Source organism: Ruegeria sp. TM1040 (assembly GCF_000014065.1).
GTDB lineage: Bacteria > Pseudomonadota > Alphaproteobacteria > Rhodobacterales > Rhodobacteraceae > Epibacterium.
Window position 1 is genome coordinate 15,001 of sequence record NC_008042.1, and the last position, 115,343, is coordinate 130,343.

General features: G+C 55.6%; 96 protein-coding genes, 1 tRNA gene and 4 pseudogenes (1 of these 101 running past the window's edge). 39 read left to right on the forward strand and 62 right to left on the reverse strand.

The window, feature by feature from the left end:
* Together TM1040_RS00055 and TM1040_RS00060 are read right to left on the reverse strand one after the other, a co-directional pair.
* A protein-coding gene (locus TM1040_RS00055) for a nucleotidyltransferase family protein (RefSeq protein WP_193339791.1) crosses the window boundary here: on the reverse strand, positions 1-1,016 show its 5' portion. The gene continues 1 nt to the left of window position 1, outside the view; only the first 1,016 of its 1,017 coding nucleotides appear in the window; the start codon lies at positions 1,014-1,016; its stop codon straddles the left edge of the window (only 2 of its three bases are visible, at positions 1-2).
* Positions 1,017-1,147: 131 nt separating this feature from the next.
* Positions 1,148-2,152 carry a replication initiator protein A gene (locus TM1040_RS00060; RefSeq protein ID WP_011536551.1) on the reverse strand — a complete coding sequence of 335 codons (1,005 nt, stop codon included), beginning with the start codon at positions 2,150-2,152 and terminating at the stop codon, positions 1,148-1,150.
* 483 nt (positions 2,153-2,635) lie between these two features.
* Between TM1040_RS00060 and TM1040_RS00065 the strand changes: the two genes are divergently transcribed.
* Both TM1040_RS00065 and TM1040_RS00070 read left to right on the forward strand, forming a co-directional pair.
* Positions 2,636-4,045 (forward strand): AAA family ATPase, encoded by a 1,410-nt coding sequence (locus TM1040_RS00065; RefSeq protein WP_011536552.1) that lies wholly within the window; start codon positions 2,636-2,638, stop codon positions 4,043-4,045.
* Positions 4,046-4,118: 73 nt separating this feature from the next.
* Positions 4,119-5,249 (forward strand): ParB/RepB/Spo0J family partition protein, encoded by a 1,131-nt coding sequence (locus TM1040_RS00070; RefSeq protein ID WP_011536553.1) that lies wholly within the window; start codon positions 4,119-4,121, stop codon positions 5,247-5,249.
* A 104-nt stretch (positions 5,250-5,353) separates the two neighbouring features.
* On the opposite strand, the gene TM1040_RS00075 is transcribed toward TM1040_RS00070, so the two are convergent.
* The 5 genes from TM1040_RS00075 to TM1040_RS00095 form a co-directional block, all read right to left on the reverse strand.
* A complete protein-coding gene (locus tag TM1040_RS00075) occupies positions 5,354-6,658 on the reverse strand; it encodes a UDP-glucose dehydrogenase family protein (RefSeq protein WP_011536554.1) in 1,305 nt (434 codons plus the stop codon).
* 821 nt (positions 6,659-7,479) lie between these two features.
* A complete protein-coding gene (locus tag TM1040_RS00080) occupies positions 7,480-8,481 on the reverse strand; it encodes a GDP-mannose 4,6-dehydratase (protein WP_011536555.1) in 1,002 nt (333 codons plus the stop codon).
* A 127-nt stretch (positions 8,482-8,608) separates the two neighbouring features.
* Positions 8,609-8,684, reverse strand: a tRNA-Thr gene (locus TM1040_RS00085).
* Positions 8,685-9,264: 580 nt separating this feature from the next.
* A complete protein-coding gene (locus TM1040_RS00090) occupies positions 9,265-9,642 on the reverse strand; it encodes a helix-turn-helix domain-containing protein (protein ID WP_011536556.1) in 378 nt (125 codons plus the stop codon).
* 532 nt (positions 9,643-10,174) lie between these two features.
* A complete protein-coding gene (locus TM1040_RS00095; RefSeq protein WP_166485477.1) occupies positions 10,175-11,635 on the reverse strand; it encodes a mannose-1-phosphate guanylyltransferase/mannose-6-phosphate isomerase in 1,461 nt (486 codons plus the stop codon).
* 1,216 nt (positions 11,636-12,851) lie between these two features.
* Between TM1040_RS00095 and TM1040_RS00100 the strand changes: the two genes are divergently transcribed.
* Positions 12,852-13,736 (forward strand): ArdC family protein, encoded by an 885-nt coding sequence (locus TM1040_RS00100; protein WP_011536558.1) that lies wholly within the window; start codon positions 12,852-12,854, stop codon positions 13,734-13,736.
* A gap of 419 nt (positions 13,737-14,155) precedes the next feature.
* Here the strand turns inward: TM1040_RS00100 and TM1040_RS00105 are convergent, their stop codons facing one another.
* The 5 genes from TM1040_RS00105 to TM1040_RS00125 form a co-directional block, all read right to left on the reverse strand.
* Positions 14,156-15,001, reverse strand: coding sequence for a DUF4394 domain-containing protein (locus TM1040_RS00105; RefSeq protein WP_011536559.1), 846 nt, complete (start codon positions 14,999-15,001; stop codon positions 14,156-14,158).
* A 45-nt stretch (positions 15,002-15,046) separates the two neighbouring features.
* Entirely contained in the window at positions 15,047-15,502 is a 456-nt protein-coding gene (gene msrB, locus TM1040_RS00110; RefSeq protein ID WP_011536560.1) for a peptide-methionine (R)-S-oxide reductase MsrB, read from the reverse strand.
* A gap of 70 nt (positions 15,503-15,572) precedes the next feature.
* The gene (locus TM1040_RS00115) at positions 15,573-16,124 is read right to left on the reverse strand and encodes a fasciclin domain-containing protein (protein ID WP_011536561.1); all 552 of its coding nucleotides are present in this window, start codon (positions 16,122-16,124) and stop codon (positions 15,573-15,575) included.
* A gap of 121 nt (positions 16,125-16,245) precedes the next feature.
* Positions 16,246-16,932, reverse strand: a complete 687-nt coding sequence (locus tag TM1040_RS00120; protein WP_011536562.1) for an anti-sigma factor — start codon at positions 16,930-16,932, stop codon at positions 16,246-16,248.
* On the reverse strand, positions 16,929-17,483 hold the full coding sequence (locus tag TM1040_RS00125) for a sigma-70 family RNA polymerase sigma factor (protein ID WP_011536563.1): 555 nt from the start codon (positions 17,481-17,483) through the stop codon (positions 16,929-16,931). The genes TM1040_RS00120 and TM1040_RS00125 overlap by 4 nt, the downstream gene beginning before the upstream one ends.
* Positions 17,484-18,103: 620 nt before the next feature.
* On the opposite strand from TM1040_RS00125, the gene TM1040_RS20535 reads away from it, so the two are divergent.
* Together TM1040_RS20535 and TM1040_RS00135 are read left to right on the forward strand one after the other, a co-directional pair.
* On the forward strand, positions 18,104-20,482 hold the full coding sequence (locus TM1040_RS20535) for a Hint domain-containing protein (RefSeq protein WP_011536564.1): 2,379 nt from the start codon (positions 18,104-18,106) through the stop codon (positions 20,480-20,482).
* 361 nt (positions 20,483-20,843) lie between these two features.
* Positions 20,844-21,596 carry a hypothetical protein gene (locus tag TM1040_RS00135; protein ID WP_011536565.1) on the forward strand — a complete coding sequence of 251 codons (753 nt, stop codon included), beginning with the start codon at positions 20,844-20,846 and terminating at the stop codon, positions 21,594-21,596.
* Positions 21,597-22,023: 427 nt separating this feature from the next.
* On the opposite strand, the gene TM1040_RS00140 is transcribed toward TM1040_RS00135, so the two are convergent.
* Complete coding sequence (locus tag TM1040_RS00140; RefSeq protein WP_011536566.1) at positions 22,024-22,380, reverse strand: nucleotide-binding protein; 357 nt, start codon at positions 22,378-22,380, stop codon at positions 22,024-22,026.
* Positions 22,381-23,401: 1,021 nt separating this feature from the next.
* Between TM1040_RS00140 and TM1040_RS00145 the strand changes: the two genes are divergently transcribed.
* The 6 genes and pseudogenes from TM1040_RS00145 (at position 23,402) to TM1040_RS00170 (ending at position 30,443) form a co-directional block, all read left to right on the forward strand.
* Entirely contained in the window at positions 23,402-23,752 is a 351-nt protein-coding gene (locus tag TM1040_RS00145; RefSeq protein WP_254658800.1) for a thermonuclease family protein, read from the forward strand.
* A 466-nt stretch (positions 23,753-24,218) separates the two neighbouring features.
* Positions 24,219-24,572, forward strand: a pseudogene (locus TM1040_RS00150) (DUF2493 domain-containing protein); the annotation flags it as partial.
* 309 nt (positions 24,573-24,881) lie between these two features.
* Positions 24,882-25,088 (forward strand): hypothetical protein, encoded by a 207-nt coding sequence (locus TM1040_RS00155; RefSeq protein ID WP_011536569.1) that lies wholly within the window; start codon positions 24,882-24,884, stop codon positions 25,086-25,088.
* 561 nt (positions 25,089-25,649) lie between these two features.
* Positions 25,650-26,243 carry a transposase gene (locus TM1040_RS00160; RefSeq protein WP_011536570.1) on the forward strand — a complete coding sequence of 198 codons (594 nt, stop codon included), beginning with the start codon at positions 25,650-25,652 and terminating at the stop codon, positions 26,241-26,243.
* The gene (locus tag TM1040_RS00165; protein WP_011536571.1) at positions 26,230-28,440 is read left to right on the forward strand and encodes a relaxase/mobilization nuclease domain-containing protein; all 2,211 of its coding nucleotides are present in this window, start codon (positions 26,230-26,232) and stop codon (positions 28,438-28,440) included. Before TM1040_RS00160 ends, TM1040_RS00165 begins: the two co-directional genes overlap by 14 nt.
* 8 nt (positions 28,441-28,448) lie before the next feature.
* Positions 28,449-30,443 (forward strand): type IV secretory system conjugative DNA transfer family protein, encoded by a 1,995-nt coding sequence (locus tag TM1040_RS00170; RefSeq protein WP_044026399.1) that lies wholly within the window; start codon positions 28,449-28,451, stop codon positions 30,441-30,443.
* 226 nt (positions 30,444-30,669) lie between these two features.
* Here TM1040_RS00170 and TM1040_RS00175 read toward each other — a convergent pair whose 3' ends face one another.
* A complete protein-coding gene (locus tag TM1040_RS00175; RefSeq protein WP_166485478.1) occupies positions 30,670-32,679 on the reverse strand; it encodes an ATP-binding protein in 2,010 nt (669 codons plus the stop codon).
* A 227-nt stretch (positions 32,680-32,906) separates the two neighbouring features.
* A complete protein-coding gene (locus tag TM1040_RS19810; RefSeq protein WP_084789003.1) occupies positions 32,907-33,374 on the reverse strand; it encodes a hypothetical protein in 468 nt (155 codons plus the stop codon).
* A 963-nt stretch (positions 33,375-34,337) separates the two neighbouring features.
* Here TM1040_RS19810 and TM1040_RS00190 point away from each other — a divergent pair.
* Entirely contained in the window at positions 34,338-36,461 is a 2,124-nt protein-coding gene (locus tag TM1040_RS00190) for a hypothetical protein (protein ID WP_044026400.1), read from the forward strand.
* A 101-nt stretch (positions 36,462-36,562) separates the two neighbouring features.
* Here TM1040_RS00190 and TM1040_RS19815 read toward each other — a convergent pair.
* Positions 36,563-36,706: pseudogene (locus tag TM1040_RS19815) on the reverse strand (integrase core domain-containing protein); the annotation flags it as partial.
* A gap of 320 nt (positions 36,707-37,026) precedes the next feature.
* Between TM1040_RS19815 and TM1040_RS00195 the strand changes: the two are divergent.
* The 11 genes from TM1040_RS00195 to TM1040_RS00245 all read left to right on the forward strand — a co-directional run bounded on the left by TM1040_RS00195 (position 37,027) and on the right by TM1040_RS00245 (position 45,518).
* A complete protein-coding gene (locus tag TM1040_RS00195; RefSeq protein ID WP_011536576.1) occupies positions 37,027-37,281 on the forward strand; it encodes a hypothetical protein in 255 nt (84 codons plus the stop codon).
* Between the two features lie 187 nt (positions 37,282-37,468).
* On the forward strand, positions 37,469-38,038 hold the full coding sequence (locus TM1040_RS00200) for a hypothetical protein (RefSeq protein ID WP_011536577.1): 570 nt from the start codon (positions 37,469-37,471) through the stop codon (positions 38,036-38,038).
* 33 nt (positions 38,039-38,071) lie between these two features.
* A complete protein-coding gene (locus tag TM1040_RS00205; protein WP_011536578.1) occupies positions 38,072-39,244 on the forward strand; it encodes a TMEM43 family protein in 1,173 nt (390 codons plus the stop codon).
* Positions 39,245-39,277: 33 nt separating this feature from the next.
* Positions 39,278-39,745, forward strand: coding sequence for a hypothetical protein (locus TM1040_RS00210; RefSeq protein ID WP_011536579.1), 468 nt, complete (start codon positions 39,278-39,280; stop codon positions 39,743-39,745).
* Between the two features lie 11 nt (positions 39,746-39,756).
* Entirely contained in the window at positions 39,757-40,578 is an 822-nt protein-coding gene (locus TM1040_RS00215; protein ID WP_011536580.1) for a hypothetical protein, read from the forward strand.
* Between the two features lie 76 nt (positions 40,579-40,654).
* A complete protein-coding gene (locus tag TM1040_RS00220) occupies positions 40,655-41,197 on the forward strand; it encodes a DUF4453 domain-containing protein (protein WP_049763152.1) in 543 nt (180 codons plus the stop codon).
* Positions 41,198-41,205: 8 nt separating this feature from the next.
* Entirely contained in the window at positions 41,206-41,622 is a 417-nt protein-coding gene (locus TM1040_RS00225) for a hypothetical protein (RefSeq protein ID WP_011536582.1), read from the forward strand.
* Between the two features lie 2 nt (positions 41,623-41,624).
* Positions 41,625-42,533, forward strand: coding sequence for a hypothetical protein (locus TM1040_RS00230; protein WP_011536583.1), 909 nt, complete (start codon positions 41,625-41,627; stop codon positions 42,531-42,533).
* A gap of 5 nt (positions 42,534-42,538) precedes the next feature.
* On the forward strand, positions 42,539-43,570 hold the full coding sequence (locus TM1040_RS00235) for a hypothetical protein (RefSeq protein ID WP_011536584.1): 1,032 nt from the start codon (positions 42,539-42,541) through the stop codon (positions 43,568-43,570).
* Positions 43,571-43,657: 87 nt separating this feature from the next.
* Positions 43,658-44,440 carry a hypothetical protein gene (locus TM1040_RS00240; RefSeq protein ID WP_011536585.1) on the forward strand — a complete coding sequence of 261 codons (783 nt, stop codon included), beginning with the start codon at positions 43,658-43,660 and terminating at the stop codon, positions 44,438-44,440.
* A gap of 277 nt (positions 44,441-44,717) precedes the next feature.
* The gene (locus tag TM1040_RS00245) at positions 44,718-45,518 is read left to right on the forward strand and encodes an autoinducer binding domain-containing protein (protein WP_011536586.1); all 801 of its coding nucleotides are present in this window, start codon (positions 44,718-44,720) and stop codon (positions 45,516-45,518) included.
* 150 nt (positions 45,519-45,668) lie between these two features.
* Here the strand turns inward: TM1040_RS00245 and TM1040_RS00250 are convergent, their stop codons facing one another.
* The 15 genes from TM1040_RS00250 to TM1040_RS00315 are packed head-to-tail and all read right to left on the reverse strand — an operon-like array spanning position 45,669 to position 57,151.
* Positions 45,669-46,748, reverse strand: a complete 1,080-nt coding sequence (locus TM1040_RS00250; protein ID WP_011536587.1) for a type IV secretion system protein — start codon at positions 46,746-46,748, stop codon at positions 45,669-45,671.
* 12 nt (positions 46,749-46,760) lie between these two features.
* Positions 46,761-47,174, reverse strand: a complete 414-nt coding sequence (locus TM1040_RS00255; protein ID WP_011536588.1) for a hypothetical protein — start codon at positions 47,172-47,174, stop codon at positions 46,761-46,763.
* On the reverse strand, positions 47,171-47,365 hold the full coding sequence (locus TM1040_RS00260; protein ID WP_011536589.1) for a hypothetical protein: 195 nt from the start codon (positions 47,363-47,365) through the stop codon (positions 47,171-47,173). The genes TM1040_RS00255 and TM1040_RS00260 overlap by 4 nt, the downstream gene beginning before the upstream one ends.
* Complete coding sequence (locus TM1040_RS00265; protein WP_011536590.1) at positions 47,362-48,348, reverse strand: ATPase, T2SS/T4P/T4SS family; 987 nt, start codon at positions 48,346-48,348, stop codon at positions 47,362-47,364. Before TM1040_RS00265 ends, TM1040_RS00260 begins: the two co-directional genes overlap by 4 nt.
* A 4-nt stretch (positions 48,349-48,352) precedes the next feature.
* Positions 48,353-49,732 carry a TrbI/VirB10 family protein gene (locus tag TM1040_RS00270; RefSeq protein ID WP_011536591.1) on the reverse strand — a complete coding sequence of 460 codons (1,380 nt, stop codon included), beginning with the start codon at positions 49,730-49,732 and terminating at the stop codon, positions 48,353-48,355.
* The gene (locus TM1040_RS00275) at positions 49,729-50,424 is read right to left on the reverse strand and encodes a TrbG/VirB9 family P-type conjugative transfer protein (RefSeq protein ID WP_011536592.1); all 696 of its coding nucleotides are present in this window, start codon (positions 50,422-50,424) and stop codon (positions 49,729-49,731) included. The genes TM1040_RS00270 and TM1040_RS00275 overlap by 4 nt, the downstream gene beginning before the upstream one ends.
* 2 nt (positions 50,425-50,426) lie before the next feature.
* Positions 50,427-51,080 (reverse strand): virB8 family protein, encoded by a 654-nt coding sequence (locus tag TM1040_RS00280; protein WP_011536593.1) that lies wholly within the window; start codon positions 51,078-51,080, stop codon positions 50,427-50,429.
* 16 nt (positions 51,081-51,096) lie between these two features.
* Positions 51,097-51,906 (reverse strand): type IV secretion system protein, encoded by an 810-nt coding sequence (locus TM1040_RS00285; RefSeq protein ID WP_011536594.1) that lies wholly within the window; start codon positions 51,904-51,906, stop codon positions 51,097-51,099.
* A complete protein-coding gene (locus tag TM1040_RS00290) occupies positions 51,906-53,060 on the reverse strand; it encodes a lytic transglycosylase domain-containing protein (RefSeq protein WP_011536595.1) in 1,155 nt (384 codons plus the stop codon). The genes TM1040_RS00285 and TM1040_RS00290 overlap by 1 nt, the downstream gene beginning before the upstream one ends.
* On the reverse strand, positions 53,050-53,217 hold the full coding sequence (locus TM1040_RS20155) for a hypothetical protein (protein WP_011536596.1): 168 nt from the start codon (positions 53,215-53,217) through the stop codon (positions 53,050-53,052). Before TM1040_RS20155 ends, TM1040_RS00290 begins: the two co-directional genes overlap by 11 nt.
* Positions 53,214-55,589: a type IV secretion system DNA-binding domain-containing protein gene (locus tag TM1040_RS00295; protein WP_011536597.1), complete on the reverse strand. Its 2,376-nt coding sequence runs from the start codon at positions 55,587-55,589 to the stop codon at positions 53,214-53,216. The genes TM1040_RS20155 and TM1040_RS00295 overlap by 4 nt, the downstream gene beginning before the upstream one ends.
* A complete protein-coding gene (locus tag TM1040_RS00300; RefSeq protein WP_044026402.1) occupies positions 55,579-55,857 on the reverse strand; it encodes a type IV secretion system protein VirB3 in 279 nt (92 codons plus the stop codon). The genes TM1040_RS00295 and TM1040_RS00300 overlap by 11 nt, the downstream gene beginning before the upstream one ends.
* Positions 55,850-56,143: a TrbC/VirB2 family protein gene (locus TM1040_RS00305; protein ID WP_011536599.1), complete on the reverse strand. Its 294-nt coding sequence runs from the start codon at positions 56,141-56,143 to the stop codon at positions 55,850-55,852. The genes TM1040_RS00300 and TM1040_RS00305 overlap by 8 nt, the downstream gene beginning before the upstream one ends.
* Positions 56,140-56,754: a lytic transglycosylase domain-containing protein gene (locus tag TM1040_RS00310; protein ID WP_011536600.1), complete on the reverse strand. Its 615-nt coding sequence runs from the start codon at positions 56,752-56,754 to the stop codon at positions 56,140-56,142. Before TM1040_RS00310 ends, TM1040_RS00305 begins: the two co-directional genes overlap by 4 nt.
* A 43-nt stretch (positions 56,755-56,797) precedes the next feature.
* Positions 56,798-57,151 (reverse strand): hypothetical protein, encoded by a 354-nt coding sequence (locus TM1040_RS00315; protein ID WP_011536601.1) that lies wholly within the window; start codon positions 57,149-57,151, stop codon positions 56,798-56,800.
* A gap of 233 nt (positions 57,152-57,384) precedes the next feature.
* On the opposite strand from TM1040_RS00315, the gene TM1040_RS00320 reads away from it, so the two are divergent.
* The gene (locus tag TM1040_RS00320; protein ID WP_044026403.1) at positions 57,385-57,615 is read left to right on the forward strand and encodes a hypothetical protein; all 231 of its coding nucleotides are present in this window, start codon (positions 57,385-57,387) and stop codon (positions 57,613-57,615) included.
* Between the two features lie 914 nt (positions 57,616-58,529).
* On the opposite strand, the gene TM1040_RS20435 is transcribed toward TM1040_RS00320, so the two are convergent.
* Both TM1040_RS20435 and TM1040_RS00335 read right to left on the reverse strand, forming a co-directional pair.
* Positions 58,530-58,781, reverse strand: a complete 252-nt coding sequence (locus tag TM1040_RS20435) for a DUF6552 family protein (protein ID WP_011536605.1) — start codon at positions 58,779-58,781, stop codon at positions 58,530-58,532.
* Positions 58,771-59,475, reverse strand: a complete 705-nt coding sequence (locus TM1040_RS00335; protein ID WP_011536606.1) for an SDR family oxidoreductase — start codon at positions 59,473-59,475, stop codon at positions 58,771-58,773. Before TM1040_RS00335 ends, TM1040_RS20435 begins: the two co-directional genes overlap by 11 nt.
* 98 nt (positions 59,476-59,573) lie before the next feature.
* On the opposite strand from TM1040_RS00335, the gene TM1040_RS00340 reads away from it, so the two are divergent.
* Positions 59,574-60,452 (forward strand): LysR substrate-binding domain-containing protein, encoded by an 879-nt coding sequence (locus TM1040_RS00340; RefSeq protein WP_011536607.1) that lies wholly within the window; start codon positions 59,574-59,576, stop codon positions 60,450-60,452.
* A 157-nt stretch (positions 60,453-60,609) separates the two neighbouring features.
* Here the strand turns inward: TM1040_RS00340 and TM1040_RS00345 are convergent, their stop codons facing one another.
* Entirely contained in the window at positions 60,610-61,305 is a 696-nt protein-coding gene (locus TM1040_RS00345) for a hypothetical protein (protein ID WP_254658794.1), read from the reverse strand.
* A gap of 648 nt (positions 61,306-61,953) precedes the next feature.
* On the opposite strand from TM1040_RS00345, the gene TM1040_RS00350 reads away from it, so the two are divergent.
* Positions 61,954-63,234, forward strand: a complete 1,281-nt coding sequence (locus TM1040_RS00350; protein WP_011536609.1) for a glycosyltransferase family 4 protein — start codon at positions 61,954-61,956, stop codon at positions 63,232-63,234.
* Positions 63,235-63,295: 61 nt separating this feature from the next.
* On the opposite strand, the gene TM1040_RS00355 is transcribed toward TM1040_RS00350, so the two are convergent.
* From TM1040_RS00355 to TM1040_RS00365, 3 genes are all read right to left on the reverse strand, one after another.
* Entirely contained in the window at positions 63,296-64,729 is a 1,434-nt protein-coding gene (locus TM1040_RS00355; protein WP_011536610.1) for a glycosyltransferase, read from the reverse strand.
* Between the two features lie 82 nt (positions 64,730-64,811).
* A complete protein-coding gene (locus tag TM1040_RS00360) occupies positions 64,812-66,116 on the reverse strand; it encodes an HlyD family type I secretion periplasmic adaptor subunit (protein WP_254658795.1) in 1,305 nt (434 codons plus the stop codon).
* A 77-nt stretch (positions 66,117-66,193) separates the two neighbouring features.
* Complete coding sequence (locus TM1040_RS00365; protein WP_011536612.1) at positions 66,194-67,906, reverse strand: type I secretion system permease/ATPase; 1,713 nt, start codon at positions 67,904-67,906, stop codon at positions 66,194-66,196.
* A gap of 249 nt (positions 67,907-68,155) precedes the next feature.
* Between TM1040_RS00365 and TM1040_RS19825 the strand changes: the two are divergent.
* Positions 68,156-68,364 (forward strand): annotated as a pseudogene (locus tag TM1040_RS19825) (transposase); the annotation flags it as partial.
* Between the two features lie 440 nt (positions 68,365-68,804).
* Positions 68,805-69,044, forward strand: a pseudogene (locus TM1040_RS20115) (transposase); the annotation flags it as partial.
* 181 nt (positions 69,045-69,225) lie between these two features.
* Here TM1040_RS20115 and TM1040_RS00375 read toward each other — a convergent pair.
* The 4 genes from TM1040_RS00375 to TM1040_RS19835 all read right to left on the reverse strand — a co-directional run bounded on the left by TM1040_RS00375 (position 69,226) and on the right by TM1040_RS19835 (position 74,635).
* Positions 69,226-69,423, reverse strand: coding sequence for a DUF6447 family protein (locus tag TM1040_RS00375; protein ID WP_011536614.1), 198 nt, complete (start codon positions 69,421-69,423; stop codon positions 69,226-69,228).
* A 19-nt stretch (positions 69,424-69,442) separates the two neighbouring features.
* A complete protein-coding gene (locus TM1040_RS00380; protein WP_011536615.1) occupies positions 69,443-70,978 on the reverse strand; it encodes a class I SAM-dependent methyltransferase in 1,536 nt (511 codons plus the stop codon).
* A gap of 91 nt (positions 70,979-71,069) precedes the next feature.
* Positions 71,070-74,450, reverse strand: a complete 3,381-nt coding sequence (locus TM1040_RS00385; protein WP_166485485.1) for a DUF4214 domain-containing protein — start codon at positions 74,448-74,450, stop codon at positions 71,070-71,072.
* An 11-nt stretch (positions 74,451-74,461) separates the two neighbouring features.
* Positions 74,462-74,635: a DUF4214 domain-containing protein gene (locus tag TM1040_RS19835; protein ID WP_084789001.1), complete on the reverse strand. Its 174-nt coding sequence runs from the start codon at positions 74,633-74,635 to the stop codon at positions 74,462-74,464.
* 392 nt (positions 74,636-75,027) lie between these two features.
* Between TM1040_RS19835 and TM1040_RS00390 the strand changes: the two genes are divergently transcribed.
* Both TM1040_RS00390 and TM1040_RS00395 read left to right on the forward strand, forming a co-directional pair.
* Entirely contained in the window at positions 75,028-75,330 is a 303-nt protein-coding gene (locus TM1040_RS00390) for a helix-turn-helix domain-containing protein (RefSeq protein WP_011536618.1), read from the forward strand.
* Between the two features lie 75 nt (positions 75,331-75,405).
* A complete protein-coding gene (locus TM1040_RS00395; RefSeq protein ID WP_011536619.1) occupies positions 75,406-77,100 on the forward strand; it encodes a hypothetical protein in 1,695 nt (564 codons plus the stop codon).
* Positions 77,101-77,308: 208 nt separating this feature from the next.
* On the opposite strand, the gene TM1040_RS19840 is transcribed toward TM1040_RS00395, so the two are convergent.
* From TM1040_RS19840 to TM1040_RS00415, 5 genes are all read right to left on the reverse strand, one after another.
* Positions 77,309-78,592 carry a glycosyltransferase gene (locus TM1040_RS19840; RefSeq protein WP_011536620.1) on the reverse strand — a complete coding sequence of 428 codons (1,284 nt, stop codon included), beginning with the start codon at positions 78,590-78,592 and terminating at the stop codon, positions 77,309-77,311.
* Entirely contained in the window at positions 78,592-80,853 is a 2,262-nt protein-coding gene (locus tag TM1040_RS00400; protein WP_254658797.1) for a glycosyltransferase, read from the reverse strand. Before TM1040_RS00400 ends, TM1040_RS19840 begins: the two co-directional genes overlap by 1 nt.
* Positions 80,854-80,999: 146 nt before the next feature.
* Complete coding sequence (locus TM1040_RS19635; RefSeq protein WP_011536622.1) at positions 81,000-82,055, reverse strand: class I SAM-dependent methyltransferase; 1,056 nt, start codon at positions 82,053-82,055, stop codon at positions 81,000-81,002.
* Positions 82,056-82,528: 473 nt separating this feature from the next.
* A complete protein-coding gene (locus tag TM1040_RS00410; protein ID WP_011536623.1) occupies positions 82,529-85,117 on the reverse strand; it encodes a S8 family serine peptidase in 2,589 nt (862 codons plus the stop codon).
* 324 nt (positions 85,118-85,441) lie between these two features.
* Positions 85,442-87,199, reverse strand: a complete 1,758-nt coding sequence (locus TM1040_RS00415) for an ABC transporter ATP-binding protein (RefSeq protein WP_011536624.1) — start codon at positions 87,197-87,199, stop codon at positions 85,442-85,444.
* A 938-nt stretch (positions 87,200-88,137) separates the two neighbouring features.
* Here TM1040_RS00415 and TM1040_RS00420 point away from each other — a divergent pair.
* Both TM1040_RS00420 and lptC read left to right on the forward strand, forming a co-directional pair.
* Entirely contained in the window at positions 88,138-88,335 is a 198-nt protein-coding gene (locus TM1040_RS00420; RefSeq protein ID WP_166485479.1) for a hypothetical protein, read from the forward strand.
* Positions 88,336-88,393: 58 nt separating this feature from the next.
* On the forward strand, positions 88,394-88,981 hold the full coding sequence (lptC, locus tag TM1040_RS19855) for an LPS export ABC transporter periplasmic protein LptC (RefSeq protein WP_011536627.1): 588 nt from the start codon (positions 88,394-88,396) through the stop codon (positions 88,979-88,981).
* A 111-nt stretch (positions 88,982-89,092) separates the two neighbouring features.
* Here the strand turns inward: lptC and TM1040_RS19860 are convergent, their stop codons facing one another.
* The 3 genes from TM1040_RS19860 to TM1040_RS00430 form a co-directional block, all read right to left on the reverse strand.
* Positions 89,093-89,752 carry a hypothetical protein gene (locus tag TM1040_RS19860; RefSeq protein ID WP_166485480.1) on the reverse strand — a complete coding sequence of 220 codons (660 nt, stop codon included), beginning with the start codon at positions 89,750-89,752 and terminating at the stop codon, positions 89,093-89,095.
* A gap of 979 nt (positions 89,753-90,731) precedes the next feature.
* Entirely contained in the window at positions 90,732-90,923 is a 192-nt protein-coding gene (locus tag TM1040_RS00425) for a DUF6447 family protein (protein ID WP_011536629.1), read from the reverse strand.
* Positions 90,924-91,168: 245 nt separating this feature from the next.
* Positions 91,169-92,140 carry a KpsF/GutQ family sugar-phosphate isomerase gene (locus tag TM1040_RS00430; protein ID WP_011536630.1) on the reverse strand — a complete coding sequence of 324 codons (972 nt, stop codon included), beginning with the start codon at positions 92,138-92,140 and terminating at the stop codon, positions 91,169-91,171.
* A 309-nt stretch (positions 92,141-92,449) separates the two neighbouring features.
* Here TM1040_RS00430 and TM1040_RS00435 point away from each other — a divergent pair, with 309 nt between their 5' ends.
* From TM1040_RS00435 to TM1040_RS00445, 3 genes are read left to right on the forward strand one after another with little or no spacing between them, the layout of a single operon-like run.
* A complete protein-coding gene (locus TM1040_RS00435) occupies positions 92,450-92,809 on the forward strand; it encodes a YciI family protein (RefSeq protein ID WP_011536631.1) in 360 nt (119 codons plus the stop codon).
* A gap of 5 nt (positions 92,810-92,814) precedes the next feature.
* Entirely contained in the window at positions 92,815-94,062 is a 1,248-nt protein-coding gene (locus TM1040_RS00440) for an RNA polymerase sigma factor (RefSeq protein ID WP_011536632.1), read from the forward strand.
* Between the two features lie 54 nt (positions 94,063-94,116).
* Positions 94,117-94,884: a substrate-binding periplasmic protein gene (locus TM1040_RS00445; RefSeq protein ID WP_011536633.1), complete on the forward strand. Its 768-nt coding sequence runs from the start codon at positions 94,117-94,119 to the stop codon at positions 94,882-94,884.
* A gap of 57 nt (positions 94,885-94,941) precedes the next feature.
* Here the strand turns inward: TM1040_RS00445 and TM1040_RS00450 are convergent, their stop codons facing one another.
* The 12 genes from TM1040_RS00450 to TM1040_RS00505 form a co-directional block, all read right to left on the reverse strand.
* Positions 94,942-96,195 carry a glycosyltransferase family 4 protein gene (locus TM1040_RS00450; RefSeq protein ID WP_011536634.1) on the reverse strand — a complete coding sequence of 418 codons (1,254 nt, stop codon included), beginning with the start codon at positions 96,193-96,195 and terminating at the stop codon, positions 94,942-94,944.
* A gap of 10 nt (positions 96,196-96,205) precedes the next feature.
* Entirely contained in the window at positions 96,206-97,078 is an 873-nt protein-coding gene (gene rfbA / locus TM1040_RS00455) for a glucose-1-phosphate thymidylyltransferase RfbA (RefSeq protein ID WP_011536635.1), read from the reverse strand.
* The gene (gene rfbD, locus TM1040_RS00460) at positions 97,075-97,920 is read right to left on the reverse strand and encodes a dTDP-4-dehydrorhamnose reductase (protein WP_044026421.1); all 846 of its coding nucleotides are present in this window, start codon (positions 97,918-97,920) and stop codon (positions 97,075-97,077) included. Before rfbD ends, rfbA begins: the two co-directional genes overlap by 4 nt.
* 65 nt (positions 97,921-97,985) lie before the next feature.
* Positions 97,986-99,038, reverse strand: a complete 1,053-nt coding sequence (gene rfbB / locus TM1040_RS00465; protein ID WP_011536637.1) for a dTDP-glucose 4,6-dehydratase — start codon at positions 99,036-99,038, stop codon at positions 97,986-97,988.
* A gap of 57 nt (positions 99,039-99,095) precedes the next feature.
* Positions 99,096-100,220, reverse strand: coding sequence for an acyltransferase family protein (locus TM1040_RS19640; protein WP_011536638.1), 1,125 nt, complete (start codon positions 100,218-100,220; stop codon positions 99,096-99,098).
* A gap of 4 nt (positions 100,221-100,224) precedes the next feature.
* Complete coding sequence (gene rfbC / locus TM1040_RS00475) at positions 100,225-100,773, reverse strand: dTDP-4-dehydrorhamnose 3,5-epimerase (RefSeq protein WP_011536639.1); 549 nt, start codon at positions 100,771-100,773, stop codon at positions 100,225-100,227.
* 302 nt (positions 100,774-101,075) lie between these two features.
* A complete protein-coding gene (locus tag TM1040_RS00480) occupies positions 101,076-101,963 on the reverse strand; it encodes a sugar kinase (RefSeq protein WP_011536640.1) in 888 nt (295 codons plus the stop codon).
* Entirely contained in the window at positions 101,963-103,360 is a 1,398-nt protein-coding gene (gene uxaC / locus TM1040_RS00485) for a glucuronate isomerase (protein ID WP_011536641.1), read from the reverse strand. The genes TM1040_RS00480 and uxaC overlap by 1 nt, the downstream gene beginning before the upstream one ends.
* On the reverse strand, positions 103,357-104,772 hold the full coding sequence (locus TM1040_RS00490; protein ID WP_011536642.1) for a mannitol dehydrogenase family protein: 1,416 nt from the start codon (positions 104,770-104,772) through the stop codon (positions 103,357-103,359). Before TM1040_RS00490 ends, uxaC begins: the two co-directional genes overlap by 4 nt.
* Positions 104,769-107,123, reverse strand: coding sequence for a TIM-barrel domain-containing protein (locus TM1040_RS00495; protein WP_011536643.1), 2,355 nt, complete (start codon positions 107,121-107,123; stop codon positions 104,769-104,771). Before TM1040_RS00495 ends, TM1040_RS00490 begins: the two co-directional genes overlap by 4 nt.
* Positions 107,123-108,424 carry a TRAP transporter large permease gene (locus tag TM1040_RS00500; protein ID WP_011536644.1) on the reverse strand — a complete coding sequence of 434 codons (1,302 nt, stop codon included), beginning with the start codon at positions 108,422-108,424 and terminating at the stop codon, positions 107,123-107,125. Before TM1040_RS00500 ends, TM1040_RS00495 begins: the two co-directional genes overlap by 1 nt.
* A gap of 11 nt (positions 108,425-108,435) precedes the next feature.
* On the reverse strand, positions 108,436-108,951 hold the full coding sequence (locus TM1040_RS00505) for a TRAP transporter small permease (protein WP_011536645.1): 516 nt from the start codon (positions 108,949-108,951) through the stop codon (positions 108,436-108,438).
* A 259-nt stretch (positions 108,952-109,210) separates the two neighbouring features.
* Here TM1040_RS00505 and TM1040_RS00510 point away from each other — a divergent pair, with 259 nt between their 5' ends.
* From TM1040_RS00510 to uxuA, 4 genes are all read left to right on the forward strand, one after another.
* A complete protein-coding gene (locus TM1040_RS00510; RefSeq protein ID WP_011536646.1) occupies positions 109,211-110,185 on the forward strand; it encodes a TRAP transporter substrate-binding protein in 975 nt (324 codons plus the stop codon).
* Between the two features lie 18 nt (positions 110,186-110,203).
* Positions 110,204-112,015, forward strand: a complete 1,812-nt coding sequence (locus TM1040_RS00515) for a glycoside hydrolase family 2 protein (protein ID WP_011536647.1) — start codon at positions 110,204-110,206, stop codon at positions 112,013-112,015.
* Positions 112,012-112,743: an FCD domain-containing protein gene (locus TM1040_RS00520; protein ID WP_011536648.1), complete on the forward strand. Its 732-nt coding sequence runs from the start codon at positions 112,012-112,014 to the stop codon at positions 112,741-112,743. Before TM1040_RS00515 ends, TM1040_RS00520 begins: the two co-directional genes overlap by 4 nt.
* Positions 112,744-112,809: 66 nt before the next feature.
* A complete protein-coding gene (gene uxuA / locus TM1040_RS00525) occupies positions 112,810-113,979 on the forward strand; it encodes a mannonate dehydratase (RefSeq protein ID WP_011536649.1) in 1,170 nt (389 codons plus the stop codon).
* 862 nt (positions 113,980-114,841) lie between these two features.
* Here the strand turns inward: uxuA and TM1040_RS00535 are convergent.
* Complete coding sequence (locus TM1040_RS00535) at positions 114,842-115,288, reverse strand: hypothetical protein (protein WP_044026409.1); 447 nt, start codon at positions 115,286-115,288, stop codon at positions 114,842-114,844.
* Positions 115,289-115,343: the final 55 nt, after the last annotated feature.

Here is a 115,343-nt window from a genome sequence, read left to right on the forward strand (position 1 = left end):
CACGCGCCCAAGCTGTCGAGCGTCCCCTTGGTCTCAGGCATTCGCGTCAACGAGTTCCCAATATGCTCCCGCCAGCGCGGCCCGACTTCCATGGCCGTGGCGTAAGCCTGCAACAGATCATCGGGACGGTCCTCGGCCATCGCCTCGATCAGGAAAGCAGCCTGCTCCCTGTCCTTCGCCGATTTGAGGCTCCCTGCCCCGTCACGACGCCGATCGGCAATGATCAGCTTGTGGATCGCGTAACGTTCCGGGCGCGGCACCTGGACCAGAACGCCGGACCGATAGATCGCCGCCGCATGGATCGGCTCGGCAATCAGAAAATTGAGATAGTTCAATCCTTGCGCGCTCACACCCAATGCTGGCAGATCACGGACGCTCTCATCCCCGAACGCAGGTGTCAGGAACTCGACCAACTGGCCACTGCCGCCCTGGGCCCATCGCCAGCTCCGGCCTTGGTCAAGAGCCGGTAAGGGATCAAATTTGAGTGCCGAGAAGGTCTCGGCCAGGCCCGGGTCGACCTGATCTTGCAACGCCACGCTCAGTTTTTCGAACTGGGCGATATCGATGTCGGCTGTATTGGCCATGCCCGCCAAAGGCAAACGAACACCCAGCTCGCCCTCATAGAGCCGGAAGGCATTCGTCCCGACGATGGTGCCACCCAACCGGAATGTCCCCGCTGCGGCCATGGCCGACAGGATGGACCCGGTCGACCGGTCGGTGGGTGTCATGCCTTCGGCGCGCAGAAGTCGAACGAGCCGAGACCGTTCTGCCTGACGTTCCTTGGCCGCCCCGCGCAGTTCCTCGATCCGTCCGATACGTGCACGTGTCTCGTCACTGTCCTCGCCGATATAGAGGAACCGCATCTCCGTTCCGACGCGGCGCACGGCGTACCAATAGGCCTTGTCGCCGCGCTCTTTGAGCGTTGGCTTGCCTTCAACACCGGACAAGGCCTCATCCTTCAGGAGGCGCACCAGATCGGTATAGGCGCTCATTGCGATACTGCTGAGAGAAATCATGCCTAGCAATTTCATGTTTTGATTGGCACGTACATACCTATCTAAAACTCAAATTGATAGGCAAAAGGGCGAGAGGGCACGACCAAGTCCATCAGAAACGGCGAAAGGGCCGCGCCAAGCGCGACCGCGCCTCAGTCGTTCATCCGCTTTCGCACCCAGCCCACAAAGGCCGCGTCGGGTTTGCGCAGGCGGGGGGCGCCGGTGCGGGCCCAGGTGGCGCGCCAGTCGGCCTCCAACGCATGCACATCCACCCCCGGCATCAACCGGCGCGCCTCGTCGCGGGCCGCCTCTGAAATCACCGGCGGCGGCACATCGACCACGGCGGCCTTCTGGCTGAAGCGGATGATGTCGCCTTCTAGCTCTGCCATCTCGTAATCGGGCAGAGGCTGGCTTTCGATCATATCGCGGACCATCTTGCGAAAGACCCGACGCGGGCTGGCGGAGCCGGATTTCTTCAGGAGGGTCTCAACCGAGATCTGCCAGCTGTCCTGACGGCCGCAGTGTTTGCGCGCAAGCTCGTAGATGCGCCGCTCCAAGGGTTTCCTCAGCCGGAAATAATCGCGGCTCAAGGTCAGCACCGATTTTGACAGCACCGCCCGATAGAGCCAGTCCGACAGCGTCACCGCCACCGAGACCATACGCCCGCCCCGGGCCTTGCGCACGATCTCCCAGCTCTCGATAAGACCAAAACCGGTAGTGATCTCCTGCCCGCCGGTGGTGATATTGGTAGTGATCCGCGTGCCCGCGAGGCGCTCAAAGGACTCGCGCAGGCGGCGATAGGCATCGCCCGAGGTTTCGCGGTTGCAGGCCACCAAGAGATCATGGGCCGTGAGATGCAGCACCCGGCTCACCTGCCGGCCCGCATTGAGCGCCGCCATCAGCTGGCTCACACAAAAGATCAGGATGTCCTTATCGTGAATCGTCGCCAGCCCTTTGACGCTCGGGGTCACGGTGATCTCAGCCCCATTGTGTTCGTAGTTCAGGATGCGCCGGTCCGGGCGCGTGCTGAGGGAAAACAACGGATGCTCCATCGAAGCCAGATCATTCTTAGGCATCGCATCAAAGATATCGCAGAGGAAATACGCCCCCTGTCCTTCGGGGGGATAGCCTCCGGCCTCGCTTAGCGCGCTGGTCATGAATCTGGTCTCACTGCTTTGCCTGCCTCACGATTTGCGTCCTGCTGTACCGCCAGATTCGCTTTCGTGGTTTTGATTACACTCACCCTAGGGTTATCCACAGCCCCGCACAACGGGGGTTCAGAGTCAGAAGATCGGGGGTTCAGAGTCATTTCATCGGGGTTTCAGAGTCATCTATTGCGGAAATAAATGCCCAAACCCCAGTAAAAAAAGGGCTTTGCAGGAGACCATGGGCTGCTTTAACTAGAAATAACACAATAATAACAGGATATCTTTTTTTCATCCTTCCTGTTTCTGTGCCAAAACCGCACCCTCCCTTGGGTTGCAAGTGTTGGAATTACTTAGAAAATTACAGCGACATCATCATAATGCTTCCACATGCCGCCTTTTCTGCTATCTTGTGAGAAAGGCGATACATCGAGGGTTGGGGCCTGGGCAAATCCGGACAACCCCCCTCTCTTCCAGCATGAGGCATGACGCAGGATGGCCAAAGATATCCACAGCAAGGCAGGCACCACCCTGCCCCCCTATTTCAATATCGATCCCGATGCCGCGATGGCGGAGCTCGACCAGCCGACCGACACCGCGCGCTTTGCCGAGATTGCCGAAGGCTGCGCGCGGGGACGTGCGGATCTCGCCAGTCGTGGTCTCAATGAGGAGGGTTCAAAGAACCTGCGCCTGTTCTCCACCTGGGAGATCACCCGCTATCTGATCCCCGTCGCGCAGGCCCATTTCCGCCGCGTGCTCAAGGCCAACCCTGACCTGCCGCAGGGGCGCTCGGAAACCGAGGGCGGTGCCAAATGGTTCACCCTGGATGAGGTACTGCGCCTGCGGGCGTTTTTTGCGGCCCAAGGCTCCAAGGCCAAGAACTACCTCCCCTACCGCCCCGAAGGTCTGCCTGCAAAACTGGTGGCAGTGGCGAACTTCAAAGGCGGCGTTGGCAAGACCTCGACCGCGGCGCATTTGGCGATGTCGGCGGCGCTGGATGGCTACAAGGTTCTGGTCATTGATCTGGATTCTCAAGGCTCGATGACCTCCATTTTTGGAGGAAAGATCGAGGACGAATGGCAGACCGCCTTCCCGCTTCTGGCACGGCACTACGGCGAACACCTGCGGGTGGAAAACCAGCGCCGTCTGGATCGGGGGGATGCGCCGCAGCCCCTCGACGAGAGTCTCACCGCCGCGATGGAGATGACGGCCAAGGATGTGATCCAGCCCACCCATTGGCCCAACATCGACCTCATCGGTGCCCAGCTGAATTTGTATTGGGCGGAGTTCCAAATCCCAGTCTGGCGGATGGCGGCGCGCTCGTGGAAACTGTGGGACGCGCTCACCGACCGGCTCGAGGCGGACGGGGTGCTCGATCAATACGATGTGGTCTTCATCGACACCCCCCCGGCGCTTGGCTACCTCACCATCAATGGGCTCTCAGCGGCGGACATTCTGCTGGTGCCGATGGGGGCGTCTTTCCTAGAGTTTGATTCCACCGGCCGTTTCTTTGACATGCTACATTCCACCTTTGCTTCCATTGAGGAGGGCGAAAACCTCGCGGCCCGTGCTTTGGGTCGCCCCGAGATCGGCTTTGAATGGGATGCGGTGCGGGCGGTGATCACCCGCTACGACGGCGCCCAGCAGGGCGAGTTGGCGGGGTTGGTGCAGGCTTATATGGGGCCAACCCTGTCGCCGCACCGCCAGGACTTCACCGCGCTGATCGGTCAGGCCGGCGAGCAGGTCAACGGGATCTACGAGGCGGATTACCGTGACTTCAACCGTGAGACCTATGCGCGAGGCCGCGAGACATTTGATGAAACCTATGCGGCGTTCAAGCGGCTGCTCAATGGCGTCTGGAGGCGTGAAGAGCTGGCGGTGCAGGAAGAACGAGCGGCCTCCTGAGGCGGTATTAGGATCGGGCTGCGATGCTCTGGGCCTGTGGCTTCGAGTAGCGGCATGAGGAAGGACAATAACAATGGCAAAACGCAAACGGCTGACCCCAGCCCAGCCCACCTATCTCAGCGGCAATGAAAAAGCTGGGGCCAGTGCCCCTGGTCCGCTCTCGATGGGGGCGGCTCCAATTGCGCAAGTGGCGTCTGATACCTCGGCGTCGGCGGCGCTCGAAGAACTCTCCGGTGTGCTGGAGCGTGCCCGAACCAAGGGGCTGATGATCGAAGAACTGCCGCTTGGCGCGATCGACGAGACCTACCTTGTGCGGGACCGCATCGTGCAGGGCGAAGATGACATGCAAGGGCTTATGGAGTCGCTCAAGGCGCGCGGCCAGCATACTCCAATCGAGGTGGTCAAACGCGAAGACGCTCACGGTGAGAAAACCCATGGGCTGATCTCCGGCTGGCGGCGTTTGACGGCGCTGCGCAGACTCTATGAAGAGACATCAGATCCCAAGTTCGCCACCATCAAGGCGTTGGTGGTGCGTCCCGAGAGCGCGGCGGATGCCTATCTGGCGATGGTCGAGGAAAACGAAATCCGGGTGAACCTCAGCCATTATGAGCGCGCCCGTATCGCGGTGCAGGCTTTGGCCGAAGGGGTCTATCCGGATCAACGCAAGGCGCTCCTGGGGCTGTTTCAAAACGTGCCCCGTGCCAAGCGCTCCAAGATTGCGAGCTTTGTGACGCTGGTCGAGGCGTTGGACGATGTGCTGCGCTATCCCACCGCGATCCCCGAAAAGCTAGGGCTGGGACTGGCGCGCGCTTTTGCGCAAACTCCGCAATTTGCACAGGAAGTAGCGCAGAAGCTGAGAGAGCGTCCCTGTGTCGATGCCGAGGGAGAACAGGCACTTCTGAGCGACCTCCTTGCTGCGCATGAGCAAAGTGGAATCGCGGATGTAACTGAAACACCCCCTGCAGTATCTGATCCCGAAGAAACGCCCCAGACTCCTCCCACCTCGGACAGCCCTACTCTCATGCCGCAGGTACGCAGTTTGGATCCGGTTGATCAGAACGAAAATAGTGAACAGGGGAGCATGCCCGTAAGCACTGGTGTACACCTAGATTATTCTCCTTCCCATCAGCGTATCGAGCTAACTGGTCCAGGTGTTGATACGGCTCTGTTGACTGCCCTCAAAGACTGGCTGCGACAGCGTTGAAAGTGAATCCTTCAGGGATACAGGACAAGGTAAAAGATCCTGATGCTTCTGTATCAGGATCTTACTTTTGAAAGAATATCCAAATACAGCAGCGGTTAACCAGCTCAGCGCCCTACTGACATATAGGTTTCAAAACCTGCCTGACGGGCAGACTTGGCGGTATAGATATTACGCAGGTCAACCATGCGAGGTTGTGCCATCTTTCGCGCCAGAGCCTTGAGATCGAGGGCGCGGAATTCATTCCATTCGGTCAGCAACACCACCAGATCGGCATTGCGCGCAGCCTTGTAGGGATCCTCTTCCCATTTGACGCCAGGCAGGAGATCGCGCCCCTCTGCTTCGCCCTGCGGGTCCACCACCCGCACCTTGGCGCCGCCGCCGATGAGGGCTGGCACGATGGTGAGGCTCGGCGCCTCGCGCATGTCATCGGTATTGGGTTTGAACGTCACGCCCAAAATCGTGATGGTCTTGCCGTTGAAACTGCCGTCGCAGGCGTCACGCAGTTTCTCAAGCATCCGCGCCTTAATCTCGTGATTGACGCGCATCACCGTTTCGGTGATCTGCATCGGATAGCCATGATCCTGGCCAATGCGGGCCAGCGCGGCGGTGTCCTTTGGAAAGCACGACCCACCATAGCCGGGGCCTGCATGCAGGAACTTATTGCCGATGCGCCCGTCCAGCCCCATCCCGTGCGAGACCTCCTTGACGTCGGCCCCCACCCGTTCACAGAGGCCTGCGATCTCGTTGATGAAGGTGATCTTGGTCGCCAGGAATGCATTGGCAGCATATTTGATCATCTCGGCGCTTTCGAGATCGGTGGTGAGGATCGGGAAATCGCGCAGGTAAAGTGGCCGGTAGATCTCTGCCATGACCTCGGCCGCGCGTTCGTTTTGCACCCCCACCACCACCCGGTCCGGGCGCATGAAGTCATCAATCGCCGCTCCTTCGCGCAGGAATTCCGGATTGGAGGCCACGTCAAACTCTGCCGCTGGGTTTGATTTGGCGATCACCTGTTTCACCTGCCGGTTGGTGCCCACCGGCACGGTGGACTTGGTCACCACCACGGTATAGCCCTGCAGGGCGGCGGCGATCTCTTCGCTGGCGGCCATCACATACGTAAGATCAGCATGACCATCGCCGCGCCGCGTCGGCGTTCCGACCGCGATGAACACCGCATCAGCTGTGGCAACGGCGGTGGCCAGATCATCAGTGAATGATAGCCGCCCGGCTGCGACATTGCGAGCCATCAGATCCTCAAGCCCGGGTTCGTAGATCGGCGCCTCGCCTGCTTGCAGGCGCGCGACCTTTGTTGCGTCCTTGTCGACGCAGGTCACATCATGGCCGAAATCGGAGAAGCAGACGCCGGAGACCAATCCGACATATCCGGTGCCAATCATTGCAATGCGCATGGGGATGGTCCTTTGTTGTAGCCTCATCGTCCCCTGCTTGAGCAGGCGGAGTGTTGGGGATCAGACATATACCTGGGCATGAAGAGCTGGAACCGAAATTTTATCCGGATCACAGTCTGATGAAGGCGCAGACGTAAAGCAATATGGCGTGGATGATTTAGTTCCGCTTCGGACCTATTGTTTCGCGCGCGAAACAATAGGTCATATTTGCTGACCTATTTGGACCTTGGGAAAATGGAGACCAAGCAAAGCGTAGTTGTGGTGGGTGAAGAGTGTCTGCGCGGCATAAGCCTCCTCAACGACATCAGCTTCGGCGATGGTCGTGGTCAGATTATTGGTCAGAACAGTAGCGGCATTGCGTGCCAACCGATCCCCATATCCGGCTTGTAAATCGCTATGTCGTCTGTCTGTTGTCGCGCGAACTTGACCGTACTCTCGTGCTCGAAATTAGAAAGGTAGATGACAGGGAAAACTCCAGTATGTCGGTTGCCAACTATTGCAACGCGTATCAGAGTGGTTCTTCGCTTTAACCTCTTGCCCCACGCTTCATAAGGTGAAGCATTGGGAAAGATATATATGTGCGTACCGAGGTGAGAGCCAAAATCTTGCGCGGATCATAAGCTAATTGAGGGCACGCAGGTGAGGCAAAAAGGTGTCGGTATAATAGGTCCGATTCGTACCTAATGTTTCGCGCGCGAAACATTAGGTCAGTATTTATGACTTATGTGGTGCGGAGCTTCGAAAGCTCATATCGCTTAACTTTGGGGAGGTAACTGGATGATTAGACCGCTCACGGCGTGGAAGCAGCATCTATTTTCTGGTCAGCTGGCATAATAACCTCGGTACCAAGCGACAAAACGGGCGACACCCTCTTCGACACTAACCTGAGGCTCATAGCCGGTAAGCTGGCTCAACAAAGTGGTGTCTGCCCAGGTTGCCGGCACGTCTCCTGGCTGCATCTCCATCAAGTTCTTTCGGGCGGTGGTCTCTAGCGCGGTTTCTAGCGCAGCAATATAATCCATCAGCGGCGTGGGTTTTGAGGCCCCGATATTGACGATCCTGAAAGGGGCAACTGGGCTCAGGGTGTCTTGCGTAGAGACAGGCGTATCACCGGGCACTGCCTCAATCAGTCCGGTGATACCCGCCACCAAATCATCGATATAAGTAAAGTCTCGGCTCATGCGTCCATGGTTATAGACATCGATCGCCTCACCGGCCTCTATCGCTTTGGTGAACTTGAACAACGCCATATCCGGTCGACCCCAGGGGCCGTACACCGTGAAGAACCGGAACATCGTGGTTGGTAGACCATAGAGGTGTGCATAGGAATGAGCCATCGTCTCGCCTGCCTTTTTGGTGGCGGCATAAAATGACATTTGATGATCTGCTTTCTGGTGCTCATCGAAAGGGATGTTGGTATTGGCACCATAAGCCGAAGACGTGGAGGCAATCATTATATGCTCGGGCGGATGCGCGCGGGCAGCTTCCAGCACTTCAAAAGTACCTATCAGGTTGGCCTCGAGATAGTCGCGCGGCGCGTCAATTGAATGGCGCACTCCGGCTTGAGCGGCCAGATGGATCACCGCATTGGGTTTGTGGTCAGCGAGTAGGCCCATTAAGCGCCCTGGATCTTCGAGCTTGCCGATCACAGGGATGAAATTATCGTTGACCTCCAGCATAGCGTGGCGGCGCCTTTTTAAGGCGATGTCATAATAAGGTGAAAGACAATCGAGCCCTACAACCTGCCAGCCTGAGGCTAGAAGATAAGTCGCAAGATGGTAGCCAATGAAGCCAGCCGTGCCGGTGATGAGAGCGGTTCGCATGGCCCTTAGGTGGCCTGTGTGGACGGGGGTGTCAATGCTCCCTGCGGGAGCACAACTCAGGGATGGTAGAAAGCTGGAAACAAGATATGTGAGGCAAACGCAGGAACAGGTATTCTCCGGTGCCTTATGGTGCCCCCACACGGACTCGAACCGCGGACCTACTGATTACAAATCAGTTGCTCTACCAGCTGAGCTATAGGGGCTTTGGCGTATGCACTAACTTCTGCGAAAAAACTCTGCAAGTGCAAACCTCTCTCAAGTTCTGGTGGATTATTGCTCTTGATATTATGAGGATCTGCCCTTTTGATATCCTTCGGTCGCAAGGAGCCTCCGCAGATTGGATTTTGGTATTCTGCTTCTCCGCTTTGCGCAAGTGCGGCAGTCCCGGCGTTGTTAAATTGCTCATATGCTCGGCGCACTTGTCGCGGCATTTGTTGGCCAGAGATGTGTACGGCCTAGTTTCACTTTAGCCGTGTCGCTTGAGCACAGGCTTGCGCGGAGTATCTCTCAGGCCACCCAAGATCTGTTCGCTCAAAGTACCGGCATAGGGGAAGGCTGCAGCACTTTGGTTTTGGGGTGTCGTATCTCTTCCCAAAGCTTCGTTTGTGGCTAGAGCCGGAATTATCGGTAGACGCTTGATGACTTGCAGAACGCTCGGGGCAGGTATCGCGGTGGGGGGCGTCCGTGCAATCTAGGACGTCTAATCAAGAACAGGGCGGGAACTGTTTGTTTGGGCGCGCGGTTGTTTGCACTCATCAATGTTTTGCGGGGGCTGCGGCAAAACTAGTCTGCGGGTGTGTTGTCCGTTAAGCTTTTGGCAAGCTGGAGGAAAATGGGTCGCTGATGTTTCGGGATCTTGTAGTAGCTCTGCACAAGTGCGATGGCTTCCTTCTCTTGAGATGCGGTTCTATGAAATTCATGCGTGTCGGATGTCTCCTGTCTCGGATCAAAACCTTCGAAGAAATACGTCACATCTACGCCAAGAACCTTTGAGATATCCCATAGTCGAGAGGCACTGACACGGTTCGATGCCACCTCATAATTCTGTATTTGCTGACACTTGACCCCAACTTTTTCCGCAAGATACTTTTGCGTCTCGTCGACTGTCCAACGCCGGGTTCGAATGCGTTTCCCGACATGAATATCTACCGGGTGCGGCATGGATCTATCCTTTTTTAGAAATGCTTTGCTTTAAGCTTGAATGATATGGAGTGCAGACCAAAAGTCCAGCTCGACACAGGCCTATGTGTCTAACCTCGCTTAGGCCGCAGTCGCAATATTCGTTGGATAAGCTGAATGATGAATTTGTTTGGCTCTGCTGTCCAGAGTTTACAGATGCATTCGTAAGGCTTCAGTCCAATCAGGATCTCGAAACCGCGGACGAAGTTGTCGGCGCTATAAAGTTCGCAGGGTACATTCTGCGCTAATAACAGTTCTCATAGGGGTGTCGCTGGACTGCCGCTTCTTTTTTTGCGCTGTTCCTCCGCTGGGCTTGGCGGTTGGTCTAACGATGAGTGTGTTTGGTTGGATTGTGCTCGATCCCATTGGCCTCACAGATTATATCGTACCGCATTTGCCTAAAGGCTGTTGTCACCGTGTGCGTGACCGTGGCGTTCCCATGACGAGCCTGTCACTGAATGCGTCCTTCCGAGCTCGACAAAGGATTACGCCATCAATCCGTGAGAGCAAATATCTAGGCCCTCGCGTACACGTCTTCGTAGCGGATGATGTCGTCTTCACCAAGGTAGCTACCCGTCTGTACTTCGATAAGCACCATGGGCACCTTCCCAGGGTTTTCCATTCTGTGAACTGCTCCAAGCGGAACATAGATGGACTGGTTCTCCGTTACTAAACTGACTGTATCATCTACGGTAACTCGCGCAGTTCCTTCGACAACAATCCAGTGCTCAGAACGGTGATGGTGGCTTTGTAGAGACAAGGCAGCACCTGGATTGACGTGAATGCGTTTTACTTGAAACCGCTCGCCTACAATAAGACTTTCAAACCACCCCCAAGGGCGATGATCTTTGGGAAACGCTTCAGCTTGTCGAACAGATTTTGCTTTTAGTGTTTCAACAGCCTTTTTCACATCTTGAGCACGGGAAACATCAGCTACAAGCACTGCGTCTGGCATAGCGACCGTAATAATATTCTTGAGGCCAATACCGACAACCTCAAGACGTTCATCTTCGGAGCGTAGCAAGCTGTCCGTGCAGTCTATTGCACTGGCCCGACCGTGAATGACGACGCCATCCTGATCCGGAACTCCTTCACGCCAAACCGCATCCCAACCGCCTAGGTCAGTCCAGCCACCTGCATAGGGAACAACAGCAAGATTTTCTGCCCGCTCCATGACGGCATAGTCAATGGAGATGTCTTCGGCGCCTGACCAAGCATCAGGATCAAGTCGCAAGAAGCCGAGATCATGCTCTCCAAGATCTAATGCCGTTTGGACAGACACTAACATATGTGGGCAGTGAGCTTTAAACGCTTGGATTATGCTCTCAACGGAAAACAAGAAGATACCTGCATTCCATAAGAAGTTTCCAGATCGGAGCATGTCTTTGGCAGTGTCTAAATCTGGTTTCTCGACGAACCGCTTCAGACCAATAACTTTAGGCTCAAAATCTTCAGGCTTACTAGCAAGCTCAAGATACCCATAGCCAGTCTCTGGACGGTCCGGCTTTATCCCAAATGTAACCAGTTGCCCTGCTTGTGCCGCAGGCTCTGCGGCTGCAATGGCTGCACGAAACGCCTCTGAATCTGGTACAACATGATCAGACGGCGCTACAAGCATCAGCCCATCAGGATCGTGTTTCTGGAGAAAGAGAGCAGCTGCCAGAACTGCAGGTGCAGTGTTTCGACCTTCCGGTTCAATCAAAATGGCACCCGGGTCAATACCCACTTCTGCCATTTGTTGGGTTACAATAAACCTAAAGTCAGAATTGGTTACAACCATCGGAGAGGCAAAGCCCTCTCCGGCCAAGCGCTGAGCTGATGATTGAAAAAGCGTGATGTCCCCAACAAGAGGCGCAAATTGTTTGGGGTAGCTTTTTCGCGACAAAGGCCACAGCCGCGTTCCTGAGCCTCCGCATAGCAAAATAGGATGTATCACCTGACGCACTGCCCCTTCTAACTTAGCTGCGACGAACATCTTTTGATGCCCATATAGTAAATCCTGTAAGCTCACTGACGTTGAATCAACGATAGCCGTCCAACAGGGCTGAAAGCTGTACTATCCGGTGGACGCTACTTTTGGCAACTATCGGAACCAAGAAGAGAGCGCAGGCAGAGCGCTTGATCGTTGCCTGATGAGTGCACTTTAGCACAGATGGGTCAACGACCACCATGTTACCGTGATCGGTTCTTCTTGGGGGTATGCAACGCTCGCCATCCTGCGTTTTCGGATGATTGACAGGCTCGAGGGAGAGATGACATCCGGTTGATCTCTATTTGGGGTGTGCCCGCCGAGAGTGGGCAGAACTTGTGTGGTTGGCTGAGTTCTTTATCGCTGGCGGACCATATTTGACGATGGCTTTCTTTTTCAGAGCCTCGCCGCAGAAGTCGGCGTGCATTTTGTGTGAAATCCGCCTGCTCAGAACTGTACGCGACGCACCGTCCATGCTCGTACGAGAGATAAGAAACTATTCCTCGCTGGCACGAAGGCGATGTCAGTGGATCAAACCTTAAACAGAGCGATCTGGATGAGAATATATAACCATTGCACGATGAGATCTGCGAGGATGATGGTCAACGTAAGAACTTTGGGCGTCGATCATTGCAGAGCGCCACATATCTCTAAATTTAGCCTGAGGGTGTAGGATGCTGCCGAGAAGTGAATGGTCCGGATTGACCATTCCAGTGACCTGCAAGACGTTAGTCGCTGAACTCTTGTCATCTATTCCCGGCTTGCGAGAACAACGCCATCTCAGAATGTTTTGCATTGAGCAAAAGCATATCCTGTAGCTCGAGAGAAATCCTGTGACCCCGGCAAGGTGCCGGCCTCGCTTTCAGCAGTAGGCAGGGCAGGGGATCGACGGACTGACGCCCGCTCACCCCAACCCTGACAGTTTCTAATCCTGTTGATCCGCCTGCCATCCCGGCAGGTCCGAGAAAACCGGCAAGCGCCGCCTTTGGTGTCGGTTCCGGTTGAGAATTCCGGTTCCTCCCACGCGCAGGCGCGCGGTTCCCTCCCAAACTCTCGCCCTTCACCCGGTTGTCACGGCCCCACCAGGCCGCAGGACAGGCTTTGCCCTTACCCGCTCTGCCGTCCGGAATGCATGGGCATTCCAGACAGCAGAGAAGGAAGGCCCGCCCATTGGCGGAAAGGGGAAAAGACCCGGCCCGCGTCACGCGAAGGAGGGTCACAAATGACCGCAGAGAAGTTTGACGTTTATTCCCATGTCACCAATCAGATCATCGCGCAAATCGAGGCGGGGGCGCCGCCTTGGCGCAAGCCGTGGACCGGTGGAGGGACAGGGGGTAGCTTGCCGGAACGGTTCAACGGCAAGGCCTATCGGGGCATCAACATCCTGATGCTTTGGGCAACAGCGATGGCGAAAGACTACAGCTCAGCCCGCTGGATGACGTTCAATCAGGTCAAACAGCTTGGGGGCCATGTCCGCAAGGGTGAGAAATCCGCTACCGTGGTGAAATACGGCACCGTCGAGCGCGAGGACGAGAACGGCGAGGAACGCCAGATTCCCTATGCCAAGGCCTACCGCGTGTTCAACGCCGACCAGATCGACGGCTTGCCCGCCGAGTTCTACATCTTGCCCGATCCGCCCCGTGATCTTGGCACCGTGGCAGATCCCGCGATGGAGGCTTTCTTTGCCGCGACCGGCGCGCAGATCGATGTGACCAAGGAGCCGCGCGCCTACTACAGCATCAAGACCGACCGCATCCATATGCCGCCAATCGCGACCTTTCACAGAGCCACAGGATATTACGGTACCTTGGCGCATGAGCTGACCCACTGGACAGGGGCAACAAAGCGGCTGGACCGCTTGGGCCGGTTCAATGACCGCAAGCTCTACGCGTTCGAGGAACTGGTCGCCGAGATTGGCAATTGCATGCTTTGCACCCAGATCGGGGTGGAGCCTGAATTTGGGCAAAGTGCCGCCTATGTTGAAGGATGGCTGGAGGCAATGAAGGAAGACAGCCGCGCGATTTTCCGCGCTGCGTCCGAAGCGCAGAAGGCCGTGGATTATATCATGGAGCGTACCGCGCAGGCCGATCGGATGGCCGCCGAGTAACAGCCCGCACCGCCGCAATGATCGAGGCTTCCGTCAGAAGGCGGGGGCCTTTTGCGTTCTGGCGTGATCCAAGTGGGGGTGGTTTCAGGATGACCTGTCGGCGGGCAACCTAAAAGCCACCCGCCGACAGGCCCGACGCTTCGCGTGGACGGGCATTGATGCCCGAAATCGCCGATTGGGGCCTGCTGGGGGTCTCCACTCATAAGCTGACCATTGTCCGGAGAGCTGACTTAACTGGCCTTTGCAGCACGCGCGCCAGTTTCCTCCGGTTTTGCTAACCGTTCCACAAACGGTCGTTTTTGCCGGTGACAGAAACATAAGGGTTTTGACTGGTCGATTGCTCATCAATGCTATGAGCCTAAGCAAAAAAGGCGGCGCGAAGGTGCGCCGCCATTAACTCGTTACCTACTGCTTGCGGGTTACATACCCGTCGACACTGCAAAGCTAGAGACGTCCGACGTGCCCAAATCCGCGAGCAGGGTTGCCGCACCTGATGTCACATCGATTGCATAGAGCCCGGCTGTATCTTGCCCGTCGATTTGCAGAACAGCGTAGGCCGCGTCCGCGCCCTCTTCTGGCGAGACGATGTCGAAGCCGCCAACCGGCAAAACGTCGGCCGGTTCACCACCGATTGTGATCAGGCCGATGGATTCAAGTGTACCGGCGTTGTTTGCCAGGCTCACGAGCGCATTTGCGCGCGCGTCTAGTGCGTATTGGAAGGTACCGCCCGCCTTTGCGCCGTTGATAGCGTTTGTGTAGGCGTTTGCGAAGATCAAAGGCTCGACGCCTTCCGACATGTCACCCTTAGCATAAAACAGATCTGTGAAGCGGCGGACGGAGTTCGCGCGCTTATCGCCAAAGTCACTTGGGAAATAGACTAGGTTCTCGCCCGTGGAGCCAACCGCGCGCACCGCATCGATCTTGTTGTTGAAGTCGAACGCAACCACAGAGCCGTCAGCTATAATGGCGTCGTCCGTGAACGTGGCGGACTGGTCCATTGTCTCTCCGGTCATGGGATTGATCGTCACGATCATGCCATCGGCGAACCCAACCAACTCGCGGGTCACCGGACGCCAAGCTATGGACCGAACCGGTGTAGACAGCGTGATGCTGCGCACTTGATCTGGCGTGGCGATGCTGTCCATCACCATCAGGCTGGTGCTATCGCCGGACAGGGCGTAGCCCATCGTGCTTGCGTGGCCGTCGGCCATCACCGGAGCCGCAAGAAGGGCGAGGGTTGAGGTCCAAGCTGTAAAACGAAACATTGGGTGTCCTTTTCTTTTGGGGCTGTGCAGGGGCACGGCATTTGTTCAGGTGCGGAAGGCCAGGCTGACGCCATTGAGACAATGTCGTTTGCCGGTTGGCTGCGGCCCGTCCTCAAAGATGTGGCCCAGGTGAGAGCCACAGCGGCGGCAATGCACTTCTGTCCGGGTGGCAAAAAGGCTGTTGTCGGGCTTGGTGCCCACGGCGTTTGGCAGGCTTTGCCAAAAGCTCGGCCAACCGGTGCCGCTGTCATACTTGTGGGCAGAGCTATAAAGCGGGAGATCGCAGCCTTTGCAGTGAAAGGTGCCTGAGCGGGTTTCGGTATCCAAGGGGCTGGAAAAAGCCGTCTCCGTCGCCTCTTCACGCATCACGGCATATTCCACATCCGTCAGCATCGCGCGCCATTCGGCCTCGGATCGTGTGATCTCGAAAGGTCCTTCAGCGGCGCGCAGCGGCACAGCGGCAGAGCACAACATCCCGGCGATTAGTGTCCGGCGTTTCATCGGTGCCTCCTGGTCGTTTGAAAGACTCCCCTCGCACAACTCGAGGGGAGAGTTAGCGCAGTGAGCGGTTTTATTTCGGGACCAGAACCGCGTTCACCACGTGGATCACACCATTGGATTGATCCACATCGGCCACGGTGACTTTGCCCGCATTGCCGCTTTCGTCGAAGATGAAGACGTTGCCACCAACAACCTTGGCGGACAGAGCATCCCCGGACACGGCGTTGAAATGATAAAAGCCATCAGGGCTCGACTTGGCTGCCGCGATGATATCGGCTGCCGACCAGTCACCAGCCACGACGTGGGCGGTCAGCACCTTCTGCAGCATTGCCTTGTTTTCAGGTTTTAGCAGTGTCTCAACCGTACCAGCGGGCAGTTTGGCAAACGCGTCATTCACTGGCGCAAACACGGTGAATGGGCCTTCGCCCTGCAAGGTGTCCACCAGATCAGCTGCCTGAACGGCGGCAACCAAAGTGGTGTGGATCGGGGAATTGACAGCATTCTCGATGATGTTGCGCTCTTCGAGCATTGGCGCGCCACCAACGGTGGGATTCATGGCAAAAGCCGCAGTGGCCAGGGCGATTGCAGCGGTCGATGAGGCAACAAGTGTCTTGAATGTCATGGTCTTTCTCCTTTTTGAAGCGAGGCCGTTTGGCCTTGCGATGGAGAAGACACGGGGGATGAGCGAGAGAAGTTTCAGAAAAAATCTGATTTTTTGCAAAAAATCAGATTTTCTCTTCTTATTAGGTGCTTGTCACAGGCCCAACCGCCAGAACTTCACCAGTAGGCGCCCCTGTCGGCGAGCCGCCAGGAGGTTCATCGCTGATAGCCAATAGACCATTTACCAGTCTCTCAGCGATGTCTGGTGACACGTCGATTTGTGTTTCCACCTCAGCAGGCAGTACGCCCAGGGACACAGGCGTATCTGTACCCTCGGCAATCAACCAAAGCTCCAGCACACGGCCCGAGCGCGCGGCACCCGCCTCGCGGGTCAACTCAAGCGCACCCGTCTCTGCAATGAAGCGCGCCGCAACAACGAGCGTGCCGTCGTCCGCTACGACATTCGCAGTGAAGGTGGGATCAAAGCTTGGATTCTGCATCAGTACAGGGGTCAGTAAGACAGCCCCCACCACAATCACAGCGACGGTCACACCACCGACCAGCAAGGACCACAAGGACCGCTTAGGTTTGACTGTGTCCGGGAAAAGTGCGGCGTTGAGTTCGTCTTTGACCGACCCCGGTGGGGCGACAGGCGCAATTCCTTCGGCCATAGCGACAAAGCTCTCATCCCAATCGCGCACCAGGTCGCGCAAGGCTGGCTCCAAGGCCAACCGCGCTTCAAAGGCAGCCCGCTCATCCCCTTCAAGAAGATGCAAGACGTACTCACCGGCCAAGGCCGCATCGTCGTTATGATCTCCTTGCTGGCTCATCGGCTCAGGCAGTCCTTTAGTGTCAGCAGGCTGCGGTGCAGCCAGGTTCGCATTGTGTTCAGCGGAACATCGTATCGTGCCGCGAGGTCTTTATAGCTGTCGCCGTCCAGATAGGCCCGGCGCACCGCTTCTGATCTATCTGCTTGAAGTTCTTCAAAGCAGGCATTCAGCCTTTGTCGTTCCGACGAGGCTATCGCCTCCGCCTCGGGTGTCGGTGACCCGTCCGACAGATCGTGCGCATCGTCGATGTCCACGTTGCCCGCTTTTCGAGCCCGCAGACGGTCAATGGCCGTGTTCCGCGTCAAGGTGATCAGCCAAGTCATCGGACTGTAGCCATTGGCTTTATACCGGTCTGCTTTGTGCCAGACCTTCACAAAAACATCTTGCAGCGTGTCCTCAGCTTCAGCCCTATCTCCCAAGACACGGAGGCAGACGCCAAAAAGTTTCGCAGAGGTCGCATCATACAGGAAAGAAAACGCCGCCCGATCCCCAAGGCCCACACGCATGATCGCGTTTTCGATATCATTGGTATCGGTCAAAAGGGTCTGCATCCTGTAGTCTCGTCATGGAACCATGCTTCAGCGATCTTGGAAAAACCAGTGGGAATTCAAAATGAGAGCTGCGGGCAACTGGAATGCCAAACCCCATGTCAAATCGCATGTGTCACAAATGATCGTTTTTGGCACACTTCTCGAGAGCAGACGTTCGTGCGCAGTGCAGCATCGGTCACTCCGAGCTCCTAGCGGTCGATCTCGGTCATTCCATTCATAGGCAGCGGTGAGCCGCCCCAGGGCGTTGACGCAGGGTAATCACTGGTCGTACGACCCGCCTGTGAGATTAGGCATAGTGTGCCGAGAGGGGGCTGTGGAGACACGGTTCCCCTTTTCCTATGTGGTCTCCATTTTTAGCTAGGGCCCACTTCGCTGTTGTTCGTGTCTACAGCGGCGAAAGCCGCCTCTGAGCCCAGAATTCTCAGTTTCCAGATCACAGCAAATGGCGGCTACGTGCACTTGTGCGGGGACGGGACGAACAGCACTGGTATCAAGGAATTACAGCAGCGTTCAGCCAGCTTCGTACTTTGATCGCCAGTCGCGTTGCCTTACTTCAACAGCGCATGCAATAACCCAAAAGACCTTTTCCAATTAGTGCGTTCAGCGGAGCAGTTAGTGAGATGGCAGATAACGACAGTGGCACTCCAGCTACCGAAAGCAATCAGACACTCACAGGAACCGGAGCGGACGACCAGCTATCTGGCGGGCTTGGTGATGATGTCATCACGGGTGGCGCGGGTGACGATGTTCTGCGTGGTGACGGTCCAATTGCAGGTTCTTGGCACTATGAAACCTTTGATCGCAATTTTACCTCTGCGAATGGGCAAGCTTTTGACTTTGGAGGTGATGCAAGCGAGCGCACAGGGTCCGGTTATGTCACTGACTTTGATGAATCCAGCCTAACAAACGCTATTCGCGGAACGACAGGAAACCCAGGCGATTTCGGTGTTATCTACACCAGCACGCTGAATATTACCGATAGTGGCGTCTATACGTTCGCGACCAATTCTGACGACGGTTCGACAATCCAGATATTCGACAGCGCAGGTACTCCCGTCACGTTCACGCAGGGTGGGACAACTGCGGACTACATGAACAACGACTTTCACCAGCCAGCTACGACAAGATCTGGTCAAGTCACGCTCGACAGTAATGAAACTTATACGATCCAGGTTCGGTATTGGGAAAATCAGGGTGCAGACGTTCTTCAGGTTACAGTCGATCCGCCTGGGTCGACGGGGGCGGTCAATATAAATGACAGTGGCCTGGTGGGGGTGCCCCCGGACCCTGATTATTCGACAACGGGCGTACCAGCTGGCGTTGAGGGAGACGACTTTCTCAGCGGAGGTGCGGGAAATGACACCCTTTGGGGCGATGGAGGCGACGACACGCTCAACGGTGGTGCGGGTGACGACATCATTGATGGCGGCAGGGGGGCAGACACGATCGATGGTGGATTTGGGCTCGATACCATCGACGGGGGCGAGGAAGACGACATCATTGCAGGTGGTGAAGGCAATGATGTGATCACTGGTGGTGTTGGTGATGACATCATATTTGGAGACGAGTTCGACCCCGGTGCGGGGAATGAATATTTTTATGTGGGCAATGCCTACATTGCCGACGAAAACTATACCATCACCGGGTCAGGCGATTTTGCGGGCCCCACAGCGAGTGAAATTCAAGTCACAACTGATCCCGTCACAATACGGTTTCTGGATGATGACACATCCTTGGGTGGTGATGACGGGGCAAATGAAGTCAGGGCAGACCCGACATTTCAGAGGGTTGAGATTGATGGGGTCGAATATGGGGCGAATCTGGATTTCAGCGTTACGTTTGAAGATCCCACGGGCACTGTCTACCGGTTTGCAGTGCTCGATGTCGACTTTGATGGGGACGGCTCCAACCAAGATGCCAATGAAGACGGCCATATCCTCATACAGATCGATGGCCCGGCCATCGTGCCCGGAACTGTTCTTGATACTCGTAGTGGGTTTCAGAACATTTCCGCAACCGACTACGACGCTCTGAGAGCAGCGACTGCATTTAACGACACCATTGATGGCGGAGATGGTAATGACACAATCGAAGGTGGGCGTGGCAATGATGCCATCACAGTAGGTCGTGGTGATATAGCTACCGGTGGTGCGGACGCTGATACTTTTACGTTGGATTTTGGTCAAACCAGCACTGACGGATCAATGGTCGTTACCATTGACGGCTCAACTACCGAGATCGACGGAGTTGACAATGATAGCTTGGACCTGACTGGTTTTGGTACGTTCACTCTCACACAGACCACCGACACAGACGGTAATTCAACAAGCGGTACAGCAGTTTATGCAGATGGAACGACTGTCAACTTCACCGAAATTGAAAATCTGATTGTGTGTTTCGCAAAAGGAACACAGATCAAGACAAGTGATGGTATTCGCGACATTGAGAGCCTGCAAGTTGGCGACAAGCTCGTAACCAAAGACAATGGCCTGCAGTCTATTCGGTGGATCGGCAAGCGGACGCTGAGTGAAGACAAACTAGACGCCCACCCAAAGCTCAAACCCATCCGCATCAAAGCGGGCGCATTGGGCGAAGGGATGCCTTCACGTGATCTGATTGTTTCTCCACAACACAGGATCGTTGTTCGGTCCAAGATCGCAATCCGAATGTTTGACACGCAAGAAATACTTGTGCCTGCAAAGCACCTGATTGGCCTACAGGATGTGTCGATTGCTGCCGAAATGCGCGAAGTGACTTATTATCATTTGTTGTGCGACAATCATGAGATCATCGAGGCAGATGGCGCATTCGCTGAGACATTATACACGGGTACAGAGGCGATGAAAGCGATGTCGCCAGAGGCACTAGAAGAGATTATGCTGATCTTGGGAGATCAGTTCTCGACGCGCCGACCATTGGCCAGGTTCACGCCAAAGGGTCGGCAGGCCAAGAAATTGATAGAACGTCATATCAAGAATGATCGAGCGGTGTATTGTTAACTCGGTGGAAGAACAGCTGCGTGCACCTGACGTCTGACTTGGCGCCGTCAGGCAAGTTGAAGTGCAACCATAGACTTCAGTAGGACTACGGTTATCCGCCTGACCTGCCCCCTTCGCCGGCCCCTTGCGTATGAAGATAGTCTGCGAGTTTGTGCCTTGCCCCCCAACTTTGAACCATCGAACGCGGCAAAGCTGGAACCGTTTTCGAACCGCTCGCCTTTTTACAGTATGAAGAGGGCCTTGGTTCCCTGTGGTGTATTGGAGGACGGTTTTAATATCTGGATCAATTGCTTCTGCCATGACCTCTCGGTACTTTGCACTTCGGCGAAGCCGAAGTGCATTGAGTTGAACGGGGACGAACATGAGCGCAATCGAAGCAGCCTTTCTCGGCCACCCCACGGAAGCAGAAAAGGTCAACTTGAGCGACTTCTCCAAGCTGGTAAAAGGTGACACGATCACAGTTTTTCTCGACAATGAACAACACGCGCAAATCGAGTGGCTCCATGATAGGGTCGAACGAGACTTGGTTTACGGTGCTGTAAGGCTCAAGGATGGGCGCACTCTGCCGGTTGATTGTTATCTCGAGAACATAGGTTGTGGCCTTCTCTTTGACACCTTCAATTCGAAAGCCTTGAAAGACGGCTGCTCTGAGCACATCCAAGGGACGGTTTTCCTGTCTATGCCCTTGCCATCTCAGTTGCCAAAACGTTGGCAGCGCAGTGGAACTGGGCCAAAGTACGCGAGTTTTTCCGGCCGGGAGAAAACGACGATCGAGGAGTTTGTTGAAGATATCAAAAACAAGGGTTTCTCCGAAGGTCCCAGTTGGAGAGGTAGTGGGTTCGATATCAGGTTGCCGATCTGGCAAACGAGCTGGCAGAAGCAAGACTGTGATGTAAATGTTCGTGTTACACGGAAACGGCAGGGCTTTTTGAGATCTGCAAAGTTTCTGGTCTCGGTATCCGACCATTCTCACAGGCCAATTTGGAAACACGGAACACCTGTGATTTCTGAGGACGGGCTATTGCTTGATGAAGCGATTGATGCATTGTTATTAGGCCTTGATATAGCGTGGTCGAAGTCACAGGAAGTGCCGATCATTCAGGCTGCGGATTGAGAGCTTATAGATCGCTTTTGGCTTCTAAGGGTCAGTACAAGTACTTCGAGCAACGACAGCAAAGTTGCGCTTCCCCTCCGTGCGTGCCGATATTGATTGTCTAGACCTGCGGGGAGGGGCAGCGCCTTGCGTTGCTCCTGCAGCAAGAGGGCATCGCCCTGGTTGCAGCCTTCCAAACGTTGCAAAGAGCGCTATCTGCGCGACGCTGATACTTGCGCGAAGGGGAACATCTTCCTGGTCAGCTGAGGTGATTTAAACATCCGCTATTTGAAAGCCCTTGGCGCGTGCAGGCGTGCTTGTTCTAAGCCTTGCACGGATCTCGAGTGTAGGCCTGACGAGTGGCATCACTGATGCTGAAGCGTTCGGCAAATCCGGGGCGGTTTATGTTTCTCCATGGCTGGCGTCTGTCGGACAGCCGGACCGCAACTTATCGTTGTGTGATCTGTTCTGGTGAAAACACTATGATCTGGGGCTTACCTTTGTAGAGGTTGATGGTTCCACCTATAGCTACGGATTTCCCAACTAGACCGTCTAGATTTTGGAACTTATGCGCGTGTTTCTTGAAAATGACGCCATAAAAGACATGATTGGGAAAGCGACCGCCGAAGTTGATAAAGGTCGTGCCATTCCGACTTCTCGACACTTGAGAAACCACTCCTTCAACCGTCGAGTAGCTTCCTATGTTCTGAGCTGCTTCACGAGGGCCGATAGTCTCCGCGTTGACGCAGGTTGTGAGAAACAGTGCAACGCCTAGTGCTGAAATGAACTGAAATACGTGGCGCATGAAGATCTCCAAATCAAAATTTGATGTGTCTACTTCTCTCGAGAGGTTCGGGCACGTCTGTGTCCAGAACACTTGTGCTAAAAGCTTGCAAGTGGTTCAGTCAGCGTTCTGCAACGTGAAAAAAGAATACTTGGACCTTCGCTCGGTAAAACTTCGATACTCGCTCAGGGCTGGTTGGTGTGGTTGCCCCGCAAATTTACGGTATCGCAGCAGTTACGCTTCGAGGCCTTTACTGCCCTTTTCAAACTGAAATTAGACATTTGTATGGCGCTACGAATTCCACATTAAGGTCATAGCTTTCACACAGTTTGGTCAACGCTCACACGCATGCTTCTTCCGTATGGTCGATCCACAGGAAAAGCGACATGATAAAGAAAAGTCTTTTTATCACTGGTGTGGTCTTTCTAGGCCTCTCAGGCTGCGCCGAACAAACGATTTATGACCGGTACAAGGCAGGTTTACCTGCGGAGAATGTACTTTATCTCGCAGGAGCTACCGAAGCGTCCCGAAATAGGGATGTAACCAACTGCCAAGTGTATGCGGCCCAGCAAGTCCCACAAAATCAAGTTATCCGAACAAGCTCCTCTTACACAACACCAGTTCAGACAACTTGTAACCATATTGGTACGCAAGTCTTCTGCAATACTTCCGGTGGCCAGACATATGGCGGTGGTACCTACTCGGTGGATGCCAATGCAAATTTGCGGTCACGCGTTTATCACCAGTGTCTTGCAGATAGGGGATATCGCTATGTCAACCTTCCGGCCTGCCCGGCTGGTGTCGTCCTTAAAAACAGGGGTAAGCTTCCTCCTTTGTCGCGTACGACATGCTATATGGCGACGCCCGATGGTCGATCTGCTATCGGCGAGTACTAAGACTGTTTGCCGAATACCCTAGCTCGCATCCCCCCGTTCGAAGGTTATCGTTGCGTGGTGTCTTCGGTTTGGCTTGATGGGCCGTAATAAGGAGGCGCACTTTGCGTGTCTTGATCGCTATTGTCGTTGTCTTTTGCGCCACCTCTGTGTTCTCGGCCTCCCTGCATGTACGGGACGCTGATACCATTATTGTCGATGGTACCCCTGTTCGTCTAAACGGTGTTGATGCGCCTGAGCTGAAGACCTCAGCGGGCAAGGACGCCAAGCGATGGGTGGTCAACTATCTCCGCGGTAAGTCAATCACCTGCAAGCTGAACGGAGAGCGCACCTATGACCGGTGGGTCGGGATATGCTTCGCGGATGGAGAAGACATTGGCGCTGCGGTAATCGCGGCTGGCCATGCTCTAGACTGCCGGCGGTATTCAGGCGGCAGATACCGCAACCTGGAGACTCCTTCGGCCCGATCGCGGATTAAAAGAGCCCCTTACTGCGACTGAGTTCTGCTAGGCATCGGCAACTGTGTTCCGCATACGTTTCAATTCTCGGAGTGTATGGACAGGTCCCTGGTTCTTCATATGACGTGCGAGTGTGGTCGTGCCGGTAAAGTCGAAACCGAACTCTATGCAGATCATCGCGCCGTACTTCGCTGCGCAAGGCTCAGGGTTTGCCGATCCATAGGGTTGTGCGGTCGGCCGCCCCAGCATCCCGGTTTGCCCGTCGCGTGAGCATATCCTCCGGATGACCCCAAATCAGCCCGCCTCAAGGATCGCAGAACGTTCGGCGAGGGCGGGCCTATGGCGCGGAGTGGTCCCGTGTGTAAGGTCGCGCAGGCGGCTGTTGCGGCGCGCAGAAAACTTTTGTTCCCGGCAAGCCGGCGGCTACGCCGTCTCTGATCGAAGCATATTCGGACACCAAGCATTCGGCCATGTCCCCACACTCACGTGGTGGCCTTGGAGCCGAACACTGGAGGCCAGACATGGCGTAGGACACTGCAGCACTCACGAGACCATCGAGCTTTTCGGATTGACCGAGAAGGATGCAGAGCTTCCGACCCCTGAGGATCATACCCTGACCGATCACATCATCCGCTAGAGCTTCGAGTCTCTTTTCGGGCAGCTGCGCGGGACCGGGCTTGAAATAGAGATCGATCCGTTGGCGCATGGGATCGCCACGATCCTACAGCGCCGCAATGTGGTGCTCAGCAAAGAGGGCTACCGCACCTCCGACAGGATCGGCGCGCTGGCACAATCCCACGATGGATCGGAGATCGCCGAGACCGCAATTGAGGAGGCGCAAGCGCGCTTTCTGCACCTCCGATAAATCGTGAGTGTTATCGAGATGATGAGCGAGGCAGCGGCGGGTGGCCTTTGGGCACACCCCGGCCAGGATCGGCGGAACTAGGACGCGGAAGGTGGCTGCGGCGTGATGGCAAGGATCATCCGGATCATTCCTTTTTGCTCATAGATGTGGATCGCACGGGGTCGGCCCAATCGTGCCCTGCGCTTCGCTTCGGCAAGCACAAATGCGGCTTCCATGGCGGAGCCGCGGACCCTCCGCATTTGCGCTTGCGACCGGGCCTCTTGCCCCCGTGCCGGGTGATCCCCATCGCAACAAGGAGTAACCCAAATGACCAACCACTACGTCGCAACCGTCCCGGTCAAGTTTACCGACACCGATGGCCAGGAGCGCACCCGTTTTCAGCGCGTGGGTGCGATGTTCCGCAACACCCGGGGCGGGGATGGCTCGGAGTTCTTTAGCCTCAAGCTCGACTTTCCCGTCGCGGTCTCGGAGCTGGTGGTGTTTCCGCCGAGCGCAAAGGATCCCCAAGACTGAATCCTCTGACGAGGATGGGCCGCCCCAGGACGATCTTGGGGCGGCCCGACCCCTGTTCCAGGGATGCCGTCACTGGCGCGTGTGATCGCCTACAGCGACCTCCTCTTGGTGCCGGTCGCCGCGCGTTCAAGGGACGCACTCCCCCCGGAATGATCAGGCCGCGACAGACCGGCCAGTCAGCCTCAAGGGGGCCATCCACAAAAACCTATCGGCCAGGGCCTCCCGGTTTTTGCGGCAGAGATTTGGCCGAGCCAAATCTGGCCCTCCTTGACCCTGCCTGTCCGCCCTGTCGGTGGGGTTTGCGCCCGCCCGCGGTTCCGTCCGAACACATGCGTGTTCGGCCAGACCTCGGGCGGTGCTGGGAAGGGGCCCCATGTGACAAGTGGGGTTCTTGATGGTGAGGGGGCAGCCCGGCGCCCCTGCGGGCCGCGGGGGAAGCGGACACCAAGGCTGCCTGAGACTGAAGGCAACGTAAGTATATTATTGACAGATAGGTATATTATCGTAATATGGGGGCAGCCTTGGTGGAAGGTGGCAGGAAATAGGGGGTCTTTCTTCCGCATGTCCCGAACAAAACGCCTGACAGAGATCGAGAAGATGCAGATCGTCCGCGAGGCCGCGGAGGGTGTGTCGACGTCTGAGCTGGCTGAGCGTTTCGAGGTCACATCGCGGGCCGTGCGCTACGTCCTGAAAGCCGATGCCGAGCGTCAGATGGATGCCGCGATCCCGGTCTCGGCGGTCAGTGTGAAGGTCACGGCTGCGGAGCTTGAGGCGCTCGATGCGGTGTTGGCGAAGGCGGGGATCGAGAGTCGGGCCGAGGGGCTGCGGCGGCTCATTCAGGCGGCGGGCGGGGTGTTCGTTCCGGACGCGCAGATGGCAGCAGAGATGGCGCGATACAGATCCTCTTTGCATGAGGTTGGCAACGGGGTCGCACAGATCGCCAAGCAGATGACGCGTGCCAACCGGATGGGGCAGGGGGCCGTGGGGGACGCGAGTACCGAGTTTTCTGAGCCGCGCCTTGCGCAGATGCGCGGGTTGGCGCGGTTCATCCTGGATTCCGCCGACGAGATCGATCTGCTTCTGCGGCGTCGGCGCGACGCGATGCAGCTCGAGGCCACGGCCGCGCTAAGGGAGTTTGCCCATGCGGCTGAATGATGCGGTTGACGCTGTCACGGGCGAGGTTTTCCGGGACGGCTGGAGCCGGATCCGGGGCTCGATGCAGGGGCTGCATGTCGCCAAGCAGAGCCAGCTTGTGCGCGCGGCAGCCGGGCACCGGCCAGCGGTCTTCAAGGCGATCCGGGGTGGGGGCACGCACACCAAATCGCAACTCGCAAACCAGCTTGATTATCTGACCACGAAGTCCACCCATATCGTGGACTCGAGCGGGTTTCTGGATGGCAAGGCAAAGCTTGAGGCAAAGGACATCAAGGATCTGACCGAGCGCTTTGCCAAGCGATGGGATGCAGGTTTCAAACCCAAGCTTGGCCAGACCACGCACATGCTCATGTCCTTCCCGATCGGCACGCGGGGCGAGGATGTGCGCGACATCGCAACGGATGTGGCCGAGCGGTTCTTCCAGACCGATGAGGGGCATTTCGATTACATCATCGCGGTGCATGAGGACCGCGATCACCCGCATGCGCATCTGGTACTGAACCGCCGCTCGCAGGAAGGCGAGTTCTTCTTTCTGGGGCGCAACCATCGCTTCAACTATGACGCTTTCCGCCTTGCCATGGTCGAGGAGGCCGAAAAGTATGGCGTGCGCCTGGAGGCCACGCGTCGGGTGGATCGTGGGGTTGTGCATTACCCCGCCCGGACCCGCGAGGTCTATGCCGCAAAGGAAGAGGGCCGCGCACCCCGCGAGCGGGAACGCGTGGGGGCCGACCTGACGCGGACGCTGGCGGAGAGCGCCAATACCAGAACTGTCTACCACTCGCTTGCTGCGGAGGCTTCGCGCGAGGCCCGCGAGGATATTGCCGCAGCCCTCTTCCGCGCGGGCGAGGTGCTGGCGCGCGGCGGGCAGGTGGACCGAACAGGAGATGTGTATATGGCCGAGGATCAAAGTTTTGAGGATTTGAGAAGCCTCTATGCGGAGAAGCTCGCGCGGGTGCAGGGCATGATTGCCGAGAAGTCCGACGCGGAACGCCCCGTGCTGGAAAAACGCCTCATCGAGATCCAGACGCAGGTCCAGCATATGCAGCCGCTCGGATTACGTTCGAGCACATTGTCAGAGACCCCCTCGGACGGCGGGATCTATTCTGAGGCCAATATCGACGCCAGCCAGCGCGAGCGACTGGCCGAGCCCGACCTGAGAGCGCGCATTGACGTAGCACTACGGGGCACCGGGATCAGCACATCGGAAGTGGTGGCCCGGATCGAGACAGGCGCCTCAAATGCAGCGCTCGAGCATCAATGGATCGCTGATGATCTCTCCAAGGTGGCCGAGGCGCGCGATCTGAACCTCGAGCGCCGCGCCGATTTGGAACAGGCGCGCGACATTCTCAACAATGTGCATGTCGCGCTTGGCACGCTCTTGGAACGGGAGGCGGTGCTGCGCCACGATGGCGTGATTGATGAGGCCCGCGCGGCGCGGGTCCATCTCACCAAAGACAGAATTGAAGAGGCTGCCAAGGTTGTGCGGTTGGAGACGTCCATTAGCGAGCGGGGTGAGGCCTTAATCGAAACCCGCGCCGTGGAGCGCCTCGAGGCCGAGCAGCGCGCCTACCTGCAGGAGCATCCGGACCTTCTTCAGAGCCCGGCCGATGTCATCCGTATGGATGAGGAAGGCCGCGCCAGGATTGTCGATCAGAAGCTGGCTGACCTCATTGGTCGTGAGATTGAGGCTGCGCGTCTTGGTGCTCATAGCCGCACACCGATCTCTGTGGCCGTCACGCGGGACTTGCAGGCGCGTTATCCGGATATGCCAGGGCAGCTGGCCGAAGGTCTCGGAGAGACCTATGCCCATGTTCAGGACGCCCGCCTGTCCCAGCGGGAGGTGCAGGTTCTCCAGATGCCGGAACTGGACCGTGTGCTGACTCATGAGCGGGCGGGGGAGTTGTCCGCGCCCTTCGAGACCGAAGACGAGAGGGACGCTTTCCGAACCGAGATCGCGCGGGTGCTGGATGACCGCCAGTTGGGCCGCCTCACATCCGGCGATGCCGATGCGCTGGAACAGGTTCTCGGGGACCGCCTCGACCGGCTCTATGTCGCCAAGGTCTATCTGCAATCCGATGCCGCCACGGTCAACACGGAGGCCTTGCGCCAGGTGGTCGATGAACTCGCCGACGCCGAATACGAAAAACACCGCGCGACAGACGTGGATGGTGAGACCGAACGGGGGCAGATCCATTGAGCGACGCCATGGGAAAAGCGCGGATCGCAACTGGGATCTTGCTCGTCACGCTGGTGACCGGGGCCATGGGATATACCATCGCCTCGGCGGTTCTGAGCCACCAGGATCTCGGCTTCGGGGCGGAGATCGACTTTGCTTATATCGCGCAGAACTATCTGGCGATCCTCGATCGCCGCCCGGAGGACGCGCAACTCATCCACCTGATCATCGGCAGCTTCGCCGCTGCCGGCCTGATGCTGAGCCTTGCCCTGTCGGGCTCGGCCCTCACACGCTTTGGCCAGACCCATTGGCAGTCTGCGCGCGAGATGAAGGCCAACGGGTTTTTCGGCGCTCCCGGGACCGGGTTCATCCTTGGTAAGCTCGGGACACCAAAATCCCGCGCGAAATTCGTCTGCTCAAAAGTCTTCCCGCACGCGCTGATCGTGGCCCCCACCGGGCGCGGCAAGACCACGGGCTTCGTCATTCCAAACTTGCTGACCTGGCAAGGCTCCGCCGTGACGCTCGATGTGAAGGGGGAATGTTTCGAGGCCACGGCGCGCCACCGCGCCGCCCAGGGCGACAAGGTCTATCGCTTTGCTCCGACGGATTGGGAGGGCAAGCGCACGCATCGCTACAACCCGCTCTTGCGCATCTATCAACTGAAAGATCCCGCGCGCCAACAGATGGAGTTGCAACTTCTTGCTACGCTTTTCTTACAGAGCGACAACGACCGGGTGCAGGGCCTCCTCAAAGGCGGGATTGATCTCTTTGTGGCAGCAGGCCTGCTGGCGTTCCAGCGCAAGCGTCCGACCTTGGGCGAGATCTACCGCATCGCGGCCTCGGGCGGGAACAAGCAGAAGGAGTATTTCGCGCGGGGCCATGAAGTTGACAACAGGGCGGCCAAGCTGATCTTCACGCGGCTGGCGTCCACCAACAACGATACTCTGACGTCTTATGTTTCACTCCTGATGACCTCAGGGCTTGATCAATGGCAGAACCCCGCGATCGATGAGGCGACGGCAGTGTCGGATTTCGACTTCCGGACAATCCGCAAAAAGCCCTTCTCTGTTTATCTCGTAGTCCAGCCGCTGATGGTCAAACCACTTGCCCCTCTGATCCGGCTCTTTTTCTCCGATCTCCTTTCGGCGATGCAGGAAAAGGACCCTGGGCCGGATGAGCCGTGGCCTGTGATGATCATGCTCGATGAATTCAACCGTCTTGGCAAAATGCCTATCGTGGTCGAAAGCATCGAGACCCTCCGCAGCTATAGCGGTCATCTGGCCGTCGTCACCCAGACGATTCCCGCCCTCGATGAAATCTATGGTGAGAATACCCGCCGAGCCCTGCAGGGCAACGCAGGGGTAAAGCTCTACCTAACCCCGTCTGACGAAAAAACCGTCGAGGAGCTGAGTAAGGCGGTCGGCAAGACCACAAAGACCGTGGTCACGCGGTCGCAATCCATCGGCAAGAACCCCTTCGAGGGCCGCAGCCAATCCACACGGACCGAAGAAAGCTCCTTGCTTCCTGAAGATGAAGCACGCCGCCTGCCACTCGACGAGATCGTCATGGTCATCGATGCCCAAATGCCGGTCCGGGCGAAGCGAATCCAGTATTTTGACGACCGCCTGTTCAAAACGATCCATGATGCACAGACGGGAGACTTGCCGTTTCCAGAGCCGGGGGGCGCGCAGGGTAAGCTGCCACTTACTATGCGCGCGATGCCGATGGCACCGCCACCGGACGAGTCAAGCGGACCCGAGGCCGACGGTAAGGCCGCACGCCAGACTGCTGACGGCCAATCGTCTGGGCCATCTGGCGCTGTTCCCAAGAAGACCGCGCCCATCGTTCAAGCTGTGATCGCCGAGGCGCAGCGACAGATGGAAATGGATCTTGAAGGTGCAGTTGCTGACGCTGAGGCCGCGCGCATCGTTGATGAGGCCCAGATGCGCTCCGCTGTCGATGGTTTGAACGACATGGAAGCTATGCTGCAGGAGGATCGCGGTCAAAAGCTGGTTGGTCGGTAGCGTGCGCAGATCCTGTGTGTCGTCGAGCTGGGTCTGTTACAACCCAATCATGACACGCGCGCAATACGCCACGATGATAAGACTACAGGTGAGAAAGTCGTTCGAGAGCGGATCCCTCGAACGGCTCAAAGTGATCTGCCTCCCACTGGAGGCTCCGCGTGCGCATGGTGCGAAGGGGTATAATATCTATTCTGCGAGCTTCTCGATGTGCAGCTTCTGTCGCGACCTAAGATGCAAGAATATGCTCAACCTGCTGACCACGAGGAACTGTTATAGAGAATGTACACCCCTCACCTGGTGAAGACGAAAGCGAAATACTTCCGCCCCAGCTCTCAACCGTCTTCTGAACAAAGGCGAGGCCCAGGCCACTTCCTGAGACTGTAGACGACAGTCTTTTGAACGGCTCAAATACAGTATTTTGATATTTCTCGGGGATACCAACACCGTCATCGGACACGTGAATTTGGACATGGCCGAGGTTTTCCGTCGCAAAAACCTCAACGGTCCCAACTCCCTTGCCGTGATGCTTTAGTGCGTTGCTGATTAAGTTCCGCATCACTGTTTCGAAGGCGATGGGATCTGCAAAAATCTGGGGCATTGCCTGAGGCGTCTTAATCGTGAATCCTTCTGGGGGCTCGATAATTTTCAAAACGTTTGCGAGGCGATCACAGGGATCAAAACTTTCAGGTCGCCCATTTTGCGTTCCAGCCGAAGCATATGTGAGCAGGTCTTCAACCAATGTGCTCATCGCATCGGCTTGTTGCGTCAACAACCCCAAGTACTCTTCGACCTGCTGTGGAACCTGAATTTTTGCCTCGTCGAGGTCTTCAATGATGAACTCGACCAGAGGCGCAATTCTCGAAAGTGGACTCCGTAAGTCATGTGCTGCAATCGCGGCAAAAGATTCCAACCGCGCGTTGACAAGCTTTAGTTCTTCGGCCTGTTGCACGATAGTCTCCTGCAGGGCTGCTTGGGCGGTCACGTCGACCCTGATCGACGCATAGTGATCCGCGCCAAGTCGGAAATCGCGCGCTTCATAAACCAAGCCATTCTTAGCCTTGACCAGCCGCCTGTTGTCCATCCCTGCCTCTACAGAGGCGATCACATCTGAAACAAATTCATCAATCGACTTGTCATTCACGCCGAATTCAACAACTGCCGCTTTGTAAGACACACCGATCAGGTCAGCCATCGTTGCGCCTGCGTCGACCTGTGGTACGAGACGAGGAAAGCTCTTTGCGAAACCAGCATTCCGATGCACGGCGCGCATGTTTTGGTCATAGATTACGATCGCAGCGTTGAGCTCATCCAACGCGTTGACGAGTAGGTCGTTTGCCTGGTTGGCCCGGAGTGCGCGTGCCGCTTCGCGTTTATAGCGAAGAACACGTACTCCTAAATAGCCGGTCACCGCCGTGAACAGCGCAATGGCGATCGCTACGAACCAGAAGGCGGGCTTCTCATAGAGGTAGGTATCGCGCCCGAACCAACTTTCCCTGAGGGCTTTGATCGTGGCAGGCGATAAAGACCGATCCAAGGCTTGATTTAAGTTGGGCAAAAGATCCGCGTGCGTCTCGGAAACCAATATTGCATAGGGCATCGAGACGAGGCTTGGCTCCAAGGTGATGATTTTGCCAAAAACATTTGCCTCTCGTAGTCGGGCCGTAAACGCCTCTTGCCCAGACACCACCGCATCGACCTCACCAAGCAAAAGCGGAACGATCAAATCGTCTGTCTGCTGAAATTCTACGATTTCAGCGAAAGGGATCATCCTGGCCGCTGAGGTTGAGGCGCTGCCTTTCACAACACCAATGCGCTTTCCTGCCAAGTCTTCGCTACGGGCAAACCCACTTGTCCTCAGAGTGAATGCGGCCAGCTTGATACTGCCAACCTCTTGCGTTGCAAGGACTTCCTCCAGTCGCGCAGGGGTTGTTACCATAAATGTACTCAGGTCAGCCCCGCCGGAGGACAGCAATTCCAAAGTGTGTCCGGGATTGGTGGAATGCACAAACTCAGGCTGATGACCGGCTGTTTCTAAAACGCGCCGGATGACGTCGATCGAGAAACCGTCAGCCGCCCCCGCTTCGTTGGTAAAACTATAAGGGGGAAACTCAGTATACGCGACTTTTAGAGGTTCGGCAGCGATATATGTGGGGATAAACCAGAGTGCCGTTGACAGAGCGACCAAGAGGTCTGTGAAGCCGAGTTTGTGCTGCACACGAGGCATATCAATATCCAAAATTAAAAACTGGTTAGAGTGTCGATACCAGTCCCATTCCTAAGAGAGAGTAAATATTGTAGTTCGGTCATCAGCGTACCTCGGCAACGGTCATCCCTTGCCGTCCCTGCGCAGGGCTTGCGTATCAGCTAGAGTGTTGCTCTCATCAAGAAGAGGCCCCTCCCGCAGTGGGAAGGGGCCTCTTTGGTATGCGCCACCAGCTATGCTGCGTGGCTCAGCCGGGGGAGTTATCCTTGATTGTAGGATTGTCCTTCAGCCGTGTTCCCAATCCCCGGCTCCAGAACATCAGAGAGCTCGGCCTCATCGATTTCCGCCATATCTGCGACGCCGTCCTTGTTCACGTCGACTTCTTCAAAGACTTTCTTGGTGAGCGATGGATATTCATCCTTCAACTCAGCGAAGGTCAGCGCACCAGCTTCCTCCACGCCATATGGCGATGGGTCGTAGGTGCCGCTGGCCTCGGCCGCGCTCATGTCTACGTTCAGCACGCCCGACTGCTCGGCCGCATCAACCTCTGCCATATCGGCGACACCGTCCTTGTTCACGTCGACCTGTTCAAAGATCTTGCGGTCGATCGCGGGATAGGTCTCTTGCATCTCTTTAAAAGTCTGCGCGCCCGCAGAGTTCAGATCGGCCATTGCCGGGGCAGCCATCAGGGCGGAGATTGCGGCGGTGGTCAGTGCGAAACGTTTCATTGTGTTGTCCTCCTTTTCAGGATCGCGGTATGTTTTAAACGGCTTGCGCCTTCGTTCCACCCCAACAACACGCCACATCCAATGTTGTTCCTGATGCTCCCGTTTCTGTGATGAGAACGTTATCGGACGGCTCGGCACAGTCCCGTCGGGATCACACAGGGGCCGAGCCAAGCAGTCGGCTTGCTTCTGGGATATCTCAGTTTCACACATGTCGCAGATGGTCGGCTCGATGATGCGCTGACGCTGTGAACCGACATACCTTTCCTATCGGCGGGCTTGCCATTTGTGTCCATTCGGTAAGCCGCGTGGTTCGAGAGGACGGAGCCGATCGGTGTCATCGGTCATAGCCTCCGAAGGCGTCGCCTGGTCGTCGGTTCCGTGTTCCGGTTGCGAGCACATGAAGCGGGTGAGGTTTACAAGTTCAAAAATCTCCACACTCCTGAAAAGCGAGTGCGAGCAAGTTTCGGTCTGTACTTCTACCACACGCGCGCCGTTGCTTTTGTCAAAGCAGCACGTTCAGCCGATCGCCTCAATTCCCGCCTCACGCCGGTGCGACTCCGCGCGGCACTTTATTGCGGTTTTGTTTTTGTTCAGCAGATATTAGAGGATGTGGCCGGAGGCAGGATCTCGGGAGCCGGATCTTGGCCGTCAAGAGTTTTTAGCTAAGAGAACTAACCTTGCCGACCCGGCATGCCTGCTCAGTCAATCAGGCTGCCGCCCTAAAGCTTGCAAAGATCTCAAATCCTGATTGAACGATGGCCTAGCCCCCGTTCGTACAGGATTTCTTGCTGATGTGCACAAGATATGACAGCCTCGGACCGTGCCTCGTAGCGGAGGCACCATGCATCATGACCACCTCCGGGCTACAAAGAAGAAACGAGGCCGCCTCGCGTCAAGGTGATCTTTTAAGAACAAATGTCAGGACCGTTCGTGTACAGATTGCTTGCATCTGAGATTGTTAGGATGAAGAGTTCTGCACGATCAGAGGTTGTCACATCTGACGTCTCCAACAAAAAATATCAAGTCAGCATTATTACGATGTCCATTTTCACGAACACACTCTACCGCAGACTATTGCGCTCAAATTTGTTGTTTCGTTCGAGCCTCGCTGCTCTCATCTTCACCACTCTTTTGCAGGGCACTGAACCCGCCCACTCAGAACCTATGCCCCCCTTGTCCGATCTGTCGGGGCATACGCTGCTAGGAGCGACCGTTGGTAGCTATGCGATCTGGTCTGTGTACCTTTCACCAAATGGTACTGCAAAGTTCACTTATGCCAGCGGAGGGCGTGGCGAAGCTGCATGGCGCATCGCCGATGAAAATGTCATTTGTTTTGACTTCGAAGCGAATGGTGAAGAGGTTTGCAAACGCGGCAGCGCCTACGGCATCGGAAGCGGGTGGTCGACGGTCTATCTGCAAGATGACGGCACATGGCGTCCCTTTCAGGAGGATCCGCACGGTTCATCCCGTATCTTCGGAGCTTGGCCGGGTTTCATTCGCCACAACCCTGCTTCTTTCACTGGTGACTTGACCAACATGCTCCCTGGGACGGTTTATGTAGACCGGCCGGGAACTGGAATTTTTGCAGTCGAATTAGGGCCTAGCGGGGCCGGAGCGCTGCTGAATGAACGCGGCAAACGCGAGCTTGAGATGGTTTCATATGGTCCACGCCAGATTTGTCTTCAGGAGGAATGTGTCAATGTGCAGATCGAAGATGATCGACTTGCGCTTTATAAGGACAACAGTGACCGGCTCGAGGGTTTTCTGATCTATATTGCCCTCGGGCGTTTTACGTCACCGCTTCCGCTTGCACCTGTTAAGGACGCGCAGCAATCACAAGAGATAGCTAACGTTGACGTTTCAAATGCGGAAGCTAAGCTGGATATCTACGACACAGCGGAGTCCACAGGCAAGGCAATGGACGAAGCTCTTGCCAGCGAAGCCTGCACTGATGGGGCTTTGTTTTATGGTACTAGTGACTGTAAAGCAGCGATGGAACGGGCGGTTTCACAAGACATTGGGCGGATCGTATCCTCTGCGACGGGGCCAACAAATGCAGAGAACGAAAGCCAACCGGTACTAGATTTGCCCGAAGTAGAATACCTATGGTTCGGCCGCTCGGCTGATCTGCAGGTCCAAAAGCTCGGTACGCGGGATAAACGCGGACAAACACGTGTGGATTTTGAAAACGGATCCCCACGGATCGGTGGGCGTATACTTATACCCTCATTTGTACCTGACAGTGCACGCATCGTGGCGGTAAGCGAAGCGTTGGCCTTAATTCGTTTTTCGGGCTCATTATTGCCCAAAGGGTGTGTTGAAGCATACCGCTGGCTTTGGGTTCAGGCATCTGACCACGGTGTTCTGTCAGAGCCGTTTGGAGCCTGTACCGCTGCGGAGGATGTCGAGGTACATTACGAGGGATCTCGGGTCGTGACGACTATCACTCCTGAAGAGGGTATTCCGAGTACCTTCGAAATATTCCCATACCGAAGTGACGACATTGATCCATTGCGGGTATCCGTCACTTCGGGTCCGTCTGTCGATTTTGAGCCCGTGTCTGAAGAAGATTGGAAAACCATTGAGCGCCGTGCAGCAGAGGCACAACGCATCGCTACCGCCGAAGCGGCGAAAGAAGAAGCTCAGATCCGAGAGGCGGATATGCAAGCCGAAAAAGAAGCTGCCCTTGCTAGAAGGCGCCAACCTGCAACCCCCACCGGGAAGCTCGACGATGGAAATGTCTTTGACATCCTCGCTCAGGATTCAGTGCAGTCAGCGATTGCTGCCTCCGACGATGCAAAAATTATCCAAAAAGCTTTATCAGATCGTTTCTATGAGACTGTCTATCTACCGCACAACAAGCACGTTGGTGACATTTACGTCGGACTTTCCTGCGGCCCATCGGGATGCGCCGAACTGATGGCTGGCGCTATATACAATCGAGTCACGCAAGACGCCTTCGGGTTTGTACAGATCGACTTTGAAACTTACAGGTTTGGATCAGAAGGTTGGCTTATGGCGGACCCTTCGGCGCAGGTTGTGACAGATACCTTGAGCAAAATGGTCAAAGCTATTCCCGCTGAGTAGTTCGACATATCAGAAGTAGAAATACGCAGAAGCTTCTAGTATCGCTTTCGCGCTGGCGATGTTGACATGTTCTGCCGTGCTCCCCTTAGAGTCCGCGTTTTTCAGTTAGCTCTGTTCAGGGTTTGGTCCTCTCCTGACCGTTGGTGATACTCCCTCGGGGTGAGCCCGTCGAGGCTCGAATGCGGGCAGTGATGATTGTAGTCGTCGCGCCAGGCGTGGATCATGTGACGGGCATGGCGCAGGCTCGCTGCTCGAAGCTGACGCGAGTGCTCGGAGAGTATACCTAGAGATTAGCTCATCCTCATAGAGCCTCTCCTGTACCAGAGATCCCCCGTGTCCAAAAGAAGCTAACTAAAGCAATCACTTAGATCGTGAGTGCGACGCGAGCTGCATACAGCGCAGCTGCCGCCGTCGTTTCTATGGAGAAAGCGACTAGTGAACGTGCAGTGTTTCACTGAGGTAGTGGACCATGTGCTCTATTTAGGCCGGTTTTATACAGCTGAGGAAATTTCACCTGGGCCACAGGCAGAGATTTCCCCCAGCCGCAATATGGAGAAATATCCATATGTTTGTATCTGCGGCCGATGGCTATTCAGCGCTTGCGAAAGAGTTACACAGGCAAAATACCATGAAATTCATGACCATTCTTGCGGCCCTTGCGCTGACGCTATCCGCACCTGCTTTTGCGCAGGAAGCCAAAGGCACCGAAAAACAAAGCGCGCCCGAATCCGCTGCGGACACCCAGGAGCGCAGCACCGGTAATGGCAGGGGCACCCGTAATACGGCAAGCACGACAAGAAACAAGACACCGCTTCTGTAACCACTGGTTTGCTGTGCAGGTCGGCGCTGACAGGTGCAATTATCTGCCTCGTTTGCACCTGACGGACGTCGCCTGCGCGCAAAGCAATGTTAGTAGCGAGTAACCTGTTCACCTGACTTCGGGTTCGCCCGAACCGAACAGAGGCTACCAAATTCAAAAAAACCATTGAGAACCTGAGCCTCGCCAAATGAAGATCCACCTGAATGAACCTGATCGCCTTATCCTGAGGGGGACTACCAGCGCCATTTCGGCCGTGTTGTGCAGTATTCTTCTTGTTGTCGTTGGGCTCAGCGTGAGCGCAGCCATTGCTGGCTACACCGCGAGCTGGGGCGTTGCTGCTGGAGCTGTTTGCATTGGTGGAGGCATTTTATGGCTGGTCTACCACAAAACAGAAGTTGTGTTTGATCGCGCATCCGACGTGCTGACCCTGCGCAAGACCATGCTGCATGGCACTCGCGAGGACACCATCACGCTGGAAAACGTGAAGCAAGCCGATGTTGATCTGAAGCGCAATGAACGTAGCAACAACCGGCTGCATGCCAGCTATACCTACCGGCTGTGCGTGGTGACAGGCGCTGCCCAGAACCGGCATCGTGTTGCGCTGTCCCATGGTTACACGACGAGCAGGCGCCATCTTGTGATGGCGCAGAAAATCAACGACTGGCTGGGTGTCCCCGATGCGCCGATAGCTGTTGGGCCCAGCATGGCAGATGTTGCCGAAGTCATCAAAACCTTGGGTTTCGGCAAAAGCACCTGACCCGCGTATCCAGAAATTTCAAAGGTTTAAATCGTGTCTCAGTTCACGGAAACAACGCAAGTTGGCCTGTTTGCCCGGCTGAAGAACGCCATCAAAGGCATCGGGCTTGGAATCAGCTTTATCGGTATCGCTGTGTATTTTCTGTTTTGGAACGAAGGCAATGCCGTGCGTACAGCTCGGGCGCTTGCCGAAGGGGCCAACCAGGTCGTGTCGGTCGACCACACGGCAATAGATCCGCAAAACGAAGATCGCCTTCTGCATATAGGCGGCCCGCTTGCGCTTGAGGTGCCGCTGGCGGATGTGGCGCTGGGGGTGGTTGCGTCTGCACAAACCGTGCGTCTTGAACGCAAGGTAGAGCAATTTGCCTGGATCGAAGACAAGCAAACCAAGACGGAGACAAAACTAGGTGGCGGGCAGGAAAAGACCACGCGATACACCTATCGTCAGGGTTGGACGGATGCGCCAGCCAGTGGAGCAGAGTTTCGGGTCCCCGAGGGGCATATGAACCCGCCGATGCCAATCGCATCGAAAGTGATCCGACAGCCAGAGGGCACAATTGGTGCTTTTACCGTAGATGATGAGATTTCAGATCTGGGCGGTTCAACACCAATGCTGTTGGACTCACAGCAGGCGGAGGATGTCGCGCGGGCTCTTTCGTTGCAGCAACCGGCGAAACTGGTCGCTGGGCAGGTGGTTTTTGGTGCAGATGTCACGGCTCCGCAGCTGGGTGATATCCGGGTGAGCTATCGCGTATCTGAAATCGAAGAGGCGAGCGTGGTCGGTGTACAGCGCAGCGACACGTTGTTGCCCTACACTGCCCAAAACGGGCGCAAGATCTACTTGGTGGCAGAAGGCTTGAAGACTGCGGACGAGATGTTCCAGACAGCTGTTTCCAACAACACCTTCAAAACTTGGATGTTGCGCATCGGTCTCTTGGTCCTGCTGTTTTTGGGATTTAAGGCGCTGTTCGGCGTCGTAGACGTAATTGCCAGCATTCTGCCGTTTCTGGGATGGATCACGGCTTCTGTCACCTCCTTGATCAGCGTTGCTCTTACGCTGGTTGTCGGTGGCACCACGATAGCGATTGCTTGGGTCTATTTCCGCCCAGTTCTGGCGCTCCTTATCATTGCTGTCGCTTTGGCCGGAGCAGCCGCCAGCGCCTATTGGCTGCGGAAAGCGGCGCCCGAGACACCTAAGACACCCTGAATTTTGAACCCATTCCGCGAGACAGGACACAATATGAAACAGATATACCTTTCGATTGCGCTGATGTTTGGCGCTGGCGCGCTTCAAGCCGGGCAATTCTGCGAACTTGACGGCACCGAAATGTTCACCTGCACGCTGAAGGGCGGCACGCGGGGTGTCGAGGTCTGCAACGCGGTCTGGGCAGATGGCACCAAGGCTGCCTACGGGTTCTTCAAATCCAACGGCGCAGTGGAAAAAGAGATCCTGCAGGACATGGCCACGATCACCGCATCGCCCTGGAACGGCATGGGGAACTTCATGACCGAGTCCGTGACCTTTGATGCTGGCGGTGGCTACGCCTATGAGGTCTGGTGGGGCAGCGAACGCGCGGCAGATGCCACCGAAATGGGCGGGGTCAATGTTCTGAAAGACGGCGCGCTGATCGCTGATATTCCCTGTGACGCTGGCAGCGTAAACAGCGACCTGTCTTCGCTCATCGAGCTGATCGAAGCGGCGCAGTAAGGGCTGTTGTGATGCTGCCACGAACTCTGTCAGCGGCTGTCATGATGATGACGGCGACCGGGTGGTCCGGCACAGCCAACGCGCAACCTGTTTGCGGCGGCGAGGTGCTGTTTCAATGTGCAACGGACAACGCCGACTTTCGCGAGCAGATTACCGTCTGCGCAAAGGATCACAGCTATATTCTGACACGTCACGCGTTGGCGTCGGGCGAAATGTACTATGACACGCCGCTGATCGCCGATGCGAATACAACGTGGTTCAGCTGGTCCGAGGACGATCAGTTGCGGCTGGAAATCGGGTTCTGGAGCACCGACCTGGCAGAGCCCGTAACCCTGCATGCGTCGCTGCCGTGGGACGACATGGAGGAAACGCTTGCAGCGACCGGCGAGTACAGCATGTGGCTGCAATCACCGCATTGGCGCGCGCAAGTCGATCAGACATTATGCGCGCCGGAAACGATCTACGCCGACCCCGAGGCACTGTGGGGCGCCCAAGATACCCGCGGCCCGATTGCCGCGTTCTTTTCCCAGGATGAGATCATCCCGCGCGTAAATACGGTAGGGGTGGCACGGGTGGCTGACACATCTGGCCACCTCGAGGGCCTGCCGGTCTATGCCGCGGCACGCCCCTCGGCCGCAACCCCGATCTGGTGGATGCTACAGCCCGGCGACATCGTTGATATCATTGATCGTGAAAATGATTTCGTCGCCGTTGCCATCCCAACACTGGGCATGACGGAATGCTTCTTGCGGCCCGAAGCCCTTGGCCAGCCCTATAACGGGCCCTGTGCCACAGGTTGGGTCGATGGCGCCTATCTTCAGCAAATACAATAACACCGCAGGCATGTGGCGCGTGGTTCCATTTGCCTCAAGCCAGGCACATGCCCCGCGCTTGTTTAAGGAGATGACGATGAAAGCACTGGTTCTAACTGCAGCCCTTACCTGCACTGCGGGCACTGCAAGTGCCTTGTGTGAGGACGCGTGGTATTTGCGGAATATGGCCTTCGACAGAGCAGGTTATTGCTTTGGCTCTGCCCTGGGTAAGTCGGTTTTTAGTGCAGAGTGTTCGACGAAATCTCCCAGCCTGAATGACTGGGATCAGCGAATGGTCAGCGCACATAAACAATTAGAAGCCAGCTATAGCTGCAAGATTAATACCAAAGGTCGCCATTTGGCCTCTTCGTTGGTCGGAAAGCTGGATGATATCGACCTCTTGCCGACGCTGTCACAGTTTGAATCCTCCTGTGTCGGCTACACGGGCGCACCGGTTACCCTGACCAGCGGCATTGGCATGCGTGACAGCTATCCGACAGGCACCATACAAGGCGGCGCTACGGTACACTTTCGTTTTGAACCATGGGGTGGGTTTGAGTTCGTCGAGACGGAGACAGGGGCGGGGTGGATTCCCGAAGGATCGGTCACCCCCGATGTCTGCACTGCTTTTGCAGGGTGAGCAGGCTCATGCGTTCGAAGTTGCTTTGTTTTTTGGCCTTTGCGCCTGTCGTTGGTCATGCGGAGTGCCTGCCGCCTGAAACCCAGGCCCTATCATGCACCTTGCCGAGTGGAGGGCATCTGGAGCTTTGCTGGACGCCGCAAAACGCCCGATTGGCATTTGACAAGGAACCTGGCGTTCCCGCCGAGGTCAGCGTTCCCTTGGGGAATGTGACCGGCCTTACCGCCGCTGACTGGGCGTCCTCCACGCTGCGCGGCGTGGGGGCGGGCTATGAAGTTTACGTATCCGGACAGGTTGCAGGCATGAACCTGATCCGGGACGGCGGTGGAACCTCTTCATATACCTGTGCAACCGGCACAGTGAATGGATCGCTTGCGGAGCTGAACGAAGCGGCACTCTATGCCCCAGCCTCAAAGGAGAACTAAACGTGCGATCGTTTTTGACAAAATTCGGGGTCAGTCTGCTGTGCTCGGCGGGCATGGCGCAGGCCTTTTGCGACGACATTCTGGCGACACAGGTGCTGTGTCTTACTGAGGATGCAGATGAAATCAAAGTCTGCAGCAGTCAGCACCCTGAAATAGGAGATCCGGTTTTGGAACTCCACGTGACGCCTCAGATCTCGGATGGCCCGATCTATCGGCTTGCCGCCGATGTACCTTTCGGCATGGCGCCGGGTACGGGTGGGTTCCCGTGGGATGTGCATGAGTTTTCTTTCCTGCATGAGGGCGGGCGCGCTGTACTCAGTGTGAAAACACCCATGGATACTGACGACACCTCTGATGCGGAGATTTGGCTGGATCTGTTTGGACGCGGAACCGCCCCAGATCGCAGCCTCTCTTGCATGCAACCGGCCCTGAGTGCGGAAATCGAAAACCTTTTGGCGTTGCGTCGTGTCTCAATGAATACCATGCGCACGGGGCCAAGCGCCGATAGCGCTCCGTTCTACCAGCCGAGCAAGCCCATCTCCGGTGCCACGCCCCATGGCAGTTATAACTGTCGAGAAGTCGCCGGCGTGTTAAGCAATGAAGGCACCGAAAACGGCCAGATCGCGCTCTTTGCGGCACCATCGGACGAGGCTGCGATCCTTGGCTATGCGTTTCCTTCCGACCTCGGCTCCGCTTTTGAATGCGTCTCAGAGGACGGCTTCTCTGGCATCATCTGGGTAGACCCCGACAAAGGCGACGGTGCCGGCGGCTATATGACCCAGCTCGATTATGAGGCACGACTGGCTGCGTGCTCCATGACGGCCGATGATTGGCCGCAAGACCGAGCATATTGGGGCAACTGCTCTAGCGCGTGGGTGAAACAAGGCAATATTGCCGGCTTTGGGGGCTAACGCAGATGAAGCGCTATTTTATCGTGGCGAGTTTCGCCGTCTGTGCAGCTCCGGCATTTGCCGACTGTGAGGGCGGCGGGACGCAGGTATTCTATTGTGACACGGAGAATGCCTCTCGCGTCCAGGTGTGCCTGCAAAATGAAACCGTTCAGTTCCTCGGCGGTCCTGACCTGTCTGACCCAGTCTATGACCTGTCCATGCCAGTGCAGTTCATGCCCTACCTTTCAACCGGAATCGCGCAATCCGAAGAAGATTTCAGCTACATCCGCTTTTATGAAGGTGAGCGTGTTTTTACTGTGGGTTTGGATCGGGATCTGGAGTTCGCCTCAGCGGCGTTGGGGCTGGCCTCTGACTTCCTACCTGCGAACGAGGAGGCCTGTAATCCGGATTCAATCGTCGATAACTTCCAAGTGCTTGACCAGTTTGCCCTGACTACAGGCCGGGTCGCGCCGGTTGTATCCTTCCCCGAGGTGTCTCCGAACTGCGGGCCGATCCATGACCTGCGGCCTGCGGACTGGATGGAGGATAAGAGCGTCACTCCGATTCACCTCGGGCCTGAGGAGATCACAACCGAGGTCATACCGGTGGATCAGAACGTTCGCGCCTGTGGCGCTCCGGTTGAGGGCTGGCAGGGGGTACGGTTCCAGTCCTATGGGTTTGAGTGCGATTTGAACGCACCGGATGCAATCGGCGCCGTGTGTAGCTCCGGCTATGTGCGCCTGTCTCAACTTGCAGAGATCTCCGGCCCGGCGTCAGAGCTTTCCCGCCCACAGGCGCTTGCCTGTCAGGCTGGTGGCTTTCGGTTTGTGATGGCGCGCGCCGATAACGGAGCCGTCACAATCGAAAACGAGCAGCTGCGTATGACCCTGTCACCGGGATCGGGGCCGCGGACCACCACCGATACCGGGTCTGAGCAGGTTATGCGCCTGAACGACAAGCTAAAGCTTTCGGTCTCTTATGACACGCTTGAACTCAATGTGTCCCACAGCGAGCAGGGCCAGCAATCCGGCATCTGCGTACCTGTGGATCTGAGCTAAGTTTCAAAATGATCCGAGATTTGCCTTTGCTGCGGGTAAAGCCGTGGCAGGGCCTTGTTTTTCAAACCATTTTCCAGGAATGCCTTGATGGCTTTCAATCGGGCTCTTGCGACAACCGTCGCATTGATATTGTCGCATAGCGCAGTGTCTGCCGCAGATCTGGCAATTATCGGTGGTGCTAACTTCTCCCAGTCCTCCGCACAAATCCGCGCAACTTTTGAGGCGGAGGGCTATCGCTGTGAACGCATGGGCGTCATGGATCCTGACGATGGAAAACTCGATGAAAAAGGCTGCGCACTTTGGAAGGACGAGTTTTCCTTTTCTAGCTCGGATACGCGCGTGATGTGGACGATGCGCTATCAAAAAGACAACGAGATGCGGATCCTCGTCCTTGGAGAGCAGCAAGGCCTGGATCGCGTGTTGATGCTTGGCCAGGCCACGTTTTTCGAAGATGCGGCTATCGAGATGTCCTCCTCGGAATTCCTAGAGGATAGGCTTGCTGTATTCTTCGAGGTCACACCGACATTCGGCACCTTCGATACCTCTGAGGATGCGTTAGATCTGTGCTTCCTGATGACGGAGGATATAACTGTCCTGACCCCTGCGGGCTTGCCGAGTTCTGCATTGGAGGAAAACCAGAGGTTTCTTGGCTCTCCAATCAGTCCGGCAGCCATCCTCTGCGAACGTTGGATGAACCGGAAACGCGATGCGGTTGTCGATTTTGCCCGATCAGATGCAGGTCCAGCTTATGCGCGTAAGGTCGTGTATTACGCCGACGGCGGTAAACCTCAACAGTACATGGACATGCTGTGGAATGTTCCGGCAGTGGTGGGTTGGAGCCTAGCCCCCCTTCAGGTCGAGGGTAAATAGCCTGTATATTGCTTCCAGCGGTAGTATATTGGTCATGAAAGGCCCTGCTTTCTGCGTGCCTTTCATACCGTTTTCTTGCGAGGTTTTGTGACTCTGTCCTGTTTACCCAGCTGGCGGGCACGGAAATCATGCTATCGGAGAGTACGGTGAAGTGGTTTCGCCTAAAAGGTGAAGCGCGGATGTTGCGAAGATTTTCCCCCTAAACATCGTTGAAACAATTGTTATTTCAGTCTTTGTATTCCGGCAACAAAGCCGCAAGTAGATTTAAGACTGAACTATGTATGCGCCCCTTGATCTAATCCGAGATATCACCGACGCACCGACACTTGATGCAAAATACAAAGTTTTTTCAGGCTTTATGGAAGCGGAGTATGGTTATGTCGGCGTCAATTATGGCCTGTTTCTAGATACGCGGTCGCTACATGCCATTCACAACAATCATGTCTCTAAGCGATCAGGTCTGCCCAATGAATGGCGCGAAATCTATCAGCGTAACAACTATGCTCTGGATGACTATGGTATGCGGATGGGGGCTCTGACTCGAAAACCAATTCTGCAATCAAGCTTTTATCGCGCATTGGACGCAAATGAGTTGCCCGAAAATTTCGCGCGCGTCGTTGGAGGGGTGCGCAACTTCGTATCCTCTGGGGTTGTCATCCCACTACAGGCCAATGGGATGAGAGGCATTATCGGTCTTTTTGATCCATCCGGTGATATCCTCAAACATGATGCGCGTTTTGAAAGGGACAGGACGACCATCCAGACGCTCGCAAATTATCTTCACATGTGCAGTGATTGGTCGGACGACATAATTGTTCAGATGGGCCTGAGCGAGATGAACCTAAAAGTACTGCGTTTGAAAGCGCAGGGCCTGCGGATGAAAGAAATCCTGTATGAAATCCAGCGCGATAACCCCAAAACTATTCACAGCCACATGCAGCGAGTTCGCAGGGCTTTGGGTACACGCAACGACATGGAAACTGTTCAGCGTGCGGCAAAGCTTGGGCTGCTGAAGGAAGATAGCTTCCCGGTTCACCAAGTTAGTCCTCAGCTTTATGACGCGTTGGGGCTACGGTAGGATTAGCCCGGCGCGCCGGAACGTTGGCGAACAACGTCTGTCTCCATAATACGTGCGGCTATGCACTGATTTCGTTGTGAAGCAGACCAATATTAGCGTTGTAACGCTGCGCCGCAGCGGGTCTTGAGGATGAGTGATTGCAGTGGGCTGTTACCGTTTACCGAGACGCCCCAACCTTGAAAGCTGTGCCAGCATACGGGTACCGGTTCCAGTCACACTGCTTGCTGGCACATCTGTTGGTCTGCCTGCTGAGTTCGATCTGCTTGGCAACGCTTGCATACCGAAGAACTGCCGCGCTCTGAGGGCTGCATATTCCGCACCGCTTGCCCCACCGGTCAGGTAGCGATTGTAGGCCTGCTGGCTGCCCATTGCGGCGCGGGCAAAGCTGTAGCCGCCGCTGAGACCACCGGAGAGGGCGGGCATCATGATGTTTCCGGAGATCGCGCGGACGATGAAGGGCGTGGCAATGATGAAGCCCTTGGCCATGAGGACCATCATGAAGAAGGGGATGAGCGCGCCTATGTTTGGAGCCCCTTCCGGGTCGCCAAGCTCACCGATCAGAGCGGAAGAGACGCCAGTGATCGTTGCGAATACCCCTGCGACGACGATTGGGTAGAGTGCAAAGGAAACCAGTGCCGACAGCCAGCGTGCGAAGTAATCTTTGGTCACCTCGAAGAGGGTGAGGAAGATCATCACCGGCGCGATCCCGATTAGAAGTGTGATCATCAGGCGGGACGCCACAAGGATGAAGGCGGCCAGCCCGCCGAGGATCGAGAGCAAGAGGACCCCGACAATGTCGAGCATGGCGCCGGCCATCCAGTTCAATTCTGAACCTGCGGCGTTCAAGTAGTCCCCCAACTCGGCGATCAAACGGTCGAATTCTTCGGAGAAAGTTCCAGAAGGGCCAGGAGTTCCACCGCCGACCGAAGCCACGAGCGCCCCCGCAATGCTGTCGATGCCAGCTAGGATGGCGGAGGAGAGCGCGTTGAACTGCACCCAGTTGGTTGCAAATATCCCGATCAACCCGATCTTGACCGCGAGCCAGAAGGCCGTGCGGCCGTCCATCGCCTTGTATTGGTAGATCATGTTCACGAAGACGAGAATCACCACGAGCGTTGTTCCCAGGACGAGAAGCGTGCCGACCGTTGCCGCGACCGACCCGAACTGGGTTTCTGCTGCGGTGTCGAGATAGCCCTGGGAGGTTTCAACGAAATAAGTGACGACGCTCATAACGGGGCTGCCTTACCAATTGCCCGCGGTTTCGCAGATGGCTTTAGCCTCGAGACGAACGTCGTTGGCGCGCCGATTGTAGGCGTCGGATGCTTCCAGCATTTTCCAGCGTTCGTCACTCGCGTGCTGCTCATGAAACTCCGCCTCGGCCGCGTCCCAAGAGGGGAAGCGGGTTTCACAGTCGCAGCTTTCGGTCTCGACGATGCGCTCGAGGTTCATGGCGCGGTAGATGTCTTGGACCAACACGCGTTGATAGGCTTGGCGCAGGGGGATTTCTTGCATCCAGACGGGCTCGGCGGGCCGGTCTGAACAGACGTCGAAACTGCGCTCGAGGGTCGGCACCAGATTGCGCTCAGCGAAGCCGGATGCCGACGTCAGGCCTAGGACCAGCGCAGTCACTACGAGGGTACAGCCCACCTGCCTCATACCGTGGCTCCGGCGGGTGTGGTCTCACGCTTCAGGAAGACCGTGTGTCCCACATTGGCGAATTCCGAGGAGCTGATCGACACGACCTCCCAGCCTTCGGCCCCCTTCACACTCAGGCTGACCCGCATGTCGGCAAGACTAGTTTTGCGGGTCAAGGGAAAGGACAGGATATCGTATTCAAAGGTTTTCATTGGGAAACTCCGATCTCGGTTGCGCCGGGGAGGTAGAATTCTGTGATGCCGCGTCGGCCGTCATGGCGCCCGGCCTGGATGATCACGTCAATGGAGTTCTCGATGTACTGGATCATGTCGGCATAGGTCATCGGGATCTCGGTTTTGAGCGCGGCGATTGCGAGGCGCTGCACGGCGAGTTGCGGGGTTTCGGCGTGAAGCGTGGTCATTGACCCGCCATGACCTGTGTTGATCGCCTCGAGGAACGTCATGGCCTCTTTTCCCCGCACCTCGCCCAGGATGATCCGGTCGGGGCGCATGCGCAGCGTGGCAGTGAGCAGCACATCGGCGGTCTGGAATTCCGCGTCGCGATTGGCGATGAGCGTCACGGCATTTGGCTGGGTCGGCAGAAGCTCGGCGGCTTCCTCGATGGTGACGATGCGTTCGTCAGCAGGCACATGAGAGAGGATCTTGCGCGCGGCGACGGTCTTGCCGGTGGAGGTGCCGCCCGAGACTATCATGTTGAGCTTGTTGTCGACGCAGAAGGCGAGGGCATCATCGATCACACCCGCCGCCACCACCTCGCGGAGTTCCCGGGTTTTCTTGAGGCGGAGTTTTTCAAGCTTGCGTTCCTTGCCATAGAGAAAGTCGAGTGCGATCCCGTCGAGCGGCAAGCTTGAAAAGAACCGAAGGCTGATGGACATGGCTGAGAGCACTGCAGGAGGGGTGATAACCTGGGCGCGGATCGGGCGACCCTTGTAAGTGATTGAGACCGAGACGATGGGGCGGTCCTTGCTCATGGTGGTGTTTGCGGAGGAGGCAATCTGGTTGCCGAGGTCTTTCACTTCCGTTGCGGTCAACGCCTGGTCCAGCTTTCGCATGAAGTGATCGCCCTGGAATTCACCCCAGCAGCTGCCATCGGGATTGATGCAGATCTCGATAACATCGTCGCGGGCGGCGGCGTCGATCCGATCAAGCGAGGTCTGGAGATAGCTCAGCGACATGGGCTCAGAAAATCTCCAGATCGCGGTCGACCATCACCGTGACGCGCGCGCCCTGGTCCACATAAATGACGGGACCGATCGAAAGGTAATCGCCGATCACGCTGTCCGTAGCATCGGCAAGATCATCGCCCACGTCTTCGAGCACATCCGCTGCGGTCTCATCCTGCACATTTGCAGCGGCGGCACTTGGCGCGGCGGAAATCAGCGAAATCAACGCCGCTGAGCCGAAGCGCTCATCAAACCGGGTGTCGACAAAGCCGGTCACGCCGGAACGGCCAAGTTCATCGCCCCCGAATGAGCTGATCTGGATCGTCTGGTTGTCAGGCAAGATGACCCGGTCCCAGGCGATGGTGACCCGGCGCTGCGCGATATCGACCCCCGAACGATAACGCCCGATGAGACGGGAGCCGCGTGGGATCAGGAGGCGGGAAGCGTCGAAGCTAAAGACATCTTCCGAGACAACAGCACGCGTTTGGCCGGGCAGGGCGCTATCGAGAGCGGTTTCCATGACGGCCTGGATCATCGTGCCCTGAATGATGGTGTTGGAGGGATTGGCGATCACTTCTGCCTGCGTCACGGTGGAGGGCAGCGCACCGTTCAACACGAAATCCGTCACTTCGCCAAAGGTGCGCTCGGTCAGCGCCGTCTCATTCGCACCGGACGTGCCACCAAAGGCAATGGTGGGCGAGGTGATGCGGCGCTCCTGAAACGCGCGCTCCTCCGCGGCGCGGCGTTCAAGTTCCGCGAGCCGTCGTGCTTCTTCCTCGCGGCGCAGCCGTTCTTCTTCCCGCGCGCGCAACTCGTCCTCGGTGGGGCCGATGGGTGCCGGAAGGGGGCGGTTGGCTTCGAGCTGCGCAAGTTCGAGGTCCATGCGGAGTTGCTCGAGCTCGCGATCGCGCGCCGTGAGTTCATCGCGAAACTGCTGTTGCGCGGCTTCCGACGCGGTTTGCAGCGCAGCGATCTGAGCGGTCAGCGCGTCGATCGCCTCGGCGGCGGCGGTGTCTTCCTCGACGACCGGTTCAGGGGCGTTGCGCAATTCCTCGATCTGAGCCTGCAGGGCGGTGATCCGCGCCAAAAGCTCAGCATTGGGTTCGATCGGATCGGGTGCGACGAACACAACCTCGGGCTCGCGCGGGGGCAAGGTCTCGATGGCGCCGAACCCGTCGCCTTCGTTCTGGAACACGTCCGGCGTGGCCGTGAGAAGGGCTTCCTCTTCCTCGGGTCGGGACAGGAGATACAGCAACGCACCGCCCGCGCCGATCACGAGGACGACGACCAAAGCGAGCAGCGGTGAGCGCCGTGGGGCAGGGGGCGAACCAGCGCCCTTGCCTTGCTCCAGGGCAGCGAGACGTTTCTCGAGGTCCGCGTTTCCGGTATCGCTCATGAGCCTACCCCCGCAGGTGGTGTGGCCTCGATACAGACCACCTCTTCCCCGATCCTCAACACCCATTGCCTGTTCACCCCGGAAACCCGGATCACGCCATTCTCGGTCGCTTGCGTGTTGACCGTCCGTTCACGGCCATTCGCGTAACGAAAGATTGCGGGCACGGGCGCGTTCCGAGGGAATTCGAAATACGTGAAGGTCCCGTCATCCCAGACCCGGGTCGGGGTGAACTCGGTCCGCGCGCTGGCGCCGTAATTGTAGTTCGGCGCTTGGGCGGCGATGGCCCGGGTCGGGCGCGTATCGTCCTCCGGATAGCGGAATTGCACCACGTAAAAGGTCGGACTGCGGACCTCCTGGACGTTGAAATAGTAGCTGCGGCGGCTGGTATAGACGGTCACGTTGGTATGGACACCGCGCGCGACGGGCTTGATCGCGAAGGCTTGCCCGCCCGGCACGCCGTCAATCTCGAAGCCTTCCGTGTCGCCTGCGATGATCGAACGGATGCTCTCGCCGTCCCCGAACTCGATGGTGGTCACATGGGTCAGCGAGACATTGAGGCGATAAACCTGACCTTCCTGGTATGTGGCCAGTCGCACCCGATTGTCATTGGGACCGCCGCGCGGGATGGCTTCGGCAAGGGCGAGGCCGGGCAACAGGGCTATCAGCAAGAAGAAAAGTCGAACTGGGAACAAATTCAATTCTCCAATCTGTCGGAGCGGATGGAATATTCGAGGACCGTGAAGCCGAAGGGATTGGTCCAGACCTCATCGATGGAGCGGCGGGTCTCGGGGCGGAACTCGAAGAGAAGCGTGGCGGTGAAAAGGCCTGTCTGAACGCCATTGATTGACGTCAGGCGCTTGCGCAGTCGGACCGTGGCGCGGTTGGTGCCGATCCGGTTGATGCTGAGGATTTCGACATCAAGCCTGGCATTGGGGCCATAGACCGTCGGCGGATAATTCTCGTTGGCGCTGTTCCAGATCTGGCGCAGCCTGCTCTCGGCAGCTCCGTCCGAGCGGCGCAGGACGCTGCGGATGCGCAGATCGTTGTCTAGCTGGTTGTAGACCTCCCGGTCGGTCACATAGCGGAAGACTTCCGCCTCGATGATCGCCTGGTTGGCGGTCACCGAGGAGGCGCCCACCGAGGCTTCGGGGAGTGCAAAGCCGGTTGCGGGATCATAGGGCACGACCACAGGCGGCGGATCGACATCGAGAATTGCGACAGTCGCCGCGCTCAGGCATCCGAGAATGCCGAAGATGAGCCCGATGAGCCCAAGGCGCTGCCAGAGCCGTTCGCGGCGCAGCGCACCATAGACCAGCTCTTCTTCGATGATTTCTTGTTCACTCGCCACCTGTCACAACCCTTGATCAGTCTGCCCGCAACTCGGGCAGCGTGAAGTCCATAAACCGCTGCTCCTCGGCGATAGTTGCGGCATCGATCACGCCGCCTGTGCCGTCGCCCACGGTCTGCACCGCTTCGAGCTGCCACATGGCGACGAGCGCAATTGCCAGTTCCGCCGTCACCCGCGTGTTGAGGTCGATGCTTTCCTTGAGTTCGTCCATGTCGTCGATGAGACCGACCAGCCTGTCGACGCGTTCCAGCGATTGGCCTGCGTCTTCATAACTGTTCTGGGCAGCTGCCGAGACGAGCGCGCCGGTCGTCGCTTGTGTCGCCACACGATTGGCCCCGGGATTTCCGCTGGTGGCCATCTCGGAGAGGGTGTCGTCGTCAAATCCGAGATCGGCTAGCACCCGGTCCATCTGGGTTTCGATCTCGCCCGCACCGGAGCCGGACAGGTCGGAGAAGTCGCCTGTCTTGATGGCCTCGATGGTGGCGAGGATGTCCCCGAACTCCTGGTCGAGAAGGCCATTCAGCTCATCCTCCATCTCGGTGCGGATGATTTCGGGAAGTTCAGCAAGACGGGTAAGTGCTTCGTAGGTTCGTTGCAGCTCCGCGAGTTGGTCCGTGAGTGTGGCAAGCTGTTCGCGGAGCTGCGTCAGCTGCTCGTTTTGCAGGATCTCGTCTTCGATCATCTGCCGGAGCTGCTGGATGTTTTGCGCAATATTCTGGGTGTCGACGACCGGCACACCTTGCGCCACGGCAGCGGACAGGGTGCCGAGATGCAGACCGATCCCAAGCGTCGTGGCCAATGCCATCCTCACGAGCAAATCTCTCATCAGTCTATCTCCCTAATCGTAAAATCCATGAACGCGCCTTTGGCCATGCGGGCGCTGGCCTGGGCCAGCTCTTCGGCGGAGAGCAGCCGGGTGCGGGCGGCCTGCAGCCGGACGCGGGCAGCCACGAGGCGCACGATTTCGGCGCGTGCATAGGTGTTGAGTGCGATGCTTTCCTGCACGTCTTCGGTGTCGGAAATCCGCTCGACGATGTCCGCAATGCGCAGGGCGGCCTGCCTGATCGCAGCGGGTGAGTTGTTGCCATAAAAGGCCGCCCCATGACCCGTGAGGGAGAGGTTTGCATTTGCCAGAAGCGCGGGGTCGATCGTACCGAGCGCTTCGATCCCGCCGATGCGGCCCAGGTAGAGATTGTAGCGTTCGGGGATGACCTGAACGTAGTGCTGGGTCTCGCGGAAGGGTGGCACGCCCCCATATTCGAACACGCGACCGGGTCCGGCGTTATAGGCCGCGAGCGCGTTGATGATATTGCCATCGAAGGTGTTGAGTTGGGTGGCGAGATAGCGCGCGCCGCCATGCACCTGCAGGTAGGGGCTGTCATAATATTCCGGGTTGATGCCGAGATCGCTGGCCGTACCGGGCATAATCTGGGTGAGGCCAAAGGCGCCGACCGGTGAGCGGGCGCCGATGGTGAAGCGGCTTTCCTGCCAGATGAGAGCCTGCAGCAGCGCTCGCCATTGGACTGGGGAGAGGCCCGCGCGGCCGACGCCCGCAAACCCGCTGGTTTCCTGGGCGACGCGGATGATGAGCTGCTCGATGTTTTCTGCCGCATCCCCGAACATCTGTGCGCCGCCGGGATTGGGGTCGATCTCGGCATTGCCATAGACCGCTTCGACGGAACGGGCTGGATCGCCGCTTCCGTTTTCCAGCCCTGAAACCATCGCGGGTAGGCCTTGGCCGCCGAAGCTGGTTTGGGCATCGAGGATGCGCTGCAGTGTTTCCAGCTGTTCGCGCTCGATCTCAGCGATAAGTTCGCGCACGGAGAGCTTGTTAGCCTGGATGGCAAGGTCTGCCTCCCGGTCACCGGTCTCGACGATGTCACGTGCAGTAAGCCCGCTGTCATTGGTCGGCACGCCTTGGGAAAGGGCGATTTCGGGCAGCAGGCAAAGCACGAGAATATGGGGCAGTTTAGACTTCAATGCCGCCCTCCGGCGCGCCAACGGGCGTGAAGGTGCAATCTGGCGCGACGGGGGCCGTCGAGGCGAGGAAAGTAAAGCAGTTTGCCTTTGGTTCCTGGTATTGAGCGCAGGAAGCCAGCACGCCGAGCGCGGCCAAAGCTAGAAATATGCGGATCATGAAAGCCTCCAGAAGTCCGGGCGGTTGCGGTAATCGGAACCGACGAGGGCCTCGCCTGTTTCCATGCCGCCGAGGATGGTGAGATTGGGTCCGAGGGCGCTCAGATCGGCATCGACGACGATGGATCCCTGGTCGTCGCGGATGAGCGCAAGGCGGCTGTCGCTGCCGGTGTTGAGAAGAACGTCGAGCTCCTTCTCATAGAGGTTCAGCATCGCGTAATCGGCGGCATGGGCGCGGATGTTTGGGAGCAGGATTTGCGTGGGCACCGCCTCGACGATGGTCTTGCCGGTCCGGGTGCGCTCGAGCTGGCTGGCGTATTGCGTCATCATCACCGCGACGGTGTTCTGCTTGCGCGCGGTCACGAGCCAGTTAGACAGCCGCTCTGCGAAATACGCGTTGTCGAGCGCCTTCCACGCCTCGTCGATCACGATGATGGTGGGACGGCGGTCTTCGATCTCCCGCTCGACCCGGCGGAAGAGATAGGAGAGGACCGCCATGCGTTCCTTCTCGGCCTCACTGTCGAGAATGCCGGTAAGATCGAAGCCTACCACATCGCCTTCGAGCGAGAAGGTGTCTTCCAGAGTTTGCCCGAAAATCCAGCCGTAGCGGCCCTCTTCGGTCCACTCGAGCAGGCGCTGGTGCAAATCGCCGCCATCATCGGTGGACACAAAAAGCGACGCGAAATCCCGCCAGTTCCGCAAGGCCGGATTCGTGGCCTGCGCGTTCTGGCGCACAACTTCCTGGATGCGGTTGGTCTGCGCGGGTGTGAGGGGCTTGTCGGCGCGATAAAGCAGCGTGGCGAGCCAGTCCGACAGCCAGGCGGTGCCGCGTGCATCGGTCTCGGTCCAGAGCGGGTTGAGGCCCGTGGGCTGCCCGGCTTTAAGCGATGCGTAGCGCCCGCCATTGGCGCGGACCGCCATCTCCATACCGAGACGGTAATCGAAGACGAAGATCCGCGCCCCTGCTCGACGGGCCTGCGTCATGAGGAATGCCGAGAGCACCGACTTGCCCGACCCGGGCCGTCCCATGATGAGCGTATGCCCGCTGGTCGGCTCTTTTTCGGGGCTACCCTGTTCGTGATAGGAAAACCGGTAGGCGCTTTGTTCGGGTGTGGGCAGATAGGTGATGACCTTGCCCCAGGGTGTTTTCCCTGCCGGCTTGCCGAGCTGGGTCCGATGGAACGCCGCGAAATCTGCGAAGTTGCGATTGGTGATCGCACTGGCGCGCACGCGTTTCGGTTGGTTGCCCGGATGCTGGCTCAGGTAATGCGCCTTGGCGGCGACCCGCTCGCCGATCATCTTAACACCTTCGGCGGCGGCGGCGTTGACGATCTCGGCGCTCAGCGTCTGCAGCTCGTCGAGCGTATCGCAGAAGATTGTCACCACCATGTGGTGCTCACCAAAGCTCTGGCGCTTGGCCTCGAGATCATCGGCGGCGATGTCGAGGGCTTCCATCAGCGAGAGGGCCGCGTCCTGGCTGGCCTGCATCTGGCGCTTCTGGCGCTTGATCCGACCGGCCATGAGGTTCGAATTGATCGGCGTGAAGGAATGCGTGACGATCATGTCGACCGGCAGGTTCAGCATGTCGAACATGGTGCAGGAGGTGCCTTCCGAGTATTCCCCGATGGTGAAACTCTTGCCGTAGCGGTGTCCCACGACGCCTTCGGAGAGCTCGAAGTGATCGCCTTGAAACGTCACTCGCGTGTTGGCGGCGTTGAAGGACAGGAAGCCATAGGTGTTCGCCGGATAGAGCGGCAGTTCCTGGCCAGTATTGAGAGCCCCCAGAAAGCCGATCAACTCGCCAGTCTCAGCAGAGAGAATGCGCGGGTTCAGCTCGCTCAAGCCTGACAGGAATACGTTCACGGCCTCGCCTAATCGGCGCAGGCGTTTCTCAGTTGCCTTCTTCAGCCGGTTCGGAGCGCTGCGGTTCAAGAAGGGCAGGACGCTTTTGGGGGGTGGGCGGTGAATGATGGTGAGGGTCAGGGTCTTGTCGCGCAGGCCGCTGGTCTCCAGTTTCTTGCGCCAGAGACGGTCAACTTCTCCAGCAAAGCTGTCCTTACGAATTGGGTCCAGATCCGGTTTGATCGCCTTTGAGACCTTGTGGACGTAGTAGCTGAATTCCGGCCCCAGCTGCGCGATGATCCGAGCAAAGAGCGCGGTCACCTTGTCGAGATAGGTATCATCTGTGGTGTAGCTGTTGACCCCATCGAACCGGATGCACTGGAAAAGCTCGTTGACCCGGGTCCGCACGGTCTGGTCATCAACTAAGCTCACATAGGGCAGCATATGCGCGAGGCGGGTTTCGCGGCTATACCAGTCCGGTGTCATCGTGCGGAGATCGAGCGCATCTTTACGGGCGTCATCACGGGGCATAGCTGTCCCCGCCATGGATGGAGCGGTTTCGCGTGGGGGGCGTCTCCTGCAGCGCGGTCATCATCACGTCGATGAAACGCGGATCCCAGTCGGCGGCTTTCCAGAGCACTGGATAGAGAAAGGCGGTTACGCCCAACACCACGATGTGTTGGATCCAGACGAAGAGAAGCACTGAGCCGAAGAGCCAGACCATCGCGTACATGATGGGCAAGCCCAAAAGCTTGGGCGGGCGCACGAGGCCGAGGAAGAGAGGCGAGCGCTCAGCCACCGGCGAAAACCGCGGCGACGATGGTGGGGGCGGCAGCGACGCCGGCGATGCCCACAAGCACCCAGAGCGCCTGGCGCAGATCGATGATGTTAAAGAACCAGCTGAGGAAAACGCCCAGCACGGCAAGCGTGGCGATCACCACGCCGAGCGGGCCGGTCAACGCATCGACGATACCCTGTAGAAGGCTCTGAATCGGCGAGAGATCGATGCTTTGCGCAAGGGCGGGTTCGGCAATGAGCAGGAAGAGCGCCAAAGAGGCGACGAATAGGTGTGAAATGTGCTTCATGAATTTGGTGCTTTCAATCGGGCCACAACTGTCATGACACGGGTCAAGTGGTTCTGGGTTTCTCGGTAGGGGGGAATGCTGCCGTAGTGGTGCACAGCTTCGGGTCCGGCGTTGTAGGCTGCGAGGGCAAGACGCGGATCGCTGAACGACTGCAGCATCATTGCAAGATAGCGGGCGGAACCATCGAGGTTCTGAAGTGGATCACGCGGGTCAACACCCAGATCGCGCGCCGTCGCGGGCATCAATTGACCAAGGCCTATAGCGCCCGCGCTCGAGATCGCATCCTGTCGATAGGCGCTCTCAACCTCGATATTAGCCCGATAGAGAGCCAGCCAATCGGTCACGGAAAGCCCCGCGCGGCGCAGCCCAGGATGTCCGGCATAGCGCAGGGCGGTGGTTTCGATAGCCGTGAGAACATCGGCGCGGGGCAGGGGAACGGGCCGCGCAAGGGCTGCCAATTGGATTTCGTCTGGCCCAAGGTCAGTCTCACCGAGGATCGCCAGCTCATCAGCCGCGGACTCCTGGCCGATCCCGTCATTGTAGTTGCGGGCAAAGCTGTCCTGGGAGCGGGACGGGGTCAGAGAGCCATCGCTCTCCATGACCAGCACCATCTGCGCAGAGGTTGAGCCGGCGAGAAACCAGAACAGGAGAAGGCTACTTGCTGCCGCCTTTGTCGGTCGCAGCCAGCTTGTGTGTTGTCCGCTGGCCTTCTTCGAGCGGGACATCGGCATGGGAGAAGCCAATGCCAATGAGGAAAGAGACCACGCCCGTGATGGTTTTAAACTCACGGATCTTGATGTCGTTGTAGGTCGTGCGAGTACGGGCAGTGACGAGAAGCTTTTCAATGCCCTCGTCAGAGACGGCGCGCATAATCCAAACCCCGTAGTAACTCGGGCCCTTCTTATGTGCCGACTCTTGGCAGAGGATTTCAGCGCTATAGCCGCTTTCCACGAGTTCGCGGAAACGTGCTTCCGTAACCACATTTGGTGCTTCGATGTCCCAGTTCATGGCCCGGCTCACGCTTTCTTAAAACGCGCAACATCCGGGCATTCTCGCTTGAAGCCCAGAGTTACGATAGTATATTATGTACCGCAAGGTATATTTTGAGAGTTGCGGCTGTATCTCAGCTACTCAAACTCTAGGCACTGCTGTTAGCGTCTATCAAGGGAAATAGGGTGATTGAAAACCTAAGGTTGTTTTTGTCGGCTATTGCACGTCTATTAGCATTTTTGATACCCGCTATGGTTGCAGGCCAGGCCGGGTCTTGTCTCGCCCCTGTCCGGCCATTCGTCCCAAGCGATTCGCAAGCAAGCAGTGACTTCGCTGACATCATTCGGCGCGACTTTGAGGCCTATATCAAGGACGTTCAGCAATACTTCCACTGCCTCGAGCGGGAGCGTGCGCGTGCTTTTGAGGAAGCCGGTGAAGTCAGTCAGGACTACGGTCGGTTCCTGGAGCTGGTGGGGGATTGATGGGCCACTGGGAATGCATCAGCCTTCTAGTTCGTGGAGACCAGGTACGGATAATGCACCCACTCATCCACTTTAGGGAATGTGGATTTCACTGGAAAGCGACGTCACAAAAGACATGTGGCGCGTGGCGAAAACAATCAGAAGCAAAGGTCAGAAGGCTTTGTGTCTGGCGTTGCTCGAGATCCGGAATAAAGCGAACCTCAGCCAAACAGAACTGGCAGTCAAACGCAGACATCACTAATCATGAGTGGTACATGCTGAAAGCGTATCGCGCCGGATCAACGTCGTTGAGCTCATCGCATTCTCCCGTCCCATTGGGTTTGACCCTTTCAAGATATTGGCGATCGTCGAAGCCGCCACGGAGTCCGACCACACATCTGAAAACGAAGAATGGCTAAGTTGCCCTACCTCAGCGGCCTTGTCCCTAGGTGGTTTTCGAAAGGATCAGCTTGTCTACACCCTTGTCGGTAAAACATGCGAGCTGATGAATGTTGTTTATGAGTATGCCAACAGTTTGGCACCTAGGTGTGGAAAGTCTTTGAGCATTGAATGAAAAGCATGGTGACGGCATCGCCATCGCGAACCTTATCGGGACCGATGGGTGTAGTATTGTTGGCTGGGTGTATCGCTGGAGCACAGGTGGGCATGCTGTGATGTGGGGCGTCCATGGCCCCAAGCCGGTTTCGGCGATTTGGCCGGACATAAGTCATGAACAGAAGCTAGAAATTGACTTTGACCGTTTGAAGCGGATTGGAGGCGGCGAAGGCGGATAGGCTCTAAAGCTAGCCGCCAGTTCATATTTGATGGTCGCGGCCGGTCGGCATACCGGACATCGGGGGCGTACGCGGCGAATGCGGACTCTGAGCCCATACCTCCTGAATGCTGCACAGTGCCCAAATGGCTGCTTTCGCTCATCACCCGCTTGCCATACCGGCAATCATTGCGCCGAGTGCGACAAGGTGTACAAGCATGAGCGCCTTGTCATTCCATAGCGCGCCGACGGCGAACCACCCTACGACTCCGAAAAGAAACAAGTAGAGATTCCAAGGTGTCCAGCCAAACCCCGTTGCAGTGTATCCCATGATCTGAACGGCGGATGCGCCCCACTTGACCGCGAAGACAAGGCGCTCGCGCGTCGATACAAGGGCCAAGGTATCAGACGGCACGGGTTAACCCTCCGTCGATACACAGGTTTTGTCCCGTCATGTAGCCACCATTTTCCGAGGCGAGCCACGAAATGAGAGAAGACACCTCCGAGGCGAAACCGTAACGTCCCATTGGAATACGTGCTTTGCGGTCTTCGGTCTCAGGCAGGCTGTCTATGAAACCCGGAAGGACGTTGTTCATGCGAATGTTTTCTGATGCATACTTATCCGAGTAGAGCTTTGTGAATGCGGCAAGTCCGGCCCGGAAGACGCCAGACGTTGGAAAAAGGGGATCGGGTTCGAATGCCGCGAAGGTTGAGATGTTGATGATCGCCCCGCCGCCCTGCGCTTGCATCACAGGTGTGATCAGCCTTGTCGGACGGATAACGTTCATCAGGTAGACTTCCATTCCTTGATGCCAATCCTCGTCACTGATCTCGAGAACCGGACCTTTTGGTCCGTGGCCAGCAGAGTTCACCAAGACATCAATGCGGCCCCAACGATCCTTCGCACCCTCGACCAATTCGTTCAGCGCTTCTCCATCAAGATTGGAGCCCGTTACGCCAAAGCCGCCAAGTTCACCGCCAAGCGCTTCGCCCTTGCCAGACGAAGACAGGATGCCAACCTTGAACCCATCATCTGCCAATTTGCGCGCAGCGTTCGCGCCCATGCCGCTGCCACCCGCCGTAATCAGAGCTACTTTTTCTACTGTCATATCGATCATCCTTTCTTGCTTGAGGCATAAATCGTGCATTTTTTGGCAAACTTGGATTCAGAATTGATGTTATATGACAGTAGAATTACTATTACAGAATGACCGAACTTCCCCCGCTCAACAGTTTGCGTGCTTTTGATGCAGCAGGCCGCCGCCTCAGTTTCCGTGCAGCCGCTGATGAGTTGGGTGTCACGCAAGGGGCCGTTGCGCAGCAGGTGCGACAACTCGAAGCGCATTTTGATGTGGTCTTGTTTGAACGGGTGCCGAAGGGCCTGGCTTTTACGCCAGTCGGGCGCAGCTATCACAACCGGATTGCCGGAGTGTTCGCAGACCTTCGAGCCGCAACTGCCGAGTTGAAGCCAGAGCCGAATAAAGTTCTCATCAGTGTCACGCCAACCTTTGCTGCGAAATGGCTGATTCCCAATCTTCCCGACTTCGCTACAGCACATCCGAACATCGATTTGCGGATCATGGCGACCGAAAAAGTTTCCAGCTTCCATAGTGACGGGATAGACCTTGCAGTGCGCCAAGGATCGCCGCCGTTTGGCGCATCACTGGACGTAACCCTTTTATTCAAGCAATCGCTAGTCGCGGTCGCCGCGCAAAAGCTTGCGGACAAGGGAGGCACTCCTCTTGATCCAGAAACCCTTGCCAAACAGCCGAAGGTCCATGACGCCCATGACCTATGGCCCAGCTATCTGGCGCATTTGGGCGTACAGGACCAGTCTGCTCGGCACCTTCGTCTGAGCCAGACGTCTCTTGCGGTAGATGCAGCTATCGCAGGGCAAGGAGTGGCCTTGGTAAGCCGGTTTCTGGTTGCTCATGACCTTGCAGCCGGACGTTTGGTCGAGGTTGGCGAAGCCTGGGCCCCAGACAGAAATGACTTCTATGTCCTCATGCCGCGAACCGCCAAAAACAATGCGCCGACGACCAACGTCTTGACGTGGCTCAAGTCGCGCTCCGCCAAAGATACCTGATGCCTTGAAACAAAGCGGCCATTTAGATCACTCGGACGAACGGAAACAAGGTCCCGCTCAGCTGACCTTGGCATCGACAGCAGCGAACGACCGGTGATTGAGTAGCTCCGAGTACTTGGGCAGACACGGATGAATGCCAATGCTGTCTTAGTCGGCTTTAGTAGTTCACCTGCTCAAACCCGTAATTGCCCTCATAGTCACGCCAATCGACGAAGACAGATCGGTGGTAGATACCCGGGCAATTCTGGCCCCAACGTTCAAGACCGACATGGGCCTCCGGCAGGGCAGTTATTGAAGATCGTTGCCAGGAAAAATCGCCTTGGATCCCATAGGTGCCGAGGACCACGGTGGCGCTACGGTTGCAGTCGCTGTTACGTCCAGATTCGTGCTGCCGGGCATAGCGAACATCAAAGATGCGGATGGACCGCACGAAATTGAACTCAGGTCCACTGATATCGATGTCCGCGCGATCTTGAACGAGCCGGAGGGCTCGGTCAGTGGGAATGACATCGTCGACTCGTAAGGATTGGAGCGGTTGACGGCTATCGGGTCGGTACAAGGCTTCAAAGATGCGGCCAGCGTTGTTTGATTGCCGATCGCTCTCATAGGAGGCGCCCATGGGACAGCGCCAGATCTGCAGTGGCGGTTCCACCGGCCAAGGGGTAATCCGCCGAATGAATTCGGCGCGAGCCCGGGCGCATGGTACTGAAGCCGGCCAACCGCCAGACAGACACAAGAGGATCGCGCAGTCGATCGGATAGGTCTGCGCGCGTGCGGGCGTCGGCAGCGAAAGACCAGTCACGGTCAAAGCGACTGCGACCGAGGGGAGGAGCTTCTTGATCAGATAGTGCATGCTGCGAAACCTCCGTGACAGGAGTCCAGCATACATACGATAATATACTATCGCAACATCAAGTATAACTACGCATAATGAAGTTTATGTTAAATTATGTCTCTGAAACTTCAGGAAACCTAAAGTCGGTTTTTGTACATATTGCCGTTCGGTTCCAGGATCAGGATTCCTTGGGGCGACACATCTCCATACACACGTTATTGCAGTAGCGCCTTCAGTGCGCTCACGTCAGAAGTACGCTGATGAATCAAACGTTCTCTGCCACCGAAACCAGATACGCGAGTTCGCTGCACTGCAGCTTTGGGTTCAGCAAAACATCTCTCTTGCTGGCACACTACGATCACCATTGCCCATTCGAGCCTCGCCTGTCTCACTCCGCAGGAGTATCCCTAGTCTACAGGCTCTCGTTATGAATGAAGAACCTGACGGGACAGGCCACAGGTCATAGCTCTTGCTTAGGGAACTGATTGTGTGACCGCGGGAATTGTGCTTCAAGCTACACTCAATCGTTGCCCAAAGTCTTTCAGAGGTTTGTGCTCTAGCTTGATTTGGCTAAGGAACTGGCGAGCAGTGGGTAGCAACATGCGTTTCGACCCCTCTTAGCTGTCTAGCCGAGCAAACAACACTGGACGCTGAATTAGAGATCTTATGTCGAGCCCAAACACTATGGTAAAGCCGCAGATTGTTTTTGACTTAACGGAAGTCCTTTTGGCTTCGACTGGTAAACTTAGGTATTATGGCATTGCACGCGTAGCTGCAGAAGCTGGTATCGCGCTTCGGAAGCTGGACGCGTCCATTCGGTTCGCTGTCTTCTCGCAGGGCCACCGGGGACTACTTGAGGTCTTTCCGGAAATACGCGAAGACGGCAGTGTAGAGCTAAACGTTCCTGCGGGCATTCGGCAAATTCGTATGCGCAGCCATCACTATAGCAGGTCGAAGCTTAGAGACCTTATTCTGTCAGCAATTCGACCGCTGATCGACCGGAAAAATCGGTTGTTTTGGGATGAGATTGCGCCTGGAATGCCTCAAATAGAGATGGCGGGTAAGACGTTTGTCACCTGCTCCCGCCCCAAAGTGATCACTGAAATTTTGTGCGCTATGGCGAAACAAGGCGTGTCATGTGACGTCATCCCAATGTTGCATGACATGATACCCCTGCATGATTTTCATCATCAAAGGGCAAGCTTTCCGAAGAACTTTGTCGGCGACAACAGGTTCGTCATCGAGAGGGCAAAAGGCCTCTTGTCAGTATCCGAGTTTACGCGCCAAGAAATTATAGATTTTTCGCAGAGCGATGTGTTGCCGGCAGTGCCCGAAATCATTGCCGTCCCCCTGGTACATCAGTGCCCGATAGGGACAGAACCCGCAGAGCAAGCTCCCCCCGATACTCCATATATTTTGACTGTCGGCTCAATGCTGGGCCGTAAGAACTTAGACGTTGTGTTCGAAGCTTTGCGTGTGTTACAGAGAACAGGTAGCCCATTGCCGAAACTGGTTTTGGCCGGTGCGCCTAGGGGGCGCACACGAACTTATGTCGCAAGTGCGGAATGTGATAGCATTCGGGATCTGGTGCTCTTTTACGAGAACCCAAATCAAACTGATCTCGTAACCCTTTATGAAAACGCCACAGCGGTCATTATGCCAAGCCGCATGGAAGGGTGGGGTTTGCCAGCGGGAGAGGCTCTCTGGTGTGGCACACCTGCTATATGCTCTACGGCTCCTGTGCTTGAAGAAGTTTGCGGCGATTTAGGGTTGTACTTTGATCCTGACGCAGCAGATGAACTGGCAGAATACATTCGCCGCCTACTCACGGATTCTGCGTTTTCGACGAAGTTGCGCATGCGTATTTCAGAGCACAAGTCCAAATTGCGAACCTGGGATAATGTAGCCGAAGATATCGTAGCTGCGGTATCTCGCCTCTCGCGCTAACGGCCGAGACTTAGGCTTCTCCTTAGAGAGGTTGTTCACCCATACAACAGACGCGAATATTCTAGTTAAGGTACTCCAGCAAATCGTTGGTCACATCATCCCAACTACGTAACTGCGTGTTCTTAATCCGTTGCTCTAGCTCCGTTCGCCTACCATCTTCCATGATCAAGCGCTTACACGCGTCTCGAATACTACTGATCGAATGAGCATCACAGTACTCGACCATGTCTCCACCGACCTCTGTCAGTGAGGAATTTTCGGCGACAACACCTGTTTTGCCGAAGCTTAGGCCTTCTCCCACTGGCAAACCCCATCCCTCATATGTGGAGACGTTTGCTGTAAATACGCAATTGTGGAAGAGGAAGGCTAATTCCTTGTCAGTCGGCCTATCCGCGATACTAATCCAGCCATCAAGATTTCCACTCGCCTTCATCCAATCCAGAAATTCATCGATGTACCACCCCTTCTTCCCCGCAAAAATTAGGCGCGGAGGTTCTACTTGAGGATCTTGTATGAGTTGCTGCCAGGCCTGAGCTAAACGCCAGATATTCTTTCTTGTTTCAAGCGTACCAACAACGAGAACATACGGTACCTTTGTCATGTTCAGAAACGATCTGCGCACACCCTTTGTCGCGTTCAGTTTGGATCTAAAGCTTTGAGTATCTAGGGCCGCAGGGCCATCTCCCAGTGCTTGTGCCAACGGCACAACATCGATTGGAAGGTCGGAGTTAATTTCGCTTAGGAAGCATCGTAAATCCTTCCCTGTGTTCTGAGAATTTGCAAAATAACGCGAACAATAGAGAGTAGATCCCTCCAGCCAGCGGTAGAATGTCTCAGAAAAATCATCCGCAAGATGTTCTGACGCGACCAGCGGGATTAGATCGTGAATAAGGAGATCAACTTCAACTCCAAGTTTCTCTTTTAATTCAATAAGATGGTCGTTGAGGTCTTGCAGCCCCCAAGTCGCACCTAAAATAATCAGACGGTCGCCTGATTGCGCCACGTCTTCGAGCGGAACCCGCTTTTGTACCGATGCTGCAGGCGCGAGAACCGGCAGCTCCTTTGAGTTTCTATGGGCTCTTTCTTTCTCGAGCACCCAGCCTTCTAAAGTAGTGCCGCGTCGCTCAAAATAACGATGGTTTCGCTTGTATTCTTCCAGGTTAGCTCGCAGCCAATGATACAAGTATTTCGCGCGCTGGTTGCGATACCGGGTAAGAATACTGGGTACTGTTTGCACCTTGCGCACAGCCTTCCCCAGCAAAGCAGCAGCTAGAAAATCTGGGTCAAATTCTTCCCGTTCAAGAAGGAAATCGGCATCCATCGCCAGATAGCTTTGAGAACCTTTGTCCCACATGCCTACCTTGACGCGCTCAGATCCGAGCTTGCCTACTGCACGCCTAATAACTTCCAGAGCAACGCGCTGTATCCCAGATATTGTCGTTTCTTTTTTGACGTAGAGAACGATATCCGTGATATCAAAATAGTAGGTCTGCATGCGATGAAGCCCTGTTGGTGTGCTGTGCCCCTCCTCTACTCAAGGATACAGGCACGAACAAGCTGTGACCTCAAAGCCGTGCTCATTCTTCTTTCAACGACAAAGCGATCGCGTCTGTCAGAGGGGAGACAAGATAGTTCAAGACACTTCTTTCACCATTTACGATAACAACATCGGCAGGCATTCCGGCTGTCAGGCCTTGTCGCATCTCTTCGCTCATATTCTCCTCTGGAACACGAACTCGAGCCAAATAATAGGGTTCCTCATCACTACGCTCTGGCGTGATGATATCTTGAGAGACACTTTCCACATAGCCCAACACAACAGGTGTCAGTTTCGCCTTAAAGGCAGAGAATCGTACTTCGCTCTCTTGACCTGGCACAACATTGTCAATGTCCAGCGGCGATACACGGCTTGCGATAAGTAAATTGTCATCAGGTGGAACAATCTCCATCAGAATTTCGCCTGGTCGAATAACAGACCCTTCAGTTGTCACACGGATATCTTGTACCACTCCATCACTTGGCGCCCGGATCTCGGTACGATAATAGATATCTTGGGCTACCGTGAGATTTTCACGTATTTCCTTGAGGTCGGTCTGAATATCTCGAAGCTCTCGGTTGGCCCTTTCTTTGAACTCCTGCGACAACTTAAGCCGATTGAGGCGTGCCTCTGAAATAGCAACCCCCACTTGAGCTTCATCTGATATTGCTTCCCCTAGGGAGGCCTCGACTTGAATCAATGCATCTTTTCGCCCAGTGAGAACGTTGTTTTCAATGACACCGCTCTCCGCACCGCGGGTCAAACGTTCAACAAGCTCGCTCTGCAGTTTCAATCGTCGCTCATATGCGTCTTTTTGAAGAGCAAGACCTGCCTTTTGGCCTTCTAGCTGCTCAATCCGGAACTGCAGGATTTCCTGCTCAGAGCGAAAGATAGCCAAACGATCTGCAAGAATCGTGCTCTGAAGATCCAGTACATTCTTGAGTGCCGGAGAGGGATTTGACGTTAGGCTCTCAGGGTAATCGATTTCTTCGCTAAGTGCTTGCTCGGCTAAGAGCCGGGCCTCAATTGCCATGGCTTCTTCTAAACGGTTTCGGAACCGTTCAACATTTGAGCGAGCCTCTACACTTTCGAGAGTAACGAGAACATCGCCTTGGGAAACACTTTCAGCTTCTTTGACATGGATCGTCTGAATGATCCCACCTTCAAGGTGTTGAACCACCTTACGATTACCTTCAAGCTCGACGATACCCGGTGCAACAGTCGCTGAGTCAATTTGTGCGTAAGCCGCCCAACCTCCAAGAACCCCGAAGGTCAGGATAACGATTGCATAGCCAATTCTGCTAAAGCGTTGCGGACTCGAGTATCTTGAAATTTTGTCACGCATTTGGAGGTTGTCCATGTGCTCAGTGTGTAGACAGGTCGACGGTCGAGAAACGCCTTTCACGACTGCGTCAAGTCATTCTAGCGAGAGGTGACCGCACTAACGGTTTGGGGATGTGCGGCTTTGGGTGGTTGTGGCTGGAGAAGTTCTTTTGTCGGGACGAACCGTTGGACACTACCTGCATTCAAAATGAGTGTCTTATCGGAGAGCGACAGTAGGTTAGCTTTGTGCGTTGCTACGATGACTGTTCTTCCCATGGCTTTAAGTTGCTCCAGACAGGCAGCCAGCGCTGCTTCGCCTTCACTATCCAAGTTGGAATTAGGCTCATCAAGAACTACGACTGCAGGCAATCTAAAGATGGCTCTCGCCAGCCCAACTCTCTGCCTCTGCCCGCCTGACAACTGGCTTCCACCATCTCCAACTTCAGTTTGGTAACCGTTACTCAGACCAGAGATCATATCATGAGCGCCTGCCAGTTTTGCAGCCGCAACAATCTCGCTGTCTTCAGCGTCTTCTTGGAAGCGAGCAATATTCTCTGCCACCGTTCCACCGAACAAGCGGATGTCTTGAGATAGATATCCTAACGAATGACCAAGCTGTTTGGGGTCCCAGTGTTGAAGATCGGTGCCGTCTAGCGAAACCTTTCCAACTGATGCTCGCGCCACACCTACCAAGTGTCGTATCAAAGTTGATTTACCAGAGCCTGATGGGCCAACCAATGCAAGAACTTCACCAGGGTTAATATCAAAGCTAACCCCCTTCAAGATGGGCTCTTTCACACCAGGTAAGGCGGAGGTCAGCCCCGCAACTGAAACTTTTCCTTTTGGCGATGGCAGCTCTGTTCGATCAGTCTCATCCGGCAGACTATCAAAGAGCTTTTTCAATCGATCGTTTGCCTGACGAGCTGCGACAAATTGTTTCCACTGACCAACCGCTTGCTCAACAGGCGCAAGGGCTCGTCCCATAACGATTGATGCTGCGATCATAATCCCAGGAGAGATTTGTTGCTTCATGGCTAGATAGGCGCCGACGCCCAGGATTGCCACTTGCAATGTCATCCGAACAAACTTCGAACATGCAAGCACGATACCAGCGCGGTCGCTTGCCCGCGCTTGGGCAGCCAACATCTCATCGCGCTTCCCAAGCCAGCGGTTAAGGAGCTGGTCTACCATTCCCATAGCCCGAATAACCTCTGCATTCTGCAGGGTCGCGCCAGCAAAGTTGGATGCAGCTGCACCCGCCTGATTTGCATCCTGCAAACTTTGCCGAGTCATAAATTCATTGAGCAACGCGAGGGCAAAAATGATCACAGCACCTACAGTAGCAACCGCACCTAGCCATGGGTGAAAGGCAAAGCACAGAACCAAAAACAAAGGTGTCCAAGGAGCATCAAAAAACGACAGAACGCCTTGCCCTGTAATGAAATCTCTAACGCGGTCTGCGTCGCTCAGAGCGTTACGCCCCGAAGAGGCGGGATTAGCGAGCTGCATACGAACCACACGAGAAAATAGCGGGCTCGCAAGCACTTGATCAAATTGCAAGCCTGCGCGAACCAACATTCGAGAACGGGTAAACTCTAACAGACCATACGAAATCAATAACGCAACTGCGATGATAGAAATCATCACCAAAGTTGTCTCATTCCTGCTGGCCAACACGCGATCATAGACCTGCAGCATGTACATCGGCCCGACGAACATTAGCAGGTTTACAAAGAAACTAAACACAACGGTAGCTGCAAGGATAGAGCGATACTTTGCGTAAGCTTGCGCTAACGAGGAGCCGGATTTCATCAAGATAGGTCTCCGATCAGAGCTCTAATAAACAATCTACACCATGCCATAAGCACGACGCGGTAAACAAGCCGTCTAAAGGCATGTCAACACAGTCTAGAGGTGAAAATACAAACACCATGCACTAATCGCTTATTCATCTCAGCGCTTCAGGGTCAGGAGTCATTGATTTCCTTGAGATGGCGTGGTTCACGGTCCGAAAAGCGAGTAGTGAACATGTCTGATCTGTTTTAGCTGACCGACGCCCAGATGACGCGTCTTGAACCTTTCTTCCCAAGTCTCATGGCAAACTCCACATCGATGACCGGAATGTGGTGATTGGAATTATTTTCAATAATTGTAATGGGTCACGATGTGTCGATGCACCGGCGGGATACGGGCCGCACAAGACGCTCTACAACCGTTGGAGGCGGTGGAGCGGAAGGGGCATCTTCGGGCAGATGATGGCCGGTCACGCCATGCTAACATGTGCGTGCTTGCTGAGCATTCCGGCGTCAGCCGCGCCAGGAACTTCAAGATCATCCGGGGGAAGATTTGGCGCTTTACCACAACCATTAATGCGCCCCAGTCCTGTGAACCGCAGAATCAGATGATGGGTCTCACGAAGAAAGCTCGCGCCGCACGCGCCGCGCGTTATCGAACAACCCCAGAAGTCCGCGCCTTAATCCGGCGAAGTGAGATGCCCTTGCTCGCTAACGCCGATCTCTGAAATAAGCGCGATTCCTCTCCTGATCAGAAACATTACCGCTGGCCGAACATCGCCCTGGCCAGAAATGGTCATGCGCCCTGACTGCTATCTTCGCGGTCTCTGCGCGCCAAGCCCAAGACATCTTCTGAGGCCAACTGAACCGCACCGGGTTTTCCGGAGGCTTCAACTCCTGAGTAGGATGAAGCCACAATGAGTAAGACAACAAACAAGTATTCACCTGAGGTCCGCGAGCGTGCAGTGCGGCTGGTGCTGGACAACTAGGGCCAGCACAGTTCCCGCTGGCAGGCGATCATGTCGATCTCCGCAAAGGTCGGCTGTTCGGCGCATACGCTGAATGAGTGGGTCAAGAAGGCAGAAGTCGACAGCGGCAAGCGTGCGGGCGTCCCAACAGATGCCACCGACAAGATGAAGGGGCTGGAGCGGGAGAACCACACAAACGCGCGCCAAAAAGACCCAATACCCCTGAATACACTTCCCCTACATAGGGCAAGATCACCAAACCCACACAGAACGAATCACGTCGGCTTGAACCATGACCTTCGCCAACTTCGCAAATTACCCCGCCTTGAACAAATGCACCGCCTCAAACAAGGCGATGCACCACGGTGCATCAGTTCTTTGGTAACTCGACAGCCAAAGCCAACGCATAGGCATTGGGCGCAGTCTGAACCAGCGTCAGCTGTGTATTCAGACGGGCAATCTCCTGATCAGCCATCTGAACATTAGCCAGTGGCGCTCGGGCCTCACCGCTAAGGTTCTCAAGCAGGCACTCTTTGCCACCTACCGTAACAGTTGGGTTGTCGTTCATGATCGGACCTCCATTATTGCTACGCTATTTGAAGGGCCTTGAGCACGGGCAGAGCTTTCGTCTCAAACTCTTCGGCCTGCGTTGTGAGTTCTGCGAGGTTCTCTTCCGGCGTCTGAAGCGTCTTCCCTCCTTTGACAAGGCTTTGGCCTTGCGCAGCCAACACCTGCCATACCCACTTCGCCCAATCCTCAGGGATTTTCTGGCCGTTCTGCTTGGCCAGCAAAAAGAGCTGTTGGAACCGGGGAACCGTAATAGCTCCGCCAGTCAGTGGAGACGTAAGGTACCGAAGATCATTGCTGCTACGGGCCTTCAGCATAAGCTTAGTGTTCAAGCGCTGCACCTGCTTCTTACGCTTAGATGAGGCTTCCGCATCGGACGCGGGCGCGACAGACCCTGCACCTATCAACAGAGTGATCGCTTGGAGAAGCTGTGCAAAGTTCACGCCCTCTGAGGCCACAGCCGCTTCAATCTGCCCCAGGCTATGAGGCTTTTGATCACCCAACACTTTCAAGATGGGTTGGTAGATTGCATCCTGCAGGGTGGCTTTTAATAGCGTGCCCGTCACTTCCAATGGCACATCCTCCACTGCAACTGTCAAAATGACGCGGCATTCGCGCAGAGCTTCAGAACGATCTAAAGCCGTGAGTTGACGCGCGCCCCGCACCCAGTAGTCCTTCCGAAACTGTTGATTAACCAAAAAGTCACGCACAGTCTGTCGAAATAGCGGGTCAGGGATGCCCGCTAGATGGTCCTGCTGCTCTTGTGTCAGGTTGATCAGATCAACGGCATCAAGGTAGTTGGCAGAACAGGCAAACTCCAGCTTGGCGGGTTCCAACCACCGAGCCATGTCTGCGAAGTACATCGGCAACCAATCTTGGTTAAAGTACTCATGGGCAAGATAATGTCGATCTTGCTCTTTGAGCTTGTCAAATCGCTCTTTGGCTCCAACAACTGCCTTGGTGTATCTAGCGTCAAGGTCGAACATATGAGCGCCAAACTCTATCGCACCGTTGATCTGGCTTACGATCCCCTGACCATTGGTGCCAAAGCGCGCGGCATGCTCCGTCATGAGATGGCGCATAGGAGCAAACCCCGCCCATCCCGGTAGGGTGTTGTAGCTGATGTAGAGAACACCGCCGACCTTCAGCTTGCGGCGTAAGAAGTCCACAATCACGGCGCGGTTCTCGTCTGAGATCCAGCTCCAGATGCCGTGCAGGGCAATGAAGTCGAACTCGGGCAGGTCTTCTCGTGCGCAGAACTCATCAAAGGCTTGATCAAAGAGCTGGGCACCGTTCCCACAATCCGTGGCCAGCTCTTGCGCAAAGCCCGCCTGAGAAGGATTGAAATCCGTACCATGCCACGTAGTAACCGATGCCGCAGCGTGGATGTTCGTTGAAAGCCCCTGCCCAAAGCCAAGCTCACAGGCCGCTCCAACCCTCGGCGGAGCAAGACCTGCGTTGAGGAACGCCAGCTGAATGCGCACCGGGTTCAGTTCCGTGTAATACCCGTAAGTATAACCTATATCCGCGACATACCCTGCTGTCCAATCGCTCATCTTTTTGTCCTCAAGCTTTAAAAAACCTGCCCCCTTTCGAGGGCAGGTCCACTGTAGTCAAGCTCTATCGTTGTATAAACGATATTGGCTATTACGCGATATCAAACGTACCATTAGTAGCGTTGAACGTCGCAGCGGACAGATCAACGAGACCAGTAATACCGATGATACCGTCTTCTGCAGCATTATAAGTTACAGACGCGTCCGTACCTTCATTCACAATGAAGGTATTCCCGCCAAACTGGAACCAAGAAGCTGCGTCGTCCTGTGCTGCCGTCGCCACAATCGCAGCATCCAGATATTGAGCAAAGGTGGCGTTCGCAGCAAGCACAACTTTCGACGAATTGAATGCCGTTGCATCTGTATCAATCGTATCGCCAGACGAGAGGTCTGTGATTGTCGAATACTTCGTTGCATCAACTGCGCCACTCATTACGAAGGTATCGTTACCTTCACCACCCGTCAGCGTGGTCAGTGTCGCTGCGGTCAGTTTGTCGTTACCAGCACCACCGAGCAAGACATCGCTATCCCCGGCCGCAGTCAGGTTATCGTTACCCGAACCACCAGTGACGGTAGTCGTGCCGTCATTTGCTGTATATGTGACGGCACCCGTTGCAGTGGAAGCATTTACCGCAGTAAGAGCAGTCGCAGTATTTACGGTAAGATCCAAGTCAGCCGAACCCGACACATTGACCGTAGTTGCAGCACCGGCATCAACGGTAAGGGTTTGAACCGAGTTGTTATCATCCTTCCCATCACCAATAGCCGCACCGAACGCATCGGTCGCTCCTGTTGTGTCAACAACCTTATCAACTGCGTTGATGTTGATTGTTTCGACGTTTGCAGCAGTAACAGTACCCAACGCCAAGTTACCATCGCTGTTCGAAGCGATATTCAGAACATCTGTTTTATTGGTAGCTGCGTCTTTCACCCCAACCGTAAACAAGCCTTCACCTGTTATGTTGAGCGTGAGGCCAGAAGCCGCATTAGTGAGGGCGAGAATGTCTTCGTCACCATCTACAGCACCTGCTGATGTTACCTCAGTAAAGGCGAGGTTTGCGAGGTTGACAGTTTCAGTGTCGGCACCAGCTGTGGCGTCAGCCACGGCTCCAATAGACAACTTCTCAAAGTTAGTTGCTTTGAAACCTGCAGTTGCTGATGCAGTTTCTGCGTCATCAGCTGCCATCACCAGCGTATCTGTTCCTGCGCCCGCGTCGACCGAACCACCAGTACCGAGCGTGCTTACAGTGATCACGTCGTCGCCATCACCACCTGTGCTTGCTTTGGTCGCGGCGGCTGTCACGGTGAACGTATCTGCACCCGAACCACCGGTGTAAACACCAGCAGCTGTCAGCGCGACACCAGAAGCATCGACATCACCAGTCGCGCCCGAGGCATCAACTTCAGCCAAGACAGACGCAACATCATCACCATCCAGAGTCACTTTACCTGCACCAGTCACAACCATCTTGGTTGCTTTGTCAAAAGACGAACCGGTCAGGTCCATGTCCACCGCTGCATTCACAGTGACTGTGGTTGCAGCATCTGCAGTCACTTCCGCATCAGACTTTGTGCCGGTGGCGTTGATGGTCAGACCAGTAACAGTCGCTGCATTGCCATCAAGGCTGACTTTAGCATCGTTACCAGCAACAGCATCCAAGTTCAGGGTAATGGCACCTGTAGACGCCGTCGTCACTACGATATCTTCGTCAGCGTTTTTCAGCGTCAGAGTTTCCAATGCGTCCGATTTGACAGTTGACCCATCTTCATAAGCGTCGATTGTAACCGTTTTCAGAACGTCATCGCCTGTGATGTTGCCATCGATAGTGACTTTACCAGCGATAACGCCTAGGCGCCCCGTTTCAGCAGCCGTCGCAGCTGTTCCGGCCGCAAGTGTCGCAGCTGTAGCTGTACCAGTACCCCCGTTCGCGACAACCAGGGCGGTCGGGCCAGCAGCTTCGTTACTGAATGTTACAGATGCTGAAGTATCATCTGCGTTAACATCTGTTACAGCACCCGAGGTCCAACCTTGATCGATCGTACCGCCGTTGGTGTATACACCATTGACAACCGGTGCAGAACCTTCAGTAGCATTCTTTGCAAGGTTCGCAAAAGCTGTTGCAACTTCGGTTGCGGTCAGCGCTTTCGAGGCTGTAAAGACGAGAGTATCACCTGTGTCGAATGTCAGAGTGATCACATCATTTGCTGCAGCATTTGTGAACGTCAGCTTTTGAGTCGAGGCTTTCGCAGCGACAGCCACTACTGCGGCATTCTTAGAAACGTTTGCAGCTTGGTTGACTGTTACTTCAGTTGTTGATGCGCCACCAGTGACGCTTACATCACCTTGGGTCAAAGTAGCGCCTTTTGTATCGGCAGCAGCTTTGGACGTGTCAGCAGTTGAGGTAATGGTAACGCTAGAGCCGCCAACAGTTGTAATGGCGCTAGATGTCACATCTTTACCTGCTGTTGCAGCATGCGCAGATGTAATCGAAACAGCACCAGAGGGCTGATCGGTTGTGGTCGCACCACCGACTTTAATGTTGTTAGCAGATGAGCCGGTTGCATTGACCGTAACGGTTGTCCCACCGTTAACTTCGATCGCTGCGTTGCCAACTTTAGTGTCTGTAACCGTAACGGCGCCAGTAACAGCAGTCGCACCACCGACTGTGATATTTGCCCCATCGTTAGCGTCGGTGATGGTGATGTCTTTACCGCCATCAACCGCAATTGCGCCAGTTACGCCAGATACGCCTACGTTTGTTGCAGCGTTCACATCAGCATCAACGGACGTTGCTTGTGTGATATTTACACTAGTGAAGGCCGTTCCGGATGTATCCGCCTTGGCTTGCCCCACGCTCCGAATAGACAACTCTTCTACGTTGCTTACATTGAGAAGCGCAGCTGCCAAGGATTGCCCACCGGTCGCATCAACTAGCTCAAGCGTGTCGGTGCCAGCCCCGCCATCAACGACGTCAGCAGCAGAGAGAGTGGCGCCGGCGCCCACAACAGCCTTAATCGTGTCTTGATTGACAGTCCCAGTAATGTTGTCCACGCCCGTGGTGAGCGAGAGTGTATCACCAGCGCCGGCAACACCGCTAAGATATGCATCTGTCGCGGCTTGAGCAGCGGTAACAGTTGCAGCGTCGTCGGTTACGCCAGCTAGAGCGTTCTTGGCCGCACTGCCAGACGCACCATTCAAATCGAAGGTGAAGCCAGGTGTGTTACCTGCGTCCGTCGCAAAATCCAAGCCAACAGCATTTTTATTGGTAAGAATTGTTGAATCAGGCGCAGTTGTCGCGCCCTTGATAATTGCATCAATCGCATCAGCGGCACTCACCGCGCCGGAAGATAGCTGCCCTTCCCAAAAGGCCAAACCGTCTGCATCAGGTGCGCGATTAAACAGATTTGCATAAACAGACGTGATGAATGACGTGGGGGATGAAACGTCCGGAGTCGTCAGGAACGGATACAGGCTTTTTGCTTCTACAGGCTTTTTGCTTCGGGAGAAGCTGCGAAGTCTGCTGCGATTGTGTTTGTGTCACGCCCTGCCTCAACCTGATCGATCCAGAACTGCAGGCCTGCAGGATCTGGAGCACGGTTGAAATATCCGACATAGAGCGAGACGAGGAAATCTCTGTCTTCAGCACTGATTGCCATGGTCTATTTTCCTATACTCATTTCATAAAACAGGAAACAGCACAGCATGCCCCCCCCTGTCGCCATGCAGCCCACGCCTTTAAGCCTCCACACTGCGAGCACTGGGGTCGCAAGGGGAGAATGAGGGCGTGATGTGCCGCTGGTGACCTTGTACACATCTCGCACTCTCCGATCAAGTGCATGTACAGTAATTTGCATACCCGCGACAGTTAGGGGCAAAGATGCCACAAGGCGCGTTCTCTTTTGCGACTAAGCACATGAATGATCTGAGGGCCTTAGCTGTATAGCAACCTCAATACTGCACCTTGATTCTGCGGGCGACAACTGTATGATTGGCGGACTAGTGTTCCATAACTGTATGCTACTTGCATCATCGAAATTAGGTTAGACTTATGCTTCTAAAACAAGGCATCCACACCTCTGATGCTGCGCGCGACGCCCGATCAGATATGGGGCTTTGGTTGAAGTCGTTGCGAGAACAACAAGGGATGTCCCAGAGGGATCTGGCGAATGCGCTAAATCTCGATTATTACACCTTCATCTCTCAATTGGAGAATGGACGCGGCCGCATCCCACCAGCGAGATATCGTGATTGGGCGGCGGCGTTGCAGGTGGAGCCTAAGAGCTTCGTGAAGAAGCTTCTGTCTTATAATGAGCCCCTTACATACGAAATTTTGTTTGGTGATGCTGTCTAACTGAAATACCTTGCCGTGTCAGCATGATCGCTTGATCTTTGCAGCCTTCTAGCAACGTCTAAGTAAGCGTAACCTATGAACAATGTTCTTCCGTTTGGAAAAAAAACGCATTCCTCGCTTAGTGAGAACACTCAAGACGTATTAGACCTGAGCACACTGACGGATGGCGCGGCGGATTTCTCCACCGGAATGGTTGACCGGTCATCAGGGGGCCTCTCACACCTCCCTAACCAAACTGCAGTCACACCCGATTGGGCCAATCAAGAAATTGCTAGCTTCATGCGAGCACATCGGTTGCTTGCCATTGCGGGTCTCTCCTTGGAAACAGAGCGCGGAGTGACCGACGAAGGTGACCCTTGGTTTGTTTTCGTAAATCAAGATGGAGACGTATTCGCGCATTTCGCGCGCATCGGCGAAGTCTACATCCTCGACAGTATTATTCAGCAGGAAATTACAAAAGCCAGAAGCTTGGATGAACTGATTTCAGCCTTTGCAGAAACCACTACACCGGTGGACAGTGTAGACCACGCTTCAACATCTGCCACAGTTGTTCCCTTCATCGCCTTGCGAGAATCAAAAGTACGTCTACACCCAGGCGCAACCTTGGCCGCTCTTATCTGGACAATCTATATCCAGTCAGGAGAACTTGCGGTCCCATCATTTAGTGCTGCGCTGGATGTGACTGCAACGTCAAAGGCCGATGAAGTGACCACGCTACCCTCTCAAACCCGGGCCTCCCCCTCGGAAGAGTTGGCTACGAGTACATCTGAAGATAATTCAGCAGATCTCAAAAGTACTGAAAAGGATACACACACTCAAACGCCCTCAAGCGCTCAAGTGGCAGCGACATTTACTACCGTGCAGACGGTTGGAATGGGATTGAGCGCTATAGCCATCTCGAATGGCATGTACTTTTGGGTTTCAGGTGAGACCTTGCTCGAACAAGCGACACTGGCATCTCAGCTAGTCGCCGAAGTAATCAAAGATATATCTGATGAAGAAACTGAGCAGCTTGCCGATCTGTCGGAGCTAGATAGCGTATTATCCACAGTTCGCGCAGCGATAGAGGACAGTTCAGAGGCAATGGCTTTGGCTCAATCGCCAATACGAGATATTCCTACTGTCGACTTGGCATCCATGCCGGCTATCGTTGCTAACGCTGTTGAAAATGGAAAAGTTGGGAACGCAATCAAAGCTAAAGACGTTCAAGGCGACGTAGCTTTTTCTGAAGAGATGGATGGTGAGCTCATCAAGTTCCGGGATATTCAGGCGAACCGCCCGGAGGAAATAGAGACATCTCAGATTCGCTCTACACCAGTAGACATTGAGAAAAAATATATTTTACAAGAGCTTGACGAGGTTGAGCACTTCTCGCTTACGTCCGACGCTTTTAGCAATATAGCTACCCAGCTTTCTGACCTACCATTCTTCACGCAAATGCTCAGCGGCTCATTCCAAGCGGTCGTTGCCAGTGAGGGTTCTCAAACTGTGCCCGCGTCAAGGCCCGACACCCTCAATGATGCCTCCGAGACGGCACCACGCTTCTCGATCTTTAACGATGATGCGCACAATTTTATTGTATTCTTGATGAGTAAAGGGGATGAGACCAAACGGTCTGACTACGATAACGAAGTTGTACTCTTTGACTTTGATGCAATCGATAGTCAAACAGACGCGATCTATGCTCGTAGCTGGTCCTTCGAAGATGGATCTGTGATTTCTGCTGTAGGTTTAAAAAGCGACTTTGCTGCTTTTGATCTTGTGATCTAACGCAAAAATAGTGCCGAACACATACTGCTTAACCAGTAAGCATGCACCGACTGACCCAGCCAAACCACTCTTGGGCAAAGGGGCAGTTAAGCGACATGACTACGATAGCCATGGCTGCCTCAGAACGCACTTAGCGAGCTTCATAGAGACCTGCAACTTCACCCGCTGGCTAGCGTCTTGAGGTACATAGCGATCAGAGCTAACAGCTTCATCGTTGATCCAGTGTTCTACATTTCGGAAATGAACATCTAGAACCTAGCAAGCTGTGTGCTGCGTCTTGAGAGAAGTTTTGAGCTACCTTTTTAATGGCAGCAGCATAGCGAGCTGGGTTATGTATTTGCTCCAGACGCTCCCGCCCAGCTAGAGCTTTACGGTTTCCGCGAGACGGATCTGCATACAAGCTGCGAACTATAGATTTAAGCTCCTCAGCTTCCCGATCAGGATTAATCTTAAAAACTGTTTCGTCGGGTAGGTCCGCATACCATCCTAAGTTGGTTACTACGGAGGCAGCACAAGCGTTCCAAATACGCAACTGGCTGCCAGAGGCCTCTCCCATGGTTGGTGATCTTAGATTAAACACCAAGTGAGCTTGCTGGAGTTTTTGATCGAGAAAACTTTCGTCCACAAAGCCGTGGAAGGTTACTCGAGCTTCAATTCCTAACTGATTGACCAAATTGCGAAGGTACCCAGTATCCCATAGCTTTCCCATTACATCAAAACGGAAATCGACTTCATGTTTCAAAGAAGCCAAAGTTCTTAGAACACTCTCAAGTCGCCGATTAGGTCCGGTATAGCCAAATTGGACAAGGCGCAGAGGCCCTAATCCAGAACGATAAACCTCTGGCCGCCTCAAGGAGGGGCGAAACGGCAAGTCCAATAAATATGTAGGAGTGTCTGATACGGTATCTACGCTCTGCTGAGCAACGCGACTATGTGTTACAACTGAAACAGCATGCGTTAAGGCCAGCTCAAACCCGGGATATGTACGAGCAAGAGCACCGGCTTCCATTTCATCCCCCAGAACGAGTTTGGCGGCCTCCACCCCCGCTTGGCCATGCGACCTCCTCATATTCTCAAGGTATACATCTTGATCTAGAAGACTGCGCTCCATCGCATCAAAACACAGCTCTTGGATAGCCATGTCATGCAACACTACAATCGTAGGTAAGCGCTGTATCATTCGCAAAAAGCCCGCGTGAAATGGCCAAGCATTTCCTATATTTACAAAGACCACCTCCGGTCCAGGCTCTGGTCCACGTCCAGCGCGGCCCGAAAGAGCGAAATCTCGGGGGCGAACTCTATCAGGATCCAAATGGCGGACCGGTGCAATATTATGTAGGTTCCAGTCCCATTCCGCTGCATCGGTCCATAAGACAAGCTCAGCAACCTCAGCCAGCTCCGGCAAGATTCTGTGAGTATAATGTGCAATATCGGTTTCAGCCGGCGGGACTGGTGAAATCCAGTGGATGCGGAGCTTCGCGCTTTTAACCATCAGACCTTCGCTCTCGGGAGAGGCGTTTTATCAACTAGCGTCAGGAATGCACTGTGAGAACACGGGATCGATAAGGGAACCGCTCGCCCTCTTCCGGAAAAGACACCAACACCGGACTGATACAGATGCAGACGCAAAACACCCAAATTTTGTTTCTGAGCGTCAAGCGTAAATCGAATTCGACCTTCATCCCCGGGCGACAACACCTCTGTAAGCGGCTGCATCAGATGCTGATGTCGAAGCACTCCGGCCTCATCGACCCATTCAGCCAGCACACAGGTGGCGCGATCGCCCTCAAGAGGCCAAATGCTATACGACGTATTGCGCACAGAAATAGTAAGCAGCCCCGTTTCTTCTTCGTGTGTAACGACTTGTAGCTCACCATGCATACGCGCAGGATCACCATGGTATAGGCTCTGCGGCACCCCTTTCGGGGAACCGACTTTCTTGGCCAAATACTGAATGTTCTCTCCACGCAAAGAAAGATTATCTCTACGGGACACTAACAAGTTGGCCAGTTCCGGTTCTATGTGTCGATCATAGACATCAAACGTTTGTAGGCGAACAGTCTCAAACCCGGCTGATCGGCCCAGCATATCTAGTTCTGTTGGCGCATATTCACGATTGTGGCGCCCATAAACACCGCCAGAAGGCACAAAAATACCAAACGAATACGGAGCAACGTTATTGAGTGTCTTCCAGACACCGCGGTGACTGTTCACATTGGGTGTTGTGATCAAAATATTGCCACCGGGCTTCAGAACGCGCGCAGCCTCGCAGAAGAAGAAATATGGATCTAGAGCCAAATGCTCTAAAATTTCCATCCCAGTGACAAGATCAAAGGTCTCATCTGGATACGGCCAAGGATCGCGTTCGCCATTTGCAACCTTTAGCGTAATCTCAAATCCATCGACATCGTAGCCAGGGCGTGGACGCACGGACTGCGCGTAAGGATTTGGCCCTTCCCACAACCCGTGCAGATCGATGTTTGGAAATTGATTGGCAAGAAGCGCCTGAAAAACCAACGGAGGAAAAACACCGACATCAAGGGCAGAGGAAATTTCCAACCCCTCCAGCTGTCGCAGTGTCGACATAAACCGTGTCCAATGTGTACCTAGATAACCTGAGAGCCCTGCATCAATCGGAGGCTCATCGCGCCCAAGAGCTGCAGGCAACTCGTCAAACGCATAAGCCTCAAGCAGTTCATTGATGTTGGCGAACGGCACATTGTCAGGCCGGCTAGGAGGAGCTACAGCGGCGCGTAGTTGTCTCACTGCATCTTCCGTGCAGACCTCGTGCCCATGCTCTGGAGCTTGAGCGTCAATCTTCTGCACAGCGTCAAAAGTCACAGGGAGATGGGCTTGTCCCGTGAGTGTGGAAACCACATGATCCCAAGAAATATTACACTGGGCATAACACATATACCCAGCCTGCCCCATACGCTCTGCTGTCGCGGTGTCTTCTGACAGAAACGTAAAAGCATCCCCCAACGCTTTGGCATCAGGATCAACAACCAATCCCTCTATTCCGTCTGAAATAAACTCCAATGGACCACCAGAGTCCTTGGTTGTAACAACGGGCTTCCCGCTGACCATCGCCTCAAGGGTGATATACCCATAATCTTCGTCTTGAGGGGTGAACACGACGCCGCGAGCATTAGCATAATACCGAACAAGCGTTTCATCATCCACACGTCCGAGCCACTCAACTCTCCCGGAAACCCCAAGCTCATGTGCCAAGGAATACAAACGCTTTTGATACGCCGGATTCTCAGCGACACCGGCAATGATCAAGCGACTTGCGGGGGCATGAACCAAGGCGCGCAGCGGTAATTCCAAACGTTTTGACGCGTTAATTCGCCCAGGCGCAAAAAGATAATCACCATAATCTCCTTGCCGCAAAAGCTCTGCGTTTGGTGGTGGGTGATAAAGCGTGGTAGCCGCTGTGCCGAGATGTCGCTTCAAGCGATCGGCAACATTGCATGAATTTGCATATATCGGATGTGGGGATGCCAGAAACGCAGCACGATCTTCTTCGTGAATTAGCGCACGTAAAGCCTCCCCCTGTGGGTCATCAAGCAAATCAGAGGTGCCAGCCTCCCACATGTCGTAGGCTTGTCGGTGCTGATGGATCACCCACAATACCATATTCGGATGTTGAGCAAGCCAAGCAGGGAACTTTAGGCCCACCGCCAAATCAATCTTGACACCTTCAACCTCGGAAATATCGAGAAACTTGGCAGCAGCAATATGGTCGGCCAAGACATTTCCGGGATACCATTTGAAGGGCAGTGTAATTTCCGTAGCCTCGTACCCTCTGGCCTCCAGAGCATTAACCAGACCCATACTATGACGCTCAGCTCCCCCACTCACAAAGGGAACCTGTGTTCGCAGCACACCAACTCGCATCATTTATCCTTTGATTTGATACCAAGAATGGCCAGATCTTGCGGCCCGAACATCAACTGCGCCAACTCATTGTCGAAGCCCGGTCGATCAAGGAACTCTCCCAACCGTTCATGTGGATTGATGTGTCTGATATCGACGGGCTCAAACCCTGCCGTTTCGAGCAAAACCCCCATCACTTGCTCTGGCATTGGCTTTAAGTGAGTTGGATCTGTGTAAAACGTCGTCGCCCCCACCAATACATTGCGCGTATTAGGTGTTTCAAAAAGTAGTAGCCCGCCAGGTGCCAGAACCCGACCTGCTTCACGTGTCAGCCATGCTACTGAATCAAACGGTAAGTGCTCAATGAGATGATGCGCCGAAATCACCGACAAACTATTGTCTTCGGCCTGCGCGAGTGCCTCCAAGGCATCGCCCAAGCGCAGATCCAACCCCGCAGCTTGCCCTTCTTTAATCTGTACCGCATTGGTATCAAAGCCAATCCCTTCCATCCCATGCTGTCGCAACAGGCCCAGCCACTCTCCGCGGCCGCACCCGATATCAAAAATCGGCTTATTCTCTGCGCGCGCCCATGCAGCTTCAACATCCGGTAGATAGACTTTTAACCGTTGGCTTATTTCTTCAGGCGCGCCTCTCCATTGATTTTCAAACCGATGGTAGAATGCGTCTTTGAACATCTCGAACCCTGTGGACGAGGGCAAGCCATTGGAGCTAGGAGCTTTTTCGTCCGGTCGGCCACTTTCCCCTCCATCAATACGACGCGACAAATCGGAAAACATTCGCAAGAGCAGCGCAGTGTCTGATTGGCCTGTACGTTTCAAGACTTCAGCCTCTCGACGGGAGACCGATACAAGATCATCCGCAAGAGCTTCGTGCCGGCGCATCCATGCCCACATTCGTTCTGTCTCTTGCCTGGTATGCTTTAGCTCTTGAGACAGTGTGCCCAGTTCCAAGCGCAGCTCTGCAATTTCCCGTTGTGCATCCTTCGACATACTCTTAATGCGACCCAAGGAAAATGCCGCTGAAAGATAGCGTTCAAGTCTCTTAATAACTTTCATAATTCTGACCTTCTCCTTGGTATTGCATCACAAGTTCGGCTCTGCCTTGGAAGAACACAAGGTAGAATTCATGCCGCCTTCTGGCCCATCCACATCTCCCATTCAAGTAGTGAAGTCAGCTACGGCCATGTGCAGGAACCTGATCAGGTGCGCTTGAATCTCTACCGCTTCAGCTTCTTGCTTACCGACCAGTAAGCGCTAGACCTCATGGCGCTCAGAGTACTGGAGCAACGGACGGGTCAGATGTGGGATCAAATTGTGGGTCGAGCTTGAGTTGATCGTACCCAGTGTGTGGCCACCCTATACTCGCCTCGACCACCCACATCTGACCCTTTAGGCACGATGGGCTAAATTTACTCACCCTTGGGCAAGTCGCGCGACATGAAGGTCTCCTGGCTTGGAGGATCGCACAATATGGGATCACTCAGGAAGACGAGTCCCGTACAAGGACCGCTTGCGGGTCAACACCTAACTCATACAAAGGTAGCAGAGAATGGATCATCGATTACGCCAATAAGACTGAAAAGAAAATCCCCCCCATTAGCCGTTGTGGCATCCGCATAGTGCTGATCAACCGCAGCACGGGCGCCTGAAAGATTGGAGGTGCTCGCATCTCCAAAGGTTTGGAACACTGAAGCCGAATCTGTGACATCAGACATTCCCTTGATAGCTGAGAAGTAAATGCCCAAGTCTGTCTTTTGAGATAGATATCGCACATCCTCAGCAGAGCCTCCATTCTTGGCTCCCCCGATCACTTCCAGCACAAAAGCACCTTGAGAAACACTACCGTTCGAAACCTGGCTTTTCCAGAACTCGAAACCTGAGGCGTCTGGTGTTCGGCCTAGCACATTATCATAAACCGAAGTCACAAAGGCATCGGTATTCGACGGGTCCGTATAGAGCGCTCGCGTCTCAGCCTGATCAAAGAAAAGCTCGGCAATCTGATTGAGAGAAAGCCCCTCAGCCAGTTTGTCGGCCCAGAAATACAGCCCAGTGGCATCGGGAGCGCGATTGAAATAGGCCGCGTACATTTCTGCAAGGGGTTCAAACTGATCAACCGTAAGACTGGCGGTGCTGACAAATTGCGTCAGGTCCAAGGTAGCATCGGCAAACTTGATCATTTCAATATCGGTCAGCCCATCCTCACCCTCGGAAGCGTTGCGGTCTGTGACGGTGACCGCACCGTTCTTATTGATGGCGACCGAATAGTTGAATTGGTTGGCCAAGACCACAGCCTGATCAATGCCATCACCACCATTGATGGTGTCGTTCCCCCGGCCTGCCTGGAAAACATTGTTACCTGCATCCCCGGTTAGATTATCATTTCCGTCCCCAGTATAAACACTCTCGATCCCTGAGAATGTAATAGAAACCCCATCGATATTGCCCGTACCCTCGCTCAAGTTCAGAGTACTCGCAGCGCTTACAGCAGCGGCGTTGATCGTATCCAACCCAGCTGCGTCATCGAACGCAGTGTTGTGGCTCGAGCGACCGGCATAGTCAGAAAACTCATCTGTAAAAATGTAGGTATCATTATCGCTGGCCACAGAGCCATAGAAGTTCAGCTCTACATTCTGAACTTGCACAGGTGAGGTCCCGGAACTGTCAAGGTCGATTAGCTCCACAGCCCATGTGCCTTCGCTAGACATTCCTCTGAAGGCGTTGCTGAAAAAGTAATCCCACTGCTCTAAGGTGTTCGTGTCGTTCTCATCGTTATCAGCGCTGACATTGTCCAGAACGATACTCTGGGTGCCATCCGGGCCCGTTATGCGCAGCTCGAGATCCTGCAAATCAAAGAGTTGCGCAAAATCAACTTTGAGCTGTACATGTTCGATCTCAACAATGGTACTTGCCGCTCCGCTCAGTCGGTCAACTGTTCCATCTCCAGTCAACGTCATCTGCGTATCTAACAGGTCAATACTTGCGACCTCCTGGTTGCCAGTGCCCGCAAAGTCCGTTCCCCAAGTTTCAGCGATCCGGACTGCAGATTTTGCATCAACCAAACCAAAGCCGTAATCACGAGAGAAATGTAAGCCCCCGCCATTCCAGTTGTCTGCCCCATTGAACGCATACGCATATTTCTCAGAGCCGCTTACGCTAGTGCCAATTTCTGTACCGACGTGGCGGGCAGAATACGCCAGAATGGTCTGCACATCCCGCCAGCCAAGATTGGAATTGGCCTCAAGCATCAGTGCAATCACACCTGACACCTGCGGCGCTGAAGCTGACGTGCCGTTAAAACCCGAAGTGTAGTCAGACCCCGCCGTATACCCCGTACCGGTTACGTCAGTCGTGACAATTTCACCCGGCGATCCAAATGCAGAGATAAGCACAGAAGATCCCGGGGTCGAGTAATCATCAATCACTCCCGTACGCTGGACCGCTGCCACCGCGATCGAATGCATCGTTGCATTCCAAGCGGCGACGTTTGTCTCGGTAGTGACTGGCGTTCCAGTATTGTCCGCGTCCCGCTCGTTGCCCGCCGACTTCACAAAAATAGTACCCTTGCCGTCCCGGCCGGTTCGCGCGCCGAAGGCCATCGCAAGCGCGGTTTCGATAGACGAGTCTTGGCTGCCGAAAAAATTGTCAGCACTCAAAGTTCCTAGACTCATGCTGACAATGTCGGCAGAGCGGTCAATCCCACCGATCATAATCTGACCAGAAACGAGCTTGATGGGGGCAGCAAGCTCCTGCCCCAGTTTTATGCCAAATAGCGTGCTTCCGTAGGAAACACCAACAACACCTGTATTATTATTGCCAACAGAAGCAATAATGCCCGCAACTGCGGTCCCATGAAAACTTCCATCCCCTGCACCGGGAAAGGACTCAGGCGTCAATATGATCGTGTCTGATGAATTCAGCAGATCATAGTCTTTGAGTGTTGAGTAATTTGCTATCAAGTCGGGATGCGTCGCTTCCACTCCGTCATCGATAACAGCGATCGTCACACCAGCGCCTGTGTAATCATCCCACACATCCACGACGTTGAGATCATATTCTCCAACGGCCGTGTTTTGCAAATGCCACTGGGTCGAGAAAAGAGGATCGTTGGGAACTGCCATATTTTACCTTCCTATCTCACCCTTCTCGGCGCATCTCGCACGAAGCGCATACTAGCGAGTAGCATGACCTACCGGCCCGGCCTCAATCAACTCATTTCTCCCAGATGGTAAGTTCAAACGGCACCATCACAGCACACCAGATTGAGGTGTAATAATACCCGCCACTGCTTGAGCTAGACCACACGAACACCCTCAGTCGAACCGAGGGCTGAGACACGATTCATAAGAGAAGTGTAGATGTAAATTGCGTGATTTGGCGGTCGAGGTTACTGGCAACAGTACGCACAAGAAAAAATACGTCCAAGGCTATAATCAACCAAAGAGCTACTTTTTAAACTGCTGCTCAAACAGCTGGCGAAAGCTACCATTTTTTTTCATCAACTCGTCCATATCACCCTTCTCAATCACTCTACCATCCTTGATCACCATAATGGTGTCTGCCTCCAAAACAGTAGATAAGCGATGTGCGATAATAATAGTTGTAACGTCTTTGGTTAACGTTTTAAGAGACGTTTTCACGAGTGCTTCGGACTCTGCATCCAATGCGCTCGTTGCCTCATCTAACAATAGGATCTCTGACTTTCTCAATATAGCACGTGCTATTGCTATTCTCTGCTTTTGACCTCCAGACAAGAATACACCATTTTCTCCAACTTGCGTTTCATAGCCATCGGGAAACTCACAAATAAAGTCATGTGCGTGTGCAGCGCGTGCCGCAGAAATAACTTCTTCGTCACTCGCTTCTGGTGCGGAGCAACGCAGGTTCTCCATGATAGTCGTTGAGAATAAAAAAGTGTCTTGTCCAACATAAGATATCTTTCGGCGCAGCGAAGCAAAACTAACGTCTTTAACATTGTGCCCGTCAATCTCGACGGCTCCGGCATCCGGGTCATAAAAACGCATAATTAGTCCAAATATCGTAGACTTACCGCCCCCTGACTGCCCAACAAGGGCCGTAGTCTTCCCCGGCTCAAACGAAAGATTCATGTCTTTTATGATTGGAAAGTCGCTATGATACCCAAACGTAACATTGTTGAAGTGAATAGATCCATTACCTGGCTCAAGGTTCACCGCTCCAGCACGCTCTTGGATTGCCTCATCCTGATCTAAAAGTTCAAACATCATAGAAACGGTTACCATACACGTTTCAATACCCACTCGCATGCGAGATAGCCGCTTAGCAGGTTCATATGCCATCAGAAGAGCTGTGATAAAGGACATGAGTTGTCCAGCAGTCGGCGGTTCACTATTGGCGATCCCCATCGTACTCACAACCAATATACTCGCGATAGCCACACCTGCCAAAAGCTCCATTAGTGGACTTGCAATAGACTGTAACTTCGCAATGTCGTTGGCTCTTTTCTCCACTTGTCCGATGGCTGTATCCATCCGCTCGACCATACGATCTTCCAGGGCGAAGACTTTAATAATTTTGATACCGCCAGATGTTTCTTGGAGGACGCGGATAATCTCCGCCAGAGACGCCATCTCTGCTCTCATAATATTCCGTACGCTCTTCAAAAGGTGACGGACTCCCAATAGAGCGATGGGTCCGATCAAGATGAAGAGCATTGATAGGACAGGTTGCTGATAAACCATTACTATCGTCAAACCAATCAACGTAAGAGTATCCCTTACGAAGCCAGTCATAAGCACGTCTATTAGTTCTCTCGCGGCTTGAGCACCGTGGGTCACACGCATCAACAAGTCAGATGAGTCAGTCGTGCCAAAAAATCCAACACCTCTCCTCAAGAGCTGTCGATACAATTTCTCCTGCTGGCTCGCAACGATGCGGTTCCCAGCACGTGCAAGGAATAATGCTTGGACATAAGAGGCTAAAGCCTTAGTAAAAAAGAGGCCTATGACGGCTCCAGCAACCAAATATACTTTACTACGAAGCTCAGGAGTGGTCATCGCATCTACGATTTTCTCCATCATCCAGGCAGTACCCGCAGAGCTGGCTGCAACGATGATCATTGCCAATGCAGCCACACCGTAACGCCATCCTTGAGAGCGCATACTTTCACTGACCAAGCGACCGATGTAGCTTGATCGCCACCTGTCCCAACTGCGCGCAATCATGTAGTTCTCCAAGATTTCTCACAGACGGAGGAAGTCTCTGCCATGATGAGACGGTCCTAATAGCTGTTCTCTTACGACCAAAAAATCGATTGGTTGGTTAGTACGAGGTCAGAACTCAAATTTCCAGAACACATACTCGAAATTGAAGGATGCGCGGTGGATGCCTCTACCCGCAGGCACCGCATGCCATGACTGGCCTGCCCTCACAGAGCCGCTCAACAAGGCACAAGTAGAAAGGGTGAGCGAGGGGCGAGAAGACGAAAGCCGACCACAGAGGCCACGCCCTGAGCAGCGCAACCTTCTACAAGCTGAAATAAGAGTATGGAGGCCTGGAAGTATAAGAACCCACCCTGCTGAAAGCCTTGGAGGATTAGAGTGCGAGTTTAAGAACCGGCTGGCCGGTGCCATGCGTGAATATATCGTTTTGTCAGACCCACTCTGACAGATCTAGAACGATGACCAAACGGCGAGACGCGGCGCTTTGGATGGGGTGGTATCAAAATGTCTCACAACGCCGCCCCCCACAGGCCTGTCCGCATCCATCTTCAAGGCGGACCTCCGCTCAAAACACTTTTCAGACTGTGCTAGGACGCGTAAGACGATGCCGTGAACTGCGGCTAATCGAGGCTGGTTCAACTGCCGCTGGGTCATGGCCCGCAAGGGCATAAGAGTGAAGCATGAGACGCGGCACCACATCTGCAACGAGGTAAGTCTCCCGATCGACGACAGTGCAAACTAAAACGAACTTAGGGCAGCAGAAAACGCATGTGCCCCGCGCTTGCGACAGAGCAGAAACCGGAATACCCAAATACAGCCCCTTGTTATGTAAGAAAGACCGCAAGAGGGTAGGCCAAGGGAACATGTCAACGCACACAAGGCAGGTTGGCATCACTCAACTAAACAGATATGAGTTTTCAGAGATGAGTGGGGTAGAGATCATGAAGACATTCGAAAACGAAGCCGATTATGTACCTGAGGTGCACAGTATTATGTCAGATTTGCGCGTGGCAACCATTCAGATCGGTACAGTTTATGCGCGCGGAACCATTGTAGATCGCTCTGGCACCATGGCGACTATACAAGTTGATGGTCAGATTTTGTCAGGCCGCGAGGTGCCACTTCAAACCAGAAACTAGAAGAAGCGCGCGTGCACAAGGATAGAAAAAGCCCTACTTGAAAGCATAGGTCGTAGAAGTGGATAATTATTCAAGATTCATCGCATACTTGAAAGTTCTACTCCCAACTGCGGCATTAGGATTGTTTTCAACGGTTTTTTTTCTTTGGAGCCCCAAGTTCAACGAAGATAACGCAATACCTTATACACATGATGAGATCATACGTCGGATAAATCATCGTCAAGCCACCACCCCTCTCTACTTATCAACTACGGCCAAAGGCCACAATGTGCGTATCAATGCTGACCATACGTATCTAGGAGAAGAGCTCAGCCTACCTATTGCTGAAGAAGTGACCGGTCAACTTGACTTTATCGATGGAAGTATAGTGACGCTTTCCGCGGATAGAGCGGTTTTTGAAGAGCATAGTGATTTGGTAAATTTCTCAGGGAATGTCGTCTTGAATTCCACTGAAGGAATTACCCTAGAATCTGACCAGCTCACAACCAATATTGTCGCTCTCACTGCGTATAGTGATGTTCCAGTAAGAGCAAGCAGTGCCCTTGGAGAACTGAGGTCTGGCAATATGCGGATAACAACAATTCATAATAGCGGTCACTTGAAAATGTTTTTTGGGAATGGTGTCAAGCTGACCTATGTTCCCTAAATGCTGCAAAATATAGAATTGCAGCTCGATCTCACTCTAGGCGTTTAGTACGGTCCTCTCGTATTTATCTTTGGTCAGTTGCACAGATCTTAAAATATCCCACATTGAAATCTAATTATGAATTGAGCATATTTTATTTATTGCCTCCACTAAGTCGCGTAACTCTGATAAGCTTCTATACTTGACTCGCAGCCTGATATCTTCGACATGCACCCAACTTTCTTCCTTACAGTTTTCCACGCGCTTCCAAGCTGGAAGTGTGTTAACCGGATACTTTGAAATAAAGTCTTGCGTTGCAAGAGATGCCGATATTGAACCCCGTCCATACTGCCCTCTATATAGCGCAAAAATTTCGTCTCGAACCCTTGATATATTTTGCACAAGTTCCAAATGCGGCGGCCTTGGGGTAAGCGTTAACACCCCAACAAATTCACTCCCTACCCCCTCAGCCTCTGTAATATTATTGTTTATCTCGTACACTGACAAATCAACAAAAATATCGTAGCCAATTAGCTTCGAATCATGTTCACAACTATGACTGTCACGTCTAGAATAGTTAATTTCACACTCCGCAACTGAAATGGAAAATTCATTAAACCTAGATCCGTAAATTGGATTTTCAAGAGCGACCTGAAGCTTGTTTTCCAACTCCCTAATATCGCCACCCGCAAAAGCTAGACGCTTATCAATGACCACCGAGATAACTACCACAAATGTAAGTATCGCAGTCCAAATCATTGCATTCTTTTTGAAATTCTTTGGAACCCTCACGACGACCTCCTAAATTAGAATTTTTAATGTGTAGTGTTCGCTTATCCCCCGAGACGCCACCCGCACACGGCGGTCGAAATTGACCCAATCTAACCGCTGCAAGCCCGTACCCTCTGGGCGACCCACACAACGTGCTCCTCGCAACCTTCAACGCCATAATTTGCAATTAAAACATCACACTTATAACAGAGAAATCAGTGGATTATTTAGGGAATACGAGCTTAAACCTACCGAACTTAGAATTATCCGTTGCCCCGCTTGTATCAACGCTGATCATTGACAGCCTTCGGGCCTGTGCTTAACATATAGGTTATATTTTCTGACGCTAGTGCCACCACTCACACTTTATGCACTGCCGACAGTGACGCCGCTTTGAGGCTGTCTTTTAGTTTTTGATCGCGTAAACAAGCGAGATGAGCTTGGAAGGCTCGTCAATTTTTCTTAGTGTTTCAAATTGCTTGAGTTACGCACCGTGAAATCTTCACCTTTAGATTTGATCCTGAATCAGACATTTAGGCGCTTACAAGGCTCACGGATCAGTCTCGCAGACTGAAATCATCTGGTTTGACAGAACCGTGTTCCCAGTAGCACGATCCAAGCACCAGTCCCTACGCCAACCCCCTAGGTCTCAGGAGGTGCTCGACTACTCGCAACTTGGGCACTGACACATACTGCGAGTCACAGGTCTTTTGATCTTCGACGATGAAAGGATCAAAGATACCGGAAGGAAAGAAGAGCATACCGGGACCCGAGGCGTAAGTGGCCTTAACACAACTGCGCCTCTCTATCTTCTGATAGATGATCACTCTCCCTGCTGGCCAATTACAGCTGTGGCAGAGAAAGCTCCTGCGCCCCGACTATGATCCTTGCTCAAGAAAACGCCTCAAAAGATTAAACTCTGCCCCCTGAGCCATATCCATTTTGCAAGCTTCCCTGCCATACTCCGAGGGCTAATGGCCCCCGGTGCGTAAAGGCACTATCAGCTTTCTTTAGGCAGTTCTGCCTGAAGGGCTTGCGCATACGCATTGCGAGCAGTCTGCAGGATCGCAGCTTCTTGCTGAAGTTGAGCAAGTTTTTGGTCTACTAGCTGAATGCTCGCCAACTGTTCGCGGGCAGCCTCAGATAGCTGTTCAGTATCGTATTCTTTGCCGTCAATGTTCAGTGTGGCCATTTTCTACTATCCTTAACATTTTAGGTAGCTTCAAAAGCTACCGCATCCGATACGACCGCCTTAAACACGCACGCATATTCAAGGTCAACATCCTCCACTGAAACGCTTGGCCCCAGCTTTCTCAACGTCGGCTTTTCATAGTCTCCATCGGTTCCAGTTCAAACCAAAAGTCTGCGGACTGGCCAGGCATGAGGTGACGCAGTGCTAGAATGTCGATGGCGCCAATAGGCACGCAAGCGGCGACATCAAGCCAACCCAGCCCGCAGGCAGTCATGGATATGCAGCAAGCCCGCCACCCGGTCCTCATTATCGAGCACAAACAGCGCCGAGATCTTGCGGCTGTTCATGTCGTGGAGCGCCTCGGAGGCCAGCGAACCGCGCCGGATCACCTTGGGGCCGCGGGTGGCCACCTCGCCGGCGCTGCGCGCCATCAGACCATCCATATTGCGGCGCAAATCGCCGTCGGTGATGATGCCCGTGAGGCGGCCACCTTCGACCAGCCCCGCAAGGCCAAAGCCCTTGGCGGTCATGATCAAAAGCGCCTCTGTCATCGGTGTCTCTGGCGCCACCAGCGGCAGCGCCTCGCCCGTGTGCATCAGCCCATCCACCAGCATCAGCTGCGCGCCGAGCTTGCCGCCGGGGTGGAAGACCTTGAAATCCTCGCGCTCAAAGCCGCGCCGTTTCATCAGGGCCACCGCCAGCGCATCCCCCATCGCCAGCGTTGCCGTGGTCGAGGTGGTGGGGGCCATGCCGATGCCGCAGGCCTCGGGCGCATCGGGCAGCAGCAGCACCACATCGGCCTGGGTCGCGAGGGTGCTGTCGGCCTTGCGGGTGATGGCAATGAGCGGAATAGCAAAGCGGCGGCTATAGGTGACGATATCGGCCAGCTCGGAGGTTTCGCCGGAATTGGAGATCACCAGACAGACATCGCGCGGCGTCACCATGCCAAGATCGCCGTGGCTCGCCTCGGTGGCATGCACAAATTGCGCAGGCGTCCCCGTCGAGGCCAGGGTGGCGGCGATCTTATTGCCGATATGGCCGGATTTGCCGACGCCCGACACGATCACACGGCCTTCCATGGCCTCGAGAATCTCGACCGCCTTGAGCTGTGGATCGCCCACCTCAGAAGCCATCTGAGTCAGCGCGGCGGCCTCCACGGTCAGCACGCGGGCCATTTCGGCAAGGGTTTCATCACAGGTCAGTTCTCGCGGGGTCATGGCGCGGTCTCCGTCGGGGTGGCATGTGGCTCTTGTGTAGGCGGCACGGCCGGGAAAGGCCAGTGCCGCGCGCCTGCCGGGCGGCGGCGCAGCACTGGCCCCCAAGGCAGGCCTTGCGCCGGGCAGAATTTTTTTCACCCCTGTCGAAAAAAGCGACGCATAAACGTCCTAGGGGCATGGTCCCGTTCCACACCTCCCAGACGCCTCCCGGTCACCTTCCGGGCGCCTCCCGGGCACAGACCCGTCCGAGACGGCAAAAAGGGGAGGAGCGCGGGCCAAGAACACTGAGAGAAAAACAGGAATTTTATTATGAAATACATGCTTCTGATCTATGCCGCCCCGGACCGGGAACCCGCCTATGGCACGCCTGAGTTCGATGAGATGATGGCCGGTTTTGCCGCCACCAGCGAAAAAATGAACGCCGATGGTGTCATGGTGGACGGCGAAGGCTTGCAGGGGATCGAGACCGCGACCTCGCTGCGGATCACCTCCGGCAAGGTCGAAACCATGGATGGTCCCTTTGCCGAAACCCGCGAACATCTCGGCGGCTATTACGTGATTGATGTGCCCGATCTGGACACCGCCCTCAGATATGCCGCAATGATCCCGGTGGCGCATTTTGGCACCATCGAGGTGCGCCCCCTGATGGATTATAACCCCGCAGGCTGACGCACATGACACATGCCGTCCCCAGTGCCATCGCCGTGCAGCAGGTCATCGATGATGTGATGCGCCGCGACAGGGGGCGGCTGCTGGCGGGCCTGAGCGTCCGCCTCGGGGATATCCAGCTGGCAGAAGACGCTCTGCAGGAGGCGGTGATTGCGGCGCTCAAACACTGGGGCCGCTCCGGCGTGCCTCATGCGCCGCTGGCCTGGCTGATGCGGGCAGGGTTCAACAAGGGGATCGACCAGCTGCGCAGCCGCCAGCGCGAGGGGCGCAAGGCAGAGGATCTGGGGCTGATTGCCCCCGACCAAGACGCGGCAGAGCAGGCCGAGACCATCCCAGATGCGCGCCTGCGGCTGATCTTCACCTGCTGCCATCCGGCGCTGGAGGAAAAATCCCGCGTCGCCCTGACCCTGCGCACGGTCTGCAGCCTGAGCACGCGCGACATTGCCGCGGCCTTTCTCGACAGCGAGCAGACCATGGGCCAGCGCCTGTCCCGCGCCAAGGCCAAGATCCGTGCCAAAGGCATCGGGTTTCAGGTGCCAGAGCCCGACCAGTGGTCCGAACGGCTCGGCACGGTGCTCTCCACGCTCTATCTGATCTTCACAACCGGCTATGTGCAGGAGGAGGCAGGCCCGCGCGATTTCTGTCGCGAGGGGATCTATCTTGCGCGGCTTTTGTGCGCGCTGCGCCCGGATGATCCCGAAATCGAGGGGGCGCTGGCCCTGATGCTGCTGACCGAAGCACGCAGCGCCGCCCGCATTGGCCCGGATGGGGCGATGCGCCCGATCGAGGACCAGGACAGCAGCCTCTGGCACCATGAGACCATCACCGAGGCGCAGGCTCTGCTGGCACAGGCGGTTCTGCGCCGCCAGCCCGGCGCGTTTCAGATCAAGGCCGCCCTTGCGGATTGCCACATGATGCGCCCAAAGCCTGATTGGGCGCAGATGGCGCTGCTCTACCAGGCGCTCTGGCGGTTTGAGCCAACCCCGGTGGTGGCACTCAACCAGGCGGTGGTGATGGCAGAGCTGGGGCAAGGCGCTCAGGCCCTGAACCACTTGCGTGCCCTAGAGGATGACCTGGGACAGTTTCAACCATGGCATGCGGCAATGGCACATGTGCTGGCACAGGAAGGCCATATCGGGGACGCCCGCTGTGCCTATGAGCAGGCCATAAAAACCGCTCCCCATGACGCTGCGCGCCGGTTTCTGGAAACCAGAGTGCAGAGACTGCCCCCCTGCGCTTTCAGCGGATCTTAATGCAGATCGCATAAGCAAACGGGGACCGCAGTCTTGCCATCGAAAGGAATGCGCATGCCCCTTCGTAGTTTTTTTGCCCTGATCACCTGTATCGGCACCCTGTGCTCTGCTCCCGTTTGGGCCGAGACCATCCGTCTGGTTCAAGATGAAGCCTACGCCCCCTATATGACCAAGGATGGCAAACAACCCACCGGCATCTGGGCCGAGGTGATCACCCAGGCCCTGAGCCGCATCGAGGGCGATTATGACGTGGTGCTGGAAGCTGTGCCGTGGTCGCGCGCTGTAAACCTGGTGGAGAGCGGGCAGGCCCATGGGCTTGTTGGCACCTATTACAAACCCGACAGCCGCCCCTGGATCGGCACCTATTCAACCGCCCCCTTCACCGAAAATGTCGCGGTCTACTGCCGGGATGGGGTTGCTGAGGCGGGCTGGTCCTATCCGCAGGATTTCAAAGGACTCACATTTGGCAATAACGCCGGCTTTGGCACGCCGGGGCAGGCGTTCTTTGATCTGGTCGCCAGTGGTCTCATCTCGCTTCAGGAAGCGCCGACCACCGATCTCAACCTGAAGAAACTCGCCGCGGGCCGCATTGATTGCTACGTGCAAGAGCAGCTGACCGCAGAAATCGCCATCACCGCGCTGGGGATCAGTGGCATCACCCAGGTGCTTGATACCTCGGTCGAAAACAGCATGATCGGCTTTCGCGCCAGCTGGCAGGGCGCCGAGGCGGAAGGCTTCATCGCCGAAATGGATCGCGCCCTTGCCGAGATGATGGCGGATGGAACGATCGACCAGATCATCGCCACCGCGGTTGCCGGTTAATGTACCGACCAACGGGCGTCTCATGGCCCCAATGGGGCCTTGAGCTGCGCCCGCGCCCTACCCTTCGGGGAGCGGGATCGGCCGCGCGGAGGGCACCAGCCGGTTGATCTGGCTGAGGTGCTCAGGCAGGCAGCGGGTCAGGAAATCATAGTCCTGCATCACCCGCGCCCGGGCGCGCGCGCCAAGGCTGGCAAAATCCTGCGGGCGCGCCAGCACCTCGGCCACTTGGGCCGCCAGCGCCTCGGGGTCAAAGAAATCCACCAAAAGCCCGGTGTCGCCATGGGTGATCACCTCGCGCACCGGCTCCACATCGGCGGCCACGATCGTCGCCTCCATCGCCATTGCCTCCAAGAGCGACCAGCTCAGAACAAAGGGCATGGTGAGGTAGATGTGGCAGCGTGACAGCTGAATGATCTGGCACAGATCCCCGTAGGGCACCCGGCCCAGGAAATGCACCCGGCTCCAGTCAACATACTGGCCGACCTCCGCTTCCATCTCGCCGCGCAGCCCCCCGGGGTGTTCGCTTTCACGCCCGTAAGAGGCCTCATTGCCACCAATCATCAGGATACGCGCATTGGGCCGCGCGGCCTGAATGGCCGGCAGGGCCCGCATCATGATATGAAAGCCACGCGCCCGCTCCATATTGCGTGCCACATAGGTCACGATCTCATCGCCGCGCGAAATGGGCTGCTCCAACCGGCCCAGCGAGAGCTGCGCCTCGGGATTGGCATGCAGTCGATCCGCGCGGATGCCATCGTGGCAGACATACATCTTGTCGTGAAAGGACGCCGGAAAGCGATCGCGCTGCCAGAGCGTCGGCACATGCCCCAGATCCACCACATCGCGATTGAGGCATGGCACCACATTGCGGGCGCGATTGAAGTAGGGCGCATGGGGTCCGGGAGGCTGTTCGGGATCAAAGCCCACCATGCCACCTTGCATGCTGTAGTAATATTCAAAGAACCCCAGGATCGGCACATCCGGCCACAGATCCTTAAAAAAACTGAGCTCTCCCCAGCCGGTATGACCAAGAATGATATCAGGGCGAAACCCGTGCTTGCGCTCAAACTTTTGCATCGTTTGCACGGCGCCAAAACCCGCCCCTGCCGCGGCTTCCCAGTCCTTGGACAGACCAAAAGCGTCCTTTGCGGGTACATGAAAGGGCGTATAGACCAGCGTATGTACACCCGGGATTTTTACACCCCCACGCTGGCTCAGAAACACCAGCTCATGCCCTCCCTGTGCCGCAAGCCAGCGCACCAGCTCGCGATACTGGCCAGGCATGTTTTGATGCACAAAAAGGATCTTCATCCGCCCCGCCTCAGCCCAACAGTCGTTTCAGATACTGACCATAGCTGTTCTTTTTGAAAAGCTCCGCCCGCTCTGCCAGCGCGTCGCGGCTGATCCAGTCCGCGTGATAGGCAATCTCCTCCAAGCAACCGGTCTGCAGACCCTGACGCTCGTGGAGGGTGCGCACAAAATTGCCCGCATCCAGAAGGCTGCCATGCGTACCCGTATCAAGCCAGGCATAGCCCCGTCCCATGGTTTCGACCGAGAGGCTGCCCTCATTGAGATACATCTGCAAAAGATCGGTGATCTCCAGCTCGCCCCGCGCCGAGGGCTGGACCTCGCGCGCGCGCGCAGGCGCAGAGCCGTCCAGAAAATAGAGCCCGGTCACCGCGTAGTTCGACGGCGGCACCTCGGGTTTTTCAATGATCTGATGGGCGCGCCCGTCGCCATCAAAGGCCACCACGCCATAGCGCTCGGGATCCGCCACATGATAGCCAAAGACGGTGCCACCTGCCTCCTTGGCATCCGCCGCCGCCAGAAGCTCCGGCAACCCATGGCCAAAAAAGACGTTGTCGCCCAGCACCAGCGCCGAGGGCGCCCCCGCGAGGAACTCTTCGGCCAAAATGAAGGCCTGCGCCAGACCATCGGGGCTGGGTTGCTCCACATAGGTGAGTCTGACGCCCCATTGACTGCCGTCGCCCAAGAGCCGCTGGAACTGATCGGCGTCTTGCGGCGTGGTGATGACGCAGATCTCGCGAATACCCGCCAGCATCAGTACCGAGATCGGATAGTAGATCATCGGCTTGTCATAAAGCGGCAGGAGCTGCTTGGAGACAGCCATGGTGATCGGATAAAGCCGGGTGCCGGAGCCTCCGGCCAGAATAATGCCTTTGCGCTGCGTCACTCTGCGAGCTCCTTCAAAATATCCTGCAACCCGCGGCGCCAATCGGGCTGCGGGATGCCAAAAACAGTCTCTAACGTGGTGCAATCCAGTCGGGAGTTCAGCGGCCGCACAGCGGGGGTGGGATAGTCCGTGGTGGGGATCTCCACAACCTCGCAGGCCAGATTGCTGATGGCAAAAATCTCTGCCGCAAAGCCCGCCCAGCTCACATAGGGTGCGCCCTGAAAATGGTAGATGCCGGACTTTTTAGGCTCTAACACAAGCTGACGCGCCATCTTGAGGCAGGCCTCTGCGATGTCGCGCGCAGGGGTGGGCGCGCCGATCTGGTCCGCCACCACCGACACCTGCGCCCGCGCGGCCCCAAGGCGCAGCATGGTTTTTACAAAATTATTGCCATGGGCAGAGACCACCCAGGAGGTGCGCAGAATCGCATAGGTGCCGCCTGCCGCAATCACCGCCTCTTCGCCGGCGCGCTTGCTGCGGCCATAGGCATTGGGCGGCGCCACCGGATCATCCGTCTGCCAGGGCGCCTCACCAGTGCCCGCAAAGACATAATCGGTCGAGATATGGACAAATGGAATGCCCATCTGCACGCAGGCCGCCGCCATCGCCCCGGGGGCCGCGCCATTGATGACGGTGGCCAGCTCTTCCTCGGTTTCGGCCTTGTCGACCGCCGTATAGGCAGCGGCATTGATCACGGCCTCGGGCGCAGTCTCGCGAATGAGCGCAGCACAGGCGCCAGGATCCGACAGATCCGCCTGCTCCCGCCCCACAGAGATCACCCCCTCATGACGCGCCAATTCCCGAGCCACCTGCCCGGTTGCCCCAAACACAAGGATGCTCATATCCGCCCCTTCTTCATCTTTTCCCAAATACCTCCGCCGGAGGCCGCTGCCCATCAGGGCCGCTCTTATGTCTGAACACCCAGACGCTCGCCCACGCCCTTGCGGGACTGCAGAGCACGCCACCAATCCTCATTGTCGAGATACCATTGCACCGTTTTCGCCAAACCTTCCTCGACAGTTACCGAGGGGCGCCAGCCCAGCTCGGTGCGAATACGAGAAGGATCAATCGCATAGCGTGCATCATGGCCGGGGCGATCCGTCACAAAGGTGATCTGCTCCTTATAGGATGTCCCATCCTCGCGCGGGCGCTTGTCATCAAGGATCGCACAAAGCGTTTCCACCAGCTCAAGGTTGGTGCGCTCATTTTCGCCGCCCACATTATAGCTGCGCCCGTTTTCGCCCTTCTGCAGCACCAGCAACAGCGCATCGGCGTGATCTTCCACATAGAGCCAGTCGCGAATGTTGGACCCATCGCCATAGATCGGCAGGGCCTTACCGGCGAGCGCATTCAAAATCACCACCGGGATGAGCTTTTCGGGGAAATGGAAGGGGCCGTAGTTGTTGGAGCAATTGGTCAGCACCACCGGCAGCCCATAGGTCTCATGCCAGGCGCGCACCAGATGGTCGCTCGAGGCTTTGGAGGCCGAATAGGGCGAGCGCGGATCATAGGCGGTCTCTTCCGTGAACATCACCGATTTGTCGGTCGGCAGGCTGCCATAGACCTCATCGGTCGAGATATGATGGAAGCGAAACCGCGCAGGTTTTCCCACCGCGATCCAGAACTTGCGCGCAGCTTCAAGCATGTTGAAGGTACCGGTCACATTTGTCTCGATAAAATCACCGGGCCCATCAATGGAACGATCCACATGGCTCTCGGCGGCCAGATGCATCACAGCATCCGGTGCATGTTCGGCAAAGATCCGGTCCAATGCGGCACGATCGCGAATGTCGGCCTCTTCAAAGACATAAGACGGGCTCTCGGCGACGCTGGCGACATTGTCCAGACAGGCCGCATAGGTCAGCGCATCCAAGTTGACCACCTCATGGCCTGCCGCAATCGCTTGGCGCACCACCGCAGAGCCGATAAAGCCCGCACCGCCCGTCACCAGTATCTTCATGGGTCTGCTCCTTGCCCAACCATTTGTGGTCCACAAACCCAAAGGGCTGCGGTGTCGTTAGTCTGACTGTCCCGCGCGCACGGCTCCCATCCGCCCCAGCGGCTTGTGGCGCAAGCGCAGGAAATATCTCTCATAATAGCGAAAGCTTACCTCCGCCAAAAGAAACGTACCGCCCCAGTATGCGAGAAGAAAGATCGCGCTGTCCTGCGCAAACCCAAGCGGTTCGCCCGCAAGGCGCACCATATGCAGAACCATCAGATGCAACAGGTAGATACCATAGCTGACCATGCCGATGCGCACCAAGGGACGCAGACGCAACATCCCGTGTAGCCAGCTGTCTTCACGCAGCACCAATGTCGCCAGCCAACCGGTCATCGCCAAATGGACCAAGAGATAGGGCCAGCCCGCCAGTACCTGCGGCAACAGCAAAAAAACCAGCGCCAACAAAACCCCAAGCCCCACAAAAGGCATCCCCGCACCACCTAAAAGACGCCACACAAGTGCAAACCCGCGCGGATCATGCAGCATTAACGCTAGCCCCGCCCCCAACAAGAGCGGCGCATAGGTGGCATCGGGCAAATGCACCCAGAGCGGGCCCAACTCAAACGGAACGACCCCAAAGGTCCTGAGTACACCGCTCACGGCCACCACATTCAGCACCACCCCCAAGAGCACCACCGCCCCCCAGAGCCGCGGCGGCAACCAGATCAGCACCAGTGGCCACAAGAGATAGAACTGCTCCTCGATTGACAGGGACCAGGTAGGATAGAGCGTCGGAATATGCTCGGTGAGGAAATTGGCAAAAAACAGGTAATAGGCTGGCCAGATCTTCAGGGCCTCCCAATGGCCGCTGACGATCACAAAATAGATCCCAGCCACGGTCACCACCAGATAATAGAGCGGCAGGATGCGCAGCGCGCGGCGCCAGTAAAACGCCCCAAGCGCAATCGCCCCCTCCCGGTCGCGCTCGCGCAACAAAAGCGTGGTGATCAAAAATCCCGAAATCACAAAGAACAGATCCACCCCCAGAAAACCACGCGACCACGCGCCCGCCTCCTGCGCTAGAGCGCTGTGATGGATCAGGACCCCCCCGATCGCCAGCGCCCGCAACCCATCCAGCGCCCCAAAGCGGGTCCGCTCCAGATAGGCGCGATGGGCTTGAGGCGCGGTCAAGGCAGGCATCGGATCAGAATACGAAGGGGCTTTGCAAATCCGCAAACTTGGGCGCGGCGGCATCTTTTTCCGACAGGATCGGCTGGCCATCAAAGCCCCAATCAATCCCGCAGCTGTCCCAGCGCACCCCCCCGTCGCACTCGGGCGCGTAGTAATCGGTGCATTTATAGATGATCTCGGTCATCGGCGCGCGGGTGATGAACCCGTGCAAAAAACCTTTGGGCACCAGGAGTTGGCGGCCATTTTCGGCCGAAAGCTCCACTCCGATCCATTCTCCATAAGTGGGCGAGCCGTTGCGGATATCGACCACCACGTCAAACAGCACCCCCTGCCCACAGCGCACAAGCTTGTCCTGGGCATGGGGCGGGGCCTGGAAATGAAGACCGCGAATAGTGCCGACATCGGCGGACATGGAGTGGTTGTCCTGCACAAACTCCAGATCGAGGCCATGTTCAGCCATGCGCTTGCGGTTCCAGCTCTCGGAAAAAAAACCGCGCGCATCACCAAACCGCGCCGGTGTCAGGATTTTCACACCAGAGAGTTTTGTATCTTCGACCTTCATGGCAACGTCCTTCGTCTCGTCTCAACAGGGCTACCGGCATCACACACGGCAGTCACCGCAACGCCCCTGTTCTTTGACCTTTTCTTCGGCAGGCAGCGTAAGATTTATTACACCATACGGCGGAAAATACAGTAAGAACAAACAGCCTCTCCAGTTTGTCACTGGCCCTGTCGCCGGCAAGAGACTGAAAACATACCACTCTCAAGTCGCGCATGTGAGTACTACGGTTCATGAGAATTGAATGGCGCGGCTGTGCGGTTTCCTTAAGTTCTGAGCGTTAGTTTGGCCAGAGCTTTGGGATGTTACGAAACGAGCAACGCTCCGGACACTTGCAAAACGCACGCCGCATGCTTGTGCGCAGCAATCAAGGCCTCTTTGGGTGCAGCGCCCTGCAAGCGAGCGGCGAGCCATGCCGCATTAAAAGAGTCACCCGCACCCGTCGCGTCAACAACGGGCACCGCCAGTCTGTCGGCGGCGATTTCTAAAGTGCCGTCAGAGCCGGAATAGATCGCAGGACGCGCTGCATCTTTCACCACGACCTCCCCTACACCGAGGCGTGTGTAACGCGCCACCGTCGCTTGAGGCGCGACATCCCCAAACAGCGCAGCATCGTCGTCAAAGCTGGGCAAGATCACATCAGATCGCACCGCCGCATACGTCAGAGCAGCACGACAGTCTTCTTGGCTACTCCACAGTGTTGGTCTGATGTTGGGATCAAAAGCAACCTGCGCACCAGATTCTGTAATTGCCGCCCAAAGTACTTCGCGCGCCTTGGGTGATAGAATGGCTAGTGTAATACCGGACAGGCAGACCAAATCGGCCTCTTGCAAGGCTCGTGCCAAGGCTGCTGGATCATCAGCGAGCTGCCGCGCAGCAGATGTTTCTCTCCAATAGCTAAAGGCACGATCGCCGTTTTCTTGCCGGATCAAGTATAAGCCCGTAGTCATACCAGCAATCTGGCGAATGTGGGCGATTCCAACTCCCTGCGACTGGATGAAATCCAACATCGCATTCGATGTGCTATCGTCACCCACGGCGCTCAGATAGTCGACGCAATGATCCGAACCCAGTAGGTATCTCAGGTGCCATGCCATGTTGAAGGTATCGCCTGCAAACCCCATGCGATAAAGCCCGCCGTCAACGGGAGCCATCTCAACCATGCATTCTCCGATAACGACAATCCGTGTCATTACTGCTCCAGAAACCAGGCCTTGGCGTTGTTGTAGCAGATGTCGCGCACCAGTCGGTCGAGCAGGTCGGCGTCATCTGGTAAGTGGCCAGTCTCGGCCCAGCGACCAATCATGCCACACAACAAGCGGCGGAAATACTCATGCCGAGGGAAAGACAGGAAGGAGCGGCTATCTGTCAACATCCCAAGGAATGTCGACAGAAGGCCAACCTGGGCCAGGGTACGCATCTGCGCTTCCATCCCATCCAGCGTGTCATTGAACCACCAAGCGGCGCCAGCCTGTATCTTTCCAGGAACCGAGCCATCCTGAAAGGTGCCAGCGGTTGCAGCAAGGATGGGATTTCGGGAGGGGTCAAGACCATAAAGCACCATACGCGGTAGTTTCCCGTCACGATCCAGCCGATCCAGCAGGATGTTCAGCGGACCGGCCATATCGGTGTCGCGCATGCTATCACCGCCTGCGTCGGGACCAACTCCTAGCAACAGTCGAGATGAACCATTGCGCACAACGTTCATGTGGCACTGCATCACCAAGCCGCGTACGGCATAAGCACGTCCAAGGGCGTCGAAGAGCGCAGCACGGTGACCCGCCACTTGCTCCGGTGTGATGGGTTTTCCCTGTCGGGCGGCTTTGAGCGCCGCGTCCAAATCGAAGGCACCAGGGATATTAGCGGCATCCAAGTGGCTGATCCCATGATCGGCTGCTCTGCACCCCTGCTCCACGAAATAATCCAGCCTGAGGGAAAGGGCCGCGACCAAATCATCAAAGGAATGGATGGGATGTGTAAGTGCCTCCAGGCTGTCCATGTAGGCCGCGAAACCTGGAGCCTCTATCTGCACGGATTTGTCGGGCCGGAAGGTTGGAACCACCCGGATGTCTGAGCCTGCCATTGCGGCATGGTGCTCTAGGGTATCAAGCGGGTCATCTGTTGTGCCGACCAACTCCACCTTCATTTTGCGTAAAAGGCTTTGCGCGGAATACCCTTTTTCTCCCAGCTGCGCATTGGCCGCGTCCCAAACATTGTCGGCGCTTATGGGCGATAGCACTGTGCCGTTCAGATCGAAGTAGCGCCACAGCTCAAGATGTGACCAATGATGAACCGGGTTGAGAACAGCACGAGGCATCGCCTCCGCAAAGGCGTCGAATTTCTCGCGCCAAGTCGCGTCACCTGTCACCCGAGCTTCATCGATACCAGCCCATCGCATGACGCGCCACTTATAGTGATCATGGGCGAGCCACATCTCGCCCAGATTTTCCCACGTACGATCACTGGCGATTTCAGCCGGCGGGAGGTGATTATGATAATCCACAATCGGCAGATATCTCGCGACCTCATGAAACAGTCGCCTTGCTGTCGCAGTGTCGAGCAAAAAATCCTGATGAAGAAAGCCCGTCATCTGCGTAGTTCCTTCGCGGTGGTTGTCACGGTCGCCTTTGCCCCGCCCTGCAATCGCTCAAAGGCCACGCTAATAGCGGCTTGGAACTCTGCTAGCGGACGCAGCGCGTCTGGAACCAAGGAGGGTAGCGACAGAACCGCCGCGACTGGGTCATTGCAAAGAGCGGCACGACGCAACTCATCCTGTCGAGGATCCGGAACAGGAGGAAGGCTACCCAACCCTTTGATCCAAGCAGCCACCGCCAAGGCTGAAACCGACCACTCGCGTTTGGCTTCGAGGTTAATAGCTATCGGAGCGAACAGGCGTTGCGGCATCTTCTGGCTGCTGTCGCTGGCGATCTGGTCTAGTCGATGCCGGAGCCGGGTGTTTTCAAACCGTTTTAATAACTCATCCGCATAGGCTGCGAGATCGATACCCTCGAGTGGACGCAGTGTTGCGGCCTGCTCAGCCAACATTAGGTGGCGGATTAAAGCACGCAGCTCCTTGTCAGCCATGCAGTCGGCCACTGTTTGATATCCCAGCAACTGACCCAGCCAAGCCAAAGTGGTATGCGCACCATTGAGCAGTCTTAGTTTCATTTCCTCAAACGGCTGTACGTCTGCAACCAACATAGCACCACCCTCTGCAAAGGGGGGGCGCTCATTGGCAAAGTCATCTTCAATCACCCACTGTCTGAAGGGTTCACACAAAACCGCATTGGGGTCATCTCGGCCAAGTGCGGATGCGACCGCTGTATGACTGTCATCGGTCATGGCAGGCACGATCCGGTCCACCATCGACGAGGGGAACCGAACATGGGTTCTAATCCATTCCGCAAGATTTAGATCCAATTCCTCAGCAAACCCCAGCACAGCGGCGCGAGTGAGCGCGCCGTTATCCGGCTGATTGTCACAAGACAAGATCGTGATTCCGCCAAGATCTGCCGCGCGCCGGCGCTCCAAGCCTGACACCAACACACCGATGGCAGTGGTCGGCAACCCGCCGTCCAACTCAGCCTGTATAGCGGCTTGCGTCAGGTCGAGCTGGCCATCCTTTGTACAGTACCCTTTTTCGGTAATGGTCAACAAGATCACAGACATATCTGGAGACGCGATTAACGCGGGGATAGCATCTACCCCGTCGCGGGCGGGGTGACAGGTGCCACACAAGAGGCCGATTTCTCGTAGTGTTATAGTGTCACCATCGGCTTCGGCGATGTGATATCGCCCCTGGACTGCGTCCAAGCTGTCCAACGCATCCACTCCGGAATTCAGTCGCGCAGCGACCACACCCCAATCGCCACCCTCGGCCACAAGCCCATGGTGAAGATAGACCATAGGGTGGGCACGGGCAAAAGCACCAAAGCCGATATGCAGAATACGCGGCTTGAGCAGGGTTTGTTCGTAAGAACAAGGGATAAGAGAATTGGTCATAAGTCGATCCTCGTTCCCGTCTTCAGAATGCGTCGTTCACCAGCCGGCAGGACCACCAGTGCCTCTGGTAAAACCGGCGCGCCATTACCCTCACGTTTCGAGATCAGGCTGATGTGGTCATTGGTGCTGTTCAAGACGAGATGAGACAGGCACCACTTACCCGTCTTTGTCACACCGTCATCCTCATAGAGGAGGCTGGTCGTTTCCTGTACGCCTTGCGCGGGGAACACAGCCAAAAGTCGCGCGATCTCCATCTCGGGTGCTGCGCGGTCTGCCCCTTGGCCCATCGGAACCACGGCGCCCCCGCGGATAAACAGCGGAATGGTATCAAGAGCGACAGGCACGGTGAGCCATTGTCCGCCTTCGTGCCAAAGACCAGTGTGGAAATCCCACCAGCCCCCGGAATGCCGCGGTAAATAGACCGAGATCGCATCAACACCCTTGTCCAAGACTGTCGCCACTAAGAGATCCCGCCCGAGAAGAAAGCTATCGCTCTCCTCCCAAGCTTGAGGGTCAGCACCAAAATCAAGGAACAAAGGTCGTAGCATCGGCTCACTGCGCTCGGCCGCCTGCCACAGGCAGGTGTAGAGATAAGGCAGAAGTTGGTACCGCAATTCTATCGCCGCGCGGATGTGGTCCGTCACCTCAGGATACATCCAAGGCTCGTTTACTGTCGCATCATCATTCCATGAGTGAATGGTAAAACGAGGATGGAACACACCATTTTGGACCCAGCGCACAAACAGCTCCGGTTCTGGCCGCGGCCCAGAGAAGCCACCGATGTCATGTCCAATGTTATAAAAGCCAGACATGCTCATGCCGAGGCCCATCCGCTGGTTCCAGCGCAGCGTCTTCCAATCTGTGCGATTGTCTCCGCTCCAAGTCTGGGCATAACGCTGCAATCCCGGGGCGCCTGATCGACTGATTAGGTAGGGCCGCTTCTCCGGTGCATGGGCCTCCTGCGCCTCCATTGATGCGCGCGTCATAAGTATGGGCATTACAGGACGCATTAGCGACATGTCGATTGCCTTACCGAAACCCGCGCATTGAGCGTGTCGGTCCCAGATTTCGTATTCGTTGTTATCGTTCCAGGTTGAGCCTATACCGCGCTGCAACAGCGCCTCGCCGATATTTTGCTTCCACCAATCCACAGTCGCTTGGTTAGTAAAGTCGAGATGCGAGCCTTCGTCGTCCCAAAAGACCGAGCGTTCTGGTCCGCAGTTCGTGTCCGCTTCTGCGCTCGCCTGCACGAACAACCCTGCGTTGGCGACTTCGGCGTAACGCGGATGGTCCTGCAGCAGGCAAGGTTTGATATTGGCAATGAGATGCACCCCCTTATCGGCAAATTTTGCCGCCATAGCCGCAGGGTCGGGCACCTTCTCATCATTCCAGTTGAACACATACCGCTTCGGCCCTATCGAGGTGTAGCCCGACGACATCTGAAAACTGTCACAAGGGATACGATACTCTGCAATCTTAGTTAGAAAACCTTCCAGCTGCGCCTGTGCGTCCGGTGCATCTGTGTAGGACATTGTTGACCCAGAGTACCCAAGGCTCCAACGCGGCGGAAAGGCGGTGCCGCCGGTCAATCGCTCTTGTTGTTTGACCAAGTCGAGCAACTCAGGCGCCCATGTCATATAAAAATCGAGATCGCCATCCTCGGCACGATAGGCGCGATAAGGGGCGTGGTAGTTGTCCAATTCATTGCCGAAATCGAACCAGCAACTAGCCAAGTTATCGTAAAAGATGGACCAACACCCGGCAGTTTGTGTCCGCGTCAGAGTGAAGGGCACGTGCTTGTAGAGTGGGTCAGTGCGCTCAGCATCGTAACCCATCGCATCTAAGTTGCGCATTTCGTAGCGCTGACCAACACGGTTAAGCGGGCCTGTCTTTTCGCCAAGTCCAAAAACCGGTTCTTGCGGGTGTCGGGATAGAAAATGCGCATGGGCATGATCCCGCAGGCCCAAGTGAATGCCTCCGGTTGGGCGATCCTCGGCGAAGGCTTTCCATGCTCCGTTCACCTTGGCCTCCCACACCATCTGTAGCGGTGCCAAAATACGAAGCCGCATTGTCTCAGTCGACAAAACGAGTTCAGTCTCGTTTTGCGAGAGCTGCGGGGGCGGGCAGGAAAAGCCAGAGATGTCTTCGCGCCGACGGCCCTCCCATGGGGCATCCCCGGCAGGCGCCACAGTCCATGTTCGCTCCAAGCGCCACTCTGCGTCTTTTTGCAGAGATACGCGAAACCTGTTTTCCTCCAGTACAGATATATGCAGTAGGTGGCGGCCTTCGACGCGCAAAATCACACCTGTGGTGGTTTCCGCTTCCAAAGCCCAGATTTTAAGACACTTCATTACTGATATCCCAATAGAAGGCGCGGCAGGAAGAGGCTGATGTCAGGCACATAAGTGACCAGCATCAGGAGACCGAACAACACCGCATAAAAGGGCAGAAGTGGGCGGATGACTTTGGCAATAGAAGTGCCCCCGACAGAGCAGCCCACAAACAGGGCTGAACCCACAGGCGGCGTACAGATACCAATGCAGAGGTTTAGCGTCATCACGATGCCAAAATGCACAGGGTCCATACCAAGGCCTTTGACAACTGGCATGAAAATTGGCGTGAAGATTAAGAGCGCAGGTGTCATATCCATAAAGGTCCCGACGACCAGCAGCGCCACGTTGATCGCCAGGAGGATAGCAATCGGGTTATCAGATAGACCCAACAAGAAATCTGAGATCGCAAAAGGGATGCCGCCAAAGGCCATGACACGGCTCATCGCGATGGACGCGCCGATCATCAATAGAACCACTGAAGTAGTGACCGCGCTTTCTATCAATATTGCGGGCAAATCCTTAATCGTGATTTCGCGGTACCAGACCAATGCCAAAACCAGCGTGTAGAGCACTGCTGCGGCCGAGGCCTCGGTTGCCGTGAAGACACCCGAGATGATGCCGCCCATCACGATCACGATCAGGCCCAGAGGCAAGGCTGCATCGCGCGCGGCCACCATGACCTCGCTGAGTGCGGGACGGGGCGCAACAGGATAGCCGCGCCGCTTAGCGATCACACCAGCCACGATCATCAATCCCAGCCCCATCAGGATGCCGGGCAAATATCCAGCTACGAACAACGCGGCTATAGATGTTCCGCCAGTGATCAAGGAGTAAACGATCAACGTTGCTGACGGCGGTATCAACAGGCCTGTCGGACAGGAGGCAATATTGACCGCAGCAGAAAAAGCAGGATCGTAACCCTCTTTCTTTTGCAAAGGAGCCATCACGCCGCCCACTGCCGCAGCAGAGGCCACAGCAGATCCGGAAATAGATCCGAACATCATGTTGGCAATCACGTTGCAATGGGCCAGCGCGCCAGGAAGCCGACCGCCCAGCACTTTGGCGAAGTTGATCAACCGCATGGCGATCCCACCGCGGTTCATGATGTTCCCCGCCAAGATAAAAAATGGAATGGCGAGAAGCGTAAAGCTGTCCAACCCTGACGCCATTTGCTGCGCAACGATAAACAGGGATTGGTCCACTCCCATAAACAACAAGAACGTCGCGGTGGTCGCAAGACCAATAGCAAACGCAATCGGCACACCCAGCGCCATCAGCACGACAAAACTGCCAAAGAGAAGAAAAATAGCTGTCGTCATGTCACGCCGCCTTAATCAAGAGGACCACCGAGCGGCGCCGTCTCGCCAAGCTCGGGCGAAGATGGACCGTCACGCCACAGCTCGAACGCAAAAATGACGCAGTAAAACACGATGATCGCGCCCGCGAAGGGGATCGCGCCATAGACCAACCCCATAGGAAATTGAAGCGCTGGCGTAACTTGACCGGAAGCCATAGTCTTGAGGACAAGCTGGCTACCACCCCGGATCATGACAGAGGTTGCAAAGCCAAAAATGGCAAATAGGACGAATATCTCGCTTATGATCCGAGCCCGCCCCGACAGTTTCTGGGTTAGAAGATCAATTGCTAAGTGTCGGCGCAAACCTAATGTGTAGGCCCCTCCAACCAAAGCCAACCACATAAAGAGAAACCGCGCCAATTCATCGGTTACCGTACTAGGCGTACCTAATACGTAACGACTGATGACCTGCCAGCTCACGCAGGCCACGAGCACCACAAAGATCGTCGTAATGACCAGTTTGAGGAGCATGTCGACCCACGCCCTCATGAATGACCCTTACCACAATGGCGGATTTGTTCACTCCGATTCATAGGCTCCTCCCTCTCTCCGGTCCTTCACTCTTGCCGAAGACCCTCGCTCAGGCCAACTAATTGGTCAACCAATTTGTGAAATAAATGTCATTTGGCGCAAATGTCACAACCAATACTCAAGTTTTGGTTGACTGATTGCTGACTTTAAGGAAGCTTTCTGCATTATTGGTTGACCAATATAACCGGTCAGACCGAAACACTTGGGAGGAGAGACCATGACCAAGACGTTTACCACCGCACTGTCTGCGCTGGCACTGACCGCGTCGGTTGGCGCGACAGGCGCAACCACCTTGAAACTTAACCACAATAACCCGCCAGATCATCCGGTCCACATCTCAATGCAGATTATGGCAGACCGTGTGGCAGAGCTGACCGACGGCGAAATCAAGATCCAAATCTTCCCCAATGCCCAGCTCGGCACTCAACGGGAATCGATGGAACTGGTCCAAAACTGCGCTTTGGAGATGGCACGCTCCAATGCGTCCGAACTCGAAGCATTCGAGGAAAGCTATTCGGCGCTCAATCTGCCTTACATCTTCTCGTCCGAAGAGCATTTCAACACGGTGATCACCGGCGACATCGGCCAGGATATCCTGAATTCTTCTGTCGATCAGGGTTTTCGCGGGGTCGCGTTCTATACCGAGGGTGCGCGTTCCTTTTATGCGCAAAAGCCGATCATGTCCCCGGCAGACTTGCAGGGCGTAAAAGTGCGTGTTCAGCCAAGCCCCTCTGCCATTCGCATGGTCGAACTTTTGGGCGGCAACCCGACACCGATTTCCTGGGGTGAGCTTTATAGCGCGCTGCAGCAGGGCGTTGTGGATGCGGCAGAAAACAACCCAACCGCACTGACCACCGCACGCCATGGCGAAGTAGTCAGCGATTTTTCCTTGGATGAGCACACTATGATCCCCTCGGTTGTTGTGATCTCCAACTGCGCATGGGACGGTATGACTGCCGAACAGCAAAAGGCCCTGCAAACTGCTGCACTCGACTCCATGGCCGCGCACCGCAAGGCGTGGAACGCAGCCTCCGACGCGGCGATTGAGGAAGCGAAAACCACGCTGAACGTCAATGTCCACATGGTCGACAAAGCGCCTTTCGCTGAGGCTGTCTTGCCAATGCATGAGGAAGTGGCGGCGAAATCCGAGCACCTTGCCGATCTGATCGATCGCATCAAAGCAGCCCAATAAGCGACAGGCACAGGCATCATGCTCGAACGTTCCGAACTCGCAGATAACGCGCTGCAAGCTTTGCATGACGAGGATTACGACCGTCCTTTCAATACGCAAAACCTCAACGCCGATACGCTGATATTCACCCGAGGCCGCCAAGGGCAGTCTTTGGATGGGGATTGGAACTTCTGCGTCGACCTTCTGGACACCGGACTGCGGCAAAAATGGTTCGCCATGACGCCAGAAACTCCAGCGGATCGAGTCGAACCTTGGGATTATGACCCCTACATGGGCGACACGGTGCCTGTGCCCTCCTGCTGGCAGATGCAAAAAGAGAAGTGGTACTTTTTTGAGGGCTCTGCCTGGTATACGCGTCCGTTGACGCACACCCCGACACCGGAGCGGCGGCAGGTGCTACGCATCGGTGCTGCGCAATATGATTGTAAAGTATTTTTAAATGGCGCGTTTCTCGGTAACCACTACGGGGGCTCAACACCATTCTGCGTGGAATTGACCGAGGCCCTGAAGCCGGGACAAAATTGGCTGATGCTCTGCGTCAACAACACCCGCACGCTGGACCGTGTTCCGATGCGGAACACCGATTGGTTCAACTATGGCGGCGTCTACCGAGAGGTAACGCTGTATGATCTCCCGTCCGTTGTGATCCGCGATCTGTTTGTTCGCCTTGAGGGGAATGCAATCCGCGTATCGGCTGAGGTCGATGGCGAGTGCGCGTCAGCTCAGCTTTTGATTCCCGAGTTGGGTATCGATGTGGAGTTGCCCTTGATCGCAGGAAAAGGTGATTTGACTCTTCCCGCCTCACCCGAATTGTGGTCGCCGGACAACCCTAAGCTCTATGACGTTTCTCTGACTGCAGGTGAGGATCAGGTACGCGACCGGGTCGGGTTTCGCAGCATCTCTCGCGAGGGAACCGAAATCCTGTTGAACGGAACACCCCTCTTCCTGAGAGGCATTTCCGTGCATGAAGACGATGCAACGCAAGGAAAGGTCACCAGCGAGACCGACATCCGCCGCCGGTTTGCTCACGCCAAAGAACTGGGATGTAACTTCCTGCGCCTTGCCCATTACCCACATCACGAAAGAGCATCCGAAATTGCTGATGAAATGGGTTTGATGCTCTGGGAGGAGGTTCCGGTCTATTGGGCGATCGACTTTGCCAACCCCGCAACTCGGCGGGATGCTGAGAACCAGTTGCGCGAACTCATTCGCCGCGATCGAAACCGCGCTAGCGTGATCATCTGGTCGGTGGGCAACGAAAATCCTGACACCGATGCACGGCTTGATTTCATGCGCGGACTCGCAGATCTGGCCAAGACCGAGGACCCAACCCGCCTGACATCTGCCGCCTGTCTGGTGAACCATACAAAGCTAAAGATTGAAGACCGGCTTGCCGAATATATCGATATCATTGGCTTGAACGAATATTATGGCTGGTACGAAGAGAACTTTGACGAACTAAATGAGATTGGACGCAATTCTGCGCCTGACCGCCCGGTGGTCATCTCTGAAACCGGCGCGGACGGCGACAGCACTGAACAGGGGCCAGAACGCGGACTGTTCAGTCTCGCCTATCAGGATGAGGTCTATGCCAAACAGATCGCTACACTTCGCACGCTGGACTATGTGAAAGGCATGTCGCCTTGGATCCTCTATGATTTTCGAGTGGAACGACGACAGGGAATCTTTCAGCGCGGCTGGAACCGCAAGGGACTGATCGCAGGTGATAAGGCGACCAAAAAACCTGCATTCCATCGGTTGGCCGCCTATTATGCCGAACGCGCGGCAGTTGAGCACCAACCACCATTCGCTCCCGAGGAGACAGCATGACCCAATACCGGCGCTATCAGGACGTGGCACAGGCCTTGCGGGGTGTGATCCGGGAAGAAGGGTTTGCCGTCGGCGATCGCCTGCCCCCGGAACGGCAGCTCTCAGAACGGCTTTCAGTGTCGCGATCGTTGGTACGTGAGGCATTGATCATGCTGGAAATTGATGGGCTGGTCGAGGTTCGCAAGGGCTCTGGCATCTATCTGGCCACACCCTCTGCAACAAAGGCCCCGCCGGAGCGTGACGATATCGGCCCATTTGAATTGCTACAGGCACGTCAGCTTCTAGAAAGCTCCATTGCCGCCTTTGCCGCCGAGATGGTCACGAAGAACGACATCACACGGATGCGCGAAGCGCTGGAAATGGAGCGCGCCGATATTGAGGCCGGCAGCACGGATCACTCCGGCGACGAGCTTTTTCACCGGCTGATTGCTGAGGCAACACAGAATTCGGTACTGGTGGACATGGTCGATGAGTTATGGCGCAAACGGGACCAGAGCCCGATGTGGGCCAAATTGCACGACCGTATCTTTGATGCGGGGTATCGCCAGAACTGGCTTGACGACCACCAACAGATTTTGACCGCTTTGCGCACCAAAGATCGTGACGGTGCGCGCGCTGCCATGTGGCAACACCTTGCCCATGTTCGAGAAACGTTGATGGAACTGTCTGATGTCGATGACCCAGCCTTTGATGGGTACCTCTTTCAATCTATTTCCGCGCCAACCTGAGGTCGGAGACAGCCAAAACGCCTTCGACAAGTCGGCGTTCCCTAATGATAAGAACACGAGGATCGCATGATCGAAACCTGGCGCTGGTTCGGCCCGAATGACCCCGTAACACTGACCGACATTCGTCAGGCCGGGGCTACTGGCGTTGTAACGGCACTGCACTCTCTCCCCAATGGTACCGTATGGCCAGTCGAGGAGATTGTCGCACGCCGTGACATGATCACCGCTGCCGGCCTCAACTGGGATGTAGTCGAAAGCGTGCCCGTTCACGAAGACATCAAACGCGCAGCACCAGGGTGGGAAGAAAAGGCGGACGCGTGGGCACAATCTATACGCAACCTCGCAGCCTGTGGCATTAAAACTGTGTGCTATAATTTCATGCCGCTGTTGGATTGGACCCGAACAGACCTGACGCACCCCCTTTCTGATGGTGCGCTGTGCCTACGGTACGACGCAGTGGATGCGGCAGTGTTTGATATTCATATCCTCACCCGGGTCGGCGCTGATGCAGAACATAGGCCGGAGATCGTACAACGCGCAACTGAGCGCTTTACCAAGATGACAGAAACGGAATGCGAGGCACTAACGCAGACCATCCTCGCCGGACTACCCGGGGCTGAAGAGAGCTTTGACATCAATAGCTTCCGATCACATCTTGCTCTTTACAACGATATTGATGCGACCAGACTGCGGGCTAACCTGGCCGCCTTCCTTCAACGTGTAGTGCCTGTGGCGGAAGAGGTGGGCGTCAGGTTGGGGATCCATCCAGACGACCCCCCCTTCCCCATTTTTGGCCTACCACGTGTAGTTTCTACCGCGGAGGATTTGGACCACATCATCCAGGTTTACGAAAGCCCCTCAAACGGCCTGACGTTTTGTACCGGATCGCTGGGCGTGCGTGCGGACAATAATCTACCGGCCATGCTGACGCGCTTCGGGAAGCATGTAAATTTTCTCCACCTGCGCGCCACACAGCGCGAGGAGGATGGTATCAGTTTTCACGAAGCCCCTCATCTGCTCGGCAACGTCGATATGGTCGCAGTATGTAAGGCCGCGCTGGCCGCAGAGGCCGTAGGGGATCGCGAGCTACCATTCCGGCCAGACCACGGCCATATGCTCGCCCATGATCAACGCGTCAGTAGTACTCCGGGCTATCCCTACATTGGGCGCTTGCGTGGCCTGGCAGAATTGAGGGGAGTACTCCACACGCTAGCTTGGCTACAAAAAGACGACTGATCAAGCCCAACATACGCTTAAGAAACCTACCAATCCGACACCGGGTTAAGGGCGGTTTGCCGAGGCCCCGTCCTCTAGTGTAAACCTCTCGCATGTGGCGGCGACGGAGTTGCGCAGGACCTCTAAGGCCTCGCCGTCACGTCCCGGAAGATAGTATGGCTATTGCTCCGGCTTGACTGTGTAACAGGCCTTCATCGCCTGCAAGAGCGACCTGCCGCTCAAGGCCGATTGAAAGAGTTGCTCGTTGTAGAACCAAACATATCGGTGCAGCGCGGCCTCCAGCTCTTCACCTGATCGGATGTGATGGCTTTAAAGCGCCTCCTCTATCCGCACGTTGAGCGTTCGACCATGCTGTTTGTCTGGAGCGATTTTGGCGGGGTCAGGCGGTGCTCGATGTCTAGGTCGGCACAGAGCTTATCCCATAGTGCATTCTTCTGATGGTCACAGATCAGCAGGCCACCACACTGGCACTGAACATCTAGTCCTTTCATGAATGTCGCGATTGGGCTAACTGCTGTCATCGACTTCGGTGCCAACCCACCCCAATATGCAAAATCGGTCGCCGCAGTGCCGCATGGCAGCTTCGAGCCCTTAGCTGGCGTCGCAGCCTGGCTTGGCGTTTCCAGGTGCATTTGGCTGCTTCCAGCCCAACCACGACATTCATGCAAAGCGCAGCGAAGGGGTCGCTGCGAGCGCGAAAGGCTTCTCGAAAGCGGACCTTCAAATCTGCTCAGTAGAGCCAGGCGATGCTACACCCTGAACTGATGTCAGCAAATGTCGCTAACTGCCCTTCATCGCGCCTGCAGCCGTCATATGCCTTCTATCGTCGGCCCAGCGGACGAAGTTGCTGTTTGGGTGATGTTTAGTTTTGAAAGTGCAATTCTCCCCAGATCAACGCGACATGGCCCGCGGTAACCTGTGTCACCAGTGCTGTGAATTGGCATTGCAACAAAAATTCACCCTTGGATAAGTCTTGCTCAACAATCTCAAATTCGTGGCAACGAGCCGGGTCGTATTGCATTGCAATTTCTTTCGCCTGCTCATGCGAATTGTACAAAGGCAAAAGTCGCTTCAACTCGTCAATGGCATCTTCAAGGCAAGACTTATGGTCAGTTATATCCATACAACCGCCGAGAGCGACTTCATAGCAGGAGATCGCACGTTTGAAATCTGGTTCACTTTGAGCGACGCAATCGCTGGTGCTGGCGCTTTCCAGCACTCCAGTCCATGTGACAGGCTCAGAGCTTTGCGCGAATGACGCGGACCCGATGACGCCCAACGAGACGGCTAAAATTGATCTGCGCAGCATACTGCTCCTTAATAATAGATAGAACGAAACGCTAGCAGCTCCCCCCTGATGTTCA

What these genes read in the sequence shown, in the direction of transcription:
- TM1040_RS00095 (WP_166485477.1), bottom strand. Translation starts at nt 11,635, where the DNA reads ATGTTCGTCGCAGCTAAGTTAGAAGGGGCAGTGCGTCAGGTGATACAT.
- TM1040_RS00445 (WP_011536633.1), top strand. Translation starts at nt 94,117, where the DNA reads ATGCCCCTTCGTAGTTTTTTTGCCCTGATCACCTGTATCGGCACCCTG.
- TM1040_RS00420 (WP_166485479.1), top strand. Translation starts at nt 88,138, where the DNA reads ATGAAGACATTCGAAAACGAAGCCGATTATGTACCTGAGGTGCACAGT.
- TM1040_RS00410 (WP_011536623.1), bottom strand. Translation starts at nt 85,117, where the DNA reads ATGGCAGTTCCCAACGATCCTCTTTTCTCGACCCAGTGGCATTTGCAA.
- uxuA (WP_011536649.1), top strand. Translation starts at nt 112,810, where the DNA reads ATGATCGAAACCTGGCGCTGGTTCGGCCCGAATGACCCCGTAACACTG.
- TM1040_RS19635 (WP_011536622.1), bottom strand. Translation starts at nt 82,055, where the DNA reads ATGAAAGTTATTAAGAGACTTGAACGCTATCTTTCAGCGGCATTTTCC.
- TM1040_RS00090 (WP_011536556.1), bottom strand. Translation starts at nt 9,642, where the DNA reads ATGCCGCACCCGGTAGATATTCATGTCGGGAAACGCATTCGAACCCGG.
- TM1040_RS19640 (WP_011536638.1), bottom strand. Translation starts at nt 100,220, where the DNA reads ATGCCTGCCTTGACCGCGCCTCAAGCCCATCGCGCCTATCTGGAGCGG.
- TM1040_RS00125 (WP_011536563.1), bottom strand. Translation starts at nt 17,483, where the DNA reads ATGCAGACCCTTTTGACCGATACCAATGATATCGAAAACGCGATCATG.
- TM1040_RS00120 (WP_011536562.1), bottom strand. Translation starts at nt 16,932, where the DNA reads ATGAGCCAGCAAGGAGATCATAACGACGATGCGGCCTTGGCCGGTGAG.
- TM1040_RS00520 (WP_011536648.1), top strand. Translation starts at nt 112,012, where the DNA reads ATGACCCAATACCGGCGCTATCAGGACGTGGCACAGGCCTTGCGGGGT.
- TM1040_RS00070 (WP_011536553.1), top strand. Translation starts at nt 4,119, where the DNA reads ATGGCAAAACGCAAACGGCTGACCCCAGCCCAGCCCACCTATCTCAGC.
- TM1040_RS00240 (WP_011536585.1), top strand. Translation starts at nt 43,658, where the DNA reads ATGGCTTTCAATCGGGCTCTTGCGACAACCGTCGCATTGATATTGTCG.
- TM1040_RS00535 (WP_044026409.1), bottom strand. Translation starts at nt 115,288, where the DNA reads ATGCTGCGCAGATCAATTTTAGCCGTCTCGTTGGGCGTCATCGGGTCC.
- TM1040_RS00060 (WP_011536551.1), bottom strand. Translation starts at nt 2,152, where the DNA reads ATGACCAGCGCGCTAAGCGAGGCCGGAGGCTATCCCCCCGAAGGACAG.
- TM1040_RS00360 (WP_254658795.1), bottom strand. Translation starts at nt 66,116, where the DNA reads ATGCGTGACAAAATTTCAAGATACTCGAGTCCGCAACGCTTTAGCAGA.
- TM1040_RS00375 (WP_011536614.1), bottom strand. Translation starts at nt 69,423, where the DNA reads ATGAACGACAACCCAACTGTTACGGTAGGTGGCAAAGAGTGCCTGCTT.
- TM1040_RS00435 (WP_011536631.1), top strand. Translation starts at nt 92,450, where the DNA reads ATGAAATACATGCTTCTGATCTATGCCGCCCCGGACCGGGAACCCGCC.
- TM1040_RS00200 (WP_011536577.1), top strand. Translation starts at nt 37,469, where the DNA reads ATGAAGATCCACCTGAATGAACCTGATCGCCTTATCCTGAGGGGGACT.
- rfbD (WP_044026421.1), bottom strand. Translation starts at nt 97,920, where the DNA reads ATGAGCATCCTTGTGTTTGGGGCAACCGGGCAGGTGGCTCGGGAATTG.
- TM1040_RS00440 (WP_011536632.1), top strand. Translation starts at nt 92,815, where the DNA reads ATGACACATGCCGTCCCCAGTGCCATCGCCGTGCAGCAGGTCATCGAT.
- TM1040_RS19835 (WP_084789001.1), bottom strand. Translation starts at nt 74,635, where the DNA reads ATGGCAATCAGTGCTGAAGACAGAGATTTCCTCGTCTCGCTCTATGTC.
- TM1040_RS00315 (WP_011536601.1), bottom strand. Translation starts at nt 57,151, where the DNA reads ATGAACTGGGACATCGAAGCACCAAATGTGGTTACGGAAGCACGTTTC.
- TM1040_RS00355 (WP_011536610.1), bottom strand. Translation starts at nt 64,729, where the DNA reads ATGCAGACCTACTATTTTGATATCACGGATATCGTTCTCTACGTCAAA.
- TM1040_RS00415 (WP_011536624.1), bottom strand. Translation starts at nt 87,199, where the DNA reads ATGATTGCGCGCAGTTGGGACAGGTGGCGATCAAGCTACATCGGTCGC.
- TM1040_RS00155 (WP_011536569.1), top strand. Translation starts at nt 24,882, where the DNA reads ATGACCAACCACTACGTCGCAACCGTCCCGGTCAAGTTTACCGACACC.
- TM1040_RS00515 (WP_011536647.1), top strand. Translation starts at nt 110,204, where the DNA reads ATGCTCGAACGTTCCGAACTCGCAGATAACGCGCTGCAAGCTTTGCAT.
- TM1040_RS00190 (WP_044026400.1), top strand. Translation starts at nt 34,338, where the DNA reads ATGAAGAGTTCTGCACGATCAGAGGTTGTCACATCTGACGTCTCCAAC.
- TM1040_RS00350 (WP_011536609.1), top strand. Translation starts at nt 61,954, where the DNA reads ATGTCGAGCCCAAACACTATGGTAAAGCCGCAGATTGTTTTTGACTTA.
- uxaC (WP_011536641.1), bottom strand. Translation starts at nt 103,360, where the DNA reads ATGACGGGCTTTCTTCATCAGGATTTTTTGCTCGACACTGCGACAGCA.
- TM1040_RS00080 (WP_011536555.1), bottom strand. Translation starts at nt 8,481, where the DNA reads ATGCGAACCGCTCTCATCACCGGCACGGCTGGCTTCATTGGCTACCAT.
- TM1040_RS00215 (WP_011536580.1), top strand. Translation starts at nt 39,757, where the DNA reads ATGCTGCCACGAACTCTGTCAGCGGCTGTCATGATGATGACGGCGACC.
- TM1040_RS00210 (WP_011536579.1), top strand. Translation starts at nt 39,278, where the DNA reads ATGAAACAGATATACCTTTCGATTGCGCTGATGTTTGGCGCTGGCGCG.
- TM1040_RS00490 (WP_011536642.1), bottom strand. Translation starts at nt 104,772, where the DNA reads ATGACCAATTCTCTTATCCCTTGTTCTTACGAACAAACCCTGCTCAAG.
- TM1040_RS00195 (WP_011536576.1), top strand. Translation starts at nt 37,027, where the DNA reads ATGTTTGTATCTGCGGCCGATGGCTATTCAGCGCTTGCGAAAGAGTTA.
- TM1040_RS19840 (WP_011536620.1), bottom strand. Translation starts at nt 78,592, where the DNA reads ATGGTTAAAAGCGCGAAGCTCCGCATCCACTGGATTTCACCAGTCCCG.
- TM1040_RS00425 (WP_011536629.1), bottom strand. Translation starts at nt 90,923, where the DNA reads ATGGCCACACTGAACATTGACGGCAAAGAATACGATACTGAACAGCTA.
- TM1040_RS00510 (WP_011536646.1), top strand. Translation starts at nt 109,211, where the DNA reads ATGACCAAGACGTTTACCACCGCACTGTCTGCGCTGGCACTGACCGCG.
- TM1040_RS00245 (WP_011536586.1), top strand. Translation starts at nt 44,718, where the DNA reads ATGTATGCGCCCCTTGATCTAATCCGAGATATCACCGACGCACCGACA.
- TM1040_RS00450 (WP_011536634.1), bottom strand. Translation starts at nt 96,195, where the DNA reads ATGAAGATCCTTTTTGTGCATCAAAACATGCCTGGCCAGTATCGCGAG.
- TM1040_RS00250 (WP_011536587.1), bottom strand. Translation starts at nt 46,748, where the DNA reads ATGAGCGTCGTCACTTATTTCGTTGAAACCTCCCAGGGCTATCTCGAC.
- TM1040_RS00260 (WP_011536589.1), bottom strand. Translation starts at nt 47,365, where the DNA reads ATGAAAACCTTTGAATACGATATCCTGTCCTTTCCCTTGACCCGCAAA.
- TM1040_RS00305 (WP_011536599.1), bottom strand. Translation starts at nt 56,143, where the DNA reads ATGAAGCACATTTCACACCTATTCGTCGCCTCTTTGGCGCTCTTCCTG.
- TM1040_RS00270 (WP_011536591.1), bottom strand. Translation starts at nt 49,732, where the DNA reads ATGAGCGATACCGGAAACGCGGACCTCGAGAAACGTCTCGCTGCCCTG.
- TM1040_RS00340 (WP_011536607.1), top strand. Translation starts at nt 59,574, where the DNA reads ATGACCGAACTTCCCCCGCTCAACAGTTTGCGTGCTTTTGATGCAGCA.
- TM1040_RS00065 (WP_011536552.1), top strand. Translation starts at nt 2,636, where the DNA reads ATGGCCAAAGATATCCACAGCAAGGCAGGCACCACCCTGCCCCCCTAT.
- TM1040_RS00310 (WP_011536600.1), bottom strand. Translation starts at nt 56,754, where the DNA reads ATGGTGCTGGTCATGGAGAGCGATGGCTCTCTGACCCCGTCCCGCTCC.
- TM1040_RS00115 (WP_011536561.1), bottom strand. Translation starts at nt 16,124, where the DNA reads ATGACATTCAAGACACTTGTTGCCTCATCGACCGCTGCAATCGCCCTG.
- TM1040_RS20535 (WP_011536564.1), top strand. Translation starts at nt 18,104, where the DNA reads ATGGCAGATAACGACAGTGGCACTCCAGCTACCGAAAGCAATCAGACA.
- TM1040_RS00390 (WP_011536618.1), top strand. Translation starts at nt 75,028, where the DNA reads ATGCTTCTAAAACAAGGCATCCACACCTCTGATGCTGCGCGCGACGCC.
- TM1040_RS00255 (WP_011536588.1), bottom strand. Translation starts at nt 47,174, where the DNA reads ATGAGGCAGGTGGGCTGTACCCTCGTAGTGACTGCGCTGGTCCTAGGC.
- TM1040_RS00165 (WP_011536571.1), top strand. Translation starts at nt 26,230, where the DNA reads ATGCGGCTGAATGATGCGGTTGACGCTGTCACGGGCGAGGTTTTCCGG.
- TM1040_RS00105 (WP_011536559.1), bottom strand. Translation starts at nt 15,001, where the DNA reads ATGTTTCGTTTTACAGCTTGGACCTCAACCCTCGCCCTTCTTGCGGCT.
- rfbC (WP_011536639.1), bottom strand. Translation starts at nt 100,773, where the DNA reads ATGAAGGTCGAAGATACAAAACTCTCTGGTGTGAAAATCCTGACACCG.
- TM1040_RS00480 (WP_011536640.1), bottom strand. Translation starts at nt 101,963, where the DNA reads ATGACACGGATTGTCGTTATCGGAGAATGCATGGTTGAGATGGCTCCC.
- TM1040_RS00495 (WP_011536643.1), bottom strand. Translation starts at nt 107,123, where the DNA reads ATGAAGTGTCTTAAAATCTGGGCTTTGGAAGCGGAAACCACCACAGGT.
- TM1040_RS00380 (WP_011536615.1), bottom strand. Translation starts at nt 70,978, where the DNA reads ATGAGCGATTGGACAGCAGGGTATGTCGCGGATATAGGTTATACTTAC.
- TM1040_RS00295 (WP_011536597.1), bottom strand. Translation starts at nt 55,589, where the DNA reads ATGCCCCGTGATGACGCCCGTAAAGATGCGCTCGATCTCCGCACGATG.
- msrB (WP_011536560.1), bottom strand. Translation starts at nt 15,502, where the DNA reads ATGAAACGCCGGACACTAATCGCCGGGATGTTGTGCTCTGCCGCTGTG.
- TM1040_RS00430 (WP_011536630.1), bottom strand. Translation starts at nt 92,140, where the DNA reads ATGACCCCGCGAGAACTGACCTGTGATGAAACCCTTGCCGAAATGGCC.
- TM1040_RS19810 (WP_084789003.1), bottom strand. Translation starts at nt 33,374, where the DNA reads ATGAAACGTTTCGCACTGACCACCGCCGCAATCTCCGCCCTGATGGCT.
- TM1040_RS00140 (WP_011536566.1), bottom strand. Translation starts at nt 22,380, where the DNA reads ATGCGCCACGTATTTCAGTTCATTTCAGCACTAGGCGTTGCACTGTTT.
- TM1040_RS00100 (WP_011536558.1), top strand. Translation starts at nt 12,852, where the DNA reads ATGACCGCAGAGAAGTTTGACGTTTATTCCCATGTCACCAATCAGATC.
- TM1040_RS00225 (WP_011536582.1), top strand. Translation starts at nt 41,206, where the DNA reads ATGCGTTCGAAGTTGCTTTGTTTTTTGGCCTTTGCGCCTGTCGTTGGT.
- TM1040_RS00395 (WP_011536619.1), top strand. Translation starts at nt 75,406, where the DNA reads ATGAACAATGTTCTTCCGTTTGGAAAAAAAACGCATTCCTCGCTTAGT.
- TM1040_RS00235 (WP_011536584.1), top strand. Translation starts at nt 42,539, where the DNA reads ATGAAGCGCTATTTTATCGTGGCGAGTTTCGCCGTCTGTGCAGCTCCG.
- rfbB (WP_011536637.1), bottom strand. Translation starts at nt 99,038, where the DNA reads ATGAAGATACTGGTGACGGGCGGTGCGGGCTTTATCGGCTCTGCGGTG.
- TM1040_RS00335 (WP_011536606.1), bottom strand. Translation starts at nt 59,475, where the DNA reads ATGACAGTAGAAAAAGTAGCTCTGATTACGGCGGGTGGCAGCGGCATG.
- TM1040_RS00170 (WP_044026399.1), top strand. Translation starts at nt 28,449, where the DNA reads ATGGGAAAAGCGCGGATCGCAACTGGGATCTTGCTCGTCACGCTGGTG.
- TM1040_RS00220 (WP_049763152.1), top strand. Translation starts at nt 40,655, where the DNA reads ATGAAAGCACTGGTTCTAACTGCAGCCCTTACCTGCACTGCGGGCACT.
- TM1040_RS00075 (WP_011536554.1), bottom strand. Translation starts at nt 6,658, where the DNA reads ATGCGCATTGCAATGATTGGCACCGGATATGTCGGATTGGTCTCCGGC.
- TM1040_RS00160 (WP_011536570.1), top strand. Translation starts at nt 25,650, where the DNA reads ATGTCCCGAACAAAACGCCTGACAGAGATCGAGAAGATGCAGATCGTC.
- TM1040_RS00500 (WP_011536644.1), bottom strand. Translation starts at nt 108,424, where the DNA reads ATGACGACAGCTATTTTTCTTCTCTTTGGCAGTTTTGTCGTGCTGATG.
- TM1040_RS20155 (WP_011536596.1), bottom strand. Translation starts at nt 53,217, where the DNA reads ATGATCCGCATATTTCTAGCTTTGGCCGCGCTCGGCGTGCTGGCTTCC.
- TM1040_RS00320 (WP_044026403.1), top strand. Translation starts at nt 57,385, where the DNA reads ATGGTTGCAGGCCAGGCCGGGTCTTGTCTCGCCCCTGTCCGGCCATTC.
- TM1040_RS00365 (WP_011536612.1), bottom strand. Translation starts at nt 67,906, where the DNA reads ATGAAATCCGGCTCCTCGTTAGCGCAAGCTTACGCAAAGTATCGCTCT.
- TM1040_RS00345 (WP_254658794.1), bottom strand. Translation starts at nt 61,305, where the DNA reads ATGCACTATCTGATCAAGAAGCTCCTCCCCTCGGTCGCAGTCGCTTTG.
- TM1040_RS00265 (WP_011536590.1), bottom strand. Translation starts at nt 48,348, where the DNA reads ATGTCGCTGAGCTATCTCCAGACCTCGCTTGATCGGATCGACGCCGCC.
- TM1040_RS00135 (WP_011536565.1), top strand. Translation starts at nt 20,844, where the DNA reads ATGAGCGCAATCGAAGCAGCCTTTCTCGGCCACCCCACGGAAGCAGAA.
- TM1040_RS00285 (WP_011536594.1), bottom strand. Translation starts at nt 51,906, where the DNA reads ATGAGAGATTTGCTCGTGAGGATGGCATTGGCCACGACGCTTGGGATC.
- TM1040_RS00505 (WP_011536645.1), bottom strand. Translation starts at nt 108,951, where the DNA reads ATGAGGGCGTGGGTCGACATGCTCCTCAAACTGGTCATTACGACGATC.